The following is a 115343-nucleotide window of genomic DNA, read 5'->3' as shown; positions in this document are numbered from 1 at the left end:
TGTAACAAAAGCATTGAATGGCTGTGAGTGCTCTGATTGTGTCGGTAACCAAGTTGTCGCAGGTACACTTAAGTCAGCATTTTTATTTTGCTGCTCTTGGTGTTGTAGCAATTCATCTACTGACATGAAATTCGTCTGCGCGGTGTTGTTTATATTTGGTTGGTTTACCCAAACTTTGCCACTAGCTAATTCAGGAGAAGCCACAGCCAAGAATAATGGCATAGGGGCTTTTTCTGTTTGGTTATTACGATAACGACGTTGGTTGTTGATACGCAAATGGCGAGGCATACGGCGTGTACGGCGCTCTTTATCATGATTTTCTGTTTCATTTACAGAATTATCCACTTCGTTATTTGAGTTTATATTTGTCAATGACGTATTGCTGTTTAAATCAGGTAAAGAATCTTCACTTGAAGTCATTGACGATTTTTCATTGTGGGTAACCACAGGTTGCTCTTGAGTTGCGATAGGTGTTGCATTATTTTCTTCAATAGGGTTATTGTCAATACGCACTTTTTTACGCAATTCACGACGAGGACGGCGAGCCATAATTTGCTCTTCTGTACTATGTTCCTCTTTTACTACATTTGGCACCACATTTGGTGTTTCTGTTGTAACCTCGTTAGAGCTATTTCCTTTGCGATTGTTGCGCTTATTATTCCGCTCAAGTTTATTGCGATTATCGGTTTTTTCATTAGCAGTACGATTATCTTCATTACGATTGCGTTCAACATTTTCATTGCGGTTACGACTGCGATTAGTTGTTCGACGATCGTTGCGACGATTGTTACGATTACTGGTTTGTTTTTTCTGCCCTTGAGCTTGTTCATCAGTAAATAAGCCTTTTAATGCTTGTAATAAGCGTGTAAGCAATGATGGTTTATTAACCTTTTTAGCTTTGTTTGTTGGGGTTGGGGCAGGAGAGGAAATCGTTAGCGATACTGCTGCATTTTCAGCAATAGTTTCGGTGGTAACAGCAGGTTCACTAGAACGAGAAATTAAACATTCTTCCGCTGAATAATGTTCATCATTATTATCATAAAGTTTAGCAAGGTTATAACTTAATACACTAATATCTTCGCCATCTCTAACGCGATAAACATTGAAGTGTGGTGTTTCCATTGCTTCATTTGGTACAACAATGACATCAACATCATGACGACGTTCTATATCACGAACGGCTTTTCGTTTTTCATTGAGCAAATAAGAAGCAATTTCTACTGGAACAATGGTGCGTACTTGCTTAGTATTTTCTTTTAACGCCTCTTCTTCAAGTAAACGTAAAATAGATAAGGATAAAGATTCATTATCACGAATTTTGCCTGTTCCTTGACAACGAGGGCAAACATGATGTGAAGATTCGCCTAATGATGGGCTAAGGCGTTGGCGAGACATTTCTAATAAGCCAAAGCGAGAAATACGACTAATTTGGATTCTCGCCCGATCCTGACGTACTGCATCACGAATACGATTTTCTACTTCTCGTTGATGACGGACGGGGGTCATATCAATAAAATCAATAACAATTAATCCGCCTAAATCTCGTAAACGTAATTGACGGGCTATTTCATCAGCCGCTTCAAGATTGGTATTCAGTGCTGTTTCCTCTATATCTACCCCTCGGGTTGAACGCGCCGAGTTAATGTCAATCGCTGTTAATGCTTCGGTAACATCAATGACAATAGAACCACCAGAAGGCAAACGTACTTCACGTTGGAAAGCAGATTCAATTTGAGATTCAATTTGATAATGACTAAATAAAGGTGCTTCGCCTTGATATAATTTTACTCGGTTAATAAAGTCGGGGCGCACAAGTTTAATATGTGCTTTGGCTTTTTCGTAAACTTTCGGGCTATCAATTAAGATTTCGCCAATATCTCGACGTAAATAATCACGAATAGCACGGACGATCACATCACTTTCTTGATGGATTAAAAAAGGAGCAGGACGGCTTTCTGAGGCTTGTTTAATGGCTTCCCAATGATGTAATAAAACTTTTAAATCCCATTGTAGTTCTTCAGGTGATTTTCCTACCCCAGCGGTACGCACAATCAAACCAACGCCTTCTGGTACATCTAAATAGCTTAAAGCCTCTTTTAGTTCCAAACGTTCATCGCCTTCAATTCGGCGAGAAATTCCACCAGCTCGAGGGTTATTTGGCATAATCACTAAATAACTGCCGGCTAAAGAAATAAAGGTAGTTAAAGCTGCACCTTTATTACCTCTTTCTTCCTTATTTACCTGAACGATTAATTCTTGTCCCTCGGATAAAATATCACGAATATTAGGACGACCTTGATAAACATAACCTTCAGGAAAATACTCACGAGCAATTTCTTTTAAAGGTAGAAAACCATGGCGTTCTGCACCATAATCCACAAAAGCCGCTTCTAGGCTTGGTTCAATACGTGTAATTTTCCCTTTGTAGATGTTGGCTTTTTTTTGTTCATGTCCTGGACTTTCAATATCTAGGTCAAATAAGCGTTGTCCATCAACGAGAGCAACGCGCAACTCTTCTTTTTGAGTTGCATTAATTAACATTCTTTTCATTATAAATTCTCATTATTATCTAAAAATAAACCGAATTATAACCGCACTTTCTTCGCTATCGACCTCGTGTCTGTCGCTATGCCAATCTCTCGACTGTCAGTTGCTGGGTGCATTGATAGCCTATTAAAACAAATCTATTAACATATAAACTAGTTGTTTTAATAAACAAAATCTGGTTTTATTGCTTTTGCAAGAATGACGTTACATTTATTCGGCAGTAAAAATAAAATTATTTAGACGTCTTACGCCGACACTGCGTCCAAAATCAGCCATATAGGCTACTAATTGTGCAATATTTTTTAGTTAATTTCTAAAAAATGCTTGTTATTATCACACTTATTTACCTGATTTGGCAAGGTAAGTTTTTAAAAGATACTACTCGCAATTTGACGTTAAACATTTTATAATAACCCCCTTTTCTTTGTTCTTTAAAATCTGGTGGAATTATGAATCCAATGTTAAATATCGCTATTCGTGCGGCACGAAAAGCAGGCAATATTATTGCCAAAGGTTATGAGCGTCGTGATGAAATTAAAACAACGCAAAAAATGGCAAATGATTATGTTACTAATATTGATAATGCAGCTGAACAAGCCATTATTGAGATTATTCAGAAATCTTATCCTGAACATACTATTATCGGTGAAGAGTCTGGTGCTATTGAAGGTAAACAAGCTGATGTTCAATGGATCATTGATCCACTAGATGGTACAACCAACTTCATTAATGGTTTTCCACATTTCTCTGTTTCTATTGCTATCCGAGTTAAAGGGCGTACGGAAGTCGGCGTTGTGTATGATCCAATTTGTAATGAATTATTTACTGCGATACGAGGCGAAGGGGCAAAACTCAATGATAGTCGCTTACGTATTGACAGTAAAACTGAATTGCAAGGCGCTATTCTTGCTACAGGTTTCCCGTTTAAACAAAGTAAATATATGCCAATGCATTTTGCGATGCTTAAAGATTTAATTGATTATTGTGCGGATTTTCGCCGTACGGGTTCTGCTGCATTAGATTTGTGTTATACCGCAGCGGGACGTGTTGATGGTTTTTTTGAGATAGGTTTAAAGCCTTGGGATTGTGCCGCAGGCGAGCTTATTGTGCGTGAAGCTGGCGGTTTAGTCTGTGATTATTTGGGATCGCCAAATTATTTGACCAATGGGCATATTGTGGCAGGATCGGCTCGCATCGTGAAAAGTATTCTTACTAAAATTCAACCTTATACCAGCGAGTTAAAAGGTTAAGAAATAGTAAACAGCTTAATCAATGTATGATTTTTAGGTATAAAATTATTCGTGGCTATTAACCACGAATAATTGTTGTTTTATTTCGTTCTTAATCTATTCCAGTATTTTTCATAAATATCAATAGCATCTCCTACGTCAGCTTGCAAAATGCCTTTTTTTACTTCTTGCTCAGGCGGGAATAAAATCGGATTATTAGCATCTTCTTCGCTGAGTAGAGCTTTAACGCCTTCATTTGGCATAGAAAAACCCATGGTATCAATAACTACTTTGGCATTTTCTGGACGTAACATAAAATCAATAAATTTATACGCCTGTTCTACGTTTTTGGCATTAACAGGGATAGCATAATTGTCCATCCAAAAAATAGCGCCTTCTTTTGGATAAATAAATTTAAAATTAGGATTTTCTTTGGTTGCACGATAAGCAGAGCCATTCCAAACCATACCAAAATCAACCTCGCCTTGTAAATAAGGTACTTCTGGAGAATCTGAATTAAAAGCCAAAACATTTGGTATCAGTGTTTTTAAACGTTCATAAGCGGATTTTATTTCTTTTTCATTGGTAGTATTGGGAGAATTGCCATCAAGTAACAAGGCAAAATGAAAGACTTCTCGAGAATCGTTGGTTAATAAGAGACGCCCTTTGTATTCAGGTTTCCATAAATCAGCCCAACTGGTAATTTTCGTTGGATCAATAGCGGCACTATTAACTCCTAATCCAGTTAAACCATAAATATAAGGTAGTGAATAGTGATTGTCAGGATCAAAGTCTTTGTTTAATAGACTTGGGGTAATTTGCTTAATATTTTGTAATTTACTGTGATCAATTTTTTGTAACATACCCTCTTTTGCCATTTTTCCGACGTAATAGCTTGAAGGGAAGACTAAGTCGTAACTGCCACCTGTTAATTTAAGTTTTGAATACATTTCTTCGTTACTTTCAAAGGTTGAGTAAATGACCTCAATACCTGTTTCACGTGTGAATTCATTAAGTAGGCTAGTGGGAATATATTCTGTCCAGTTATAAACATAAAGTTTTTGATTGGCAAAGCTAGAACAGCTAAATAGCGTTAAGGCAGTGATGGATAAGGTTTTAACAATTCTGGCGAGTAATGCTTTCAATTTTCAAGTCCTCCTAAGCTCTAGTACCGATAAGAGCGGTTAATTTTGAGTGAGAATTTAAATAAGCAAAGTAGCTTATTTGTTCGCTTATATAACCGTTCTACTTTGAAATAATCCAATTTGGCTTGCTTTGTTTTATTTCACATTAAAACGATTATAGTTGATTGAGTATATCAAAGTTAATGAGGTAAAACTATGTGGATTTTCGTAGATTTTGGATTTATAGTCGCCTCACTTCAAAATAATGCAGTGTTGGCTCGTCTCGCTGTACTCTTTGTACTGTTTTCTACTGCCTTACCTTTATTTCAAGTTGAAATGATGATGTATTTGTTTTGATTAAATAAATGTATAGCCGTTCAGTGGGATTAAGCCAAAGGAAGTAGCTTGTATGGTTATTAGTTAAAATTTTTTTCGCATCTCTTGAAGAAAAATTTGTTGTTACAAGATACTGTTATAGCTTTGGCTATTTTCTCAATAGCAATGATGATTTATAATAACAAGAATTTTATGTCCATAATCCTTGAGGAGTAAATAATGAGCAAGCCAGTGTATAAACGAATTTTGCTGAAATTAAGCGGTGAAGCCTTACAGGGCGAGGAGGGATTTGGTATTGATCCTTCTATATTAGATCGTATGGCATTGGAAATTAAAGAATTAGTTGAATTGGGCGTTGAGGTTGGTGTAGTACTTGGCGGTGGTAATTTATTCCGTGGGGCTAAATTGGCAAAAGCAGGTATGAATCGAGTAGTTGGCGATCATATGGGAATGTTGGCGACCGTAATGAATGGTTTAGCTATGCGTGATTCTTTACATCGTGCGGATGTTAATGCAAAATTGATGTCAGCTTTTCAATTAAATGGTATTTGTGATACCTATAACTGGTCAGAAGCCATTAAAATGTTACGCGAAAAGCGCGTTGTGATTTTTTCAGCAGGAACAGGAAGCCCATTTTTTACCACTGATTCAGCGGCTTGTTTACGTGGTATTGAAATTGAGGCTGATGTGGTGTTAAAAGCGACTAAAGTTGATGGGGTCTATGATTGTGATCCTGTAAAAAATCCACAGGCTAAATTATATCAGCAATTATCTTATGCCGATGTCATTGAACGTGAGCTACAAGTCATGGATTTAGCGGCTTTTACTTTGGCAAGGGATCATGGTTTACCAATTAGAGTATTTAATATGAGTAAATCGGGTGCATTAAAACGCGTCGTATTGGGCGAAAATGAAGGCACTTTAATTTGTAATTAATCTAACATTAAATAAGGAAACAACGTGATTAACGAGATTAAAAAAGATACACAAGAGCGTATGGAAAAAAGCCTAGAAACCTTTAAAGGGCATATTGCAAAAATCCGTACAGGACGTGCTCAACCAAGTTTATTAGATGGTATTCAAGTGGATTATTATGGTGCGGCTACTCCATTACGTCAGTTAGCTAATGTGGTTGCAGAAGATGCTCGTACTTTAGCAGTAACGGTATTTGATCGTTCTTTAATTCAGACGGTAGAGAAAGCGATCTTAACTTCAGATTTAGGGTTAAATCCTTCTTCTGCGGGAACAACCATTCGTGTTCCGTTACCACCATTAACTGAAGAGCGTCGTCGTGATTTAATTAAAATTGTAAAAGGTGAAGGTGAACAAGGCAAAATTGCGATTCGTAATGTACGCCGTGATGCCAATGATAAAATTAAGGCATTGTTGAAAGATAAAGAAATCACTGAAGATGAAGAACGCAAAGCTCAAGATGAAATCCAAAAAATCACCGATCTTTATATTAAGAAAGTTGATGAGACTTTAGCGGATAAAGAAAAAGAATTAATGGATTTTTAATTTGTTATTATTTTCTATCAAGTAGGGACAATCATTGTTCCTGCTTTTTCTTTATGTTAGCCCTCAAGAGAAAAATGAAAAAAATCACTATTCTTGGTTCGACAGGATCTATCGGTAAAAGTACACTTTCTGTTATTGAACATAACCCTCAACAATATCAAGTTTTTGCTTTAGTGGGGGGAAAGAATGTTCCGTCAATGTTGCAACAATGTTTGCAATTTAAACCGCACTTTGTTGCTTTAGCCGATCCGCAAGCGGCGAAAATATTACAGCAACAATTAGTAGATTATCAATCTGCGACTAAAGTGTTAAGCGGTATGCAAGCAATTTGTGAGTTAGCCTCTCACCCTGAGGTAGATCAGGTTATGGCAGCGATTGTGGGGGCAGCGGGTTTATTGCCTACATTAGCTGCAATAAAAGCAGGGAAGCGAGTATTATTAGCCAATAAAGAAGCATTGGTTACCTGTGGTGGCTTATTTATGCAACAAGTCCGCCAACATAAAGCGGAGTTATTGCCAGTAGATAGTGAGCATAATGCCATTTTTCAGGCTTTACCTTTAGCTGCTCAACAACAGATTGGGTTTTGTCCTTTATCTGAATTAGGGATCAGTAACATTGTCCTTACAGGATCGGGAGGCCCATTTCGTCATAAGCCCCTAGCGGAATTTGCCGAAATTACACCAGCACAAGCAGTGGCACACCCAAATTGGTCAATGGGGCAAAAAATTTCCGTTGATTCTGCGACCATGATGAATAAAGGATTAGAATATATTGAAGCCCGTTGGTTGTTCAATGCAAGTGAAGATGAAATGGAAGTGATTATTCACCCACAATCTATTATCCATTCTATGGTACGTTATCTTGATGGCTCGGTACTTGCTCAAATGGGTAACCCTGATATGCGTACGCCAATTGCACATACTATGGCGTATCCACAGCGAATATATGCAGGCGTTGAACCTTTAGATTTTTATCAACTTGCGGGGTTGACTTTTATGCCACCAGATTATCAACGTTATCCTTGTTTGCGATTAGCTATAGAGGCATTTAAAGCGGGGCAATACGCCACTACAGCAATAAATGCGTCGAATGAAATTGCGGTGGCTGCGTTTTTAGCGGAGCAAATTAGATTTACCGATATTGCTCGAGTTAACCGATATGTGCTTGAAACTATTTCACCACAAAAAATTGATTGTATTGAACAGGTTATAGAGCTAGATCATCTTGCTCGTCAAATGGCACAACAATATATTTTAAGTTTTTCAGATTAAGCTGGCTTATGCTATAGTGTGCGAAATGTTGATTATTGATATGTGATTGACGAAAAAATAATACTTAACGAGTACTTAATGAAACAATTAGATCCTGATAATATTCCTCAACACGTTGCAATTATTATGGACGGTAATGGTCGTTGGGCGAAACAAAAAGGAAAAATGCGTATTTTTGGGCATAAAAATGCCGTAAATGCGGTACGCCAATCGGTGGGTTATGCCCTAAAAATGGGGATAAAGCATCTCACATTATATGCTTTTAGTCAGGAAAATTGGGGACGTCCTGAAACTGAAGTGAGTTCCTTGATGAATTTATTTATGCAAGCCTTAGACTTAGAAGTAGGGAAATTGCATAAAAATAATATCTGTCTAAAGATTTTAGGCGATGTTTCTCAGTTTAGTGAAAATTTACAAGAAAAAATTAAGAAAGCTGAAAAATTAACTGAAAATAACACCGCACTTATGCTAAATATTGCAGCGAATTATAGTGGTTGTTGGGATATTTTACAGGCAACGAAACAGCTTGCTAAACAAGTAAAACAAGGGCAGTTAGAGCCAGAACACATTGATCAACAGCATTTTCAACAAGTGTTGGTTACCCAAGATCAACCACCAGTGGATCTCTTGATTCGTACTAGTGGTGAACAACGCATTAGTAATTTTTTATTATGGCAAATTGCCTACGCAGAATTTTATTTTACCGATGTGCTTTGGCCTGATTTTGATCAACATATTTTTGAACAAGCATTAATCAGCTATCAACAGCGTCATCGCCGTTTTGGTGGTTGTGAATAATTCATAAGGAGATAGGCTTTTGCTGAAACAACGAATTTTATCTGCGATTGTACTTATTTTAGCAGTCTTTGCAGTATTATTTTATTTTTCCCCTTTTTACTTTTCTTTAGCTTTAGGGGCTGTTGTGGTCTTGGCTATTTGGGAATGGACGCAATTTCCCCAATTAAAACTTGTCGTGGCACGTTGGGTTATTACCGCTATTAGTGCAACATTCTTATTTCTTTGGCTTTATAGTGGTATAAATGATTTAGATGTGGGACGAGTCTTTGTTCAATCTAGTGAATTTTTGTTATTTATTTCCGTTATTTGGTGGTTTGTTGCCATTAGCTTGATTGCGCTTTATCCTCGTAGTATTGCAAATTGGGGGCGTACTATTGCAGCACAAATTTTGTTTGCTTTTGTCACATTAGTTCCTTTTTTTGTTGGCGTATTAAGTTTACGTTTAAGCCAATATACTTTAGATCCTTATCATGGCATCGTGCTTTTATTGTATGTTTTTGTTTTAGTGTGGGCGGCAGATTCTGGGGCTTATTTCGCAGGGCGTAAATTTGGTAAACATAAACTTGCCCCTAAAGTATCCCCGGGTAAAACTTGGCAAGGCGTATTGGGTGGATTAGCAACAGCGGCAATTTTTGCTTGGTTATTCTTACAATTTACCCAAATTAATGGGGCGATTCCGCTGAGTGAATTTATCTTATTATCAGTAGCAACTGTCGCTATTTCTATTGTAGGGGATTTAACTGAAAGTATGTTCAAACGTGAAGCTGGAATTAAAGACAGTAGCCAATTAATTCCGGGGCATGGTGGTATTCTTGATCGCATTGATAGCTTAACGGCGGCAGTGCCATTTTTCAGCTATTTTTACTTTTTTGTGTTATAGGATATAAACGATGTCATTTTTATGGTCTTTAGGTGCGTTTATTATTGTTATCGCTGTTTTAGTGGCGGTACACGAATATGGTCATTTTTGGGCAGCACGAAAGTGCGGTATAAAAGTTCAGCGTTTTTCTATTGGTTTCGGCAAAGTTATTTGGTCACGTAAAGATAAACAAGGCACAGAATTTGCTGTTTCTCTTATTCCGCTCGGCGGTTATGTAAAAATGCTTGATGAACGTAATGAAAGCGTACCAGAACAATTAAAATCACAAGCCTTTAATCATAAAACCGTAGCACAACGTGCTTTTGTTATTGCCGCTGGGCCACTAGCGAATTTTTTGTTTGCGATTTTTGCTTATTGGGTGATTTATTTAATTGGTATTCCCACGATAAAACCCGTTATAGAGCAAGTTCAACCACAATCTCTAGCAGCACAAGCAGATATCCGACCAGATAATCAAATTATGGCTATTGATGGTAGCAAAACTCCAGATTGGGAAACTGTTAATATGTTACTTGCCACTAAAATGGGTAGCCAGCAAGTTGCTATCTTATTGAAAGATATACAAACAGGCGTTGAAAAACAAAAAATAATAAATTTGGCGAATTGGCGTTTTGATCCTGATAAAGAAAGTGCTTTTTCTGCTTTAGGCATTGAACCTATGCGAACTAAAGTGAGTATGATCTTGTCTAATGTGATTGCAGGTTCGCCGGCTGACCAAGCGGGGTTAATGGTAGGGGATAATATTGTTGCAGTTGGGCAACAAAAGGTCGATTGGCAACAATTTGTGCAAAGGATACAAGATTCAAATGGGCAACCATTGCCAATTACCTTTGAGCGTCATGGTGATTATCATCAAATAGAGATTGTGCCAGAAAAAAATCAACAGCGTTGGTTTGTTGGTTTATCGCCAACGGTTGAACCGATTGCTGATGAATACCGTACCGAGCTAAAATATGGTATGCTTGAGTCTTTGCAAAAAGGGCTAGAAAAAACAATCCAATTATGTTGGATTACCATTAAAGTGATTGGTAAATTATTTACAGGCGATTTATCGTTAAATAATTTAAGTGGTCCAATATCTATTGCAAAAGGTGCGGGTATTTCTTCCGAAATCGGTTTTGTTTATTACCTCAGTTTTATGGCGCTCATTAGTGTAAATTTAGGTATTATGAACCTATTTCCACTCCCTGTTTTAGATGGTGGGCATTTAGTGTTTTTAGCGGCGGAAGCCATTCGTGGCAAGCCCTTATCCGCTCGTATGCAAGAAATTAGCTATCGTATAGGGGCAACCTTACTACTTATGCTAACATTTTTTGCAATATTTAATGATTTTTTACGTTTATAGTTTATTATAAACCGTTGATTTAATTACACAGGATCATTGTTACGATGAAAAAACTTCTTATTACTAGTTTACTGTTTGGTGCAACAGGATCTGCTTTAGCAGCACCTTTTGTAGTACAAGATATTCGTGTAGAGGGGGTACAGCCAAGTACAGAACGCAATATTATTGCTAGTTTACCTGTACGCGTTGGGCAACGTGCTACTGATAATGATATTGCCAATGTGGTTCGCACTATGTTTTTGCAAAATGCTTATGAAGATGTGCGGGCTTCTCGTGATGGCAATACATTAGTCATTTCAGTGGTGGAGCGCCCTGTTATTGCAGATATTGTTATTGAAGGCAATAAAGCAGTACCAACAGAGGCTTTAAAACAGAATTTAGAAGCTAATGGTATTGCTACAGGTGAAATTTTAAATAATGAGAAGTTAGCGGCATTTAGTCAAAGTTTAGAAGAACATTATCGTAGCGTTGGGCGTTATGATGCAAAAGTAGAAACGGTTATTAACCGTTTGCCCAATAATCGAGCAGAAGTAAAACTTGTTATCAAAGAAAATGATATTGCGATTTTAAAACAGATTACTTTCCATGGTAATGAACATTTTAGTGATAGCAAGTTATTAGAGCAAATTGAGTTACAACCTGATGCTTGGTGGAAGTTATGGGGTAATAAGTTTGAGCAACAAAAGTTTGAATTAGATCTTGAAACCTTACGTAATTTTTATCTCAATCAAGGTTATGCTAAGTTCCAAATTACCAGTACTGATGTACAAATTCAGCCGTCAGAAATTGTTGATGGTAAACAGAAAGATACGATGGTTGAAGTAACCATTAATATGAATGAAGGTGTACAATATCGGGTGATTGCTGCTCGTATTGTGGGCGATACAGCCGGTATGAGTACAGAACTATTACCAGCCTTACAACATATTGAAGTAGGTGAAATCTTCCGAGGTTCGGATATTAATACCGTAGAAGAGGCGATTAAAGCCAAATTAGGTGAGCGGGGTTATGCCACTGCCACTATTAATTTACACCCAGAATTTGATGATCAAAATCATACGGTAGCTTTAACCTTTGTGGTTGATGCTGGACGCAGTTATTCAGTACGTCGTATTCGCTTTGAAGGAAATGATGTCAGTGCCGACTCTACGTTACGTCAAGAAATGCGTCAGCAAGAAGGTACTTGGCTTTCCTCAAGTTTACTTGAATTAGGTAAAGTGCGGTTAGAACGCACAGGATTTTTTGAAACCGTTGATTATAAAACCGTCCCAGTAGAAGGTACTGATGATCAACTTGATGTGGTTTACAAAGTGAAAGAGCGTAATACGGGAAGTATTAACTTTGGTATTGGTTATGGTACAGAAAGTGGTTTAAGTTATCAGGCAAGTATTAAGCAGGATAACTTCCTCGGTATGGGATCTTCTGTCAGCCTGTCGGGTTCTCGGAATAAGTATGGTACTAGTATCAGTCTTGGTTATAATGAACCTTATTTTACTAAAGACGGTGTGAGTTTAGGCGGAAATGTTTTCTATGAAACCTATGATAACTCAGATAATGATACTATTGCCTCATATTCAAGAACTACTTACGGACTTAATGGTACCTTAGGTTTCCCGGTTAACGAAAATAACGCTTTCTATCTTGGTGCAGGCTATACCTATAACAAATTAAAAAATGTTTATCCTGAATATAATCGTTCTTTATATTTAGAATCTATGAATTTTGATAGTTGGAAATTTAAAGCCAGTGATTTTGATGTGTCATTTGGTTGGAATTATAACAGCTTAAATCGTGGTTATTTCCCAACCTCTGGGGTAAAAGCCACATTAGGTGGACGGGTTACCGCACCAGGCTCTGATAATAAATACTATAAATTAAACTTTGATGCCACAGGGTTTTATCCATTAAATCGTGATCATACTTGGGTATTATCGGGTAAAGTCGGTGCGAATTATGCTGACGGTTTTGGTGGTAAACGCTTACCATTCTATCAAAATTATACCGCTGGTGGCTTAGGTTCCTTGCGTGGTTTTGCTTATGGTGGTGTAGGACCGCAAGCGATTTATATGTCGCAATCTAGTGTTCAAAGTGGTAACTGTGGTGGTGTCAGTGTAGATAAAAGTTGTTATGATTATATTAACGGCGATGTGGTAGGCGGTAATGCCATGGCAACCGCCAGTGTAGAATTAATTTTCCCAACCCCATTTGTGGCGGATAAAAATCAACGTTCAGTAAGAACCTCCGTCTTTGTTGATGCCGCAAGTGTATGGAATACCCATTGGAAGAAGGATAAAGAGGGCTTGAGTACTAGCGTTACCACCGTAGATTATGGTGATCCAACACGAGTACGTGCATCCGCTGGCGTTGCCTTACAATGGCAATCACCAATCGGTCCATTGGTTTTCTCTTATGCTAAACCAATTAAAAAATATGATGGCGATGAAATTGAACAATTCCAGTTTAGTATCGGTGGTACATTCTAATTTAACAATTTTTGCCATATAATTTACATTTAAATTAACTGACAGGCTAAGTTATGGCTTGGTATATAGTCAATGATTAAACATTAAGGAAAATCTTATGAAAAAAATCTTAAAAGTAACCGCACTTTCTTTAGCATTAGCCCTTACTTCAGGGTTAGCCAATGCTGCAGAAAATATTGCATTTATTAATGCCGCTTATCTTTTCCAAAATCACCCTGATCGTAAAGCGATAGAAGAGAAATTAGATGCGGAATTTAAACCACAAGTGGAAAAATTAGAGGCAAGCAAACAAGCCATTGAAGAGAAAATTCAAGCAGAAAGACAGAAAATTGATGAGCAAGTGGCGAAGTTAGAAAAAGATGCTAAAGATCCAAAACAACGCCCTTCTGAGTTACAAAAACGTCAAGAAGATCTTTATAAACAACAAGCCGCAGCTGAAGAGGAAATTAACAAATTAGTGGCTGAACATGATAAACAGGCACAAGAGTTTCAAGTGGCTTATGATCGCCGTCAAGCTGAAGAACGCACTAAACTATTAGAAAGCATTCAGCAAGCCACAGACAAAGTAGCAAAAAACAAAAAATATACGCTTGTGTTAGATGCCAATTCGGTGGTTTATGCCAATGACGGAAAAGATATTACCGAAGAAGTGTTAAAAGCAATCCCAGCACAGGCTAAATAATGGCATATCAACTACAACAATTAGCAGAACAAATCGGTGCTACCCTTAGGGGTAACGCCGATATTTTGATTGAGAGCATTGCGCCTTTAGAGCAAGCGAACAATAAGCAAATTACGTTTATTTCCAATCCTAAATTTCGTGAACAATTGTCGCATTGCCAAGCAGGGGCGATTATTGTAACAGAACAAGATGTTAGCTATTGCTCAGCACAAAGTAATCTCTTAATTGTTAAAGATCCTTATGTGGCTTATGCGTTACTGGCACAATATATGGATAATACCCCTAAAGCAGCGGCAGGCATTGCGGAAAGTGCAGTGATTTCATCAAAGGCAAAATTGGGTAACAATGTGTCTATTGGGGCAAATACTGTTATTGAAGATGAGGTTGAGCTTGGTGATAATGTGATTATCGGCGCAAACTGCTTTATTGGTAAACAAGCCAAAATCGGTGCAAATAGCCAACTATGGGCAAATGTCAGTATTTATCATCAGGTGCAAATTGGCGAGCATTGTTTAATTCAAGCTGGGGCAGTAATTGGTAGCGATGGCTTTGGCTATGCCAATGATCGTGGGCGTTGGATTAAAATCCCACAAACTGGCACAGTGATTATTGGTAATCATGTGGAGATTGGCGCTTGTACTTGTATTGATCGAGGGGCGTTAGATGCTACCGTTATTGAGGACAATGTGATCATTGATAACCTTTGTCAGATTGCTCATAATGTGCATATTGGTACAGGTACAGCGGTTGCAGGCGGTGTGATTATGGCAGGTAGCCTTAAAATTGGGCGTTATTGCTTAATTGGCGGTGCCAGCGTGATCAATGGGCATATGGAAATTTGCGATAAAGTTACCATTACGGGTATGGGTATGGTCATGCGACCAATTAGCGAACCGGGTGTGTATTCTTCAGGTATTCCATTACAAACGAACAAAGAATGGCGTAAAACGGCGGTATTAACCTTAGGTATTGATAATATCAATAAACGTTTAAAAGCCTTAGAGCGTCAAAATAATAAATCACTTAGCGAATAAGGATCAAAATGACAACTGAACAAACAACAGACAGAATTGTTGATATTAATGAAATTATGCAATTATTGCCACACCGTTACCCTTTTCTTTTGGTTGATCGTGTGGTTAATTTTGAAGAAGGTAAGTGGTTAAAAGCCATTAAAAATGTGAGCGTAAACGAACCTTGCTTTACGGGACATTTTCCCCATAAACCCATTTTTCCCGGCGTATTGATTTTAGAATCTTTAGCACAAGCTATGGGGATTTTAGCCTTTAAAACCCATAATCTTAATGATGATGAGCTTTTTTATTTTGCAGGCATTGATGAAGTCCGTTTTAAACAACCTGTTGTACCTGGTGATCAAATGCAGCTTTATGTTGAAGTAATCAAAGAGCGTCGTGGGGTAACCCGTTTTAAAGGAATTGCCACCGTTGACGGTGAAGTTGCTTGCGAAGCGATCTTAATGTGTGCGCGCCGTTAATTCTTGCCATTGGAGAAAATTATGATTCATCAAAGTGCAAAAATACACCCTACTGCCATTGTGGAACAAGGGGCAAAAATTGGTGAAAATGTGGTGATTGGGCCTTTTTGTGTCATAGGTAAAGAGGTTGAAATTGGCAAGGGAACGGTACTACATTCTCATGTAGTGGTCAATGGGATAACCCAAATTGGCGAATACAACCAAATTTTCCAATTTGCGAGTATCGGCGAAGTCAACCAAGATCTTAAGTACCAAAATGAACCAACGAAAACCATTATTGGTAACCGTAACCGTATTCGTGAAAGTGTAACTATTCATCGTGGTACGGTACAAGGCGGTGGGGTAACACGTATCGGCGATGAGAACCTCTTTATGATTAATGCCCATATTGCTCATGATTGCCAAATCAAAAACCGCTGTATTCTTGCCAATAATGCCACGTTAGCTGGGCATGTGGAATTAGATGATTTTGTGATTGTGGGCGGTATGTCTGCCATTCATCAATTTGTTATCGTGGGAGCTCATGTTATGCTTGGCGGTGGGTCAATGGTAAGCCAAGACGTACCACCTTATGTTATGGCGCAAGGTAACCATGCTCAACCTTTTGGGGTCAATATTGAGGGCTTAAAACGCCGCGGTTTTGATAAACCAACCTTACATTCAATCCGCAATGTGTATAAACTGATTTATCGCAGTGGTAAAACCCTTGATGAAGTCATGCCAGAAATTGAACAAATTGCTGAAAAAGATTCGGCAATCAGTTTCTTTATTGCGTTTTTCAAGCGTTCAACACGAGGCATTATTCGCTAGGTAAACAATTTTTTGACTTGACCGTACTCAAAGTGCGGTCATTTTTTTAAGTATTTTTAGATATGGAAAAACATAAAGATTATCCGCTTATTGGTATTGTAGCAGGAGAAATTTCAGGGGATATCCTTGGGGCTGGATTAATTCGTGCCTTAAAAATCATTTATCCTAATGCTCGCTTTATCGGCATTGCTGGGCCTAGAATGCAGGCAGAAGGTTGCCAAAGTTTGGTGGACATGGAAGAAATTGCGGTGATGGGATTAAGCGAAGTGGTTAAACATTTACCTCGCTTATTGAAAATACGCCGTCTTGTGATTCAACAAATGTTGCAACAACGCCCTGAGGTTTTTATTGGTATTGATGCCCCAGATTTTAATTTAACGGTGGAGCTAAAATTAAAACAACAAGGCATTAAAACCATTCATTATGTTAGTCCCTCTGTTTGGGCATGGCGACAAAAGCGTATCCACAAAATTGCTCAAGCTACTCATCAAGTGTTAGCTTTATTACCTTTTGAAAAAGCCTTTTATGATAAATTTGACGTGCCTTGTCAGTTTATCGGACATACTATGGCAGATAGTATCGCCTTAAAACCTTGCCGTAATGAGGCTTGTGAACTGCTACAACTGGATCCGCAACAGCGTTATGTGGCGATTTTACCGGGGAGTCGTGGGGCAGAACTTGAGTTTTTAAGCGAGCCTTTTTTACAGACCGCCCAAAAACTAAAACAACAATTCCCTGATTTACAGTTTTTAGTGCCGTTTACTAGCTCTGCTCGCCGTCAACAATTTGAACAAATTAAAGCCAAAGTTGCCCCAGAATTAGCCCTTATTTTTCTCAATGGCTATGCTCGCCAAGCGATGATTGTGGCCCAAGCCACCTTATTGGCATCAGGCACTGCCGCACTGGAAGCAATGTTATGTAAGTCGCCTATGGTTGTGGCTTACCGTATGAAAGCAACAACTTATCAATTAGCCAAACGTTTAGTTAAAACGCCTTATATTTCCTTACCAAATTTATTGGCTGATGAAATGCTCGTACCTGAGCTGATTCAACAGGATTGTAATCCAGATAACTTAGTACAACAGCTTAGCGAGCTATTAGCAGACAATGAACAGGCTAAACAAAAGCGAAACCAATTAATCCAACGTTTTACCGATTTACATAAATTAATTCAGCGTGATGCCGACAAACAAGCGGCTGAGGCAGTACAACAAATCTTGGAACAACAATAAATGACAGATCAATTTATTTATCCCAATGGAAATTATATCGCCGGTGTTGATGAAGTTGGCAGAGGTCCTTTAGTGGGGGCAGTGGTTACTGCGGCAGTGATTTTAGATCCCCATAAACCTATAGCTGGCTTAATGGATTCCAAAAAACTCAGTGAAAAAAAACGGCTATTATTGGCGGAGCAAATTAAACAAAATGCACTGGCTTGGAGTTTAGGGCGAGCAGAAGCGGAAGAAATTGATCAATTAAATATTTTACAAGCCAGTATGTTAGCGATGCAAAGAGCGGTAGAAAATCTCGCCATACTACCAGATTTTGTGTTAGTTGATGGTAATCGGTTGCCTAAATGGCACTACCCTTCGCAAGCGGTGGTCAAAGGAGATAGCCTTGTGGCAGAAATTAGTGCTGCCTCTATTTTGGCGAAAGTTGCCAGAGATCAAGAAATGTTAATCTTGGATCAACAATATCCACAATATGGTTTTGCTCAACATAAAGGTTATCCAACCAAATTGCATTTGGCAAAATTAGCACAATTTGGTCCGCTACCAATGCACCGCAAAAGTTTTGCCCCAGTACGCAAGTTTTTAACAAAATAATCTCAAAATTGACCGCACTTAGTTGTTAAAAAAGCATAAATAAGTGGCGAATATAAAATCATTACACTTCCTCTCCCTATCATTTCGTGGTAATTTTATAAACAATAACGAAAATTAAATGACAGGGACTACCATAATGTTGCAACAGATTCTAACTTGGCATAACGGTTTTGTACAAACTCCGCTTTTTGTTACCTTACTTTTTTTACTTGTCGCCATTTTCTTATTTGTTCGTAATAAAATTCGTATGGACGTGGTTGCCTTGTTAGTTATGCTGGCTTTTTGTTTGAGTGGCATTTTAACTATCGAAGAAGTTTTTGCGGGATTTAGTGATCCTAATGTTATCCTGATCGCTTTGCTTTTCATTGTCGGCGAAGGGCTAGTACGAACAGGCATTGCTTATCAAGTAAGCGAATGGCTGATGCGAGTGGCGAATAATAGTGAAACAAAAGTGCTTGTGCTATTAATGCTAGCCGTAACAGGGCTAGGGGCATTTATGAGCTCAACGGGCGTGGTTGCTATTTTTATTCCTGTGGTATTAACAATTTGTCGTCAAATGAATATATCGCCACGCCGTTTAATGATGCCTTTGAGTATTGCGGGCTTAATTAGCGGTATGATGACACTTATAGCAACGCCACCTAATTTGATCGTCAATGCAGAATTAATGCGTTACACTGATGAGCGATTAAGTTTCTTTTCCTTTACCCCCATAGGGCTAATTATTTTACTTATAGGCATTCTCTATATGCTTTTTATGCGTGGTTGGTTATCCGATCCTACTGAGCAAAACCCAGAACAAACTCAACGCCATTCCATTACGGATTTAATTGATAAATACCAATTAGAAGGGCGATTAAAGTATTTTGTGGTACGTTCAGGCTCGCCTTTTATTGGTAAACGCTTAGACGAATTACATTTACGTTCTCAATATAACCTTGATGTGGTTTCTATTGAACGTTGGCGACGTTTTCGTCCTATTTCTATTAGTGCTTTAGGTACTTCCGAATTAAGAGAAAAAGATATTTTATTAATTGATATTGGTAATCCAGATCTGAATCTTGAGCAATTTTGTCAGCAATACCAATTAGGGCTTGCTCAAGTTACCGAACAATATTTTAGCCGTCAAGCGAAAACCATAGGTATGGCAGAACTCACCCCTTCCCCAGAGGCAAATATCCTAGGAAAAAGCGTGCGAGATATTCGCTTACGTTCTAATTATGGTTTAAATCTTATTGGTATTAAACGGAATAATGAACTACTCACTGAAGATATTTCCAGTGAACCTTTTAAAATGGGGGATTTATTATTGGTTATTGGAGAATGGCGTTTAATTCAAGCAATGCAAAAAGAAAACAAAGACTTTTTTGTATTAAGCTATCCTACAGAAGCTGAACAAGCCTCGCCAGCTTCTAGTCAAGCACCACACGCTTTATTTGCCATTGCAACAATGGTCATCTTAATGGTAACGGGGATAGTGCCTAATGTGATCGCAGCGTTGATTGCTTGTTTAATGTTAGCGAAGTTTCGTTGTGTCGATGCGAAAAGTGCCTATAACTCCATTCATTGGGCAAGTTTAATTCTCATTGTTGGTATGATCCCCTTCTCAGTGGCATTACAAAAAACAGGAGGTGTTGATCTTATTGTGCAAGGAATGTTAGAGTTAGTTGGCAACTGGGATTATCATGCCATTTTAATTAGCTTATTTGTATTATGTGCCACAGTAGGACTCTTTATTTCAAATACCGCCACCGCAGTCTTAATGGCACCCATTGCGATTACCATGGCAGAACAGCTCAATGTTTCCCCTGTTCCTTTTGCAATGATTGTTGCCATTGCCGCTTCCGCCGCCTTTATGACACCAATATCTTCGCCAGTGAATACCATGGTATTAGGTCCTGGGGGATATAAATTTATGGATTTTGTTAAAGTCGGTGTCCCATTTACTATTTTAGTGATGTTGGTAAGCGTGTTCTTAGTGCCGGTTTTGTTTCCGTTGTAAAAAATCCATCTTATGGGATATAACAGCATTTTATAAAAATACCAGAAATTAGAATATATTAGAGATCAAACAATGCAAAACTTACCCTCTTTTCTCGCTATGTATGCGAAACTTATTGAAATGCCCACGATTAGCAGTATTGAAGCCCAACAAGACTTATCTAATCAACATCTTGTGGAAACATTAGCAGATTGGCTAACAGCATTAGGTTTTAAGACTGAAATCATCGCTGTTGAAGGAAGTCGGCATAAATTTAATTTATTGGCAATCAGAGGCGAAGGCGAGGGAGGCTTGTTATTAGCGGGGCATACCGATACGGTTCCCTTTGATCAAGGGCGATGGACAACAGATCCGTTTAAATTAACAGAAAAAAATAATAAACTTTACGGCTTAGGCACCGCAGATATGAAAGGCTTTTTTGCCTTTATTATTGAAGCCCTTAAACAGTTAGAACTTAATCAACTCAATAAACCTATTCGTATTCTTGCCACTGCTGACGAAGAAACCACTATGTTAGGGGCAAGAACCTTTGCTCAGCATAGTCATATTCGTCCAGATTGTGCCATTATTGGCGAACCTACTTCATTAAAACCTATTCGAGCACATAAAGGGCATATTGGTCAAGCATTGCGGATAGTGGGGAAATCAGGACATTCTAGCGATCCAGAGAAAGGTATTAATGCCATTGAGCTGATGCACCAAGCAACAGGCTATTTAATGCAATTAAGGGATCAGTTAAAACAAAAATATCATCATACTGATTTTGCGATTCCTTACCCAACCATGAATTTTGGAGCAATTTATGGGGGGGATGCGGTAAATCGTATTTGTGCTTGCTGTGAATTACATTTTGATATTCGCCCATTGCCGAATATGAGATTAGAAGACTTAGATGAATTACTACAACACACACTAAAACCAATGTTTGAACAATGGGGTGATAGAATTTCATTGCATCATTTGCATACGCCCACGCCCGGTTATGAATGCCATCATTCAGCCCAGGTGGTCAAAATGGTGGAAAAATTAGTAGGAGAAAAATGTGAAGTAGTAAATTATTGTACTGAAGCCCCTTTTATCCAACAACTTTGCCCAACGTTGGTGCTTGGACCGGGTTCAATTGAACAAGCACATCAACCCGATGAATTTCTTGATATGAAATTTATTCAATCGACTATTGATTTATTAAGGCAATTAATTATGGGGATTTGTCGATAATCTTTTGATTTTAAAAGATAAAACAAGTGCGGTCAGTTTTGCAAAAATTTTCGGTATTATGTAGCAGTTGCACAAAACCCCAAAATTCAGCTAAACCGCCATTAAAAAATTCTGCTCTTGATGATTTTTTACATCACCAAGGGCTTTATTTTATTTCATTTTCAGGGAAAATTTTGTTTTTTGGCAAGATTTTCCGAAGTTCAGACGTAGAAAATCCGCTTAACCTTGTAAAAGGTGTTAATGATAATACAAGTAATGTTTATTTTAGGAAGCTAATATGTGGATAAGGTATAATAATTGTAGAGAAGATTTATTGATAAGAAATAATAAATATGTAGCTTAGGTATTATCGAAAATACTTTGGAAATGCAGAAAAACTTATCTATAGGCAAATCTTTTTCCATAAGGTACTCTTTAGTTTTCAAGCTTAGAGAGTACTTAGGGCTCAAAAACTAAACCTATTCTTACTCAAATTTTATTAAAGACAGCTAAACTTAATCTAAAAAATAACACTAAGGAGTATCAATAATGGATATATTTAGAATTCATGGAGATAATATTGTCGAATGTGAGCGTATAGCTAATTTAATTATTACGACGTTACATCCAGGCAATATACGTACTTTTCTTGTATCTCCATCAACATTTGCAATTGAAATAAATTGTGCATATTCAGGCAACCTTATTCACTGGAGATTAGAACTTCTTCCTGGTTTTAATAAGAATACTAAGAGAAGATGGGAAGAGAATATTTTTGATTCTCTTAAAGAGGCAGGAAGTTTCTTTGATGAGACTCCTGATGCCATAATCTCCAAAATTAATGATGAAAAAGAACAGATCATTCTCGGAATGGAATTTTGCTCAGCATTACAAGCTGGGAATCAAGCATGGCAAAGAAGCGCAAGAGCCTTCTCTACAGGACGTACAGGTTGTCCTTATTTATATATAGTTGATTTCGTTAAATATGAGCTGGATAGTACCACTCGACAGCGAAAAAATCTTCGTTTTCCAAACCCCGCGGTACCTTATAGCTATGTCAATTATTCTAAAACAACAGGAAATTTTGTTGCGCAGCTATATACTAAGTCTGAAGAATTTGATAGAGCACGTGATAAGAGTATCGCAAACTTTGATGAGTCGATTTTCGGTAACGACACACTTGGAATTTTCATAGTAAAACTTATGCTTGGGATGGATACTTCTCAAGAAGAAGAGATTATCCTAAAAAAAAATATGAGTGCGGTTCAATTTCTTGCGGATCACTTTGATAAAAAGAGTAATTTTACTTCAGCTGAATGGCAGGAAGTATACTCCTTAAAGCATGATGATATTGTCGACTATGCTGTGAGAAAAAAACGTTTTGGATTTCATAAAACTATTGTAACGAAAAGCCATCATGGAGCATCTGCAGATATAATAAATCTTGTTGATCAGCTTAGTATTGGCCTAGCTTCTAGAGATCTTCCTTTTGGAATTATTGCAGCTGATAAAAGGAAAATATTTGCAAATCAATTATTCAAATTATATCCTGAAGCAGATGTAGATATTATCAATGCCCTTGCTAATAGCGATAAGCATCTGATTGTTGCCATTTTCAAAGGTTTTAAACCTCGTGGTGACGACAATCGACCTGATAGAGGGCTTCTTCCTCTAGCTGCAATGTTATCCTCTACTGATGTTGATGTGGTGTCTTATATCTATGGGCCTGTCATAGAAGCAAATTTAAGGCTTTTAGACACAGCCCCAATTAAACTAGCAGAACGGAATGGTTTATGGCGCTCGATTCTTGCTTTAAGCAACTATATTGTCCTCGATGCACCAGTTCTTGCATCAGAAAAATATGATGCTGAACGGCTCTATGACTCATCTAAAATAAAAGAGTTTTATACTGCTCTTATAATGAATAAGCAGTTAAAAAGCAGGCAGGTTTTCTCAAGTATTCCTGTAAACTTTGGAGAGGATGATGTTGATACTGGTATCCATTACTTGTTTGCTCATGTTCTTAAACAATACTGTTTTGAAGGCATGTGTAACCCTCCAGGGGGAGATTGGAGTGGATTTTCTATTATTGATGGTTATCACGAAAATCGCTGGCTATCCTTGCCACGTGTAAGTGATATTATTAATGGAAAACGCCCCGATCATATTCTTGAGATATTTGGAATATTTGATAAACCTTTGCTTTTATCGATTGAATCAAAGGAACGCTCAGTTGATCTAGAGTATGATGTGGGAACAAAACTTGTTACATATATCAAAAAATTAATGGATTTTGTTCCAAGTGCCAAAAGACAATTTAAACCTTTCATTGGTGAGTGGACGTGGGGGGATAAACAAGTAGATTTTAATAATTTTGAAATAATATCCGTTGCAGCTTACTTAAAAGAACATGCAGAATCCCCCTCTGAAGTATTTAAGAAGAATTGTGAGATTTTATTTGTTATGGCCCCTATTGTGCAGGACCAAAAAATTGGATGGGAAATTGAAATCATCCCATCCACAGAGCGTAGTTTAATAGTTAAACAATTCATCATTGATAAATATAACAATTCTGGGGATAATCATTTTTATATTTATTAATTAGTAGTTTAGATAAAGAGATTCTAGAACCGTCTCAGTCTCTTTATCTATTACTTTTTTAAAAGTTGAATTCCCAGAAGGAATTAGCTCATGTCTCTTGTATAATTCTTTTGGAATATCAACGATATAGTCTTCTTCCCCCCTTCTTCCATCAAATGACAGAATCCACTTTATACCTCTTTTATTTAGGTCTGCTAAGTATTCTAGGAATCTATCAAAATCAATGGTCCCAAAATATCTGCCCTTTGTATGGAAGTAAGGTGGGTCCAGATATATAATATCGTCACTTTTAGCGCTTGCCGTTGTTGTAATATAATCATCAGCAAAAAATTCTGTATTTTGTATATGCTTAGACCAGTCCATAATAATCTTATCTAATGTATCAGGGTTTATTCCCTTACGGGAATAGTGTAGAGAGTTGTTGAATTCTCCTTTGTCATTAAATCGAATAAGACCGTTTACGCATGTTCTTGAGAGGAACATTAAATCATATGGTAATTTATTATGATTAAAAGAATCACGAATCTCATAGTAGACAGTATATCCTTCCTTTTGTAGTCTTACCCATCTATCTCGATATTCTTCCGAAAGTTTTTGTGGGTTGTCACGAATCTCTTTCCATAAGGCAATTAGAGGTTCACAAATATCTCCACATATACTTTTTTTAGGCTTAATTGCATACAGCATTGATCCGCCCCCAATGAATGGCTCATAGTATGTATCATAAGATTCAGGCAGAAAAGATTTAATCTTTTCAGACTGGGAGCGTTTACTTCCACTCCACTTAATTACTGGTTTTATCATTTTTTTTCTTTTCCTTTGAGACTTGGAATAAATTTATTTGATCACTTTCCTGTTCTATGTGTGATAATCTTTCTTTTGAAATATCGCAGTACTCTTTTTCAACTTCAAAACCGATGTAATGACGTCCCATCATTTTTGCGGCTACGCATTCGCTGCCAGCTCCAGCAAATGGAGTAAGTATAACGTCGCCTGTTTTAGAAGAGAGCTCAATCATTCTTTTTAATATTTTAATAGGTTTCTGCGTAGGATGCTTCCCGTACCTAAGTTCTTCTTTATTTTTATTATTGGAAAGAGCCCATACAGTTCTCATCTGCTTACCTGGGGATTTTAATTCATCGCCAGGAAAGTCGCCATTCTTTGAATATTCATAGTCAAAGTAATAGTTCCTTTTTTTACCTCCAGAATGAGCCCAGAGTACGGTCTCATGACTGGCAGTCAGACGCCTACCAGAAAGATTAGGAAAGGCATTTTTCTTGTACCAAATTACCTCGTTTATAATTTCAATCTTTAACATCTGACATACAATATTTATGATTCCTATGTTGTGGTAAGTTCCAAAGATCCATATCGAGCCGGTAGGTTTTAATATTCTCCTTGCCTCAGTAAGCCAAGCTATAGAAAAATTTAAATATTCATTAAGGGACATATTATCCCAGTTTTCATTTGTAATATTCCAGTTCCCGCCCATTCCAGCTAATGAAACACTATTATCCCATTTCCAGTCACCACTTTTTGAAAGGTTATAAGGTGGATCTGCTATAATCAAGTCTATACAATTATCAGGAAGTGTCTTCATCCCTTCTATGCAATCCTTATTTGAAATATAATCATAAGGGATAACGCTAGGTTCAGTTACCTCATTTTTTTTCTTCATAGTCTTTCTCTTTATTATTGATAGGAATATATTCGACAATTTCACCTATATTAGTATTAAGAACATCACAAATTTTACACAGGATTGATAATGTTACTTCCTCATCCCGATTAAGCTTTGTCATAGTATTAGGTGATATTCCTATCATCTTGCGCAACTTAGCTTTACTGATTTTCTTATCGATTAGCAGTTTCCAAAGTTTGTTATAAGAAATAGCCATTACGCCTCCCATTTATACACAATTATCATACTTGTGCGCTTTTCTCTTAATTTATTGCGAAATTTTATTGTTATGATAATAGTTTTAAAGTTAATAATCAAATAACTATATGTAATGAAGTAATCAGGAAAACAGATTTTTTGACGAGACTGTTTTAGCATAGTTCTCGTTATTAGTAGCGCTTAACTAAGAGATTAAGTGTAGAGCTAACAGCTCCTTATCGTAAAACCTATTGTTATATTCCCGAAAGCTCTATTCGACGAGAAAAGGGGAGATTTAGTCTTTAATATTTAGTGATGTATAATCAGGATGAAATCTTTCAAAATAAATTAGATTATGCGAATTTTGCTTAAAACACGTTGATTTTTGCCAAAAAGTTGAACGTCAAAAAAACTTGAACGAAGAGTTATTGGGATGTAGAGTATGAACGAGCTTACAATGAATTTTGTGAAGCAGAAAACTTAAATAAAACTAATGTTAGAGCTTTATTAGAAAATTACCAACATACTAAACGTTTACCTCGCCAAGACGAAATGAAAGAGCTACCAAACTTTAAAGTCGGTTTATTCCAGCGTGAAAGCCTATTTAATAGTTTAGTTGCTAAAACTCGTAGTTTTATTGAAAGGTTTTACATGGGGGTGTTAATGATCATGCAAAAATGAACCAGGTAGACGCAGTAAGATCATCGAAAAGTGTTCCACTGCGTTTTTTGATAAACTCCTTGTTATTTAAACAGGGAATAACCCGGTATGCTTTGTATGGAAACTATCTTAAAAATTCGCCGTCTTTACCATAAAGAGGGTCTCTCACAGCGTAAAATTGCTGAAAAACTTCGACTTAGCCGTCGTACCGTTAAAAAATATCTCAATGCTATTGAGATACCCCAATACCAACGTCAACACACTGATGCCCCTAAATTAGGTCCTTATAAGGCGCTGTTAATTGAGCGTCTTAAAGAAGAGATGAGTAAACCTCCTGCTCAACGATTAACGGCTGTTCGCCATTTTGAGTATCTGCAAAGTCTCGGTTTTGAAGGAAAATATCCTTGTGTCTCTCGTTTTATTAAACGCTATAAAGCAACGTATTCTCCCTCAACCACAAGCGTCTTTATTCCCCAAAAATTCCCTCTCGGAGAATCTTATCAGTTTGACTGGAACATCGAAAAAGTCATATTAAATGGGCTAGAAACAACCGTTAATGTGGCCCATTTTCGATTGTGTCACTCTCGAGCTTATTATGTTCGAGCTTATTTTAGGCAAACCTTAGAAATGCTAATGGATGCTCATAACCAAGCCTTTGCTTATTTTGGTGGTGTGCCATCACGAGGCATTTATGATAATCCTAGAACGATTGTTAAACAGATAAAACAGGGTAAAGAGCGGTCCTTTAATGAGGAATTTTTGGCTATGATGAACCATTTTCTTATTGAGCCTGTTGCCTGTACGCCTGCCTCGGGGTGGGAAAAAGGTCAAGTCGAGCGACAAGTCCAAACCTTACGTAAACGTCTTTTCCGACCTATACTGACCTTTTCTTCCCTTGCAGAACTCAATGATTATCTCACAGATTGGTGTGCAAAACAGATTAAGACTCAACATTGGATCGAGGATAAACAGCAAACCATTGCTCAACGTTTGGAAAAAGAACGTGAAATACTCTCGCCTTTTACGCCTTACTTAGGTTATCGGACGACGCGTTTGCTTGTTAATACTTCTGCACTAGTGCTATTTGATTCTCACCGTTATAGTGTGCCTTGCCATCTATGTGGAAAAGAGGTCATTGCTCAAATTGGTGCACAAGAGATAGTGCTTGTTTACCAGAACCAAATTGTTGCTCGGCATCCACGTCAATTTACTAAAGGAGGAGCCAGTTATAATCCTTTTCACTATCTTTCTGCTTTAAAACAAAAACCAGGCGCACTACGACATGGCGAACCTTTTCAAGGCTGGGCACTTCCTCCAGCAATAAAAACACTTCAACATCATTTACTCAAACAACCTCGAGGCGATAAAGCAATGGTGAAATTATTAAGCTTAATTGCAGATTTTAGTGAAGAGGTAGGCGTAACAGCCGCAGAGCTTGCTTTAGAGCAAGGATTACCCACTGTAGAAGCGGTTCTCAATATTATTTTAAGATTAACTGAACCCGCTATTCCTAAGATTGAAAGCAAACATGTGGCACTTGCCCACCTAAAGTAAATCTCAACCAGTTTGACCAACTTCTGCAATATCGCAAAGCCCCCTCTTTTCCCCCACTAAAATAATGATATCAAGGAGATGATAATGGAAAGACAAGATTATATTGACTTACTTCAACAACTCAAACTATCGACCATGGCGAATGAGTTTGATGAAATCGTGATTGAGGGAGTAAGACGTAAACGTCCAACATTAGATATTTTTGCTCGATTGCTAAATGTAGAGATAACACAAAGAAAGATTAACCAAACATTAGGGCGTATTAAACGAGCTAAATTCCCTCAGCAGAGAACTTTTGCTGAGTTTGATTTTACTCAAAGTCCTCTGGATGAAGCTCATCTTCGCTTGCTATGGGAAGGAGGCTATATCAAGACAAAGCATAATATTATTTTGGTAGGTGGCCCAGGCACAGGAAAAACTCACTTAGCAACAGCCCTAGGATTACAAGCGGCAGAGCGGGGCTATAAGGTTCGCTTTTGGAATGTATTAGATTTAGTCAATCAGCTTGAATTAGATAGTCAAACCAAGCAATTTAAGCTTGTCCCTCAAATGCCCCGTCAGGATGTCATTATTCTGGATGAACTGGGATATTTACCTTTTAGCCAAAAAGGCGGTGCGCTGTTGTTCCATCTGATGAGCCAACTTCATGAACATACCAGTGTAATAATCACGACAAATCTTGAGTTTTCGGAATGGGGAACATTGTTTACGGAGGCAAAAATGACAAATGCACTCTTAGATAGGCTGATACATCATTGCCATATATTGGAAACAGGGAACGAATCTTACCGATTTAAACATCGTAATTAACTAATAGAATATAATCAAAGTGGCTCACTTTTGATAGATCTTTGTGGTTCAATTTTAGAAGATCATTGACATTTATACCTTTTCTTGTTTTCTCGATTGCCTTGTTGGGCTAGAAAATGGATCGGTTCGTAGTGTTATAGTAAAATCTAATTAAATACGCTACAATATTCACATGGCATACTCAAAAGACTACCGACAAATGATATTAGCCAAACTCAAAGGTGGCGCAAGCTTTCGAGAATTGGCACAAGAGTTTCAGCTCAGTACTAACACCATCCAGAGATGGAAGAAAAACCCTGAACGAAAGAAACGTATTGTTAAACCTTATAAGATTGATAACGAGCTCCTCAAAGCCGATGTTGAAGCTTATCCCGATGATTATCAATGGCAGCGAGCACAGCGTTTAGGTTGTAGCCAAAACGCCATTTGTACGGCTTTAAAAAGGCTCGGAATAACACGTAAAAAAAGACGTTAGCGCATTCTCAAGCAAATACTGAAAAACGAAAGTCTTTTCTTAATGCGCTAAAAGCATTTAAAAAAGCGGGAAGAAAAATCATTTATTTAGATGAGAGCGGCTTTAAAATGCATGACAACAGACCGCATGGGTATGCTCAAAGAGGTAAGCCTTGTCTTAGCCAATCCAACTGGCAACTTAAAAACCAGAGCAATGCCATCGGTGCTGTGCTTAATCAACAGCTGTTTGCTGTGGGGTTGTATGATTGCAGTATTAATAGCGATGTTTTTCATGGTTGGGTCCAGCAGTGATTACTTCCGCAACTTCCTGATAACAGTGTTATTGTGATGGATAATGCCGCTTTTCATAAAGGTTCAGACACAAAAGCATTAATAGAAGCCGCGGGGCACACCATTCTCTGGCTCCCACCTTACAGTCCTGACCTTAATCCAATTGAACGTACTTGGGCTTGGATAAAGCAAAAACGTAAAGAATGTCGGTTAAATTGCATAGACCGTCTATTCTTTTATTTTATGTGGTTTTGTGGCGATTTTTAATGGGTTTTACTATAAAGAGCTTGCCATTAAATATCAATGTTCTGTTAAAACAATCCAAAGATATATTGATAAAGCCCCTAAAACAGCGTTAAAACTTCCTCTATCAATACATTTAAATATTATTATGGATACCACTTTCTTTAAGCGAGATTTTGGTGTGTTAGTGTTAATGGATAGCTTGACAGAAAAAGTGATTTATCATCAAATTGTAAAAACAGAAAAGGCTATTTATTATCAAATAGCTTTAAATAAATTAAGAGAAAAAGGTTATATTATTCAATCAATTACCTGTGATGGTCGTCGTGGGCTGTTAAAAGAGATATTCAATACACCTGTTCAAATGTGCCATTTTCATCTTGTAGCAATGGTGATGAGAAAATTAAGAAAAAAACATCAATCTCAGGCTGGAAAGGAATTAAAAATTATTATGAAAACCTTAAAAGAAAGCCAAAAACATGATTTTTTTCGTCGTTTGCATTATTGGTATTTAAAACATCAAGATTATTTGAATGAACGCTCAGAGAAATGTAATGAAAAAGGTTATTTTCCTTATAAACATAAAGGATTAAGAGGGGCATTAGAGAGTATTAAATATTATGAAAAGTATTTATTTACTTTTGAAAAGTATGAGGAATTAAAATATTGAAAAAACAATAAATCGGTTAGAAGGTTTATTTAGTGAACTTAAGCGGAAATTAATTAATCATAATGGATTAAGTAGAAATCGTAAGGTTATGTTTATAAAGGATTTTTTGAATAAAAAGAGTCAATAAAATGATATAAAAATAATGAGATCCCACACTTTTGTCCACTTGGAATAAAAATGGACAAAATCCCACATTTTTGTCCATTACACCAATTATCTAACAAGTAAAACTTGTTAATAAAACTGGAGAAATAAAAAATTCCCAAAAAGCACCGCACTTTAAATTAGGTAACTAAGAAAAGTGCGGTTAATTTTGCTTAATTTTTTATCCTATTAAACCATATCAACAAGATAATTGTTATACAATGCCACAATAAATAACATAAATACCAAACCGATAATTAAGATTTCATAGCCTCGTAGTCCCAACTTTTTGCCATTGTATTGATAACGAGAGTATAAGAAAAGTGCGATGCCGGGCATATAAAGTAATGCGGATAATAAAAGGTATTCTAGCCCTGCGGCATAGACAATCCATAAGCCATACACAGAGGCGATCAGTCCTGTGAGTTTGATATACCACTTTGCCTTTTCCTTGACGGCGACTTTAAGCAGATAAGCACCAATCAGGAAATAAGGGACTAAGATCATTGAGGTGGAAATTAATAATAAAGCGTTGTAGCTTTTACCTGTTAATAACACCAATAATAAGCAAAATTGCACCACCAAGCCAGTAAACCAAAGGGAATTAATCGGTGTGCCGTTGTGGTTGAGTTTATCCAATAGTTTAGGAAATGCCCCCATTTTTGCTCCACGATAAGGCACTTCGGCGGAATACATTGTCCAGCTAATATATGAGGCTAGCACTGAGACGATTAAACAAAAGGTAATGATGATTTTGCCACTGTCGCCGATCATATATTGTAATAAGCCTGCCATTGAGGGATTAGACATCGCAGCAATTTGTTCTCTGGCTAAAATACCGAAAGATAATAGGGTAATGGCAACATATAATACTAAGGCAATCAACACGCCTAGCACTGTTGCCACGCCGACATCGCTTTTTTTCTTGGCGTGTGCGGATAAGACTGATGCGCCCTCAATGCCTGTAAATACCCAAAGGGTAATTAACATAGTATTTTTGACTTGATCCATTACGGGTTGTTGTAAGGATTGCCCTTGCCAATCTTGTTGGAATAGGGGTGGCGAGAAATAATAAAGGGCTAAAATAATAAATAATATTAAGGGAAAAACTTTGACAAAAGTCGCCACTAAATTCACTGAAGCAGCTTCTTTGACTCCACTAGCCACCAGCCAATGAACTAACCAGACAATCAATGATGCGCCGATAAATGAGGCGATGGTGTTGCCTTGTCCAAAAATAATGTGATTAGGGCTATCGGTAAAGGTGCCAATGCCCTCAAATGCCACCACTAAATAGCCCACAATACCGATTGTGGCACAGAGCCAATAACCCCAAGCAGATGAAAATCCTACCAATTCGCCAAAGCCTGCACGTGCGTAGGTGTAAATACCGCCGTCTAATTCAGGTTTTAACTTGGATAAGAAAAAGAAAGATAAGCCGAGAAAAATAATGCCTACCCCAGTAATTAACCAACCAATAATTAACGCCTCTGCCCCTGCCACTTCTGCCATATTTTGCGGTAAGCTAAAAATGCCTGAGCCAATCATTGAGCTAAGCACCAAAGCAGTGAGAGCCATTAAACCAATTTTACCTTTTGCCATATCATTTCCTTATAGTCTATGTGCTAATACTTGAATATGCTGAGGCCCAATACCACAGCAACCGCCAATAATAGTTGCACCAAGTTGTTGCCATTGTTTTGCCCAGCTTAAATAATCCATAGGATTAAGATCTTGGCGAATTTCATCTAAGCCGTCATTGGCTGTGGCATTTTTAGGCTGTGGTGGGAACGCATTGGCGTACGCCCCTAATTGAATATGGGTTGCGTTATGGGCGATAAGTTGTTGTTTTGCCACTTGCAAGGCTGCGCCAATCACTTCTGGCTGACAGCAATTAAATAAAATGGCATCAACCCCTAATTCAATCATTTTGCTGACCGCTAATTGCACGCTTTCGCCAGAGCGTAAGCAAGGAGTTGTGTTCGCTTGTTCATCTTGTAAGGTAAAGGATAGCCAAAACGGACGTTGATCCTTTGGTAACAAAGGCTTGATCATTGTCGGTTCAATAATGGCACTTTGGGTTTCACATAACCAAATATCCACATAAGGCGATAAACCTTGAATAATTGGGCGAGCAATTTCTGCCATTTTGTCCGCTTGAAATAAATCGGCACGATATGAACCAAACAGTGGTGGCAAAGAGCCTGCAATTTTCACTGCTTTACCACTTTCTGCTACCGCTTGTTGAGCCAGTTGCCCTGCTAAAGCGCAAAGCTGTTCGCCCTGTTGTTGGAAACGTTGTTCGCCAATATGAAAAGGTACAACGGCATAACTGTTGGTGGTAATCACTTCAGCACCGCTGGCAATAAAATCTTGATGAATTTGTTTTATGGCACTAGGTTGTTGCCATAAGGCTAAGGCTGACCATTCAGGTTGCTTAAAAGGGGCACCTCGGCGAGCTAATTCTCGTCCCATACCACCATCTAAAATAATCATTGCTTACTCCGAGTTTAATATTGCTGTACTAATGGCATTTCAATTTGACATAAAACAGTTACAAAGCCAAATATAGTCGTTTCAATTTAAAATAAGAAAGGCGGCACGCCGAAGACAGTACAAATAGAAATAGTACGGCGAGGCGTGCCAACACCGTATTATTTTAAAGTGGAACGACTATAACAAAACGGCGATAAATATCGCCGTTATAAATTAGAAAATGTTTAATTTTTAAGCGTATACTGGTAAACGTTTACAAATGTCTAACACTTTTTGTTTGGTTTGTTCAATAACTTCAGCTTCGTTATCTTTACCGATCGCATCAAGAACGTCGCACATCCAGCCTGCTAACTCAGCCACTTCGGTTTCTTTAAAGCCACGGCGTGTAACTGAAGGTGTACCCACACGAATACCAGAAGTAACAAAAGGTTTTTGTGGATCATTTGGTACCGCATTTTTATTAACGGTAATATTGGCTTTACCAAGGGCAGCATCGGCGGCTTTACCAGTCAAACCGTGGCTGACTAAATCTACTAAGAATAAGTGATTTTCTGTGCCGTTAGACACCACGTTATAACCACGTTGTTTAAATACTTCTACCATAGCTTTGGCATTTTTTACCACTTGTTGCTGATAGGCTTTATATTCAGGCTCCATTGCCTCTTTGAAGCAAACCGCTTTTGCCGCAATAACGTGAACTAATGGCCCACCTTGTCCTGCTGGGAATACGGCACTTTGTAATTTTTTATACAAATCTTCATCTTTGGCACTGGATAAAATCAAACCGCCACGAGGTCCGCCTAGGGTTTTGTGTGTGGTGGTGGTAACAATATGGGCGTGTGGTAATGGATTAGGGTAAACACCTGCGGCGATAAGACCTGCAACGTGAGCCATATCCACAAATAAATAAGCCCCGACTTCATCAGCAATTTCACGCATTTTTGCCCAATCCACCACTTGTGAATAAGCCGAGAAACCGCCCACAATCATTTTTGGTTTCACTTCAAGGGCTTGCTGACGTAAGGCATCATAATCAATAAAGCCTTCTGCGGTAATACCATATTGTTCTGCGTGGTAAATTTTACCTGAGAAGCTGACTGCTGCACCGTGGGTTAAATGTCCGCCGTGAGCAAGGCTCATACCTAAAATGGTATCGCCTGGTTGCAACAATGCCATATAAACCGCCGCATTGGCTTGTGAGCCTGAATGTGGTTGTACATTAGCATAATCTGCCCCAAATAACTCTTTAGCACGATCGATCGCTAACTGCTCCACAATATCCGCATATTCACAACCGCCATAATAACGTTTGCCCGGATAGCCCTCGGCATATTTATTGGTAAATTGCGAGCCTTGTGCTTCCATCACTCTTGGGCTTGCATAGTTTTCAGAGGCAATTAGTTCAATATGCTCCTCTTGGCGGCGATTTTCGTCTTGAATGGCTTGCCATAAAACAGGATCATAATCTTTGATATTCATACTTTTTGTTAGCATTTGTTCAGTCCTCTTTGTGTTAGAAAATTGTTGTATAGTTTAACGGTCTATCAATTATAGCCGTCCCACTTTAAAATAATACGGCGTTGGCACGTCTCGCCGTACTCTGCGTACTGTCTTCGGCGTGCCGTCTTGTCTTATTTTAAATTGAAACGGCTACAAGTTTTTATCTCTAATTTTTCATTCTGTGTATGAAAAATTTTCATTATCTTGGTATTTCTTATGCTTTTTCCCTTGCCACCGCACGATAGCCAATATCTCGGCGGTAGAAACGCCCTTGCCAATGGATTTTTTCTGCTAAGGCAAGAGCTTTTTGTTGAGCGGCATACACGCTATCGCCTAAGGCAGTAACACATAATACACGACCGCCGTTGGTAATCAACTTATCGCCTTTTTGCTCAACACCAGCTAAAAAAACTTTTTCATTTTGTACCGCACTTTCCAGCCCTGTAATTTCATCGCCTTTGCGATAATCGCCCGGGTAACCTTCCGCTGCCAATACAATGCCTAATGCCGCTTGTTCGCACCATTGTGATTGATGTTGATCCAGTTTTTCATCACAGGCGGCTAAACAAAGTTCCACTAAGTCTGATTGTAAACGCAACATTATCGGCTGGGTTTCAGGATCACCAAAACGACAATTAAACTCAATCACTTTTGGCTGTCCATTTGGCATAATCATTAAACCAGCATACAAAAAGCCCGTATAAACATTGCCCTCTTGTGCCATACCTTGCACCGTTGGGTAAATCACTTCTTGCATAATGCGTTGATGAATATCAGGGGTAACCACTGGAGCTGGTGAATAAGCCCCCATTCCCCCAGTATTTAAGCCTGTATCTTGCTCGCCCACTCGCTTATGATCTTGACTGGTTGCCATAGGTTCTACGTTTTTGCCGTCAACCATCACAATAAAACTTGCCTCTTCGCCATCAAGAAATTCTTCAATCACCACACGACTTCCTGCCTCGCCAAAAGCATTACCTGAGAGCATATCACGCACCGCCTCTTCGGCTTCCGCCTCGGTCATTGCCACAATAACCCCTTTTCCAGCTGCTAAGCCATCGGCTTTAATCACAATAGGTGCGCCTTTTTGCTGAATATAAGCTAAAGCGGGTTCAATTTCGGTAAAATTGCGATATTCGGCGGTAGGAATTTGATGACGAGCTAAGAAATCTTTAGTAAAGGCTTTTGAACCCTCTAGTTGAGCCGCCGCTTTAGTTGGGCCAAAAATTTTCAACCCTGCTGCACGAAATGCGTCCACCACGCCTAACACCAAAGGCGCTTCTGGTCCAACAATGGTTAGATCAATCTGTTGTTGCTGAGCGAATTGTACCAAGCCCACAATATCTGTCGCTGAAATGGCGACATTTTCTACTTTTTCCTCTAAAGCTGTACCTGCATTGCCTGGGGCAACAAATACTTTGTCCGCTAACGGCGATTGCGCCACTTTCCACGCTAAGGCGTGTTCACGTCCGCCATTACCAATAATTAGAATATTCATTTTTTCTCCTTACAATCCGTTTTATCATTTAAAAGTGCGGTCATTTTCACCGCACTTTTTTTATACTTTTATTAATGACGGAAATGACGCATTCCCGTTAAAACCATTGCCATACCATGTTCATCGGCAGCATCAATCACTTCTTGATCACGCATTGAACCGCCCGGGTGAATTACACAGGTTACCCCCGCAGCAGCTGCGGCATCAATACCATCTCGGAAAGGGAAGAAAGCATCTGATGCCATTACCGTCCCTTTTACTTCTAACCCTTCGTCAGCGGCTTTAATTCCTGCAATTTTGGCGGAATAAACTCGGCTCATTTGCCCTGCCCCAATACCAATGGTTTGATTATTTTTAGCATACACAATGGCATTGGATTTCACATATTTTGCCACTTTCCAGCAAAATAATAAGTCTTGAAGTTCTTGCTCAGTAGGCTGACGTTTACTCACTACTTGCAAATCAGCAAGATCTACGGTGGCTAAGTCCGCATCTTGCACTAATAACCCGCCATTAACACGTTTAAAATCTAAACGTGCTTGACGTTGTTCCCATTCACCGCAAGCTAATAAACGGACATTTTTCTTACTTTTAACCACCGCTTGTGCCGCCTCGCTCACTGTTGGGGCGATAATCACTTCCACAAATTGACGCTCAATAATAGCTTTGGCTGTAGCCTCATCAAGCTCTCGATTAAAGGCAATAATACCGCCAAATGCTGAGGTTGGATCAGTTTGATAAGCACGCTCATAGGCTTGCAAAATATCTTGTCCTAGTGCGACACCACAAGGGTTAGCGTGTTTTACGATTACACAAGCAGGCTGTTCAAATTCTTTTACACATTCTAATGCTGCATCGGTATCGGCGATATTGTTGTAAGAAAGGGCTTTGCCTTGTAATTGTACCGCTGTGGCAACACTGGCTTCTGTCGGGTTTTGTTCCACATAAAAAGCGGCATTTTGATGACTATTTTCGCCATAACGCATAGTTTGTTTGCGAATAAAATTCAGGTTGATGGTACGAGGGAATTGTCCACATAGGGCATCTTGATCCTCTTCTTCCGCACGAAAATAAGGTTTAACTTTTTGTCCAAAATAATTGGCAATCATACTGTCATATTGTGCTGTATGCTCAAACGCCTTAATGGCTAAGTCAAAACGTGTGGCTAAGGTCAGGCTATTATGATGTTGATCCATTTCCGCTAAAATGGCAGGAAAATCTTGATTATTGACTACAATCGCCACGTCTTGATGATTTTTCGCAGCAGAACGCACCATAGTCGGCCCACCAATATCAATATTTTCCACTGCTTCAGCTAAGGAACAATCGGGTTTCGCTACTGTGGCAGCAAAAGGATAAAGATTGACTACCACCATATCAATGCCGTCAATCTGATGCTGTTGCATTACGTCATCGTCTGTACCTCGGCGACCTAAAATACCACCGTGAATTTTAGGGTGCAAGGTTTTCACCCGTCCGTCCATCATTTCTGGAAAACCTGTGTAATCCGACACTTCTGTTACGCTTAGCCCATTATCTGCTAGCAATTTTGCTGTACCGCCTGTGGAAAGTAATTTTACGCCACGTTCGGCGAGGCCTTGAGCAAATTCTACAATTCCTGTTTTATCAGATACGCTAAGTAAGGCTTGACGAATAGGACGATGTTGTTGCATTGAAAATTCCTTTGAGTAAAAAATAAATTGAATGAAAAATTGAACGCCGTATTATAACGCAAACGTTTGCTTTTATATAGCCCATATCAAGGGAAATTATCGTCTCCCACTTTAAAATATAGCCGTTTCAAATAAGAATAATATATCGTTGTCAGATCCTTTATATATTTATTGTATAAGGCAAATAACCCTCCCTTACCCCCTTAAAAAATCCCAGCCTGAGCTTAGAACGATAGAATAATTTTGGCTGTTTGAGCGTAGCGAGTTCCAAAATTATTCGTATATCGTTCTTAGCGAAAGGCTGGATAAGATTTTTTCTAGGGGGCGTGTTTCTTTGCCTACTTTCTTTACACGAGTAAAGAAAGTAGGTCGCACGAATGTGCGAAATACATTTGTGAAGTCGGAGAAATGAAAGTAAAAAATAATTCAAAAAACCAACCGCACTTTAACAATCTCAGCTTCCTTGTCTTATTCCCCTATAAAAAAGCCTGCTATTTTTAGCAGGCTAGCTAAAATCAGCCCCATATTCTTTCTATAAAGCCAGTTTGATGAGCAATAAATAATAGCGTAAAGGCGGTTAAATAAATCAAACCAATAATGGATAACCAAAATAAGCCCCCTTTTACACGGTGTTGCCCTTTTAACACTAAAGATAAATTTAAATAAGCAAAAACAGGTGTGGTAACAAAAGAACAAATCATCGCAAAATTCAACATAGTTGCCACATCACGCATAAAGAAGGTAATGATAATGATCCCCATTGCAGCCGCAAAGGTCATCCAAAGATTAAGTTGTTTTAATGAACCTTGTTTTTTATGAGTTAAAAGACGTAATGCTTCCGCATTAGCACGAGAATAGCCGTCAATAACCGTAATAGTTGTGCCAAACATACACATAAACGCAATAAAGGCAATTAATAATCTTGACCAATCACCAATAGCGTAAGCATACATTTTGATTAATTGGGCAATATATTTTACCCCTGCGGCCTCTACTTGCTCGCCAGAACCGTATTGCACAATCGCTCCTAAAGCAAGAAAAACTATCGCCAAAATTGCTGTACTAATATAGCCCACATTAAAATCAAATAAACCATCTTTATAGCTGATTGTGGCAAAGCGTTTTTTGGCGATTACCCACATGGAATTAATTGCTGAAATTTCTATGGGAGCAGGCATCCAACCCATTAATGCCACGATAAAAGCCAATGAAGCTAAATTCCAAGGCGAGGGTTCTACAAAATCAGGCATCATCGTACTGCCTTTTAAAGCGGCAATAATTACTGCACTAACGGTTGATACCGTTAAAGCAATCATAATCCATTTTGATAAACGGTCTAGTAAGCGATATTTCCCTAATAACAACATACCCCAAGTTACTGCAATCACAATGGTGCTCAGCTGTGGAATACTCAAATTAATTTGTTGAGGGAAAATAAAACTCAAAATCGCCGCTGTAACAATGCCCACGCCAGCCGTATTAATTGCTGTGGCAAAGACATTAAGAATAAAAAACACCCAAAGATAGGCTTTACCTTTTTCTTGATAGCCTTCTAATAAAGTTTTTCCTGTCATTAGGGTATATTGTGCCCCAAAACGAAAAAAGGGATACTTAAATAAATTCGCCAAAATAATGATGATCGCTAATTGCCAACCATAAATCGCCCCAGCTTGAGTTGAGGCAATAATATGCGAGCCACCCACCGCCGCCGATGCCATTAAAATACCGGGTCCCATTGCTTTAAATTTTGTTTGCCAAGTGGAAGTTGGCTGTGATTGTTCGCCCATAAATTCAATTCCTTAAAAATAAGTTACGCTAAAGGAACAAGATTTTAATCCCAAAACAGGCAAGAAAACAACATTTTATTTAATAAAAACAATGAATTAGAGTAAACTTAGAAGATTTTTGATAGGATAAAATGCTAAAAAGAATATGGATAAAGCCAATTTTATGCGATAAAAAAGCCCTAAAACAGGGCTATATTCTTTAAATAAATTATTTTTTGAATTTATTATCTAGGGCAAATGCACCGCCACCCACAAAGACAAAATAAAGGAAAACGAGGGAATATAACGCTGCTAACTCACCTTTATTAACCAGAGGTAAAAGTAAATTATCTGCTGAGGCGTGTATAAAGAAATAAGCATACGCCATTTGTCCTGACATCAAGAATGCCGCTGGACGTACAAATAAACCTAAAATTAACAATAAACCACCAATGATTTCAATGAGTCCACCTAATCCATACAGTGAAAAGAGTTCAACGCCTCCATTTCCACCAGTCATTGAAATAGGAAACTCAAAAAATTTGGCAGTACCATGTAATAAAAACATATAGCCCGCAATGATACGTAACAATGCAAGCAAATAAGGGGAATATTTATTCAATGAATTCATAATATGATCCTATGTAATAAAACAAACAATATAGTCGTCCCACTTTAAAATTATACGGCGTTGACACGCCTTGTCGTACTCTTTGTACTGTATTCGGCGTACCGCCTTGCCTGATTTTAAATTGAAACGGCTATACTTCCCTTATAGGGTTATAAGGAATTGGGGATCATAACGAAATTTAATGATTATAACAATATCTTAACAGTAAAATCATTTTTTACTTTGGGTAAATAATAACAGAGCAATTTGAGTTACAAGAGCGGTCGTTTTCCGAAAATTTATGCTAACTTACCTAATAATTCAACAAAAATCTTGAAACTCATTGTTCTTTTACCGCATTTTTCAGGCTAGTTATTCAACAAAAAACATTATATGATAATCGCCCTTTTATTTATTAAACAACCACATAATTTAGGAACGTGAATTTTGGAATACCGTCATTACATTATTATTGCTGTGGCGATTTTCGCTTTACAGTTTTTTATTTATATCACCGCACACACAATTTTTTGGCTATGGGCAGATAAACTCTCATTTAAAGCAAAACGTGCTACTGGCATTGGTCTTTACCTGCTATTTAACGGCATTATTGCCCTCACATTATTACGCATTTATCCGCCATTATTTAGAATAAGTGCAGGTTTATTAGTGCTATTGCTGTTTATTAGCTTTATCAGCTTATCTTGCCTTATCCTTTTTGGACTTGGTAAACGTTGGTTTAATCCGCATAAATTAAGCCTTACCCTCAAAATTGCTTACCCCTTCGCTTTAATCGGTTTGCTAAGTTTAAGCATTTATAATGCTTATACTCCCAAAATCATTCATTACAACATCACATTAAATAAACCGCTCAAACAACCATTAAGAATAGGTATGATAAGCGATTTGCATTTAGGCATATTGTTTGGAGCAAATCAGCTAGACAAATTAGCCGATATTATGCGGCAACAACAAGTTGATATTATTTTAATGCCGGGCGATATTATGGACGATAATGTTGATGCCTATTTAGCCCAAAATATGCAACCTCATCTCGCCAAACTTACCGCTCCGCTTGGCGTTTATGCCACTCTAGGTAATCACGATTTTTTTGGGCATGAACGAGCCATTTACCGAGAATTAAGCCAAGCAGGTATCAAGGTATTAAGAGATGAAAGCCTAAATATTCAAGATCAATTTGTCTTAATTGGCAGAAATGATGATTTAGTGCGTGATCGTCCGTCAACAGAGGCATTATTGCAACATGTGAATACTAATTTACCGATTATCTTATTGGATCATCGTCCAACAGAAATAACCCAACACGCCCAACTACCTATTGATATTCAGCTATCAGGACATACACACAAAGGACAAATTTTTCCAGCTAATTTGATTACCAAAATGATGTATGTGCTAGATTATGGCTACCAACAAATTAACCAAGGGCATTTTTTTGTTTCATCAGGCTACGGTTTCTGGGGAATTCCCATGCGTTTAGGCTCACAATCGGAAGTGTTGATTATTGATGTTAAGGGTAATAATATTTAGATAAGTTGATGTGGGTAAAATTAAGGTATTTTTCGGGGATTTGTCAATATATCTTTTGATTGTTTTAACAGAATATTGATATTTAATTGCAAGATCTTTATATATCAGCTTTCCTTGAGAATAATTAAACCAAATTTCAGTGGGATTTAATTTGTTTTGAAAGGTAAAAGTTTTATTACAATGATTGCATTTATAGCGTTGAATAGTATTTTCTTTCCATGTTTGTGGATTGAGTTATTTTGACAATATGGACAATTTTTTATTCATTTTCAAAGAAGTAGGTTAAAGCCTTGTAGTATAAGGCCTTAACCCATTTTTTTCTCCACATTTTTGTCCATTACACCATTTTTGTTTCCATTAAAAACTAAACAAAAACTTACCGCACTTGGTTAAATTAATTAAGTTATCCTTTCACCCCGCCTGCAGTTAATCCGCCGACTAACCAGCGTTGAGCGATTAAAAATACAATAGTGATAGGTAGGGCAGATAGTACTGCCGCGGCGGCAAAATCACCCCATAGGTAATTTTGTGCATATAGGTACTGTTGCATTCCTACTGCGAGCGTATAATTCTCTACATCACGCAATAACAGTGATGCTACTGGTACTTCGGTAATTGCTGCAATAAAGGATAGAATAAAAACGACAGCCAAAATAGGTACTGAGAGCGGAAGTAGAATTAAGCGGAAAGCTTGCCATGGTGTTGCTCCATCAAGTGATGCCGCCTCTTCCAATGAGGGATCAATAGTTTCAAAATAACCTTTAATCGTCCATACATGTAACGCAATTCCGCCGAGATAAGCAAAAATAACACCTGCGTGGGTATTTAAGCCTAAAAATGGAATATATTGTCCAAGTCGGTCAAATAGAGCATATAAGGCAACTAAAGAGAGTACTGCAGGAAACATTTGGAAAATAAGCATGGCTTGCAATAAGGTTTTTTTGCCTTTGAATTTCATACTAGCAAAAGCATAAGCACAAGTGGTAGAAAGGGCGACTATCCCCACTGCAGTGATAAATGCGACTTTAACTGAGTTCCATAACCATAATAAAACAGGAAAAGGTGGTGGGGTAACACTACCATCAGGATTAATCACTTCAAGTCCGAGAGCAAGTCGCCAATGTTCCCAAGAGATTTGTTGAGGAATAATATCGCCAATGGCAAGATTACCCGGGCGTAATGAGATACCAATGATCATCAGTAATGGAAACATAATCAGACTAATAAATAGAATTAATAATAGGTGCGTGGCGAGTAAGCGATAACGCATTGATTTTGGTTGTACCATTGCCATAATCTTGCTCCTTAGTCGAGTTTTAATTTGATTGATTTGAGGTTGAGTAATGCTAATCCACCTACCAATAAGAAAATAATGGTGGCGATAGCGGCGGCAAGCCCAAAATCCTGTGATCCACTGCCTTCAAATGCGATACGATAAGTGTAACTGACTAACAAATCCGTATAGCCGGCTGGTGTTGTTGTTCCTATCATATCAGGGCGACCATTGGTTAATAATTGAATTAAAACAAAATTATTAAAATTAAAGGCAAATGAAGCGATCATTAAAGGGGTAAGGGGTTTAATCAATAATGGAAAGGTGATTTTGCTGAAGTTTTGCCAAGTTGATGCACCGTCCATGGCAGAGGCTTCATATAAATCCGCTGGAATAGCTTTGAGTAATCCCATACAAAGGATCATCATATAAGGATAACCTAACCAAGTATTGACAATTAAGATCATAATTTTAGCTAATAAGGGATCATTAAACCATTCTGGACGGATACCAAAGAGCTGATGAAGAATAAGGTTAATTTCTCCAAAACTTTGGTTAAATAATCCTTTGAAAACCAAAATAGAGATAAAGGCGGGTACCGCATAAGGTAAAATAAGTAAGACACGATAAATCCCTTTACCTTGTAATGCTTCCCATTGCACAACAGAAGCAAGTACCATTCCTAAAATAACCGTAAAAACAACGGTTAAAAGAGAGAAAATCACTGTCCATACAAAAATTTGTAAGAAAGGTTTTTGGATGCCTTCATCAGTAAAAATTTTAATAAAATTTGCCCAACCAATACCTACGGTATAACCTGGTTCAAGGGTTGTTGCTTGCCAATGCCCTTGTTGATCAATGGCTTGGAAAAAACCAATGTGATCATTTGCTTGATAGCGTTCGCCTGTTTGGTTATTGGTTAGAATTTTATGGGTTTCATCATAATGATAACGAGCTTGTTGTTCGGAAAATTGGCGTAATGAACTCATCGTTAATTCATCGCCATTGGGTAATAACACAACCAGATTTTGCAAATAACTACGGTTTTGTGTGATAACCCGTAAAGGTTCTGCCGTTAAATTGGGTAATTGTTCTACGGCTTGAGCATAAATTGGTGTTTCACTGAGATCAGCAATATTGGCTAGGTAATATTGCCCTGTGGTAGTATTTTCTAAGCCGAGTTGATATTGTTGTGGTGTAACGGCGTAGAGTTTAAAGTTGAATTTATCGCCAGTAAAATCCTGCTGTTGTAATAACACCGCTAATGCTCGTTCATAGCTGAGTTGGTTCGTACCACTGTAATTAGTAAAAGCAATGGCAATAGTCGCAATGAGTGGGAACAGGATAAAAATAAACATTCCCATAATGCCCGGGTAAAGATAGCGATAACTGTATGTTTTTTTATTCGCAAAAACATACACACCAGAAGTAATAACAATTAAGGTTAGTATGCCAAATAAGTATTCGCCTTGTAGATACATTAAAATGATTAAATATAAATCAATAAATAATATTAAACTGATTACCGCATATTTTAACCATTGTTGATATTTTGTTAATTTTGTGGCTTGTTGCATGGGACACCTCTTTCCAAAAACAAACGACATTTATCTATATACAGAGCTTTATCGCCCCGTATGTGAATTTATAGTCGTCCCACTTTAAAATAATACGGCGTTGGTACGCCTTGCCGTATTCTTTATACTGTCTTCGACGTACCGCCTTGTTTTATTTGAAACGACTATACTATTGTTTTTCAATGCGAGCTTTGGCATCATCAAGTGCTTGTTGCACAGTTTGACGCTTATTTACAGCATTAATAATGGCACTTCTTTCGGCGTACCAAAAAGCGGTCATTTGTGGAATATTTGGCATAATTTCACCATGTTGAGCATTTTCCATAGTAGCGGCAATGCGAGGATCTTTTGCCAACTCCGCTTGATAAGATTTTAAGGCAACAGCCCCTAAAGGTTTATCTTTATTTACGGTAGCCAATCCCTCATCAGTGAGTAAATAATGCTCTAAAAATTCAATAGCAAGATCCTTATTTGGGCTAGCAGCATTGATCCCTGCACTTAACACCCCTACAAAAGGTTTAGAAGGTTGCCCATTGAGGGTAGGTAAAACGGCAACGCCATAGTTAATACCACTTTTTTCAATATTACCCCATGACCAAGGCCCATTAATGGTCAATGCCGTTTCCCCTTTATTAAAGCTGGCTTCGGCAATGGCATAATCCATGTCGGCGTTAATCACGTTATTATTCACCATATCTACTACAAATTGTAAGCCACGTTGCGATCCTGCATTGTTTACCCCAATATCATTAATATCATAACGTCCATTAACATATTTGAAAGCATAACCACCATCAGCGGCAATAATCGGCCAAGTGAAATAAGGTTCAGCTAAATTCCACATAACAATATTTTGTTTGTTTGCTTTAAATTGTGGTGCAAGTTGTACTATTTCTTCCCAAGTTTTTGGTGGGGTGGATAATAAATCTTTATTATAAATTAATGATAAGGCTTCAATGGCTACGGGATAACCAATAATTTTGCCATTGTAAGTTTGTGCATCCCAAGCGAAATCAACAAATTTCTCTTTGAATTGTTGAGAAGGGTGTAATTCTGCTAATAATCCTGATTGAGCATAACCGCCAAAGCGATCATGTGCCCAAAAAATAATATCTGGACCATCACCCGTAGCGGCAAGTTGAGGATATTTTTCTTCCAATTTATCAGGGTGTTCAACTAATACACTAATGCCTGTATCCTGCTCAAATTTCTTACCGACTTCAGCTAAGCCGTTATAACCTTTATCACCATTGATCCAAATGGTTAATTTACCCTCTTCCAATTTAGCCAATGCTGATGATGTTGAAAGGATTAAACTGCCGATGACAGTGAAAGCTAAGGTAGTTAATTTAGGTTTCATAATATTACTCCTGCTGAAAGATTAAGGGAAAAATGATCGCCTTTTAGGCTTGCTAATGAGTATGGCATTGAATGCAATCATATTCATCATACCACCCTCTACGCCCACTCCAAATAGAATGTGATCTCTATCACAAATTTTGCTAAAAACACAGGGTTTATTCACCTCGTTGAGATAAAAATGAGAAATAGATCACAAAAAAATCCGCTAAAATGCCAATATTCTGGCGAAATTGGGTTGAGTAATAAATTTTATCTAATCCCATAAATTTAAGCGAAAGAATGATTTCATTTGATTTAAATTTCTGCACTATATCGTCAAAGCCTAAGCGATATAGTGAATAAGCAAAGACAACATGGAGAATTTTTTATGGCAGATGTTTTACTAAAAAATGTATGTAAATCTTATGGCGATATTCATATATCCAAAGATATTAACTTAACCATTAAAGAGGGTGAATTTGTAGTTTTTGTTGGACCATCTGGTTGTGGCAAATCCACATTACTGAGAATGATCGCAGGTTTAGAAGATATTACTTCAGGGGATCTCTTTATTGGTGAGCAACGTATGAACGAAGTAGAGCCAGCTAAACGAGGGATTGGTATGGTGTTCCAATCTTACGCTTTATATCCCCATTTAAATGTGGCAGAAAATATGTCCTTTGGTTTGAAATTAGCTGGCGTTAAAAAAGCAGAACGAGAGCAAAAGGTCAATCATGTGGCTGAAATTTTGCAATTAGCCCATTTACTGGATCGTAAACCCAAAGCCTTATCAGGCGGGCAACGACAACGAGTGGCAATTGGGCGGACGTTAGTTTCACAACCTGAAGTTTTTCTACTTGATGAACCACTTTCTAATCTTGATGCGGCATTACGAGTGCAAATGCGTGTAGAAATCTCTAAATTACATAAACGCTTAAAACGCACAATGATCTATGTAACCCATGATCAAACCGAGGCAATGACCTTAGCCGATAAAATTGTGGTATTACAGGCCGGCGGTATTGCTCAAGTAGGCAAACCTTTAGAGCTTTATCATTATCCTGCCAATCGTTTTGTGGCAGGTTTTATTGGCTCTCCGAAAATGAACTTTTTGCCTGTGCGTGTTACCGCAGTGGAAAAACAACAAGTACAAATTGAACTTCCTGATGCCAATCATCATCGTTTTTGGATACCTGTTGATGGTACTGGTGTAAAAGTTGGTGAAACCATGTCGTTAGGTATTCGCCCAGAACATCTTATTCCCTCTAATCAAGCAAAAGTCAGTTTGAAAGGGGAGGTGCAAGTGGTGGAATTATTGGGTAATGAAAGCCAGATTCATTTAAGCATTCCCGAAATAAAACAGCCCTCGTTTATTTATCGCCAACCAGATACGATGTTGGTACAAGAAGGGGAAACCATTGACATTGGTATTGTGCCAGAACGTTGTCATTTATTTAAAGAAAATGGCGAGGCTTGTCAGCGATTATATCGGGAAATTGGTGTATAACAATGTTCAAGACTGCCGTTTATGCTTGAACATATCTTGATAAACACAACAAAAAAGAGGTTTATTATGAACAATAAAAAAACATTATTAGCCATAGCAATAACCAGTGCGTTAGTGGCAGTTCAAGCAACAGCAGTGGATTTTCATGGTTACGCACGTTCAGGTATTGGTTGGACATCAGGCAATGGTGAACAAAAAGCCTTTACTGTAAATGGTGGTAGTGCTAAATACCGTTTAGGTAATGAAGCAGAAACCTATGCTGAACTCAAACTTGGTCAAGAATTATATCAAAATGGTAATAAATCCATTTATTTAGACAGCAATATTGCTTATTCCGTCAATCAACAAGGAGATTGGGAAGCAACGTCCCCTGCTTTAAGGGAAATTAATGTACAGTTTAAAAACTTTTCTGATTTATTACCTAATTCTACCTTATGGGCAGGTAAGCGCTTTTACCAACGTCATGATGTCCATATGAACGACTTTTATTACTGGGATATTTCTGGTCCCGGTGCAGGGATAGAAAATATTGATTTAGGTTTTGCCAAATTATCTATTGCGGTAACCCGTAATACTGAGGCTGGTGGTGCTTATTCTTGGTCATATAATCCAGCCACAAATAGTTGGGTATCAACCGAAGATAAAGATGTCTATAACGATGTTTTTGATGTGCGTTTAGCGGATATTAAAGTGAGCGAAAATGGGCGACTAGAGCTTGGGGTAGATTATGGACGAGCCCATACCGATCAAGGAGTAACCTTAGCAGATCAGGCTTCTAAAAATGGTTATATGCTTACCGCAGAACATACCCTAAGCAATTTCTTTGGTGGCTTTAATAAATTTGTTGTGCAATATGCCACAGATTCAATGACATCTTGGAGTACAGGACATTCACAAGGCAGTCGTATTGATAATAAAGGGCATATGCTACGCTTAATCAATCATGGTGTGGTGCAATTTTCCGATAAAGTGGAAAGTATGTATGCCTTAATTTACGAAAAAACAGACTTGGATAATAAACAAGGTAAAACTTGGTATTCCGCAGGTGTTAGACCAATGTATAAATGGACAGAAACCATGAGTTCTCTTGCTGAGGTCAGTTATGATGTGATAAAAGATCAAGCGACAAGTAAGAAAAATGATTTAGTTAAATTGACCCTCGCCCAACAATGGCAAGCAGGAAATAGCATTTGGGCAAGACCAGCCATTCGTGTATTCGGCACTTATGTTCACTGGAATGATAAATTTGATCAGGCATATCGCACAGATGCAGGTTACAAAGCCAAAGACAGTGAATTTATTGTTGGGGTACAAATGGAAGCTTGGTGGTAAACATTTATAGCCGTCAATTTATAGTCGTTCCACTTTAAAGTGATACAGTGTTGGTACGCCTCGCCGTACTACTTGTACTGTCTTCGGCGTACCGCCTTGTCTCATTTTAAATCGAAACGACTATAAAATAAAACAGTGGAAAGACTATATTGGCGAGCAATAGCTCGCCAAGGTCATCATGCATTTAGGGGGCAAAAATGAAAAAAGGATTATTTCTCACATTATTTTTGATGAGTATTCATAGTATTTCAATAGCAACGCCACAAATTGCGATTCAAACGTTACAACAACTTGATTGGCAAACTATTTCCTTGGCACAATCAACACAAACAACATTAACCGCTCAACATCGGCAACGATTTACCGAAAAATTTGCGGGTATTGCAAGCCCGGTAGCGGCATATCGCCTGCCAGCCAATCAAGGCAGTTTACATATTGAGATCGATAGCTTGATTGTAAATGATCAGGTATTTATTCCCAATGTAATGGTTTTTGACAGCCATTTTAACCCTGCAACACAATATCCTGCTAGCACATTTAAGTTCCAAGGCGAGCGAGGACTAAGCGACAATCGTTTTAGCGCAGAACTTAATCTAACCCCAACGCCTAATCAAGATGATATTTACCTGTTGATCTATACTACTGCACAAGATTTAGCACAAACAACCACAATCCCTCACCCCGCTAAAACCTATGCCAAAGCGATGGGAAATCAACCACCAGCGATTAATGATCTTAAGATTAAACATAGCTTAAACGGTAAAATTACAATAAAAGTAAGTAACGAACAAACAACACGTTTTATCGGGTTAGATAAGCTGTTTTCGTCCGCGAATAAGAATGCAGCAATACTAAGCTCAGTAACACCAACACAAAATCCTCAAGCAATAAATATTTCGGTGGATAAAGATACCGAAAATTATTTTAATCAGGCAGTAACAAAAGCTCTCAAAGCTGGCGATATTAATAAAGCCATGAATTTAGTTAATGAAGCGGAGAAACTGGGATTAACCAGTCCAAGACAGCGGTTTTTACAAGGGGTATCTACCAAATACCCCCCCCAATAAATATTATGGTCGTTTCAAACTAGAATAAGACAAAGCAGTACACCAAAGACAACGTACTGACACTGCATTATTTTAAAGTGAGACGACTATACTTATTTACTACACACCACATTGCGTAAGAAACTAACTTGCTGTTTAGCGTAGTTTAGGGCGTTTTGTTTGCCTTGTTGCTGTTCATCTTGCTCAATTTGTTGGCGTAGATGAGGATCCTTTAGGCTGAATTCTGAGCGGTAATTAAAATGGCTTGGCTCTTGTTGTTGGCTAAGCGTGGCACTGATTAAACTGGTAAAAAATTGTTGTGGGGTAGCGTAGTAATTACTGCTTGCCTCAAGTTTTACCCCCTGTTTTTTCCGTTGAAAACTATGGCAAATGCCTTGCTCCGCAGTAAAGCGATTATGGCTAATCCGCCCTTGGGCAAATTGGTAAACCTCAAATTGCTTTGCCTTGCCCAGTTGAGTTAAAGCAGTTTTATCATAGGGATTAATGGATTGCTGTCCCTGTTGTAAGATAATGCGTATATATTGGTTATTGCCTACTGCAAGCAGATAAATATCGCCTAAGTTCACATATTCAGCAGGATTGCCAAACACCTTTTGTTGTAAAGCCTCGCCTTGTGCTTGTTGTAAATCAGCCTTGGCTTGTTGGGTAAAGGTTAAGGCTTGGTTATTGCCGTTTATATCTTTATAAGTTATCCATTTCAGCTCGGATTGCGTGGTTGTACAAGCCATTAAGCCCATAGTAAGACTAAGTGCGGTCAGTTTTTTTAACATTTTTTCTCTCGTTTGGTATGTTTTGCCATAGAGATAACATCAGCATTTGATTGTTGTTCTATGTCGCTCTATGGCAAAAGATGATTAAGATTGTGCAATCCGCAAAAATTCATCAAAAAAAGTTGGAAAGGTTTTTGCGGTGCATTTTGGATCTAAAATGGTAACAGGGGTATTTGATAAAGCAATCAGAGCAAAGCACATCGCCATACGGTGGTCATTGTAGGTTTCAATTTGTGCATGTTGAAAATCCGTTAATGGCAAAGGCTGAATACGAATAAAATCTTCGCCCTCTTCCACTGTCGCCCCCACTTTGCGTAACTCTGTTGCCATAGCACTCAAGCGATCCGTTTCTTTTACTCGCCAATTATAAATATTACGGATAACGGTTTCGCCTTGAGCAAATAAAGCAGTGGTTGCAATGGTCATAGCCGCATCAGGAATATGGTTCATATCCATATCCACACCGATTAATTCCCCACGTTCTGCTTGGATAAAATCCTCGCCCCAAGTGATTTTTGCTCCCATTTTAGCCAATACATCAGCAAATAAACGGTCGCCTTGAATGGAGTTTTTGCCAATACCTGTTACTTTTACCTTGCCTTTAATTGCACCAGCGGCAAGAAAATAAGAGGCAGAAGAAGCATCGCCCTCAACCATATAATGTTGTGGCGATTGATATTGCTGTTGTCCTTTTACCTTAAAACGGCGATAGTCCTGATTGATAACCTCAACCCCAAAGATCGCCATCATATTGAGGGTAATATCTATGTAAGGTTTTGATACCAAATCGCCAATAATTTCAATTTCCGTATCCTGCTCAGCCATCGGGGCAGCCATTAAAAGTGCGGTCAAAAATTGGGAAGAAATTGAACCATCAATGCTAACTTTTCCTCCTTTCAATCCTACATTGCGAATAGCTAAGGGTGGATAGCCCTCTTGTTCTAAATAATCAATTTCAGCCCCTGCTTGGCGTAATGCGTCCACCAAATGCTTAATTGGGCGTTCTTTCATACGAGGTTCGCCCGTTAAAATAATTTCATTCTGCTTACCATAAGGATTGGCGAGGCATAATGCCGCTGTTAAGGGACGCATTGCCGTTCCAGCATTGCCTAAAAATAAGCTCAACCCATCTTGCCAATCAAAGGCTTGCCCTAAACCAATGATTTCACATTCCGATTTATCGGCGGATAATTGATACTTCACTCCTAATTGTGCCAACGCCGCTAACATATAACGTACATCATCACTATCCAATAAATTGGTTACTTTGGTGGTGCCTTTGGCTAAAGCTGCTAATAATAACGCACGATTAGACAGGCTTTTTGAGCCGGGTAAATTAATCACGCCCTCAACTTTGGCAATGGGATTGAGGGTAATTGATTGAATATCTTGCATATTATAATCCTAGTACCTTGCTTAATGCGGTTAAGAAACGTTGATTTTCCTCAGGTAAACCAATGCTTACACGCAAATGATTAGGCAAGCCATAACCAGCCACAGGGCGTACAATCACCCCTTGTTCCAATAAGGCTTGGTAAATTGGTAAAGCAGGTTGCCCCACATCAAGTAACACAAAATTGCCCTTTGACGGCACATAACTTAACCCTTTTTCAGAAAAAAATTGTTGTAATAAGGTTAGCCCTTGCTGATTATTTTCGGCTACTTGAGCAATAAATTGTTCATCATCTAATATTGCCATACCTGCCGCTAAGGCAAGGCTATTGCAATTAAAAGGCTGACGCACACGATTAAACAAACCTGCAATTTCAGGGCAAGACACCGCATAGCCTAAGCGTAAACCTGCTAATCCATAGGCTTTTGATAGGGTGCGGCATACCACTAAATTAGGATATTGTTGCAATAAAGCAAAAGCATTGACCCGTTCTTGTGGCTGAGTAAATTCCGTATAAGCCTCATCTAAGACCACCAAAATATGTTCAGGCACTTGTGCCAAGAAATCGGCGATCTGTTGGTGTGATAAAAATGTCCCTGTTGGGTTATTGGGATTGGCAATATAAATTAATTTAGTGGCTGGGCTAATCGCCGTTAAGAAACCGCTTAAATCGTGTCCATAATTAACCGCAGGCACTACCACCGCTTTGGCATTGCGTGCTTGCGTGGCTAAAGGGGCAACGATAAAGGTATATTGTGAGAAAATCACTTCATCTCGTTCGCTCACAAAGGTTTGAAAAATCAGCTCTAATAAATCATTTGAGCCATTACCTAGGGTAATTTGTTCCGCCGATAAACCAAATTTATCCGCCACTTTTTGTTTAAAATAAAAGCCATTGGAATCAGGATAACGTGTTAAATCCGCAAGTTGAGCTTGGATCGCTTGTTTAGCGGACTCAGGAAAACCAAAAGGGTTTTCATTTGAAGCAAGTTTAATAATATTAGCAATACCTAATTCACGTTCTAATTCTTCAATGGGTTTACCTGCTTGATAAGGCGATAAGTGTTTTACCCCTTCGTTGGCAATATTAATAAATTTCATCTTGGACTAACCATTAACTATGTTGTTGTTCAAATTGTTGCATAAAGCGGATTAACGCCTCAACGCCCTCTATTGGCATCGCATTATAAATTGAGGCACGCATCCCCCCTAATACCTTATGCCCTTTTAACGCCTGCAAACCTGCGGCAGTGGCTTCGGCAACAAATTGTGCGTCTAATTCTGGATTGCCTGTTACAAAAGTCACATTCATGGTTGAACGGTTAGCCTTTGCCACCACATTGCGATATAACTTGCTGTTATCAATGTAATCATAGAGGCGTTTGGCTTTTTCCGCATTACGCTGCTCATAAACGGATAAACCACCTTGTTGCAACATATATTTAAATACTAAAGAACAAAGATACCAAGCAAAGGTAGGCGGTGTATTGATCATTGAGTCCGCATTCGCTTGTACCGCATAATTCCAAATAGTTGGTGTGGTTGTTGCAGCTTTGCCAATTAAATCTTCACGAATGATCACTAAGGTAATGCCTGCAGGTCCGAGGTTTTTTTGTGCCCCTGCATAAATAATACCAAAACGGCTAATATCAATTTGACGAGAAAGAATATTAGAAGACATATCCGCCACCAATACTGCATTGCCAACTTCAGGAATAGCGAAAATTTCCACACCACTAATGGTTTCATTTGGGCAATAATGCACATAATCATATTGATCCGCTACTTGGCTAAAATCTAACTGAGTAATGGCTAATTGCTCGTTCACAATACTCACTTCATCAATATCAGCAAAAAGGCGAGCCTCTTTGGCGGCGGTGGCTGACCAATGCCCACTATTAAGGTAAAGGGCTTTATTTTTACCACGACAACCGATTAAATTCATCGGAATGGCGGCAAATTGCCCTCTTGCACCGCCTTGTAAAAATAAAATCTTATAGTTATCAGGGATTTGATAAAGTTGACGTAAATCTTGTTCCGATTGGCGAGCCAATGCCATAAAATATTGACCACGATGGCTCACTTCCATTACTGAGGTGCCTTGCCCTTGCCAATTTAACAATTCTTGTTGTGCTTGTTGTAATACAGCTTTAGGCATCATTGCTGGGCCTGCACTAAAATTAAAAACTTCTGACATAATGACTACTTCCTATAATAAAAAAGATTTGTTAGTTTTATCATTACCCTTGCTTGCGTGCAATGTTTTTTCCTATTTTTATGGTCGTTTCACTTTAAAGTGGGAGCGACTATATTTCATAGGGCAAAGGTAATCGGGTTAATGGGCTATGATCCTGTGGTAAACGAAAAGCTGTTTCAGGATCTAACTGATTATTCAACACTGCTTGTAAATATAAATCTCCTGCAAAATTGACCGCACTTATCACAACCCCAGTGGCTCGCCAACTTTCCCCTAAATCCATTTCTAGTTCAGAACCAATGGCAGGGCAAGCCTGCGTTTGAGCATAAAAACTCAACATCGCCCGTTTATTCGCACCACGATATTTTGCCCTTGCCACCATTTCTTGCCCAATATAGCACCCTTTTTGGAATGAAATGGCTTGCTCAATGGCTTGTAAATTTAAGGCTTGCGGTAAAAATTCAAGTTGCGTTTGTGTGGTTAAACTTGGTAATCCTGCTTGAATATCTGCGATTTGCCAATGGGCAAGTTGTCCGTCAAAAGCAATAGTTTGGGGCGATAAATTAATGGCGAGTTGGCGTTGGTCGGCAAGAGTAAGCACATAATCCGCTTGCAAAGATTGCCCAATTACTCCGATAATTTGTGTCTCAAGCAGTTGAAAACTCACCTTAGAAAACACTGCATATTTTTTTAATGCTTCTAACGCACTCGGCAATAAACAGCGATCAATAATGGCATAAAAATGCTGTTCTGCAACCGCCACTAAACGAAACAGAGATTGCACTTTGCCCTTAGGATCACAATGTGCCGTTAGGGTAGAATTGCCAATGGCAAGTTGCTCTATATCGCAGGTCAGCTGTCCTTGCAAATATTTGCGACTGTCCTCGCCTTGAATATCAATAATTATATAATGGCTTAACTCAATTAACATCTGCTTTCCCTTATTCTAAATTCTGCACTTGCTCTCGCATTTGCTCAATCAATACCTTTAATTCCACTGCGGAATTGGTTACCTCAGCATTAATGGATTTAGACGCTAAGGTATTGGACTCACGATTAAGCTCTTGCATCATAAAATCCAATTTTCGTCCGACAGCCCCACCTTTGCGTAAAATATTGTGGGTTTCTTTTAGGTGCATTTGTAAACGATCTAATTCTTCCGCTACGTCAATGCGTTGTGCTAATAACACTAATTCCTGTTCTAAGCGGCTAGGATCGGCTTGTAATTGCGCATCGGCAAAACGTTGTAATAAACGTTCACGTTGCCATTGTAAAATTTCTGGCATTTTTGACCGCACTTTTGCCACTTCAACATCAATCAAATCTAAACGCTGTTGAATCACTTGAGCTAATTTTTCGCCCTCGCGCCCTCGCATTGCAATAAACTCCCCTAACAGTTGATCAAATGCACTAAGTAAATCCTGACTAATCTGATCAACATTTTGTTCAGGCATTGCCACGACACCGGGGTAACGTAATAATTCGGTGAGATTAATATCGCCCTCGCCAGCTTGCTGTTTTAACCATTGTAAAGACTTAATCACACTTTGTGCAAACTCGGTATTAAGTCGCAATTCGGTCTGATGCTTTTGTTCCGCCTCAAAACGTAAGCTACATTCCACTTTACCACGAGTTAATCGCTGCCGTAATTTTTCACGCAAGGTATTCTCTAAACCACGAAATTGCTCAGGCAAGCGGAAAACAGTTTCTAAATAACGTTGATTAACCGAGCGAACTTCCCAAATAGCTGTTCCCCAGTCCTGTTTTAACTCGTAACGTGCGAAAGCGGTCATACTATAAATCATTTTAATGTCCTTGCGTTGTTCAATGTAATATTGTCAATTCTGTTTAAGGTTGCTTACAAAAGCGGAAATTGATTGTTCATTCTACCCATAAATTGCACCGCGTGCTAGAATATGGCAAATCTTTTTACGCATTAATCGGTATTTATCGTCGTTTTAATTTAAAGTGGAACGACAGTGTTTATCGGTTAAAGCAATATAGCAAACAAGGAAATATTATGCGTCCACAAAACCGTTTAGCCCACCAACCTCGTCCTATAAAATTAACACGTCATTATACCAAACACGCCGAAGGCTCAGTGTTGGTAGAATTTGGCGAAACCAAAGTGTTATGTACCGCCTCAGTTGATGACTCAGTGCCTCGCTTTTTAAAAGGACAAGGGCAAGGTTGGGTAACTGCTGAATATGGTATGTTACCTCGCTCTACTCACAGCAGAATGCAACGTGAGGCAGCCAAAGGAAAACAAAGTGGGCGTACTATGGAAATTCAACGTTTGATCGCCCGTTCTTTACGAGCAATGATAGACTTAAATGCTCTTGGCGAGCGTTCCATTACCTTAGATTGCGATGTTATCCAAGCAGACGGCGGTACACGCACTGCGGCGATTACAGGGGCTTGTGTTGCCTTAATCGATGCCATTAACAAATTAATCGCCGAAGGGGTATTAACCACCAATCCCATTAAAGGTTTAGTGGCTGCGATTTCCGTAGGCATTGTCAATGGCGAGGAAGTTTGCGATTTAGAATATGTGGAAGATTCCGCCGCGGAAACTGATATGAATGTGGTAATGTTGGAGGACGGTAGAATGATTGAGGTACAAGGTACTGCCGAAGGCGAACCTTTTAGCCATCAACAATTATTAACTTTATTAGATTTAGCCAAACAAGGTTGTGAAACCCTGTTCCAAGCACAGCGCCAAGCCTTAGCTCAACACGAGGAAAAATAATGCAGGATTACAAACAACAATTTATTGAATTTGCCCTCTCTCGCCAAGTGTTACGCTTTGGCGAATTTACCCTAAAATCTGGGCGTAAAAGTCCCTATTTTTTTAATGCAGGCTTGTTTAATACAGGGGCGGATTTAGCCAAACTCGGCGAATTTTATGCCCAAGCCATTCAACAAAGTGCGGTGGATTTTGACATTATTTTTGGTCCAGCTTATAAAGGCATACCCATTGCCACAACCGTCGCCATTGCCTTAGCCAAACAATATCAGCTTGAAATTCCTGTTTGCTTTAATCGTAAAGAAATCAAGGATCATGGCGAGGGCGGGCAGTTAATTGGCAGTTCATTACAAGGTAAGGTGCTATTAGTTGATGATGTGATTACCGCTGGCACTGCAATTCGTGAAGTAATGACCTTAATCCAACAACATCAAGCTCAATTATCCGCCGTGTTTATTGCCCTAAACCGTAAAGAAAAAGGACAAGGGGAGTTATCCGCCATTCAAGAAGTAGAACGAGATTATCAATGCCAAGTATTTTCTATTATTGATGTGGACGACTTAATTGATTTTATCGCTAAACACCCTGATTATCAGCAACACTTAACTACAATGCAGCAATATCGTCAACAATACGGGGTAAATTAACAAATCATTGATATTTGGTCAAAGTGCGGTGGGTTTTGGGATTTTTTTCGGTTAGTGAAGTTGGAGGAACAGGAAAAATAATCCCCGGAACTTACCGCACTTTAGTTCAAATTTATTCAAAAAGGCATTGAAAATAACTTGATTTTGCGATCTTTATTCCAACTTTTTACCTAAATTTAGATTTCTATTTGGTTTTACTTGGTTTTTCTTAGATGATAAGAAAATGCTTATTATCGTGAAAACATGTCTATGACCGAATCATCGTTAATGCCTCGAGAAAAATTATTAAAATTAGGTGCAAGTGCTTTGCAAGATTATGAACTTTTGGCGATTTTTTTGCGAACAGGAATTAAAAATTGTCCTGTTATTGATCTATCCCAACAAGTCTTACAACATTTTGGTTCGTTACGAGCATTGATGAATGCCAATGCAGAGGATTTTTGTGCCGTTAAAGGTATTGGTATAACCCAATTTATTCAGCTAAAAGCCTGTACAGAAATGACGAAACGCTATCTTTCGCAACAATTATTTATGGCACATCAATTTCATAATATTGAAGCCACAAAATTATATTTGCAAACGGAATTAGAACCGCAAGAACGAGAAATCTTTTTGGTATTGTTACTTGATAATCAACATCGTTTAATTAAACAAGAGACACTTTTCTTAGGTACAATAAATCAAGCCAATGTGTACCCTAGAGAGATTATCAAAACTGCTTTAGCCTATAATGCAGCAGCGATTATTTTGGCACATAATCACCCTTCGGGTGTTGCAACCCCAAGTCCACAAGATAAACAGATGACTGAGCAAATTAAACAAGCCTGTGAGTTAATGGAAATTCGAGTTTTAGATCATTTTATTATTGGTAAAGGCACTTATTTTTCCTTTGCTGAGCAAAATTGGCTATGATTTTTACGGAAAATGTGTTTTTTACTTGAGAATCACGAATAAAATAAGTATAATTCACGACCTTTAATATACTATGCGGGTCGGGTTAGATACCTGACGAGGTAGCTCAAGGATCTCGGTTTTAACTAGAATATTGAGTAATCCGAACCGTAAGCTCGAGCTTAATTAATTATTGGAGAATAAACATGTCTAGAGTCTGTCAAGTAACAGGCAAGCGTCCAGCCGTTGGTAACAACCGCTCACACGCTATGAATGCGACTCGTCGTCGTTTTCTTCCTAACTTACATACCCACCGTTTTTGGGTTGAAAGTGAAAAACGTTTCGTAACTTTACGCTTAACAGCGAAAGGTATGCGTATTATTGATAAAAAAGGGATTGATGCAGTGTTAGCTGACATCCGTGCCCGTGGCGAGAAAATCTAAGGAGCTAACAAATGGCAGCTAAAGGTGCTCGTGAAAAAATCCGTTTAGTTTCTAGTGCAGAAACCGGTCATTTTTATACTACAACCAAAAATAAACGTAATATGCCTGAAAAAATGGAAATCAAAAAATTTGATCCAGTAGTGCGTAAACACGTTATTTATAAAGAAGCTAAAATCAAATAATTTTAGTATTCCTTTGTTAAAAGCCCGAACAATGTTCGGGTTTTTTTATCGTTGTTCCATTTTGAAATAATGTAGCATTGGCTTGCTTTATTTTAATGTATAACAACAATAAAACCGCTGTATTATGAGGTTATCATGCCTGAATTACCAGAAGTAGAAACCACCAAAAATGGTATTGCTCCTTATTTGCAGGGGGCGATAATAGAAAAAATTGTTGTAAGGCAAGCGAAATTGCGTTGGGCGGTAAGCCCTGAGATTAGCCAACTTTCTCAGCAAAAAGTGACCGCACTTTCAAGACGAGCGAAATATTTGATCATTCATCTTGAGCAAGGCTTTATTATTGGGCATCTTGGTATGTCTGGTACATTGCGTATTGTGGATCAGCAAAGCCCTGTGGAAAAACATGATCATCTTGATATGTGGTTAAATAATGGCAAAATTTTGCGTTATAACGATCCGCGCCGATTTGGTGCTTGGTTATGGTGTGATGATCTTGCTACTTTTCCGCTTTTTCGTAAACTTGGCCCTGAACCTTTGAGCGATGCTTTTAATGGCGATTATTTGTTTAACAAAGCTCGCCAGAAACAAACGGCAGTAAAAACCTTTTTAATGGATAATGCGGTGGTGGTTGGTGTAGGCAATATTTATGCGAATGAAAGTCTTTTTTTAGCGGGAATTCACCCCCTTAAATCCGTAGGTAAGTTAAGCCAACAGCAATGTGAACACTTGGTTGATATTATTAAGCAGGTATTACATACGGCGATTGCACAAGGCGGTACGACATTAAAAGATTTTTTGCGTCCTGACGGAAGACCGGGCTATTTTGCTCAAGAGTTGTTGGTTTATGGGCGTAAGGATCAGCCTTGTGTGCAATGTGGACACCCTATTGAAAGTTTAGTTATTGGGCAACGTAATAGTTTTTGTTGTCCGATTTGTCAGCAAAAATAGCCTAATCCTGTGTGAAGTGCGGTGCTTTTTGGCAAAATTTTTAGCTTATGGCGAGCTGTTTGGCAACGGCTTTTATAACCTCATTTGGTGAAATTTGTGCCATTAAATGCTTGCCTTTGAGTTTTGTCGCCCAAGGTAGTTGCTCGGCAGGTAAGGCAAATTGTTGTTGCAAATTTTGCTGATACACTGAAATGACATTATTAAGATGATTGTAAGGCCCTGTGCGTAGGGGATTATGGTAAGCATATAAGCCAATCACTTTTGTGCCTTGAATAGAAGCAAGATGCGCTGCGGCGGAATCAGGCGATAGCACTAAATCTACATTGCCAATTAAAGCAGCGAGCTGCTTTAATGTGGTTTTGCCAGCTAAGTTTATTGGTTTAAATTCACAAAGTGCGGTGATTTTTTCCACCATTTTTTGTTCTCGTTCAGCACTTGATGCTGATAAAATCACGTTGATATTTTGTTGATTCGCCCAGTTAGCTACTTGTGCATAATTTTCCACTAACCAATCTTTTTCTACCTTGCTAGAACAAGGCGAAATAAGCAGGTTTTTGCGTTGAGGATCAAGAAAAGGCATAATGGCTTGCTTATCTTGTGCTGAAAGAGGCAGTTGCCAATGGGGAGTAAAAGGGGGAATACCTAAATAATGAGCAAATGCCATAAAGCCTGCGAGAACGTGCGGATTATCAGGCTCATTAATTTGCCGATTAGTAAATAACCATTGCCCCTCTCTTGCCCGTTTAGGGCTAAAACCGATTTTATATTTAGCCTTAATACCCCAAGAGATCATAGAAGCTCGCAACGCTGTTTGCATATTTAATAAGGCATCAAATTGGCGGTTTTTGAGTTGTCGCCACAAGGCAAATAGCCCTTTCCAGCCTGTTTTTTTATCATAGCAAACCAACTCAACCCCAGCTAATCCCTCAAGTAGTTGCATTTCCGTTTTACCTACAATCCAAGTTAATTGAGTTTTCGGCCAATATCGTTGAATTTGTTGCACAACGGCAAGTGCTTGGCAAACATCGCCAATGGCGGATAAACGCAAAATACATAAAGCCTTCGGGGCTTGATTAAAAAGCGGCATATTTATCTCTATTTTCTGGTTAAATCGCCTTATTATAGAGAGAAAGCATTGGGATTAAAAGAGATAGACGTTCCATATTGAAATGATACTTATTGTCGCCCACTTTAAAATAATACAGCGTTGGTACGCCCTGTCTTATTTTAAAGATAAAATTGACCGCACTTTTTAGGGCTAAATAAATTGACTAAATAAGCCAATAGCAATACTGATCATTGCGAAGCCTGAAAAACGGCTGACCCAGCAGGTGAGTTGTGGTTTTTGCCGTAATAATGCCCCTGTTCCCAAACCAACTAAAGGATAAATCAATGCACAATTAGTAATATGCAATAAGCCTAATAAAAGGATTTGCGTGCTGGCAGACCAATCAGATTGTAAACTGATAAATTGAGGAAGTAAGGCGAGAAAGGTTAATAATACTTTAGGATTTAAGCCACTGACAGCGATACCTTTTAAACACCAATTTGTCCATTTGTTCAATGAACTTTGTGTTTGTTCATCAAGGCTTGCAGGGTGGCGTAGGGCGTTTATACCGAGCCAAAATAAATAAATAGCTCCCACTAGCGTTAAAGCCAATAATAAACGAGGATAACTCGCCATAAGTCCACCAACACCCGCCGCTACCGCAAGAATAATGGAACAATAACCTAATAACATTCCCCCCAATGCTGCACTAACACGATGTTTTATTCCTGCAGACATAATATATGCCCAATCCGCCCCGGGGATAATAGTAATAGAGAGTGAAAGTAGCCAATAGGCGAAGAGCATTTGTTCTGACATAATAGCACCTTTTTATCCTAGTAAAGATGGTTATATGATAAAAAGATTTGGCTAGAAAAACTTTGCGATTTTTAATATGATTAGCATTATTTTTGCAAGAATATTGCGTATGGATAGAATAGATAAAAAAATTATTGCGGAATTGCAACAAAATGGACGAATTTCTCTCACTGAATTAAGTGAAAAAATAGGCATTAGTTTGTCCCCTTGTCAACGGCGAGTAAAAGCCCTTGAAGAACAAAAAATCATTAGTCATTATCAAGCCCATATTGATCCCATTAAAGTAGGATTGAATTTTACTGCCATTTTGTTTATCACTTTAAAAGATTGTAATCATCAAAGTGTAACGGCTTTTGAGCAAGCGGTAGTGGAGATTGCTGAAATTACCCAAGCTCAACGGTTATTTGGTGATCCTGATTATATGTTACATATCGTAACCAAGGATCTTGCCAGTTATCAACAGCTTTATGATCGCCGTTTATCCAGTTTGCCCTATGTGGCAAGGCTAAGTTCTACTTTAGTGATGAAAGAGGTGTTATCAAATCGCTGTTTGCCATTATAGTACAAGGATAATTTTATGCAGCAACAACAAGAAAAGAACCAATATTTTTTGTTTAATTTTAACCAATCCTTACCCGATCAACAGTTATTTTTTGATCCGTTATATTGGCAACAACAAGCAAGGATTATTGGGCAAGCCCAAGGGCGAGGAACAACCTATTTTTTGCAAACTAATGATTTATTTGGTGTAAATTGTGCCTTACGCCATTATTACCGAGGTGGTTTAATCGGCAAGATTAATCGTGATCGCTACCGTTTTATCCATATCAATCAAAGCCGTAGTTTTGCAGAATTTCATTTATTACGGCGTTTGCATCAAGCAGGTTTGAATGTTCCTAAACCCATTGGTGCAAGAGTAATAAAGCCTTCTTCTCGTTGGTATAGAGCTGATCTTCTTTGTGAAAAAATAGAAAATGCTCAGGATCTGACCGCACTTTTGCAAGCCAAGCCATTGGATAATCAATATTGGCAACAAATTGGCAAATTAATTAGCCAGTTACATTACTTACAAGTATGTCATACGGATTTAAATGCACACAATATTTTATGTCAACAAAGGGAAAACGGGCTAAAATTTTGGCTAATTGATTTTGATAAATGTGCTGAACAATCAGGCAATGTTTGGAAAAAAGCCAATTTAGCTCGCCTATTACGTTCCTTTGAAAAAGAAGTGAAACGAATGAATATTCAATTTCAGTATGAAAATTGGCAAGCCTTGCTGGAGGGCTATTATACGGAGCATAATTTTCCATAGTTTGTTATGAAATTATGTTATAGTAACGGCACTATTTCATTAGTGTTGTTCTATTTTAAATTAAAACGACTATGCCAGAATAAAAGGAGAAATTATGTACTTACAACAAATAAAAAATGAATTGCTTGAGGCACAGCAAGTCTTAGCTGAATTTGTCAATGATGAAAACAATATTGCTTTAATCCAACAAGCGGCATTATTAATTGCGGAGAGTTTTAAACAAGGGGGCAAGGTGTTATCTTGCGGTAATGGCGGATCTCATTGTGATGCGATGCACTTTGCCGAAGAATTAACGGGACGTTATCGTGAAAATCGCCCGGCTTATCCTGCCATTGCTATTTCAGATGTGAGCCATTTGAGCTGTGTAAGTAACGATTTTGGCTATGATTATGTTTTTTCTCGTTATGTAGAGGGCGTGGGGAAAGCGGGTGATGTATTATTTGGCATTTCAACCTCAGGTAACTCAAAAAATGTGTTAAATGCCATTACTGTGGCAAAACAAAAAGGAATGAAAGTCATTGCCTTGACAGGTAAAGACGGCGGACAAATGGCTGGCTTGGCTGATGTAGAAATTCGTGTACCGCATTTTCGTTATGCGGATCGTATTCAAGAGGTACATATTAAAGTTATTCATATTTTGATGATGTTAATTGAATTTGAAATGGCGAAACAGCAATAATCTAACCTTATTTATTCAATTCAAATTTACGCTACAATAATACGGCATTAGCACGCCTTGCCGTATTTTTGTACTGTCTTTGGCATAGCACCTTGTCTCATTTTAAATTGAAACAACTATAAATTAAAACGAGGATATTTTTCTCTAAGGAAAATGATTGCATAATTATTCATTTAATATTAATATTTATTGCAATTTTAGCTTGCTAATCTAAAGAATATTAATATGACTATTGATGTAAAAAATCTCAATTTTTTTTATGGCAACTCGCAGGCATTGTTTGATATTAATCTCAGTGCAGAACAAGGGGATACAGTGGTTTTGCTTGGACCAAGTGGGGCAGGAAAAAGCACTTTAATTCGTACCCTGAACCTGTTAGAAGTGCCTCGTTCAGGCGTTTTGTCTATTGCTAATAGCCAATTTGATTTGGCAACCAAAATGGATCCGAAAAAAATTCGCCAATTACGCCAAGAAGTAGGTATGGTGTTTCAACAATATAATCTTTGGCCGCATTTAACCATTATGCAGAATTTAATTGAAGCACCGATGAAAGTATTGGGAATGAATGAAAAAGAAGCGAAACAACAAGCGGAAAAACTATTACAACGCTTACGTTTAGACAATTTTGCTGATCGCTTTCCATTACACCTATCAGGCGGACAACAACAACGGGTTGCCATTGCTCGTGCTTTGATGATGAAACCGCAGGTTTTATTATTTGATGAACCTACGGCAGCATTAGATCCTGAAATTACCGCTCAAATTGTATCCATTATTCAAGAGTTGCAACAAACAGGGATTACCCAAGTGATTGTAACGCACGAAGTCAATGTGGCGAAAAAAGTGGCAACTAAAGTGGTGTATATGGAGCAAGGGCGTATTATTGAAATTGGTGATGCAAGCTGTTTTAATCAACCACAAACTGAACAATTTAAACAATATTTATCCCATTAATTTAACACAACATTCTAGTTAGGAGAAAAATATGAAAAAATTACTTATTGCCGCCTTATTGGCTGGCTCAACCTTGGCGGTACAAGCCCAAGATATTACTTTTGCTATGGAACCAAGTTATCCGCCATTTGAAAATACCAATGAAAAAGGCGAAATTGTAGGATTTGACGTTGATATTGCTAATGCCATTTGTCAGCAAATTCAGGCAAATTGCAAATTTGAATCCCTGTCTTTTGATACCTTAATCCAAGCGGTACGTTCTAAACGTATTGATGCCGCTATTTCCGCTATGGATATTACTGAGGCTCGTGCTAAACAAGTGAGTTTTACTGATCCCTATTATGATAGTTCAGCCAGTTTTATTGCGGTGAAAGGCAAAGCCGATTTAACCAATGCTAAAAATGTTGGGGTACAAAATGGAACAACTTTCCAACAATATGTGGTGGCAGAGGCAAAACAATATAGCCCGAAACCTTATGCGTCATTACAAAATGCCGTATTAGATCTAAAAAATGGACGTATTGATATTATTTTTGGCGATACTGCGGTGTTAGCGGAATGGTTAAAAACCGATGACAGTTTGGCTTTTGTGGGTGAAAAAGTTACAAATCCAAAATATTTTGGTAATGGTTTAGGGATTGCAGTGAATAAAAGTAATAAAGATTTACTTGAGCAGTTAAATCAAGGACTTGCCGCAATCAAAGCCAATGGCGAATATCAGCAAATTTATGATAAATGGATGTCTGGTGAATAATTATCCTACTAATTAATTATGTTTTTTGATTATTTATCTTTAATTTATGCCGCTACTCTGATTACGCTGGGGTTAGCGGTTTGTTCTTTGTTGGTTGGTTTGTTGCTTTCTATGCTATTTGTAGTGCTGGAAACCAGTAAGATCACTTGTATTCGTCAACCAACCAGTATTGCCATTGCCTTAATTCGTGGCTTGCCTGAGATTTTGGTGGTTTTCTTAATTTATTTCGGCTCAACAGAATTACTAGAAGCAATCACTGGCGAATATATTGAATTTAGTGCCTTTAGCTGTGGTGTGGTGGCGTTGTCCATTATTTTTGCTGCCTATGCCTCGCAATCATTGCGAGGGGCTATTCAAGCCATTTCAGTGGGACAATGGGAATCTGGTGCGGCTTTAGGATTAAGCCGAGCCCAAACCTTTATCCGTATTATTTTGCCACAAGTATGGCGACACGCTTTGCCAGGATTGGCTAACCAATGGTTAGTGTTATTAAAGGATACCGCCTTGGTATCGCTGATTGGGGTTGATGATTTATTACGCCAAGCAGAATTAATCAATACCAATACACATCAACCTTTTACTTGGTTTGGCATTGCCGCCTTAGTGTATTTAATGATTACGATGATAAGTCAAGTGGGTATTCGTAAATTGGCAATGCGATTTACCCGTTTTGAGCGAGGTGTGAAATAATGGTAACAGAATATTTCTATGTTATTGCTCAAGGTATTCCTACCAGTTTATTATTGACCCTTGTTTCGTTAGTGATCGCATTTTTTATCGCAATCGCTTTAACCTTTGTGCTTGCTTTAGGCAATAAATGGGCGAAATTGTTGGTTAATGGCTATCTCACCTTATTTACGGGGACGCCATTATTGGTGCAATTTTTTCTTATTTACAGCGGACCCGGACAATTTGAATGGATCACTAACAGTATCGCTTGGCATTTGTTATCCAACGCTTGGTTCTGTGCAATGTTAGCACTGGCGTTAAATAGTGCCGCTTATTCTACTTTATTGTTCCATGGGGCAGTTAAAGCAATCCCTAAAGGGCAATGGGAAAGCTGTGCCGCATTAGGTTTAACAAGACTACAAACATTAAAGATATTAATTCCTTATGCGTTAAAACGAGCATTACCCTCTTATAGCAACGAAATCATTTTGGTTTTTAAAGGAACGTCTTTAGCCTCTACCATTACTATTATGGATATTATGGGCTATGCTCGTCAGCTATATGGTACAGAATATGACGCTTTGACGATTTACGGCATTGCGGGGGCAATTTATTTAGTTATCACAGGTATTGCCACCTTATTGTTACGTCAATTAGAACGCAAAGTGTTGTCCTTTGAACGTTTGGAAACGGAAAAAGCCAGTTAAAAAAATCTGCACCCAAGGGTGCAGATTGCTATTGTTTAAATAAGTGCGGTGCTTTTTATAAAAATTTTTGCTGTAATTGTTTCGCTTTTTCTCTTTGAGCCTCGGTAGCTTTGGCGGTCATTGGTTCACGACAATAACCTGCTTCAACCCCTTGTAGTTTTAGAATTTCTTTAATGGTAAGGTATAAGCCATTAGCTAAAATCCCCTCAATTAAATCGTTAGTGGTATGTTGTACCGCTAATGCCTCTTCTAATTTACCTGCACGCGTTAAATCAAAGATTTGACGAGCTCGTACCCCATTAATATTAAAGGTACTACCAATAGCTCCATCAACCCCTAAAGCCACCGCTGGCAACATCATTTCATCAAAGCCAGCCCAAATTAAATGGTTTGGATAAGCCTTTTTCAAACGTTCTAATAAATAAAAATCGCCAGCAGTAAATTTAACACCCAATACTTTTGGATTTTGATAAAGCTCACCAAATTGCTCAATGCCCATATTTACGCCAGTTAAGAATGGAATGGAATAGATAATCATATTATTACCTGTTTCGGCAATAATGGTTTCGTAATAATGTTTAATTTCAGCAAAATTAAATTTGTAATAGAAAGGGGTTACCGCAGAAAGGCTATCATAACCAAGTTCAGTGGCATATTTACCCAGTTCTACCGCCTCTTGAAGATTAACACTACCGACTTGTGCAATAAGTGCCACTTGATCTTTGACTTCATCTTTGGCAATGCGGAAGATTTGTTTCTTTTCTTCGGTAGAAAGCATAAAGTTTTCGCCTGTGCTACCGCCCACATATAAGCCGTCAACCCCCATTTTATCAATGTTATGGCGGATAATTTGACGTAAGCCCGTTTCGTTAATTGAACCATCTTCATTAAATGACACTAATAATGCACTGAAGATACCTGTTAATTTTTTCATTAAATGTTCTCCTTAATCGGTTATTTTATAGGTTTAGCCTTATGGCAAAGACATCAGGCTATTTAATACGTTGTTCTAAAATCACATTCACCGTTTTTTGCTTGGTTTTGGTGGCGGTTTCTTCTTCTGCTTGTACAATCAGGGTATAAATTAAATCAAGCACAAATAATTGGGCGATTTTGGTACCAATGGAGTCGCCTTGTAATTGTCCTTGGCGATTGCCGTTAATTAATACATAGTTTGCCACTTGGGTAATGGGCGAACGAAGATTATGGGTAATAGCAACGGTTAATGCCCCATTTTTTTGGGCAATTTTTAAGGCTTGGGTGGTTTCTTTTGATGCGCCTGAATGGCTAATGCCAAGCACAACATCGCCTTTTTTCATTAATGCCGCTTGCATATACATAAAATGATTATTGGTTACCGCATCAACTTGTAAACCGATACGCATAAATTTGTTTTTGGCATCTTCTGCGGTAATGCCTGATGAACCTACACCAAAGAGAAAAATACGATTTGCTTTGCGTAATATATAAACCACTTTGTCTAACTCTTTAAAATCCAAGAGATTGATAGTTTCATCAATCACTTTTTTCATGGTGGTTTGCAGTTTTGCCGCAATATTTTCCGCACTGTCTTCCGCAGAAATATCCGTTTCCAGTAGCGAATGATCTTGTTTATCCTTGGTAGCAAGTTCAATGGCAAGTTCCAATTTAAAATCGGTAAATCCTTTAAAACCTAGTGTACGACAAAAACGGATAAAGGTTGCCTCGCCCACATCAAGCTGTTGTGCAATTTCCGACAATGAACATTGGTTTAATAATTGTGGCGATAATAAAATGGTTTCGGCAATACGTTTTTCGGTTTTGGTTAAGCTGTTATGTAATGCCCCGATCGTATCAAGAATCTTGCCATTGGTGGACATAATCATCTCCTCAGGTTTATAAAAGTTGAATAGGTACTTTAACCACTAATTTTTTGATATCAACACTTTGCTCACCAAGATGACAACAAGGCTTATGTACCTCAAAAGGTAAATAGACCACAAATTGGTTAGGTTGCAAGGTTAGCGTGTTCGCTTGCTCAATGTAATGAGTTAAACTCAGTTGGTAATCATCTTGTTCATTATAAGGGGTATAATCTTCCTCTTTTGGCATAGCAAGGCTATATTGCATACTTTCTTGCCCACTAATCAGTAGCTGAATATCAATATAGTTACGATGAAACTCCGCTTTGCGTAGTTGCGGTGCTTCCGTTTGCAAACATTGTACATTCATATAGATTTCATCGCTTAATTCGTGCCGCCCCTCGCTAAGTTGGTTTAAGTCCATTTGCTGTAATTGTTCACAAATTTCTACGATAATGCGTGGTAATCCACGTTTAAAATCATCTCGATTTAAATCACCAATAAACATCATTTTTTCCTTAATTACAGTAAAATAAAATTTACTTTGTAATATGTTGTTTAACCCAATAAGCCGCCCCAATTAACCCAGCATCGCCAGCATAATGTGCCAAATCAATAGCACAATGATAAAGGTCAGGTAATTGTTTGAGGTATTGTTCTACTAAGGGTAAATACCCCTCTGCTAAACCAACACTGCCACCAAGCACTACTTTTTGAATATCTAAGCTAATTTTTAAGTCAGCGATTAAATTGGCGATAGCTTGAGCTGAGCGTTGTACAAGTGCGGTGGCTTTTGGATCTTTTTTTCTAAATAACTCAAAAACCTGTTTTGGGGTACAAGGTATTTCCCAGCCACTTGCGGCTGCCTCAATGGCTCGCCCAGCGGCAATGGCTTCTACACAGCCACGCCGTCCACAACCACAGAGAGGACCATTAGGATCAGCAAGGCTATGTCCAATATGCCCCGCAATACCATGAGGTTCGGTCAGTAGTTCCCCTTGCAAAATAATGCCACCACCTACCCCAGTAGAAACGGTAATAAAGACAAAATTCTGAACCTTAGCAGGATCTTGTTGACTATATTCTGCACAAGCGGCGGCTTGGACATCGTTTAATAGCCCAATGGGTTTATCAGTATATTGTGCAATACTTTGTTTAAGGGGAAACTCGGCAAGACCACCTAAATTTTTAGGGTTTAATGCGGTCAGAATACCTTGATTGATAATTCCTGTAGAGGCAACCGCAACATAATCAAATTGCCCTTGATAATCCGCTATCAGTTGCCCTAAGGCTTGGTGCATCGCATTAGCAGCATCGGCTTGTGGCGTTGCAATTTGTTGACGTTGTTCAAGTTGTCCATTTATTACCAATGCAGAGGCAATTTTTGTGCCACCAATATCTAATGCTAAACAACGCATATTCCTCTCCTTATTTCGCCGATTTCACCGCTTGAGTGAACCAACTCACAATATGCTCTAAACGGGTTAATGCAGAACCTACGGTAACTGCATTAGCACCAATTTCAATGGCGATTTTGGCTAATTCAGGGCTGTTATAACGACCTTCTGCCATAACCCAGCAACCTGCCTGTTTAAGATCTTTGACTAATTGATAATCGGGTTCAGCAGGAATAGGACCACCTGTATAGCCAGACATTGTGCTACCAATAATTTCAACGCCTAGGCTTTGGCAATATAGCCCTTCTTCTAGGGTGGAACAATCCGCCATGGCTAAGCAACCTAATTCTTTGATTCGCTTAACGGTATCTTCAATGCTCACAGGGCGTACACGATTTGTGCCGTCAAAAGCAATAATATCTGCCCCAGCATAAGCTAAATCTTCAACGTCTTGTAAGAAAGGGGTAATGCGAATAGGGCTATCGGCTAAATCACGTTTTACTAAACCAATAATAGGGGCATTAACAACAGGGCGAGTGGCTTTTAAATTTTCTACGCCCTCAATACGGATACCGCCTGCGCCACCAATGATTGAGGCTTGAGCCATTGCCGCAACGATATGGGGGTGATCCATTGGACCATCGTCCACCGGTTGGCAAGAGGCAATAAGCTGTTTATCTAAACTTGCCAAGATTTGTGTATGGGGTAATTTTGACATTTTAACTCCAATAATCTTTTATCTGAATGAAGATAAATTTCAATGTGCTTAGCATAATATGTTACGCTGAAAAGACAAGTGAAATTACATTATTTTGAGCTTTTTCGTTATTTTTTTCGCTCTTAACTTTAACGGCACTTAAAGTGCGGTCAGTTTTTAAATGATTTCCTTACTGGGCAAAGATAAGGAAATCAATATATTTACTAAATTAAAGTAACGACGGCGCTGCCCCTAACAATTTTTTGGTATAGTCAATATTCGGATTATCAAAAATTGCTTGAGTTGTGCCTTGCTCCATAATTTGCCCCGCAAACATGACCACAATCCGATCAGACACTTGCCGAACCGTTTGAATATCATGGGAAATAAATACCATTGCGAGATTTAATTCTTTCTTTAAATCCGCCAAAAGGTTTAGCACTTGGGCACGAACAGAAACATCTAACGCCGAAGTCGGTTCATCAGCCACGATTAGTTTCGGATTTAGAGCTAATGCTCGAGCAATAGCAACCCGTTGTTTTTGCCCACCTGATAAACGTGTAGGTTCTACTAAAGCCGCTGAACGTGGTAAGCCTACACGAGAAAGCAATTCGTAAACTCGCTTTTCTCGTTCATGAGGTTTTAGCACATTGTGAATATCAAGGGGATCTCGCAAAATATCTAACACTCGCATACGAGGGTTTAACGCTGTGGCAGGATCTTGGAATATTACCGATACTTGGCGACCAAATTGGCGGCGTGCCTCGGCACTGCCATATTGCATTTCCAACCCATTAAACTTAACAACGCCGCTAGTTGGTTTTTGTAAACCGATAATCACATTGGCAAGAGTGGATTTGCCACAACCTGATTCGCCGACTAAGCCAATGGTTTCCCCTGCCCGAATACCTAAACTGATATTATTGACCGCAGTAAATTTTTTACGTCTAAATAAGGATCCATCGCGTGAAGGAAATTGCACCACAATATTTTCTAAATCAATAATATTTTGTTGTTTTAATACTTTAATACTGCTCATGCGGATTCTCCTTGAGTGGCGGATTGTGCTGTTTTATCGGTTAAATGTGATGCCCATAAATGTTGAGGATCACCTTCAACAGGGGTAAGCACTAAGCGTTGATTTGGATCGGCATTTGGACGCAATGAACGGCTAGCAAAGCGATCGCCTTTGGCAAAGTCATAAGGGGAAGGCACACTGCCCGGGATTTGGTATAAACGTTCGGCACGAGATTCTGTTGAAAGCACCGAGCCTAATAAGCCACGCGTATATTCATGCGTTGGTTGAGAAAGCAATGATGAGGTTGGGGCGGTTTCTACCACTTGTCCAGCATACATTACCGTAATATGATGAGCGATTTGTGCTACTAAGGCTAAATCGTGGCTAACAAATACCATGGCAAAGCCCAGTTTATCACGCAATTCATTGAGTAATTTTACTACTTCCGCTTGAACCGTTACATCTAAGGCGGTAGTAGGTTCATCAGCAATTAAGAGTTTTGGTTCACGCGTTAATGCCATGGCAATGACAACACGTTGACGTTGTCCGCCAGATAATTCGTGAGGATAACGCATCAAGACTTTTTCAGGATCTAAATGCACCCATTTCAATAGCGTTTCAGCCGTATGCTTGCTACCACGCTTAATTAATTGGTTCATTTGATCCTTAATCCGCATTGAAGGATTTAATGCACTTAAAGCATCTTGATAAATCATAGAAATTTCATTACCACGCAATCTATTTAATTCATTAGAATTTAATAAATTATGTTGTGTACCACTGCGGTCAGTAAATAAGATTTCCCCAGTGATTTTTGCTGTTTTCGGTAATAATCCCATAATAGAGAAAGCGGTAATGGATTTTCCACAACCCGATTCGCCCACTAATCCCATCGTTTCCCCCTCATGGACAGTAAAGCTGATATTATCCACTAATGGGGTTTCGCCATAACGATTTGGGAAACGGATAGACAGATTTTTAACCTGTAAGATCGGTTTGGCATTGGGATTAATTTGCATACGATCGGTACGGCTCTGTTCTTTTTCATGTAATTTTAATAGATAACGTTTGAGGGCTAAACTTTCAGCCAATGCCTCTTGTACATCGGTACTTAAACGTTCTTCAGGTTTATTGGTTGATTTTTTACTGCCTTTTAATTTCGGATTTACTAAAGCATCGGTTAAACCTTCCGCTAGGATATTTAGCGATAATACCGTTAATAAAATCATCAATCCGGCAAAGGTTGTTGCCCACCAAGCACCATTAAGCACGATATTACGCCCTTCTGATAAGATATTGCCCCATGAAGGGTAAGGCGGTTGAACGCCAGCACCTAAGAAAGAAAGTGATGCCTCAAAAACGATAGCATCAGCCACCATTACTGTTGCAAAAACAAGTACAGGTGCGGCAGTGTTGCGAACAACGTGTTTTAACAAAATATAGGTTCTACTGCCACCAATCACACGTTCAGCACGCACATAATCTTCGTCCCATTGAGAAACCACGTTGGCACGCACAACTCGTGCTAATTGAGGGGTATAAACAATGGCAATGGTAATAATAATGACAGGGACTGAGTTACCAAATGTTGCTAACAATACAGCAGCTAATGCAATGCCGGGGAACGCCATTAAAATATCCATAAGACGCATAATGATTTCATTGCCCCATTTATCTGCGGTTGCCGCAGTTGCCCCTAAAATACTACCAAAAATAATGGCACAACCCACCGCACCTAAACCGATAAATAGCGAGGTTCTTGCACCATAAACAATACGAGAAAAAATATCACGTCCTAGTCGATCTGTACCAAACAAAAATTCTTCACTTGGTGGACGCATACGTGCGATAGAAGAAAGCGGATCATAGGTAGCAATAAGCGGTGCGAAGATAGCCACTAATGCCACAAATAATAGGAAAATCAGCGAGATTTTTGATGCCCCAGAAAGTGCTTGGAATCTTGCACCGCTGGCGGCTAAACGTTTTGCTAAACCTTGTCGAAACATTATAGACTCCGAATTTTAGGGTTAATTAATAAATATAAAATATCCACAATAATATTGACCACGACAAAGGTGAAAGCAATGGTTAATACCACGCCCTGTACCAAATTTAAATCATGATTCACAATACCGTTAAAGATCAATTTTCCCATGCCGGGTAAGTCAAAAATTTGCTCAATAACCACCGCACCACCAAGTAGATAACCTACACGCAGACCGAGAACGGTAACTGGCGTAATCAAAGCATTGCGTAAAACATTGTGGCGAATAACGGTAGCATAAGGAACACCATTACCAATGGCGGTACGCACATAATCCTTATCCATTTCTTCTACCATGGTTGTGCGTACAACACGAATTAAAGAGGCACAAACAGGTACAGCTAGGGCTAAAGAAGGTAAAATCATTGATTGAATATAACCATTGACACTCTCACTTAACGGAATATAACCACCAGAAGGTAACCAAGCTAATTCTAAAGAAAACCATTGAATTAAAAGAATCCCTAGCCAGAAAGATGGGGTGGCAACGGCAGCAACAGAAATTAAACGGATTACCTGATCTACCCAGCGATCACGATAAAGTGCGGCTAATACTCCGAGAGAAAAAGAAACAATTGCGGCAAAAATTACGCCAATAAAGGTAAGTTGTAAGGTAATAGGAAAGGCTTTAGCAATCATTGAACTAATAGGTAGTTCTGGTGGCATAGTCATACCAAAATCCAGCACCAATAAATTGCCTAAGAAACGAAAATATTGTACTAACAAAGGATCGTTTAATCCGCGGCTTTCTCGATATAATTCTTTCGCTGCTTCACTAGCACTTTCACCAAGTGCGACCGTTGCAGGATCGCCGGGGGTAAATTGTAAAACAACAAACACAAGTGCAGTTACCCCAATAATCATAACGGGCAGAGCCATTAAACGGCGTAACAGCAACCGAAGGATAATCTCCATTCTTTTTTTCTCCTATAACCCTAGAAAGTTTCAACGTTGAACCACTAGAAAAGTAAAAGTATTATTTAAATTGTTATGTTGATGAATAAAGGGCGTAATTTTACGCCCTTTGCTATGCCATTATTTACGACCAACACCAAGGAAAGAAACCCCAGTAGTCGGTAATGGTTGATAATTTTCCAAAGCGTTACTATCCCAAGCTGACGGAAGTTTACGATGCACAATTGGATAAAGCGGTACTTGTTCAGCAATAATATTAATTGCATTCGTCCAGGCTTTTCTTGCTTCGTTATGATCTTTCGCTTTGGCAGCTTCATCAAGTAAGGCTTGCACTTGAGCAAATTCTGGTGTATCCGCCCAACGGAAACGGCGTTTTGGCCATACATCACCACGATACCACCAGCTTAATAAGAGATCTAAGTCATTACCAAATACGGAAGGATCACCCGGGGCAATGGCGACTTCATAAGTACCGGGATCAACGTGATTGTTATATAACGCCCCAGATTGCAAATGTTGTAGCGTTACTTTTACACCCGGGATCTTATTCCATGCCTCAAGAATTAATGGAGCACTTTCTTTTACCCAGTCGTGATCGGTGGCTAAAACTTGGAAATGTAATTGTGTTACACCCGCCTCTTTGAGTAATGCTTCGGCTTTTTTCACATCATAAGGATATTGTGAGGTGGCTTTAACATAGTCAGGGTGCGTAGTTTGCACATAAGAACTAGCAGCCTCCGCATTACCATCAAAGACAATATCAATTAATTTATCGGTATCTATACCGAAGTGTAAGGCCTGACGTACTTTAGGGTTATTAAACGGTGCTTTTTCACAGTTAAACATTAAGAACAGTAAACCGAAAGATTGCACTGATTCCACCGTTTGTTTTCTATTTTTCAAGCGGGCAATATCAATGTATGGTACAGATTCCATTGCTTGAGTACGTTTAGATTCTTGTGCGGTTACTCGAGCAGCGGCATCAGATAACAACAGCCAAGACATTTTTTCCACTTGAGCAGGATATTGACCATTATATGCTTCATAGGCTTCAAACACGATTTTGTCGTCTTTTACGGCAGAAACAAATTTGAATGGACCTGAACCAACAGGGTTCGCATCAAATTGTGATTGTCCTTTTTCTACAATATGTTTAGGCACGATTTTGACAATGGTTAAACGCTGGGTAAATAAAGCAAATGGATATTTGAGCTTAAATTCAACGGTTTTATCATCTAACGCACTGACTTTTGCGATAAATGGAATAAACATCGCAAATAGAGATTTTTTCTCAGGATCTAATACACGCTCAAAGGAATACACCACATCTTCAGTGGTTACTGGAGAACCATCATGGAAAGTTGCACCATCACGTAAGACAATACGCCAAGTTAAATCATCAACCTGTTCAGGTTCTTTGGCTGCAAGTGCGAGGTATGGTTTGCGGGTAGCAGGGTGGAGATCGACTAAACCTTCAAAAATATGTAAGTTTGCCGCATAAGAAGATGCCCCACTTGCAGTAAGTGGATCAAACCCCGTTGAAAGTGGATAAGCAATACCAGCTTCAATGGTTTTTCCTTTTATACTTGCGGCAATAGCGTTAGGGGTAAATGTCCCTAAACTACCACTAAATGCAAGACCTGCACCGACACCAGCAACAATTTTCATAAAGTGGCGACGGGACTTGTTTTGTACATGGTTAATATCTTGTGAAAAGAGATTTTTAGTCATATTTAACTCCTAATTAACAGAGGTGAATAACTGCTTTTCAGTGGTATAACTCATTCCAATTGAATTTTTACAGTTTTTAGGGATAACTGCTTAACTCAACTGTGGTACTAATATGATAACTAGTTTGCCCATAGCTGATTTAAACACTTATGGTTCATCATTTATTTAAAAATGAAGTAAAACTACAAAATTTAAAATAAAATGATTTTTTATTATCATAACCATGACAAGATAACAGGTCAATCAAACTTCAACAGAATAATTCACATTTGTGATCTTAATCACAAATAGCCGACTTATCTGACAATATCCTAAAAATATTTCATTTTCCCACCGCACTTTTTATCTTTCTGACCTTTATCTTGAGAAAAACTAGATCTGTTATAAAAAATGTGATAGCTTTCAAGCTGTTAATTAATGTGAAAATAATATTGAATATTATGCAAAACGAAGAACCAGCACAGTCGCCGAATCAGGCAGAAAATCAGAGTAAGAAAAGTTTTTTTCAAACCCTATTCAGTCGCTTTTTCCAAGGTGAACTAAAAGATCGTAAAGATCTCGTGGAAGTCATACGGGATTCAGAACAAAATGAATTAATCGATCAAAATACCCGCGAAATGATCGAAGGGGTCATTGAAATTGCCGAATTGCGTGTACGAGATATTATGATCCCTCGCTCACAAATTGTGTTTATTAAATCAGATCAAGATCTTGATTCTTGTCTTGATATTATTATTGACTCCGCCCATTCTCGTTTTCCTGTGGTTAGTGATGAACGAGATAACGTAGAAGGTCTATTACTCGCCAAAGATTTATTAAAATTTTTGCGTTCTAATGCGGAGGAATTTAATCTTAAAAGTCTATTACGTCCAGCAGTGATTGTACCAGAAAGTAAACGTGTTGATCGTATGTTAAAGGATTTTCGTGCTGAACGCTTTCATATGGCAATCGTAGTGGACGAGTTTGGTGGCATATCTGGTGTTGTGACTATTGAAGATATTTTAGAGCAAATTGTTGGCGATATTGAAGATGAATTTGATGAAGAAGATGTTGCGGATATTCGCCAATTATCACGCCATAGCTACGCGGTACGAGCATTAACGGATATTGAAGATTTTAACCAACAATTTGCCACCCATTTTGCCGATGAAGAAGTGGATACCATTGGCGGATTAGTAATGCAAGCCTTTGGTTACTTACCTGTCAAGGGCGAAGAAATCTGCTTAGATAATATTAATTTTAAAGTTACCTCTGCGGATAGTCGCCGTATTATCCAATTGCGTGTAACAATTCCTGATCAACAATTGGCTGAAATGGATAAAATAAAAGAAACAACAGGCGAAGAATAATGAAAAATATTTTTTATTATTTGACCGCACTTTTAACAGGTGCATCAGGTGTTTTAGCGTTTTCCCCTTTTGATCTATGGGGATTTGCTTATATTTCTTTAATTGGCTTACTTTTGGTAGCAAAAATTCCGCAAAAAAAGACCGCACTTTGGGCAACCTTTTGTTGGGGATTGAGTTTTTTTAGCTTAGGCGTAAACTGGCTACATGTGAGTATTCACCAATTTGGCGGAGCATCGCTTATTGTAAGTTATTTATTCGTGGTTATTCTTTCCGCTTACCTCGCCCTTTACCCTGTATTATTCACTTATCTCATTCGCCGTTTTCATATTGAAAAACTGGCAATGTTCCCAGTAATATGGACATTTACCGAGTTTTTGCGTGGTTGGCTATTGACAGGTTTCCCTTGGTTACAATTTGGTTACAGTCAAATAGATAGCCCTTTTGCGGGGCTTGCGCCTCTTTTTGGTGTAACAGGGCTTACCTTTTTTACCATGTGGGCAAGTGCGGTCATCGCGAGCCTACTTTTTGCCTTGTTCAAATCACCACGCTCAATCAACCTTATTGTCAGTCATAGCCTTATGTTACTTGTAGTGGCTGGATTAAGTTATTTAGCGAGTTATAAAACCTATACGCAACCGCAAACTGAACGAGCCTTAACCATTACCTTGGCACAAGGTAACATTGAACAAAATCTCAAATGGGATCCGCAACATTTACAAAATACCCTAGATATTTATTGGCAACAAATTTATCAACATCTTGGCAAATCTGATTTAATCATTTTGCCAGAATCTGCATTTCCTATTACTGAAAATAATATCGCTCCTTTGCTTATGGAATTACAACAAACAGCCCAAGCTAAAGGCACAGAAATTATTATCGGAACGGTTTATGCCGATAGGGCTATCGGTAAATTATTTAATTCAATGATTGTATTGGCAAATGCACAACAGCCTTATCAGCTTGATAATAATCCCAATCGCTATAATAAACATCATCTCGTGCCTTTCGGCGAATATGTACCGCTAGAACAATTATTGCGTCCATTAGGCACAATATTTAATTTACCAATGTCAGCTTTTCAAGCAGGCGACAGGCTACAATCTCCTTTATCCAGTAAAGGCTTTTATTTCACCCCAGCAATTTGTTACGAAATTATTTTAGGTGAACAAGTAAGACAAAACCTTAAGAAGAATACTGATTTTATCCTCACTATTTCAAATGATGCTTGGTTTGGCAACTCTATCGGACCTTGGCAACACCTACAAATGGCAAGAATGCGAGCCTTAGAATTGGGAAAACCCGTTATCCGAGCAACTAATACAGGCATAACCGCATTTATTAATGCACAAGGTAAAATTATCGCCCAAGCCCCACAATTTAAACAAACCACCCTAACCCAAAAACTTTCCCCCGTAACAGGCACAACACCTTACGCCCTATTTGGCAATAAACCGTTGTATATTTTGTCGTTTTTGATATTAGTGAGTTGGGGGATTGGGTGGTTGGTAGAGAGAAAGATAAAGAACTCAATTAATCATAAAATTAGATAAAAATTTATTAATATCAATGGTCTTAGGGCAATATATAGAAAAATTTATATGAAGCTTATAAATAAAGATAAGAAATTATTATTATCAAATTTTTTATCTCTAACATTATTACAATTATTTTCCTATATACTACCTTTAATAACATTACCTTATTTAGTTAATGTATTATCAACGGAGTATTATGGGTTAGTGGTATTTTCCCAATCATTTATTGTGTTTTTTTCTATTTTTGTAGATTTTGGTTTTAATTTATCAGCAGTAAAGGCGATAGCAATTTATCAAAAGAATAAGTTAAAGTTACAACAAATTTATTCATCTGTGATGTTTATCAAAACAATATTATTAATTGTTTCATTTTTTCTATTGATAATTATTACGAATGTTTTTGATAAATTTCAACAGTATAGATATATTTATTTTTTATCTTTTTTATACGTTATTGGGCAAGCATATTTTCCTATTTGGTTTTTCCAAGGTGTAGAAAAAATGAAGTTTATTACTGTAATAAATATAATAGTAAAGATATTTTTCACATGTTCAATATTTATTTTTGTAAAAAGAGAAACTGATTTTTATTTAGTTCCTATTCTAAATGGATTAGGAAACATTTTGGGTGCGATTTTATCAATATATATAGTTTATACTAAATTTAAAGTTAGATTTATTACTGTATCAATAAATCAAATTATTTATTATTTTAAAGATAGTTTCCAATATTTTTTATCTAATATTTCAGTTAATTTTTATACAGGTGTTAATACTGTTATATTAGGAATGGTTACTACTAATAATATAGTTGCTTATTACAATATGGCTGAACAATTATATAAGGCAATGCTTGCTTTTACAGGTCCATTAACAGCCGTACTTTATCCCTATATGACGAGAACTAAAAATATTGTATTTTTTAAGTATATCCTTATAGGGGTAGCTAGTATTTGTACTATTGGATGTATATTTATGATTAATTTAGATCAATTCATATTAACACTATTTTATAATAATAACGTAAATTATTTTGTAATAAAGATATTTGATATATTTACTGTTTCATTTATTATTGCTACTATTAGTTGTATGTTGGGCTATCCTTTTTTAGGTAGTATTGGTTATATTAATCATGCTAATAATAGTATTATTTTTGGGGCAATTTTTCATTTGCTGAGCATAATATGTCTTTATTTATTTGACTCTATTAGTATTATGAATATAGCATTATTAGTTCTTGCCACTGAAAGTGTAGTATTATTTTATAGAATTTTTTATTCTTTCAAAATTATTAGAAAGGGAAAACTAAATGAGAATAGCTATTGATGCAAGAGTTATTGGAAGTTCAACTGGAACTTATGCTCTTAATCTTATTAAAGAATTAGAAAAAATAGATAAGAAAAATAAATACTTTATTTTATTAAGAAAGAAAGATTTTGAACTTTACCAACCAAAATGTAAAAATTTTCAACGAGTTATAGCAGATATAAAAGATTATTCTTTTGAAGAACAAATAAAGTTAAAAAAATTATTAGATGGTATTAAACCAGATTTAGTACATTTTTGTATGCCGCAACAACCATTGTTATATAAAGGAAAAAAAATAACTACAATACATGATTTAACCTTATTAAAATCATATAATCCTTCTAAGAATAAAATTATTTTTTATCTAAAACAGTTAGTAGCTAAATATTTATTCAAGAAAATAGCTAGAAGCAGTGATTTTATTATTACCCCTTCAAATTTTACTCGAGAAGAATATTTGAATTTTTCTAAGGTAGAGCCTGATAAAGTTAAGGTTATTTATGAGAGTGGAATTGATAATAGACAAGATCTTGTTTATAAAGAGTATAAAATTCCTTTTAAAAAATATATTTTATATGTAGGGCAACAGACAGAATATAAAAATCTCAAACGGTTAGGGAAAGCACACCAGTTATTATTAGATAAATATCCTAATTTAGGGTTGGTATTAGTAGGTAGATTGAATGTTGATGCTGAACTTAATAAAAGTTATTTTTCTAAAAATGGGTTTAAAAATATTATTTTTACTGGGTATATTTCTAATTCTGAGCGTAATTGGTTATATAAGAATGCTGAATGCTATGTTTTTCCGTCTTTAATGGAGGGATTTGGTTTGCCCGGATTGGAAGCAATGGCGTATGAAACTCCTGTTATAAGTAGTAATGCTACTTGTTTACCAGAAATATATAGAAATGCTGCGATTTATTTTGATCCTTTGTCTTATAAAGATATAGCAGATAAAATTGATATTGTTTTATCAGGCGATAGGATTAAGCAAGAGTTAATAATAAATGCTAAACAAGTTCTACCATTATACTCTTGGAGCAAAATGGCTAAAGAAACTTATAAGCTGTACTATGATATATTGAAAAATTGATGAGATAATTTTATGTATGCTAGATTTTTATTATTTAGTCTTTTTTTATTGTCTTCATTTGATATATTTTTAAATATACAAATGTATTCCTTTAATATTAGGGCTTTTTATTTTTTAGAGTTTTTATTGATTATAATACTCATTTTTAAGAATGAATTTGACCAATTAATAATAGGGAAAGAATATCTTTTGTTATTATATATAATACTTTTTATTTTTATTAATAATACAACTGTTATATCTAGAAGTATCGGTTATTTATTATGGCTATTTGCTTCAATAATGCTTATACCTATAATAACTATTTATACACTAAAATATTATAGCTTAAATAATAAAATAGTCGTGGGGGGGGTAAAATCTTAGATTATTTTATATTATCATTTTTAATTTTATCTGCATTTGGAGTAATACAGTTTATTTTGGGACTTTTAGGAATAGATTTCTTTATACAACAATGGTGGATAAAGGAAAAGCTACCTAGAGTTAATGGTTTTTCTTATGAACCATCATATTATGCTACTTATTTATATATTGGTTGGACACTATTATTATATTTATTTTTTAAGAATTTTGAACTTTTTTATAAATATAAATATATTTTTATTATTATTACATTAGCTATTTTGTTGTCTTCTTCGCGAATGTCTTATGTAATGATGTTGAGTGCGTTTCTATACCTTTTTGTTAATTCAATCATTAAAGATGTTATAAATAATCGTAAGATAAAGAGAAGGGATTTAAATATAATTTTATTTTTATTTATTGGTATAATTATTATTTCATCTATTTTTATATATAATTTTGATGACCTTATCTTTTTATTACATGATACAGGATTATTTGGTACAACTTCTCATTCAGTATCAATGCGTAGTAGCGATGCAATGAATACGATTTCTGTATTTTTAGAAAGCCCATTTATAGGTTATAGCCTAGGCGGAATAGCTCCAGCCATAGCAAAATTTCAAGGAATAATTATTTCTACGCAAGAGGAAGCGAAGAATTTTGAGGGAATGAATATATTCTTAGAAATGTTAGCAGCTGGTGGTATTTTGGGGTTTTTATGTTTTATTCTATATTTAAGAAAGTTATTTTCTTCTTCATTAAATATAGCTAAAAATCTTTTACCTTATAATAAGGTTATGGCAGATATAATTTTAGCTATTAGATTTTCATTGTTCTGGGAGTTGGTTATATTATGTTTTAATCAAAATATATTGCGTCCTTATTTGTGGGTATTAATTGCGATGTTGAATGCTCATATCTTTTTAGGGTATAAATGGTATCAAAGAAAAATAGAGAATAAACAAGGTAAAATATGATTTTATTTGATTCAAGATGGATTGGAGATCATGGTATTGGTCGATTTGCTAAAGAGATTTATGATAGAATGGATATGAAAGGTTTTTATAATACTTATAAGCCTACTAGTCCCTATGATCCGTTAAGATTGTCATTTAATAAAAATATTTCAAGCTATGATTTATTTTTTTCACCGGGTTATAATGCACCATTGATAAGTAAAAAACCTTATATATTAACAATACATGATTTGAATCATATTGATAGAAAGGAAAATAGTTCTATATTAAAAAATATTTATTATAGAACTGTTTTAGCCATATTATGTCAGAAATCCTTAGCTATTTTTACTGTTTCTGAATTCTCAAAAAGAAGAATCGTTGAATTTTTCCATGTTCCTAGACAAAAAATTTTTGTAGTGGGCAATGGTGTATCAGCAGAATTTTTACCTTATGGTAGAAAACAATCTTATGATAAGCCTTATATTTTTTGCGTAAGTAATAGAAAAGGACATAAAAATGAAGTAAATTTGATCAATGCATTTATAAACAGCAACTTTAGTAAATCTGCTTATCTTGTATTTACTGGTAATATTAATCAACAATTAAAATCATTAATAAGTTCTTTAGATGTGGAGAAAAAGGTTATTTTTACAGGTAGAATAACAGATGCTGAAATGGCAAGTTTTTATCGAGGAGCGATATTTTCTATTTTTCCTTCTTACTATGAAGGGTTTGGTTTACCAATAGTTGAATCTTTTGCTTGTGGAACGCCAGTTATTACTTCAAATGTAACTTCTATGCCTGAGATTGCTGGGCAAGCTGCATTATTGGTTAATCCTGATAGTCAGCAAGAAATATCAAATGCGATAGATATATTATCAGCAAATATTGAATTAAGAAAAGATTTATCTTTACAAGGATTAGAAAGAGCTAAATTTTATACTTGGGATAAAGTGGTTTCTCGAATAGAGGAAGCATTTAAATTATTAGGTTATGATGATTTGATTAAGAGAATATAATGAAAAAAGCACTAATTCATGATTGGTTCTCTACTTTTGGTGGAGCAGAGAAATGCATCGAAAATATTACTAATATTTGGAATGATTTTGATATTTATAGTTTGATTGATTTTTTAGATGATAACAACAGAGAAATAATACTTAAGGGAAAGCGAGCGAATACAAGCTTTATTCAGAAATTACCTAAAGCTAAAGATAAATACAGAAATTATCTTCCGCTTTTTCCATTTGCCATTGAACAATTTAATCTTGAAAATTACGATGTTATTTTGTCTTCTTCTCATTGTGTTGCTAAAGGGGTATTAACACATGCTAATCAATTACATATTAGTTATGTACACACTCCTGTGCGTTATGCTTGGGATTTATATTTTCGTTATTTAGAAGAAAGTGGATTGCAGAAAGGAATAAAAGGGCTTTTAGCAAAATATTTTTTACATAAACTTAGAATTTGGGATCAATCCACAATAAATCGAGTAGATCATTACATTGCAAATTCTTATTATATTGCAAAAAGAATAGAAAAAATTTATAGCAGAAAATCAGATGTTATTTATCCACCTGTTGATATAAATAAATTTCAATTAAATTCTAATAAAGAAGATTTTTATTTAACTGCCTCCCGGTTAGTTCCTTATAAGAAAATTGATCTTATTGTTGAAACCTTTAGTCATACAAATAAGAAACTTATTGTTATTGGAGCAGGACCAGATATGGATAAGATAAAAGCAAAGGCAAGTAAAAATATTGAAATTCTAGGCTATCAACCAGATTCTGTATTAATTGACTTTATGAGTAAGGCAAAAGCCTTCGTTTTTGCGGCAGAAGAAGATTTTGGTATAATCCCCGTTGAGGCTCAGGCTTGTGGAACCCCCGTTATTTGTTTTAATAAAGGAGGTGCAAGAGAAACTGTTATTAATAACCAAACAGGAATATATTTTGAACAACAGAATATAAGTAGTTTAGCTGAGGCCATTAATAAGTTTGAACAAAGGCAGGAAAAATTTGATCCTAATTTTATTAGAGAGAATTCATTGAGATTCTCAGCTGAACGATTTGAGAAAGAGATAAAAGAATATATAGAAAATAAATATGAGTTATTTAGAGGATAATATGATAAATTTAATTCTATGTGGTGGATCTGGAACTAGGCTTTGGCCATTAAGTCGTACTCAAATACCTAAACAATTTATTGAGTTATTTCATCAAGGATCGCTTTACCAAATGACATTAGCCAGGAATAATAAATATTGTGATGAGGTTATTGCCTTAGTTAATGAAAAGCAATTTTATTTGGCTAACAATCAAGCTAAAGATATTTATAATATTCGTTACATTTTAGAACCAATAGGAAGAAATACCGCTCCAGCAATAGCTTTAGCTTGTTTTGATCTAAATGAAGATGATATTGTGTTAGTTACATCTTCAGATCAATTAATAAAAAATGAGGAAAACTATCTTAGAATGGTTGATAAAGCACAAAATTTAGCTAATAATGATTTTCTAGTTGCCTTTGGTTTAAAACCTAAATATCCTGAAACTGGTTTTGGTTATATAGAAACGATTGATCAAGAAAATGTTCTTAGTTTTAAGGAAAAACCTGATTTTAATACAGCTAAGCAATATTTTGAGAACGATAGATATTATTGGAATTGTGGTATATTTTGTTTCAAAGCAGGTGTTTTTTTAGATGAATTAAAAATTTATTCTCCCGATATCTATTTTACTACTAAACAAGCATATGATAATAGTAAGGTAAATGGAGCTAGTCGCTCTATTGATATAAAAGATATGCTGAATATTCCCTCTGATAGCATTGATTATGCAGTAATGGAAAAATCTAATAAGATTAAAGTAGTTTGTGGTGATTTAGGTTGGTCTGATGTAGGAAGTTTTGACTCTTTAGAAAAAGAGTTTATTAAAAATATTGATAATAATAATATTACGGAGCATCATGTATCAATAAATAGTAAGAATAATTTTATATGGAGTAGTAAAAAAGTAGTTACTATTGATGTAGATGATTTAATTATTGTTGATACAGACGATGCATTATTAATTACTAAAAAAGGCTCTTCTCAGAAAGTGAAAGATGCAGTTGATTTTTTAAAACAAATAGAGCCTAAACTATTAAAATAGATTATGAATAAAGTATTACTATCTAAGTATATATTAATTATTATAGATTTATTTTTACTTACAATTTGTATACTATTATCTTTTGCTCTATCTGATTTTTTTATATACAATTTTGGTAAAAATATATCTTTATTTGAAAGAAATGAGTTATTTCTTTTACATATATTAATTTCTAGTATTGGTGTTATTTGGTTTTGGATAAGACTTCGTCATTATACTTATAGAAAACCATTTTGGTATGAGTTAAAAGAAATTGTAAGAACGTTAATTATTTTAGCTGTTATTGAGCTTGCAATTATAGCTTTTTCTAAATCTTATTTCTCACGTTATTTATGGGGAATAACTTGGATTTGTGCAATTATTATTGTACCTTTGGGACGGATTTTTGTTAAGTATTTATTGATAAAACTGGGTTGGTATATAAAGGAAACCATAATTATTGGTAATGGCAAAAATGCATTAGATGCTTATAATGCCATTACAAGTGAATCTTACTTAGGACTTGATATTAAATATTTTATTACGTCCAACAATGATGAACATAAACATATAAGCCATTTAAATATTCCAATTATTGAGGGGGGGGGGAATAAAGTTTGGGATATTATTGGTCAATATAAGGATATTCAATTTATCCTTGCATTAGAGAACAATGAAAATGACACCTTAGATTTTTGGTTAAGAGAATTAGCGAGAAAAAATTGTCGATCGGTGTCCGTTATTCCTACATTAAGAGGATTACCTTTGTATAGTACAGATATGACCTTTATTTTTAGCTATGAGGTAATGTTACTTAGAATTAATAATAATCTGGCAAAGCTATCCTCCCGTATTTTAAAAAGAACAATGGATATTATTGGTTCTATAACTGTTATCACTTTACTATCCCCTTTATTATTAATTATTTATTTTATGATAAAAAAAGACGGTGGAAATGCGATTTATGGGCATACCAGAATAGGGCGTAATGGTAAACCATTTAATTGTTTAAAATTTAGATCCATGGTGGTAAATTCTAAAGAAGTATTAGAACATTTATTAGCAACAAATCCTATTGCTAAAGCAGAATGGGATAAAGATTTTAAATTAAAAAATGATCCGAGAATTACGTCCATAGGACGTTTTTTAAGAAAAACCAGTTTAGATGAGTTACCGCAATTATTTAATGTTTTAAAAGGTGAAATGAGCTTAGTTGGGCCAAGACCCATTGTTAAAGAGGAGTTGGCTCGTTACCAGCAAGATGTGGATTATTATTTTATGGCAAAGCCAGGTATGACAGGATTATGGCAAGTGAGTGGACGTAATGATGTTGATTACGAAACAAGGGTTTACTTTGATGCGTGGTATGTTAAAAATTGGTCTTTATGGAATGATATTGCAATTTTATTTAAAACAATAAAAATAGTATTAAATCGCAGCGGAGCATATTAATTTATATTAGGAGCAGGTATGTTAAAACACATTATAAGAGTAAATTTTACCACAGTATTAATCTCTTTTTTCTTTCTCTCCATATTATTTTTAGTAAAAGGTTATAATTATTCACCTTTTATTTTGGTAGTAATTGGAGTTGGATATTTAATTTATTTTTTGATTAAGAAAAATAAAATTCAGCTAACCAGCTTTGATAAACAAATTATTTTTGTTTATGTATTCTATTTTGCCACTTTTTTATTATCAGTGATTATACATGGTGATAAAGCAAGGGTATTGGATAATCCAACAAAAATTTTATTATTTTTACCCTTGTTATTATTATTTAAGCGTTTTCCAATAAAAGAGAATATTATTTTACATACCATACCATTTGGGGCTTTTATTGCAGGTTTAGTTGCAATTTATCAACGCTTTATTTTGCATAAAGAACAAGCATTTTATACCCATATGCATATTCAAGGGGGAGATATTGCAATGTCTATTGCAATGTTTTCTGTGGTGGCTACGTTATATTTTACTATAAAAAAACAATATAAATTGACCGCACTTTATACTTTCTTTTCGTTAATGGGGATTTTGGCTGGCTTTTTATCTACGGCTCGTGGTGCTTGGATTGGTTTACCTTTTATTTTATTTTTTATTTTCTTTATTTATAAGCAATATTTACCGAAAAAAAGTATTATGGCTTTTGTTGCAATGATTGTTATTATTATTGCAGGCGCAAGTTTAGTACCTAATACTTCTATTAGTCATCGTTTTCATCAAGCTACCCATGAAATTACTGCTTATTTTGATAAAGGAAATGGCTCAACCTCTGTGGGGGCACGTTTTGATATGTGGAAAAGTGCGTTATTACAAGCTCAACAAAAGCCCTTTTTAGGTTGGGGGCAGCAAGGTGTTACAGAAAATCGTTTGGAGCAAGGTAAGCAAGGTATTATTAGCGAATATGCTTCTCAATTTAGTCATGCACATAATCAATATTTAGATGATCTTTCTAAGAGAGGAATAATTGGTTTAATTGCCTTATTAACGATATTATTTATTCCTTTTAGAATTTTTATTAAAGCAATAAATAAGGATAATTTAGAACAAACAACCTTAGCATTATTGGGGGGCGTCCATATTATTTCAGTGGCTTTTTATTTTATTAGTCAAGGCTTTTTAGCTCATAACTCGGGGACGGTTTTTTATTTCTTTCTTGTAATTGTGTTTTATGCAATGTTACAACAAAAATCAAAAAATTAATATTTTATGGTAAAAATATTAGTCACAGGTGGGGCAGGCTTTATTGGTTCTGCCCTGATTAGATATTTAATTAAACATACTTTGCATCAGGTAATTAATGTTGATAAATTAACTTATGCAGGCAATTTATTGGCTTTATCTTCTATATCAACAAATGATCGTTATACCTTTATTCAAACGGATATTTGTGATAAAGCTCAACTTAGCCAAATTTTTCATCAACATCAACCTGATTGGGTTATTCATCTAGCCGCAGAAACTCACGTTGATCGTTCTATTCAGCAAGCACAAAATTTTATTCAAACCAACATTATTGGTACTTACACCTTATTAGAAACTGCTTGTCATTATTGGCAATTATTACCTCAGGAAAAACAACGAGATTTTCGTTTTCATCATGTTTCTACTGATGAAGTTTATGGTGATTGGCGATCAGATTCAGTAGGAGCTGATGAATATGCCACTTGTATGCCAAGTAGCCCTTATTCAGCATCAAAAGCAGCCAGTGATCATCTTGTTACCGCTTGGGCGAGAACTTATGGATTACCTATTTTGCTTACTCGGTCTTCCAATAATTATGGTGCTTATCAATATCCAGAAAAGTTAATTCCTTCCTTTATTTTAAAGGCAATAAAAGGGGAAAAATTGCCTATTTATGGGGACGGTAGTCAAATTAGAGATTGGTTATTCGTTGATGATCATGTGCAGGCATTATATAAAGTGCTTACGGCGGGAAAAATCGGCGAGATTTATAATATTGGGGCGAATAATCTGCAAACTAATTTGGCGGTAGTACAACAAATTTGCCAATTATTAGAAGAAATGGAACCCAATAAACCTCAAGGTGTGCAATATTATCATCAACTTATTGCGTATGTGGCTGACCGCCCCGGGCATGATAAATGTTATGTTTTGGATAGCAGTAAGATTTTTCATCAATTAGAATGGCAGCCTAAGCAATCCTTTGCGGAGGGCTTACGCCAAACTGTTGCTTGGTATTTACAACATAGACATCATTATGTTTAATTTTTACGTTATTTAGTTTTAATCGCCTAAATCCTTAGGCTTAGGCTTTTAATTACAAATATTATTGTTATAATAACAAAATTTTCTATTAAATAATCAGAGGAATAAATGGCTAAAGAAGATTGTATTGAAATGCAAGGCACGATTTTAGAAACCTTGCCAAACACGATGTTTCGTGTAGAACTAGAAAATGGGCATGTAGTTACAGCTCATATTTCAGGGAAGATGCGTAAAAACTATATTCGTATTTTAACTGGCGATAAAGTTACGGTGGAAATGACCCCTTACGATTTAACTAAAGGGCGAATTATTTTCCGCAGCCGTTAATTTAGGTATTTTGCTAGAGCCTACTATAAACATTGTTTAAGTAGGCTTTTTTATTTCGTAAAGCATTAATAGTCAATTATAGTCGTTCCACTTTAAAATGATACAGCGTTGGTACGTTTTGCCGTACTATTTGTACTGTCTTCGATGTACCTCCTTGTCTCATTTTAAATTGAAACGACTATAAAATAACAATAAGACTAATTTAAGTGTTAAAATAATTGTTCTGTTCTTTGTATTCGGTTTTCTGAAAGGTTAAAACTATTAAAAAATCGGAGGAATAACCACAAAAAACGCTAAAAGTAACCGCACTTTGGTGTAGGATTTCTTTCAGGCAAATGGATATTTATTCATCAGGCAGTTTTGCGATGACTAAATATCCCTCCTGTAATCCTTCTATTTGATAATGGCTTTCCGCACAAATAAAAGCACTTTGTCCTTGTGTCAGTTCAACGCTGCTATCGCCACTGGTTAGCTGAATTTTACCTTGCATAACCAGTAGAGTTTCAGCATTTATTGCTTGGCGTTGCAGTTGTTGTCCTTGTTGGTAACAAATTTGAGTTAAGGCAAAATCTTTAGCAGGGGTTGGGTAGGTATAGACGGCTTGAGGGGCGGGGCTGATGATTGTTGGTGTAATTTCTTGGTAATCAATGACCTTTAATAATTCTGCAATATCAATATGTTTTGGGGTGAGTCCGCCTCGGATCACATTGTCGGATTCCGCCATTAATTCAATATTTTGCCCACGCAAATAAGCGTGTGGAATTCCTGCTGCTTGGTAGATTCCTTCGCCTGTTTTGAGATGAACAAGGTTGAATAAATAAAAGCACATTAAGCCTGCATCAAGTTTTTGTGGGGCAAGTTGCATACTGTCAGCGGTATAACATACCCAATAATCTGGGTCAGTTAAGGGCAGAGTTTTGCCTTGATTTTGTTCGAGAATAGGTTGTAACCATTGTGCTAATTGCTGATGATCCGCTTGCATAATATGAGCATAGAAATCGGCAAGATTCTGTTGAGCTAATTGTTGGGCAAGTGCGGTCAAGGATGGGCGAGTTTTTAAACTCTCAATAATTTGTGATTTAGGTTTAAAACCATGCAATAACCAAAAATCCGATAAGGCAATCATCATTTCAGGTTTGTGGTTGTCATCTTTATAAGTGCGTTTGCTGTCGGTTAGGGGGATATTTTGCTGATTTTCTCGTGCAAAACCTAATTCTGCTTGTTGCTTTGTGGGGTGAAGTTGAATGGATAAAGGCTGTTTAACATCTAGGATTTTTAGTAAATAAGGGAGGCGATTGCCAAATTTTTTCTTACTTTGTTGTCCAAGTGCGGTAGGATTTTGCTGTAAAAATTGGTTTAGCGGAATTGTGTGTTGATCTTGCTCAATAAGGGCTGGCGAGCTGGAATGTGCACCTAGCCAGAGTTCGGCATAATGGGGATTGCTGGCGTTGATATTCAATAGATTAGGAATATATTGATTACCTCCCCAAACATAATGTTGAATTGTTCCTGTGAGTTTATAGATGCTTGTCATTATTTTTTCCTAAAATTTGCGAAAAATCTGCTTGGATAATGTTTAGTTGAGCAAGAATGTTTAAGATTGTTGGTAATTGTTGAGTCTGCTCGGGCAGTATGATTAAGCGTTTTCCGCTGTGTAAATCAATCACTAAGACATTATCTGAGGTTACATTAATGGCGTGAATTTTAGCATAAGAAATAAAAATATTGCCATAGAAAAAGCCGTTAGGTTTGAGTAATAGTACTGGAGAACGGATAAAGGCAGCATATAGGGTTAGCAGGATAATGGTGGCGAGTAAATAAATGGATAGCGGGGTGAGATTGTCAAGACTTTGATAAATAACTAATAATAACAAGGCGATAAAAATCATCGCGTCCATTTTTGCCCGTTTTTTTAACCGCACTTTTAAGAGAGTTTTGCCTTGCCAATGATCCATACCTACTTGGTCATATAGGGCATAACATAGAAATAGGACGATACCGATAAATAATAATGTATTAATCATATTTTGTGATATTTATTGTACAAAAGGATACGCCTTGATGGCGTATCCTAATTGAGGATAAGATTAGGCTAGAATACCTGTCCATGCACCAAAGATACCAAGGGCAAAGAACCCAATGATAATCCAGAGGGCATTAACACGATTACGTAATAGCCACATACAAGCAAAGGTAAGCAATAACGGCAATAAACCGGGCATTAAGCTATCCAATACATTTTGTACGGTAGTTACTTCAATCGTACCGTCTTGTTTTGGTATGGTGGACATTACTAATGGCACATTAATTGTCGTCCATTTTTGCACCAATGCCCCCATAATAAAGAGACCTAAAATTGAAGCCCCTTCGGTAAGTTTTTGCAATAAACCACCACTCATATCGCCAACAATATCTAAGCCTTTACGATAACCATAGGTAACGCCGAAATAACGGGTAGCTAAACGTACAAGATTAAACAATAGGAAGAATAAGACAGGTCCTAATAAACTTCCAGTTAAAGCTAGGTTTGCCCCAAGTGCAGCAAATACGGGGCGTGCTGTTCCCCAATAAATGGGATCACCAACTCCTGCCAACGGCCCCATTAACCCCACTTTAATCCCGTTGATCGCCGCATCATCAATGGCTTTACCATTAGCTCGCTCTTCTTCCATAGCAATGGTAACCCCTAATACAGGTGCGGCAACGAAAGGCTGAGTATTAAAAAACTCTAAATGGCGTTTAATCGCATCTTTACGTTCTTGTGAATTTGGATCAGGGTAAAGACGTTTGATAACAGGTACCATAGAATACGCAAAGCCTAATGCTTGCATACGTTCAAAGTTCCACGAACCTTGAAAAAGATTTGAACGAAGTACAACGGCATTTAAATCTTTTTGTGTTACTTTTTTCTCTGTCATAACTTTTATCCTATTAGTCTAATCTGTTATCAAGATCGTTATTGTTATTGGCTTGTACAACCACTTGTTTACTTTGGTTGTATTTTGGGTGTAATTGAATATAAAGTAAGGCGGTAATTGTACCTAATACCCCTAATGCAACAAGGTTAAAATCGGTAAAGCCTGCCACGACAAATCCTGCATAGAAAAATGGCATTAAATGTCCAGAACGCATCATATTAATTACCATGGCGTAACCTACGATAGCAATAAAGCCTCCTGCGATTTTTAACCCAGTGGTTATGACTTCAGGAATACTGTGTAACATACTTTGCACAGTATCTGTTCCTGCGGTCAATACCACCAATAAAGCAGGAATGGCAATACGCATCGCTTGTAATAATAATGCGGTGCAATGTAAAACATCTAATTTAAATAGATTGCCAGTTTCTACCGCTTTATCGGCAGCGTGTTGGAAACCAACAGTAATGGCTCGCACGACATAGGTCAATACCTGACCTGCCGCAGCAAGTGGAATGGCTAAAGCGATTGCTGTTGGAATATCTTGTCTGCCGACAATTACTAAAATAGTAGAAACAACAGAAGCAAGTGCCGCATCAGGGGCTAAAGCTGCACCAATATTCATCCAGCCAAGGGCAAGTAGTTCAAGTGTACCGCCGACAATAATCCCAGTGGTGATATCGCCCAATACTAAACCAATCAAGGTACAGGCAATCAATGGACGGTGTGTTTGCCATTCATCAAGAATAGATCCCATACCGCAGATACAAGAAACGAGAAAAACGAGTATAATTTGAAAAGTTGAGATTTCCATAAATTTATCCTTAGACTAAGTTATTTTTCTTTAACAAATCCATCATATATTGACGGCTATCATTGGATACTTTACGCACATCAAGTTCAATATTACGGGCAGCAATATTTTTAAAGGCGTCAATATCTTGTTGATCCACAGAAACAGCACTGGTAATCATTTTCTTACCTTCTCGATAAGCCATACCACCGATATTAATGGATTGCATTGGTACGCCTGCATCAAGTAAACGCACAATATCCGTTGGATTGGTAAATAAGAGCATAACTCGTTCATCGCCATATTCAGGATTGTTGTAAACCCGTACCATTTTATCTACATTCACAACGTGAGCAGTAACCCCGGGTGGAGCAACACTTTTTAACATGGTAGAACGCACTTGATCTTTCGCCACATCATCATTAACCACAATAATACGACTCACTTTACTTTCTTTCGTCCAACGAGTCGCCACCTGACCATGGATAAGACGATCATCAATTCTCACTAAACCAAAGGTCATACGTTTGCCATTATCAATAACAGACGGTTGGCTCGGTGCTGAAGTTTGAGGCTGAGAAGGCGTAACTTCAGGTGTTTTTTCTTGTTGTTCTTCTTGGTATTTTAATGCTCTCACCCCTAAACGTCCTGCTTCTAAGGCGACCTCCACTAATTCATTTAGTGTGGGTTCATCATCTCTCGCCATAAAGGTTTCTACTAACATCGGCACATTGACACCAGTCACAATATCCATATTGTCTTTGCCATCAGCGATACGGTTAGCCGCATTAAATGGACTACCGCCCCAAGTATCAACTAAGAATAATACTTGCTGGCAATGGGCTAATTCGTTATCGAGTTTTTGTTGATATTTCTCCATAATCGTTTCAGCATTTTCGCCCGCAACAAAGTCAATATAAGCAACGTTTTCTTGTTCACCAATAAGCATTTCTGTCGTTTTTAACAACTGCTCAGCGGCGATACCATGGGTTGCTATGATAATCGCAATACTCATCTATTCTCCTTAAATTTAAATAAAATAATAAATACCAAATGATTTGTATGCGGCGCTAAGTCTAGCGGAAAACCGCTTAACGAAATATGACGAACTTCACAAAATTGAAATTTCATATGAAAAAATAGCAGGATTTTGATGTGATTGAATAGATTTTATGCTTTGGGTAATACCTAAATACTCCTTATTGAGTATGTTTTATTTTAAGGGAGTACAAATTAAAAACAAAATAGGTATGTTATTTAAAGTGCGGTGGTTTTTTGAATTATAGTCGTCCCACTTTAAAATAATACTGTGTTGGTACGCCTCGCCGTACTATTCGTACTGTCTTCGACGTACCGTCTTGTCTTATTTTAAATTACGACTATAAAATATTGTTACATGTAATAATTGTAACAATCCCCACAATTAAAGCTAGAAGGAACTTTTATATTTCCCTCCCTCGACAGTCGTTTTTATTTAGGCGTGTATTTCAATGTATGATCACGAAATAACCTCTTATATCAATCAGATAACTTGGTTTGCAAAGATTTTAAATATTGCTTAAATTCATTCCCTAATTTAGCATGTTGTAAACTGTATTCCACAAACGCCTGCATATAACCCAATTTATCGCCACAATCAAAGGTTTCGCCTGTCATATGAAAAGCCTCAACGGGTTCTTTTTCAATCAGCATATCAATGGCATCGGTTAATTGGATTTCATCGCCAACGCCGATAGGCGTTTTTTCTAACAGATCCCAAATGGTGGCAGAAAATACATAACGCCCAACAACAGCAAGATTAGAGGGTGCTTTCTCAATAGCAGGTTTTTCTACAATAGATTTTATTTTAGTACTTTCTCCTGCTGTTAATGGTGCATTATTACAATCAGCAATTCCATAACTACTCACTTCTTGCATTTCTACGGGTCTTACCATGATTTGACTTGCTTGTGTCGCTTGGAAACGTTTAATCATCGCTGAGAGGTTTTCTTTACGTTGATCCGCACTGAAATCCGCGAGTAATACATCGGGTAAAACTACCGCAAAGGGTTCATTGCCAACCAGTGGACGGCCACATAATACCGCATGCCCCAAACCTTTTGCATTACCTTGACGTACATGCATAATGGTTACGTCTTTAGGACAAATGGAACGTACTTCATCAAGTAATTGCCGTTTTACCCGTTTTTCTAGCATAGTTTCTAATTCAAAAGAAGTGTCAAAATGGTTTTCTATGGCATTTTTTGATGAATGTGTAACCAAGACAATTTCTTTAATACCCGCCGCAACACATTCATTAACAATATATTGAATAAGCGGTTTATCTGCAATGGTCAACATTTCTTTTGGTATTGCCTTAGTGGCAGGTAACATTCTTGTGCCTAGCCCTGCAACAGGGATAATTGCTTTCATTTTTTTATCCTTAAATTTTTTATAAATAGACCGCACTTTTGCTATTCTAAAAGTGCGGTCTAATTTGCAATAATTTTTATTGGCGTAATAAGGCTAATACTTCTTCTGTTTTTTCCTGCATTAGCTGTTCATCGCCACGCGTTTCTAAATTTAAGCGTACCACTGGTTCTGTATTGGAACTACGCAAATTAAAACGCCATTGTGGATACTCAAGGCTAATGCCATCAATTTCTTCTACTTTAATGGCATTAGGGGCATAAAATTCTTTGACACGAGCAATGCTTTTTTGTGCATCCGTCAATTTACTATTAATTTCCCCTGGCGAAGGATAGCGTTTAACACTTTCATTCACTAATTGCCCTAAACTTTTTCCAGTTTTGCACAATAGCTCCATGACCAATAACCAAGGGATCATACCGCTATCGCAATAATTAAAATCACGAAAATAATGATGAGCACTCATTTCTCCGCCATAAATGGCATCTTCAGCCCGCATTTTTTCCTTAATAAAGGAATGCCCTGATTTAGACATAATCGCCTGCCCGCCATTTTTTTCAACTAGCTCTTGGGTATTCCATACTAAACGAGGGTCATAAATAATTTTTGCACCGGGCTGTTTTGCCAAGAAAGCCTGAGCCAATAAGCCCACAATATAATAGCCTTCAATAAATTCGCCATTTTCATCAAATAGGAAACAACGGTCAAAATCACCATCAAAGGCAATCCCCATATCTGCGTGGTGCTTTTTCACTGCATCTATAGTATCTTGGCGGTTTTCATGTAGTAATGGATTAGGAATACCATGTGGAAAAGTACCGTCTGGATTATTATGGATCTTCACGATTTCCACAGGGACTTGATGAACCTTAAATTGTGCTTCAATGGCATCAATAATATGCCCAGCCGCCCCGTTACCTGAATTAATAACCAATTTTAATGGTGTGAGAGTAGCGAGATTAATATAAGAAAGTAAATGTTCTACATAATCGCCAACCACAGATTGTTGCTTATAATGCCCACGTTTGCTAACAACAGGAAAATTATTTTCTTCTGCTAGGCGTTGTATCTCGGCTAAACCTGTGTCAGCACTAATTGGGCGAGATCCCTCTCGTACCAGTTTTAAGCCATTATAATCCATTGGATTATGACTTGCTGTAACCTCTATTCCTCCATCAGCTTGTAAAAAAGAAGTCGCAAAATAAACTTCTTCTGTACCCACTTCTCCCAGATCGATTACATTAACGCCAGCGTCCAATAATCCATTGGTAACAGCACTTTTGAGCTCTTTACTCGTCAAACGTACATCACCACCGACCACGATGGTTTTAGGTTGTAGAAATTGCCCAAAAGCACGACCAATGCGATAGACAATATCCGTATTGAGTTCTGAACCTAGCTGACCACGAATATCATAGGCTTTAAAACAAGTTAATTTTTCCATCTTTAATCCCTATTTTGGCTTTCTTTCTCGTCTTGAGATTGTTTAATCCGCCGATAAATTTCTTCACGATGAACAGAAATATTTTTCGGTGCATTAACACCAATTTTTATTTGGTTACCACGCATGCTCAAGATTGTGATAGAAATATCATCACCAATCAGCAAACTTTCACCAAGTTTTCGGGTTAATATTAGCATACAAACTCCCCTTCTTGTTTGTAATTTATATTGAAAATATCCTTATTACTTACAAGATCCTTCTTACTTAAACTATGATAATGACAACGAATTATCATCATAACCAAACCAACTTATTGTTGGTGTGGTGAATATAAGCTGTGATCTGTCACAAATAATTCATATTAAAAATATAATTACAAATGTGTTTGTAACCAATCTAAACAACCCGATAATGCAACATTAATGTTATTAGGTTGAGTACCGCCAGCCATCGCCATATCAGGACGACCACCGCCTTTTCCACCTACTTGTTGAGCTAACATATTTACTAACTCGCCCGCTTTCACTTTGCTGGTTAGATCCTGCGTAACTCCTACTACCAAGTTTACTTTTTCCCCCATTACTGAGGCGAAAACAATTACAGCTGAGCCTAACTGATTTTTAAGATCATCAACCATTATCCGTAAAGATTTGCTATCTACATTATCTAAACGTTGCACAACCACTGCAACATCATGGATTTTGATTGCATTCTTGGCTAAATCAGCACCCGCTTGCTGTGCCATTTTATCTTTTAACTGTTGCAATTCTTTTTCAGTTTTCTTTGCTTTCTCTTGTAACTGATGAATCTTATCAACAATTGAGTTCACATCAGATTTTAATAATTCCGCGCTCTGTGTTAATAAAGATTGCTGATGATGCAACCAATTTATTGCTTGTTCACCTGTTACCGCTTCAATACGGCGAATACCTGCGGCTACGGCAGTTTCCGCTGTAATTTTAAATAAACCAATATCGCCCGTACGTTGTGCATGGATACCCCCACATAATTCTATTGAGAAATCTCCCATACCGACCACACGCACTTGCTCACCATATTTTTCGCCAAATAATGCCATTGCCCCTTTTGCTTTCGCCTCGTCTAACGCCATGACTTGGGTTACAATTGGATAATTTGCTCGTACTTCTTGATTAACTAAACGTTCAATTTCTGCTAACTGCTGTTTGGTTACGGGTTCTGGTTGGATAAAGTCAAAGCGTAATCCGTTCTCAGCGACTAAAGAGCCTTTTTGTGCCACGTGATCCCCTAATACCTGACGCAATGCGGCGTGTAATAAATGCGTTGCTGAATGATTTAAAGAGGTTGCCTGACGGCGTTCGGTATCCACTACGGCATTTACCGTTTGCCCTACTTCTAATGTTCCTTGTTGCAACTCGCCAATATGACCAAAGACTTGACCATATTTTTGGGTATCCGTTACTTTAAATAACAAGCCATTACCTGACAAATAACCACTATCGCCAACTTGTCCACCAGATTCGGCATAAAACGGAGTATTTTCTAAAATAACTACCGCACTTTGCCCAGCTTGAATATGGTCAACAGCTTTGCCTTCATAAAAAAGTGCGGTTACTTTTGCCAAAGATTCTGCCTCAGTATACCCCTCAAATTGGGTTGAACCCTCAACACGAATAAGGTTGTTATAATCCATAGCAAATTGATTTGCCGATTGCGCTCTTATCCGTTGCTGTTCCATTGCTTGCTCAAAGCCTTGTTCATCAATGGTAATATTACGTTCTCGACAAACATCAGCCGTTAAATCTAATGGGAAACCATAGGTATCATATAATTTAAATGCTACTTCGCCAGATAATTGTCCATGAGTTACCTCAGCTAAGGCCTCATCAAGCAGTGCTAATCCACGTTCTAAGGTACGAGCAAATTGTTCTTCTTCTAAGCGTAAGACTTTTTCAATTTGAGCTTGTTTAGTTTTTAAATCTTTCGCCGCACTCGCCATAACCTCAATTAAAGTTGGCACTAATTTATAGAAAAAGGCTTCTTTCGCACCGAGTAAATGACCATGACGCACTGCACGACGGATAATACGGCGTAAAACATAACCACGCCCTTCATTAGAAGGAAGTACGCCATCAGCAATAAGATAAGCACAAGAACGGATATGATCGGCAATGACACGTAAAGATTTATTATTTAAATCTCGCTCGCCTGTAATCTCTGCGGCTTTTGCGATTAAGGTTTGGAAAATATCAATTTCATAGTTAGAATTTACATGTTGCAACACCGCGGCAATACGTTCTAAGCCCATTCCCGTATCAACGGAAGGTTTTGGTAATTTTTCCATTGTGCCATCGGCTTGGCGATTATATTGCATGAAAACCACATTCCAAATTTCAATATAACGATCGCCATCTTCTTCGGCAGATCCCGGTGGGCCGCCCCAAATATGTTCACCATGATCATAAAAAATTTCAGTACAAGGACCACAAGGACCTGTATCCCCCATTTGCCAGAAATTATCCGAGGCATAACTACCCGGTTCGCCTTTATTATCACCAATTCGAATAATTCGTTCGGCAGGAATGCCAATTTGTTGATGCCAAATATCATAGGCTTCTTGATCTGTTTCATAGACAGTAACCCACAATCTTTCTTTCGGCAAGCCAAGCCATTGTGGTGAAGTAAGATATTCCCAAGCAAAATGAATGGCATCATGTTTAAAATAATCGCCAAAACTGAAATTACCTAACATTTCAAAAAATGTATGATGACGTGCCGTATAACCCACATTCTCAAGATCATTATGTTTACCACCTGCTCGCACACAACGTTGGGCAGTGGTTGCTCGAGAATAAGGACGCTTATCTAAACCAAGAAATACATCTTTAAACTGGTTCATACCAGCATTAGTAAAAAGCAATGTAGGATCATTATCGGGAATTAAAGAACTGCTATCGACGATTTGATGTCCTTTACTGTGAAAAAAATCTAGAAATGACTGTCTAATTTGTGCTGTTGTTTTCATTAATAAACCTTGCAATATGTACCTTAGAAAATATTTTTATATTTAAAAAGGCGACCACGAAATAATTTTTTGCCTATCCCATATTGTGGCATACTTTTGAGGTTTATCCAAACGATCCAACAATAAATTTTATTCTCACTATTTGATATGAAAAACAAGATAAAAATCCACCGCACTTTTGCATAATACACAAAAAAGTGCGGTCTATTTTTCAATTATTTTTAATATCCTTAAAATAATTCATCTTCCACAAAGAAATAGGCAATTTCTCGTTGAGCCGAAGCAAGGCTATCCGAACCATGCACTGAGTTTTTACTTGAGGTTAAAGCAAAATCATGACGAATTGTGCCTACCCTTGCTTCCGTTAAATTGGTTGCTCCAATTAATTCACGATAATTTTTTACTGCATTTTCGCCCTCTAAGACAGCGACAACCACAGGGGCTGAGGTCATAAAAGCCACTAAAGACTGAAAAAAAGGTTTGTCTTTATGTTCCGCATAAAATCCCTCAGCTTGAGCTTGATCCAGTTGTACCATTTTTAAGGCAACAATTTTCAATTTCGCTTGTTCAAAACGTGCCAAAATTGTGCCAATTATTGCACGTTGTGTTGCATCTGGTTTAATAATTGCCAATGTACGTTCAATTGCCATATTAATCCCCCTGTTGGTTTAATAATAATGTGGCTAAGGTTTGTATTCCTAAGCCCGTTGCGCCCGCAGCCCATAATGCGTTACCACTTTTGCAAAATGTGGCTGAACAATCAATGTGTAACCAATGTTGTTGATAATTTTGTACAAAGTAAGATAAAAAAGCAGTTGCGGTGCTTGCACCTGCACCAACTGGCACTGACCCCACATTTGCAATATCAGCAAAAGCAGAATCAATTTGCCCACGATGTCGCTCAGCAAAAGGTAAACGCCAAAATGGTTCGTTACTTTGCTCCGCTGCGGTAAATAATGCCTGTGCAAGTTTATCGTCCATAGTTAATACAGAATGATAGTCATTACCTACTGCTACTTTCGCCGCACCTGTTAATGTGGCACAATCAATCATCAGTTTTGCATTATCTTTATCTGCATCAATTAAACCATCAGCCAAGACTAAACGCCCTTCCGCATCAGTATTTAATACTTCAACGCTAACACCATTACGATATTCAATTATATCGCCTAATTTAAAGGCATGGCTACTTACCATATTTTCAGCACAGCATAAATAAAGTTTGACACGTTGTTTTAATCCTTGGGCAATGGCTAGCCCTAATGCCCCTGTTAATAATGCTGCACCGCCCATATCAGAACGCATAGTATCCATACTATTACTTGGTTTTAGGCTATAACCCCCGCTGTCAAAAGTAATGCCTTTCCCCACTAAACTTGCCAATACAGGGGCTTGTTCATCGCCAGTAGGATTAAAATCCAGTTGTAACATTACTGGTGGATTTACAGAGCCTTTTCCTACATTCCAAATACCTAAATATCCTTGCCTATGTAATTGATCATTATTTAAAATATGGTATTTTACCGCACGAGATTGATTTACCTTTTCTGCCTGTTGCGTAATAAATTGGGCTGCCCGTTGCGCTAATTGTTCTGGGGTAATCACTGTGGCTGGTAAATTAATGATTTCACGAGTAAACTGGCTACAATCCACTAAATTGGTTAATTGACGTTGCTCAAGTTTTGGTAGGTCAGGAAATGTGAGTTGGTATTCTTGCTTACTGCTATAAAATCCTTGTTGAAACGCCCAACAATATTGCCAATTCCACCCCTCACCAGTTAGTTTTGCTTGTTTTATTCCTTGATTTCGTAATTTTCGTGCTGCTTTTTGGATTAATATGAGATTTTCTTGTGGTTTAAGATGAATAATTGCTGAGGTTTCAGTAAAGGAAAGAATTGCATTTTTCCCCCAAATTTGTTCATTAGCAACCTGATTTGATAATTTTATTTCCATTGCCATCTTTTTGCTCCATTGTATTATGATAAACAATAAAATAGATATTATTTAGCCTAAAGTAAATAGTATCGTTGTTTTATCGTTGCCCCACTTTAAAATAATATGGCGTTGGTACGCCTTGCCGTACACTTTGTACTATTTTCGGCATACCGCCTTGTCTTATTTTAAATTGAAACGACTATAATTTGAAATAAGACAAGACAATATACGATAATATGTACCAATGCTGTATTATTTTAAAGAGAAATAATCTACTTTAGAAAAAGAAAATATTTTTATTAATACGCTCTTTATATGAATAAAAAGGAAAAGCATAAACTTTTCCTTTTTATTTTATCTAAAGCAACTCAAGGTTATTTTACCCGAGAAACATATTCGCCAGAACGTGTATCCACACGAATCACTTCGCCGATTTGTACAAATAATGGCACTCTTACTACGGCTCCTGTGCTTAATGTCGCTGGTTTGCCCCCAGTTCCTGCTGTATCGCCTTTTAAGCCCGGATCAGTATCAACCACTTCTAATTCAACAAAGTTAGGTGGCGTTACATTGATTGGTGCACCATTCCATAATGTGATAATACATTCTGCTTGATCTAATAGCCATTTAGCCGAATCGCCCACCGCTTTTTCATCTGCTGAATATTGTTCAAAGGTTTCTGGGTGCATAAAATACCAGAAGGCGTCATCTTTATATGAATAAATAAGATTTAAATCCATCACATCTGCCGCTTCTACTGATGTACCTGATTTAAAATTGACATCTAACACTTTACCAGAAATCAATTTACGAATACGCGTGCGAGTGAATGCTTGACCTTTACCCGGTTTAACAAATTCATTTTCAATAATCACACAAGGTTCGCCATCTTGCATGAATTTTAGACCTGGTTTGAAATCAGTGGTAGTATATGTAGCCATATTTTCCTCAAATTAAATTAGCTTAGTTGTATAGAAAGTGTGTATTCTAACTCAAAACCCCTTAAATAGAGAAGATCAAAATTGGACAGATTACCTTGCTAGTGCAATTTCCGACCCCAAACAATTATTAAATGCGTTGCAATTACCTTTAGCCCCTTTTTTGGCTGGCATTGAGGCACGTAAACTTTTTCCGATGCGTGTGCCTTTGCCTTTTGTTGAAAAAATGAAAAAAGCCGATCCGCAAGATCCGTTATTTTTACAGGTCATGACCTTACCACAAGAATTTCTTTCCGCCGAGGGATTTAGTAACGATCCCTTGGAAGAACAACAACCGCCTGTGCCGAATATTTTGCATAAATACCATAATCGTTTGTTATTAATGGTCAAAGGGGGCTGTGCGGTAAATTGTCGTTATTGTTTTCGCCGCCATTTTCCTTATGCGGAAAATCAAGGGAATAAGGCAAATTGGACAAAAGCGATTGAATATATTGCTCAACATCAAGAAATAGAAGAAGTGATTTTTTCTGGTGGTGATCCCCTAATGGCAAAGGATCACGAATTGGCTTGGTTAATAAAAAAATTGGAAAACCTACCGCACTTACAACGTTTGCGTATTCATACTCGCTTGCCAGTGATGATCCCACAACGTATTACGCAAGAATTTTGTCAATTATTAGCACAAAGTCGTTTTGCTTGTGTACTGGTTACCCATATTAATCACGCCAATGAAATTGATCAACGCTTTAAACAAGCAATGTTACAGCTACGTCAAGCTGGCGTAACCTTACTCAATCAATCAGTGTTATTAAAAGCGGTAAATGATAATGCACAAACTTTAAAGCAACTTAATGAAAAACTCTTTGATTGCACGATTTTGCCCTATTATTTACATTTATTAGATAAAGTGGCTGGGGCAAGTCATTTTTACCTTGATGATCATAAAGCATTGCAAATTTATCAAGAATTACAACGCATTAGCTCAGGCTATTTAGTCCCCAAATTAGCTAGAGAAATTGCACATCAACCCAATAAAACCCTGTATTCGGATTAGAAAAATCAATAAAAATCCGTTAGAATGTTTATACTTGTTTGATTTATTTTATTGAGGTACATTGTGGATTCCGACAAAAACAACACACAGCAACAGCCAGAGCAAAACCAATTAGATTTAGAATTTAATCAAATTGAACCCATTACCCCCAAAAAAGTGGTGGAACCTACCCCTTCCTTTTGGGATAAAGTAAAGGGTATAGTGGCAACTTTTGGGCGTACCCAAAAAGAAGAAAAAATACGCCAAGAGCCTAGTCTTACTCAATCACAACCCTCAGTAAATGATGAACAAGAAAAGCTTACAGAAAATGAAACAGGGCTTGAGCAAGTTCAAGACTTAGAACATTCACAACATCACAAGGAAAATCCAAGTTTAACAGAAACGAAAACAGAAAAAGGATTTGACTGGAAACGCCCAGAAAATTGGGCATTCTTACAGAAATTACCACAGAAACATCGCCGTATTGTGGTGGCGTTATGTGCCTTTATTATTTTGTTATTATTATTTTTATGGTTAAAACCAAGTTCAAGCACTGTCGATTCACTGCACCAAAGCCAAAATAATTTACCTATTGAATTTCAACCCTTAGATCAAAGTTTAATTGTTGAAGAAAATGATGCTGAGCCAGAAATCATCATTACCGAGCAAATACAATTTACCGCTCCTTCCTTAATGACAACAGCGGCAAATATTGCCAGTGCCGTTGTATTACCCAAAGCAGAAGCTGTGGCAGAAGAAACCGTACATCACAGCCAAACAATAGCTCCACCGGCTCGCCAAGCTGAATCCGTAAAAACTGCACCAAAAACAGAACAAAAACCTGCCACAAAAGCAGTACAAAATACGGCAAAAGCTACACCACGTCCTGCGACAAATCGCCCGGTGGAAAACAAACAAAACACCAATAAACCAGCACCTGTAGTAGAAGCCAATAAAGCAAAAACAAATACCGTCGCAACAGGTACAAATAAAACCCTTACCATTAGCAAAGGCGTATCATTAATGCAAGTATTTCGCGATAATAACTTGAACATTTCTGATGTCAATGCTATGACCAGAGCCAATGGAGCGGGTAATGTATTAAGCAGTTTTAAACCTGGCGATAAAGTTCAAGTTTCTATTCAACCCAATGGACGTGTCGGCGAATTACGTTTACAAAATGGCTCACGTTTTATTCGCCAAGCAGATGGTAGCTATATTTATCGTAAATAATGGCTCTTAAGCTAAACAGGAGAAATCCTGTTTAGCTTTTTATTAATTAGTAATAATTTATGCTAATTAGTTATAAAATGTTAATTAGTTATTCCTTTTGGCTTAAAAATTAACTGGGTGTAATAAAGTTAGCGGATTCAACTAAACATAATCTATGCTAGAATAGGCGCTGTTTGGGGACGGTTTAAGATAAAATAAATAAAGCGTATTGTTATGTTGGCACAGATTAAAATTGTATTAGTAGAAACCTCGCATAGTGGTAATATTGGTTCTACCGCTCGGGCAATGAAGACGATGGGGTTGACTCGGTTGTGTTTGGTAAATCCATTACAACCTATTGATGAACAAGCTATTTCTTTATCTGCTAATGCTTCCGATATTTTGCAACAAGCGGAAATCCAGCCTAATTTAGCTTGTGCGGTTGCTGATTGCCAGTTGGTGGTAGGAACAAGTGCGAGAAGTCGCCATATACAAAATAATTTGCTTGATCCTCGTCAAAATGCACAATTAGTGATACAACAAGCAATGCTAGGGCATAACGTGGCGATTGTTTTTGGGCGGGAGCGAGTAGGATTAACCAATGCTGAGTTATTGCAATGTCATTATCATCTTGCGATTCCTGCTAATCCTGCTTATTCATCATTGAATTTAGCCATGGCGGTTCAATTAATTAGCTATGAATTGCGTATGGCTTGGTTGCAGCATACTCAGAGCCAAACTAAAGATTGTCCTTTAACTAATTTACCGACCGCAAAGCAGTTAGAACATTTTTTACAACAAACGGAAGCACTTTATCAACAGCTTGGTTTTATTCAAAATCAAGGGGTAATGCAAAAACTTCGGCGTTTTTATTATCGTTCAGGCATTGAACAAAATGAATTAAATATTTTACAAGGTATGTTGAGTGCGGTTAAACGGCATATTCGCTAGTCCTATTGGTTTAATTTATAGATTCAATGGCTAAATAGTTGACTAATTTAATAGGTTATGTAAGATCTCTGCTATTCATCATTAAGCTAGGGACGTTACAATGAAATTGACTTCAAAAGGACGTTATGCTGTTACAGCGATTTTAGATATTGCTTTGTATTCTAATGAAAAGCCCGTAACACTTGCGGATATTTCTGAGCGACAGCATATTTCTTTGTCCTATTTAGAGCAGTTATTTGCTAAATTAAGGCGTCATGGTTTGGTGAAAAGCGTAAGAGGCCCAGGCGGTGGTTATTGTTTAGGCTATGCCAGTAACAAAATTTCTATTGGTATGATAATTGCTGCTGTCAATGAAAATATTAATGTAACAAAATGCTTAGGTAAGGGAAATTGTCAAGGTGGGCATGAATGTCTTACCCATTCCTTATGGGACCAATTAAGTTTGCGCATTGAACAATTTTTAAATGAAATTACTTTAGCTGAGTTAGTAGATAAACATTATGAAAAACAAGTACAACAAAAATTATCTTCTGCTTATCCCCATAAGTTAGAGAGTTTGTTGGTTGTCAATCGTTAATTTGGTAACACGATAGTTTGGTTAGGAGTGAAAATGAAATTACCAATTTATTTGGATTATGCTGCAACTTGTCCTGTTGATGAGCGTGTAGCAAAGAAAATGATGGAATATTTAACCGTTGAGGGGGTATTTGGTAATCCTGCCTCACGTTCCCATAAATTTGGTTGGACAGCAGAAGAGGCGGTAGATGTTGCTCGTAATCAAATTGCTGAGCTTATTGGTGCAGATTCAAGAGAGATTGTGTTTACTTCTGGTGCAACAGAGGCAGATAACCTTGCTATTAAAGGGGCGGCACATTTTTACCAAAACAAGGGTAAACATATTATCACTTGTAAAACAGAGCATAAGGCAGTGCTAGATACTTGCCGTCAATTAGAGCGTGAAGGATTTGAAGTAACCTATTTAGCCCCTAAATCTGATGGGCTTATTGATTTAGATGAGCTAAAAGCGGCGATGCGTGATGACACCATTTTAGTGTCTATTATGCATGTCAACAATGAAATCGGTGTGATTCAAGATATTGCGGCTATTGGCGAGTTATGTCGTGAACGTAAAATTATTTTCCATGTTGATGCGACACAGAGCGTAGGAAAATTACCGATTAATTTGGCAGAATTAAAAGTGGACTTAATGTCAATGTCAAGCCATAAACTCTATGGTCCAAAAGGGATTGGGGCATTATATGTTCGCCGTAAACCGCGTGTCAGATTAGAGGCATTAATTCATGGCGGTGGGCATGAACGTGGTATGCGTTCAGGCACTTTACCTGTGCATCAAATTGTTGGTATGGGCGAGGCTTATCGTATTTGTAAGGAAGAAATGGCAACAGAAATGCCTCGTTTAAAAGCCTTGCGTGATCGTTTATACAATGGCTTAAAAGATATTGAAGAAACCTATGTGAATGGTTCTATGGATCATCGCATTGATAATAATTTAAATATCAGTTTCAATTTTGTGGAAGGCGAATCTTTAATGATGTCCTTGCGTGATATTGCTGTATCATCAGGATCTGCTTGTACTTCAGCCAGCCTTGAACCTTCCTATGTATTACGTGCCTTAGGTTTGAATGATGAATTAGCCCATAGCTCAATTCGTTTTACCGTTGGTCGTTATACCACAGAAGAAGAAATTGATTATACCATTGAGTTAGTGAAGAAAGCGGTAACAAAACTGCGTGATTTATCGCCATTATGGGATATGCATAAAGAGGGGATCGATCTTTCTACCATTGAATGGTCGCATCATTAATATTCATAAAATAGCGGGCGTAGTTTCACGCCCATAACAAAGGTTAAGCATATTGCTTATTTAATAAGTATATTAAGGTTAGGAAAATAAAATGGCATACAGTGACAAAGTGATTGATCATTATGAAAATCCACGCAATGTGGGTTCTTTTGATAAAAAAGCGGCTGATGTAGGAACAGGTATGGTCGGTGCACCTGCTTGTGGTGATGTGATGCAACTGCAAATTAAAGTGAATGAACAAGGCATTATTGAAGATGCGAAGTTCAAAACCTATGGTTGTGGCTCTGCTATTGCGTCCAGTTCATTGATTACTGAATGGGTAAAAGGCAAATCTCTTGATGAAGCACAAGCGATTAAAAATAGCCAAATTGCTGAGGAATTAGAGCTACCGCCAGTGAAAGTGCATTGTTCTATTTTGGCAGAAGATGCGATTAAAGCAGCGATTGCGGATTATAAAGCGAAAAAAGGCGAATAATCCCCAATTTGACTACTTGTGTTTTGATTTATGTAGGGCGTCAACACGCCCTATAAACTTAATTTGGGAGCCTTTATGTCATCAGTACAACAACATTTGTCTGTTCCGCCTGTTACGGGTGTGGGATTAACCGAGGCGGCGGCACAACGTGTTAAAACCTTTTTAGCCAATCGGGGAAAGGGAATTGGCTTACGGCTTGGTATCAAAACCTCAGGTTGTTCAGGATTGGCTTATGTACTTGAATTTGTTGATGAATTAAATGAAGATGATCAAGTGTTTGAGCAACATGGTGTAAAAGTTATTGTGGACGCTAAAAGCCTTGTGTATTTAGAAGGAACAATATTGGACTTCACAAAAGAAGGGTTAAATGAGGGATTTAAATTCCATAATCCAAATGTTAAGGATCAATGTGGTTGTGGTGAAAGTTTTAATGTATAAAGGTTAAGCTATGCAAAATCATTTTCAGCTATTTGATCTCCCTGTGAGTTTCCAGCTTGATTTAAATCAGTTATCACAACGTTATCTTGCCTTACAAAAAAGTTTGCACCCTGATAATTTTGCGGCACAAGATGACCAACAGCAACGGGAAGCGTTACAACGCTCTTCCCAAATAAATGATGCTTATCAACAGCTTAAAGATCCTATTTTGCGAGCGGAAGCCATTGTTGAAATTGCCACAGGACAAGCTATTGATAAAGAAAATACCACCCATGATATGGCGTTTCTTATGGAACAAATGGGTTGGCGTGAACAATTAGAAGAAATTGAACAAAGCCAAAATGAACAAGATTTGTTGTCGTTACAACAAACATTAAATGAAAAAAAATCTCAAGAACTGACCGCACTTGCAACGGAAATTGAGCAACAACAATGGCAGCAAAGTAAACTACATATTGATCGTCTAAAATTTATCAAAAAATTAGAACAAGAAATTGAGCGGATAGAAGATCAACTGGCTGGCTTTTAAACTTAAAAAGAAGTTAATCATATAAAGAGAAAAGAGATGGCATTATTACAAATTGCTGAACCCGGACAAAGTGCGGCACCACACCAACACCGTTTAGCGGTGGGCATTGATTTAGGCACAACTAATTCCTTGGTGGCAACGGTACGCAATGGGCATGCCGATATTTTATTAGATGAACACCAGCGTGCATTATTGCCCTCTGTTGTACATTTTAACCCACAACAAACCTTGGTCGGCAATGAAGCAAGGGCGTTAGCCAGTGAATTCCCGCAGGATACGATTGTATCGGTCAAGCGTTTAATCGGACGTAGTTTGGCGGACGTACAAGCGCGTTATCCCCATTTACCTTATCAATTTAGCTCAAGCGAAAATGGCTTGCCATTATTAAATACAGTTCAAGGGCAATATTCCCCTATTGAGGTTTCTGCCAAAATTTTGCAAAAACTGACCGCACTTGCCGAACAACGCTTAGGCGGAGAATTAACAGGGGCGGTCATTACTGTTCCAGCTTATTTTGATGATGCACAACGTCAAGCCACAAAAGATGCAGCGAAATTAGCCAATCTCAATGTGTTGCGTTTACTCAATGAACCTACTGCTGCTGCCATTGCTTATGGTTTGGACAGTGGGCAAGAGGGGGTTATTGCCGTTTATGATTTAGGTGGTGGTACTTTTGATATTTCTATCTTGCGTTTAGCGAAAGGGGTGTTTGAAGTATTGGCAACGGGTGGTGATACTGCTCTAGGTGGCGATGATTTTGATCATTTATTGGCAGATTGGATTGCACAGCAAGCAGAATATTCGCCACAAAATGATCAAGCTCGCCGTCAATTACTTGAACTGGCGATTGCCACAAAAATCGCTTTAACGGAAAAGCAAGAAGCGGATATTCAATATGGCGAGTGGCAAGGCAACATTTCTCGTGAACAATTTAATCAGCTGATTGAGCCATTGATTAAACGCTCTTTGCAGGCTTGTCGCCGAGCGTTAAAAGATGCCAAAGTGAGCCTTGAGGACGTTCAACAAGTGGTAATGGTTGGGGGTTCAACCAGAGTGCCTGCGGTGCGTGAGCAAGTTGGAGCATTTTTCCATAAACCGCCATTAACGTCCATTGATCCCGATAAAGTGGTGGCATTAGGAGCTGCCATTCAAGCGGATATTTTAGCGGGCAATAAACCTGACAGCGAAATGCTATTGCTTGATGTGATTCCCCTTTCCCTTGGCATTGAAACCATGGGGGGCTTGGTGGAAAAAATTATTCCGCGTAACACCACGATTCCAGTGGCAAGAGCGCAAGAGTTTACCACATTCAAAGATGGGCAAACCGCAATGACGGTGCATGTGGTACAAGGCGAACGAGAAATGGTGGCGGATTGCCGTTCATTAGCCCGTTTTAGTTTACGTGGTATTCCAGCAATGGTAGCGGGAGCGGCTCACGTCAGAGTAACCTATCAAGTAGATGCTGATGGCTTATTAAGTGTTACCGCAATGGAAAAATCCACAGGAATTCAATCTTCTATTCAAGTTAAACCGTCCTATGGTTTAACCGATGAAGAAATTGCCAATATGCTACGCGCCTCAATGCAGAATGCTAAACAAGATATTCAGTTACGTTTATTAGCCGAACAAAAAGTAGAGGCGGAACGAGTATTATCCAGTTTACGCAATGCCTTACAACAAGATGCAAGTTTATTAAATGAACAAGAGCTTGCCGCCGTCAAAATGGCAATTCATAATTTAGATGAATTACGTCAGCAGCAAGATGCCGTTGCTATTAAACAGGGGATCAAAGCCCTTGATCAGGCAACCAGAGAATTTGCCGCTAGACGTATGAATAAATCCATTAATGCAGTATTAACGGGACATTCCGTTGATGATATTGCTCAAAAGTCGTAGTTGAGAGTGAAAAATGACAAAAATTATCTTTTTACCCCATGAAACACTTTGCCCTGAAGGAATGGTTATTGATGCCGCAAAAGGGGATAATGTGTTAGAAAAAGCCTTAGAGGCTGGCATTGAAATTGAACACGCTTGTGATGGTTCTTGTGCTTGTACCACCTGCCATGTGATTGTGCGTGAAGGTTTTGATTCGTTAAATGAAAGTACCGATGAAGAAGACGATATGTTGGATAAAGCTTGGGGCTTGGAAGTGGATAGCCGATTAAGTTGCCAATGTATTGTAGGCGATGAAGATTTGGTAATTGAAATTCCAAAATATAGTCTAAACCATGCTCGTGAGGAAAATCATTGATGAAATGGACAGATTCACAAGAAATCGCTTGGGCATTATATGACCTCAATCCTGAACTTGATCCCAAAACAGTGCGTTTTACCGATATGCACCAGTGGATTTGTCAGCTTGAGGAATTTGATGATGATCCCGAGAAATCCAATGAAGCCATTTTAGAGGCTATTCTATTAAAATGGCTAGAAGAATTTGAATAAAATAGACCGCACTTAGTGAAGAAAAGTGCGGTTGTTTTTAACAATTTTTTATTTTCTCTTATTTCTTTTCACATTACTGTCCATAACAAGATTGCCAATAACTGAGGGGAAATAATCCGTAAAAACATCGCCAAAGGATAAACGGTAGCATAGGATAAGGCAGCCGCACCACTTTCTTCTTTCAATGAATTAGCAAAGGCTAAGGCAGGGGGATCGGTCATTGAGCCAGCTAATAATCCGCATAAACTGAGATAATTCAATTTAAAATAAAGTCGTGCCATAATGCCTACGGTAAGTAACGGGATAAGTGTAATTAACACGCCGTACCCCATCCATTCTAATCCATTGCCATTGATTAAGGTATCCATAAAATTTCCTCCTGATTTTAATCCTACCACTGCAAGGAATAACACAATACCAATTTCGCGTAAAGCAAGGTTCGCACTCGGTGGCATAAACCAATATAATTTTCCGATACTGCCTATTCTTGCCAAAATAAGTGCTACAACCAAAGGTCCTCCAGCTAATCCCAGTTTTAATGCCACAGGAAAGCCGGGTAAATGAAAGGGAATTGATCCCAGTAAAACCCCTAATCCAATTCCAATAAAAACGGGCAACATTTGTACTTGCTGTAATTTCTGTTGAGCATTACCAATGACCGCAATGGCAGGTTCTATGGATTCAACTCGTCCAACAATATGTAATACATCGCCAAATTGTAAAATGGTATTTGCGGTTGGCACGAGTTCAATACCTGCTCGGTTTAGTCGTGATATCATAACGCCAAATTTTTGATGAATACCTAGTTGGCGAATTTTTTTACCAAGCACCTTTTCGTTCGTGACAACTACTCGTTCAGAACGTAAATAATCGGTTTTCATTGAAATGGAAGAGTCCACTTTTTCGCCAATAATTAACTGCATTTTCTTTAATACCGCAGATTCGCCCACTAAGCGTAATAAATCGCCAATGTAAATTAAGGTATCCGCTTTAGGTACAATGACCTGATCCTCTCGTTTTAGCCTTGAACAAATCACTTCTTTATGTTCAAAGCCGGGAATATCTTTTAAGGCTAATCCCTCTAAATTGGGATTGGTGACTTTCATATTCACGCTAATTAAATGCTCGTGCTCTTGCCCACTTTCACGTTCAAAACGTCTTGCTTCTTCATCAAGCTTAACCTTAAAGAACCAGCGAATTAGCCACATTGTCAATAAAATGCCACAGATACCGAAAGGATAGGCAATGGCATAGGAAATTCCCATGGTGCTAGTTAGATTTTTCATACCTAATTCAGCAAGAATTTGTTGCCCCGCTCCTAATGATGGGGTATTGGTTACTGCACCAGAATAAATCCCTAGTAAAATATCTAAAGAAATGTCCGTACATTGATAAATCACAATAATGACCATTGCCCCAAGTATCACGATTAAACTGGCAAGGGCATTAAGTTTTAATCCTGCTTGACGCAAAGAGGCAAAAAAACCGGGGCCGACTTGGATACCAATAGTATAAACAAATAAAATTAAGCCAAATTCTTGGATAAAGTGTAGGGTGTGTGTATCCAACATAATGCCGTATTGATGGGTAAAATGTGCCACAATAATGCCACCAAATAATACACCACCAATTCCTAGACCGACCCCACGAATTTTCCAATGTCCTAGCCATAAACCAATTATAGCCACTAAAGCTAATAGGCTAATTGTCATTGCTATATCTGTCATAAATAAGCCCTTAAATGAAATTTACTGAGCAAAATTATAGCAAGTAAAAAATCACAAAAACCTGCACTAGTTCAAACTTTTGTACAAAACTTAAAAAAATATTTGGCAAGGGTGGCGAAATTTGCTTGCAACATAACCAAAATTTAACAACAATATGCACCACACATTTCAATAAAGATTATAGAAAATATGGATTGGCAAACAGAAATTATTACCTCATTACTTTGGATTTTACGCAACTTAGCCATTACCGCATTGGTTTTTTCCTTTGCTGTGTTTATTTTGGTCAAAACCACCAACTGGGCAAAACAGTTTTGGTCAATGGCAAAAGGCTATATTTCGCCGAAACGTAGCATTAAACCGATTTTATTCTTTCTGTTTATTGTGGGTTTAACCCTGTTAGAAGTGCGTGTCAGCCTTATCGCCTCAAATTGGTATAATAATTTATACAGTGCTTTGCAAGATTTTGATGAACAAGCATTTTGGTATCAAATGGGGATTTTCTGTTTTATTGCGGGCATTAGTGTTACCAATGCCTTGTTTAGTTATTATTGTGAACAACGTTTTTCCATAAATTGGATTGAATGGCTAAATAAAAATTTATTGGATAAATGGCTAGCCAATCAGGC

107 protein-coding genes and 1 pseudogene (2 of these 108 only partly in view) are annotated in these 115343 nt (G+C 37.5%); 63 read left to right on the top strand and 45 right to left on the bottom strand.

Going from position 1 to position 115343, the window contains the following annotated elements:
* Positions 1-2550: the 5' portion of a ribonuclease E gene (gene rne / locus A6A20_RS04790; protein WP_279572391.1), read on the bottom strand. The gene continues 387 nt to the left of window position 1, outside the view; 2550 of the gene's 2937 nt are visible here — the first part of the coding sequence; it begins with the start codon at positions 2548-2550; its stop codon lies off the left edge, out of view.
* Positions 2551-2996: 446 nt separating this feature from the next.
* On the opposite strand from rne, the gene suhB reads away from it, so the two are divergent.
* Positions 2997-3797, top strand: coding sequence for an inositol-1-monophosphatase (gene suhB, locus A6A20_RS04785; RefSeq protein ID WP_279572390.1), 801 nt, complete (start codon positions 2997-2999; stop codon positions 3795-3797).
* Positions 3798-3877: 80 nt separating this feature from the next.
* Here the strand turns inward: suhB and A6A20_RS04780 are convergent, their stop codons facing one another.
* Complete coding sequence (locus tag A6A20_RS04780) at positions 3878-4921, bottom strand: extracellular solute-binding protein (protein ID WP_279572389.1); 1044 nt, start codon at positions 4919-4921, stop codon at positions 3878-3880.
* 534 nt (positions 4922-5455) lie between these two features.
* Between A6A20_RS04780 and pyrH the strand changes: the two genes are divergently transcribed.
* The 16 genes from pyrH to A6A20_RS04700 all read left to right on the top strand — a co-directional run bounded on the left by pyrH (position 5456) and on the right by A6A20_RS04700 (position 24144).
* Entirely contained in the window at positions 5456-6172 is a 717-nt protein-coding gene (gene pyrH, locus A6A20_RS04775; protein WP_279572388.1) for a UMP kinase, read from the top strand.
* Between the two features lie 24 nt (positions 6173-6196).
* Positions 6197-6754 carry a ribosome recycling factor gene (gene frr / locus A6A20_RS04770; RefSeq protein WP_279572387.1) on the top strand — a complete coding sequence of 186 codons (558 nt, stop codon included), beginning with the start codon at positions 6197-6199 and terminating at the stop codon, positions 6752-6754.
* Between the two features lie 74 nt (positions 6755-6828).
* Positions 6829-8025 carry a 1-deoxy-D-xylulose-5-phosphate reductoisomerase gene (gene ispC / locus A6A20_RS04765; RefSeq protein WP_279572386.1) on the top strand — a complete coding sequence of 399 codons (1197 nt, stop codon included), beginning with the start codon at positions 6829-6831 and terminating at the stop codon, positions 8023-8025.
* Positions 8026-8103: 78 nt separating this feature from the next.
* Positions 8104-8823 (top strand): polyprenyl diphosphate synthase, encoded by a 720-nt coding sequence (gene uppS / locus A6A20_RS04760; RefSeq protein WP_279572385.1) that lies wholly within the window; start codon positions 8104-8106, stop codon positions 8821-8823.
* 19 nt (positions 8824-8842) lie between these two features.
* Positions 8843-9703 (top strand): phosphatidate cytidylyltransferase, encoded by an 861-nt coding sequence (locus A6A20_RS04755; RefSeq protein ID WP_279572384.1) that lies wholly within the window; start codon positions 8843-8845, stop codon positions 9701-9703.
* Positions 9704-9713: 10 nt separating this feature from the next.
* Positions 9714-11048 (top strand): sigma E protease regulator RseP, encoded by a 1335-nt coding sequence (gene rseP, locus A6A20_RS04750; RefSeq protein ID WP_279572383.1) that lies wholly within the window; start codon positions 9714-9716, stop codon positions 11046-11048.
* A gap of 44 nt (positions 11049-11092) precedes the next feature.
* Positions 11093-13531, top strand: a complete 2439-nt coding sequence (gene bamA, locus A6A20_RS04745) for an outer membrane protein assembly factor BamA (RefSeq protein ID WP_279572382.1) — start codon at positions 11093-11095, stop codon at positions 13529-13531.
* Between the two features lie 97 nt (positions 13532-13628).
* Positions 13629-14213 carry an OmpH/Skp family outer membrane protein gene (locus A6A20_RS04740; RefSeq protein WP_279572381.1) on the top strand — a complete coding sequence of 195 codons (585 nt, stop codon included), beginning with the start codon at positions 13629-13631 and terminating at the stop codon, positions 14211-14213.
* Positions 14213-15247, top strand: a complete 1035-nt coding sequence (lpxD, locus tag A6A20_RS04735) for a UDP-3-O-(3-hydroxymyristoyl)glucosamine N-acyltransferase (protein ID WP_424585416.1) — start codon at positions 14213-14215, stop codon at positions 15245-15247. Before A6A20_RS04740 ends, lpxD begins: the two co-directional genes overlap by 1 nt.
* 8 nt (positions 15248-15255) lie before the next feature.
* On the top strand, positions 15256-15708 hold the full coding sequence (gene fabZ / locus A6A20_RS04730; RefSeq protein ID WP_279572380.1) for a 3-hydroxyacyl-ACP dehydratase FabZ: 453 nt from the start codon (positions 15256-15258) through the stop codon (positions 15706-15708).
* Between the two features lie 21 nt (positions 15709-15729).
* On the top strand, positions 15730-16518 hold the full coding sequence (lpxA, locus tag A6A20_RS04725; RefSeq protein WP_279572379.1) for an acyl-ACP--UDP-N-acetylglucosamine O-acyltransferase: 789 nt from the start codon (positions 15730-15732) through the stop codon (positions 16516-16518).
* A 62-nt stretch (positions 16519-16580) separates the two neighbouring features.
* Positions 16581-17750: a lipid-A-disaccharide synthase gene (lpxB, locus tag A6A20_RS04720; protein ID WP_279572378.1), complete on the top strand. Its 1170-nt coding sequence runs from the start codon at positions 16581-16583 to the stop codon at positions 17748-17750.
* The gene (gene rnhB / locus A6A20_RS04715; RefSeq protein WP_279572377.1) at positions 17751-18344 is read left to right on the top strand and encodes a ribonuclease HII; all 594 of its coding nucleotides are present in this window, start codon (positions 17751-17753) and stop codon (positions 18342-18344) included.
* Between the two features lie 136 nt (positions 18345-18480).
* Positions 18481-20346, top strand: a complete 1866-nt coding sequence (locus A6A20_RS04710) for an SLC13 family permease (protein ID WP_279573744.1) — start codon at positions 18481-18483, stop codon at positions 20344-20346.
* 72 nt (positions 20347-20418) lie between these two features.
* A complete protein-coding gene (gene argE, locus A6A20_RS04705; RefSeq protein ID WP_279572376.1) occupies positions 20419-21564 on the top strand; it encodes an acetylornithine deacetylase in 1146 nt (381 codons plus the stop codon).
* Between the two features lie 528 nt (positions 21565-22092).
* Positions 22093-24144, top strand: coding sequence for a hypothetical protein (locus A6A20_RS04700; protein WP_279572375.1), 2052 nt, complete (start codon positions 22093-22095; stop codon positions 24142-24144).
* Here A6A20_RS04700 and A6A20_RS04695 read toward each other — a convergent pair whose 3' ends face one another.
* From A6A20_RS04695 to A6A20_RS04685, 3 genes are read right to left on the bottom strand one after another with little or no spacing between them, the layout of a single operon-like run.
* A complete protein-coding gene (locus tag A6A20_RS04695) occupies positions 24145-24948 on the bottom strand; it encodes a DNA adenine methylase (RefSeq protein WP_279572374.1) in 804 nt (267 codons plus the stop codon).
* Positions 24929-25822: a DNA-methyltransferase gene (locus A6A20_RS04690; protein WP_279572373.1), complete on the bottom strand. Its 894-nt coding sequence runs from the start codon at positions 25820-25822 to the stop codon at positions 24929-24931. The genes A6A20_RS04695 and A6A20_RS04690 overlap by 20 nt, the downstream gene beginning before the upstream one ends.
* A complete protein-coding gene (locus A6A20_RS04685) occupies positions 25806-26042 on the bottom strand; it encodes a helix-turn-helix domain-containing protein (protein ID WP_279572372.1) in 237 nt (78 codons plus the stop codon). The genes A6A20_RS04690 and A6A20_RS04685 overlap by 17 nt, the downstream gene beginning before the upstream one ends.
* Before the next feature lie 749 nt (positions 26043-26791).
* On the opposite strand from A6A20_RS04685, the gene istA reads away from it, so the two are divergent.
* From istA to A6A20_RS04655, 5 genes and pseudogenes are all read left to right on the top strand, one after another.
* Positions 26792-28237 (top strand): IS21 family transposase, encoded by a 1446-nt coding sequence (istA, locus tag A6A20_RS04680; RefSeq protein WP_424585415.1) that lies wholly within the window; start codon positions 26792-26794, stop codon positions 28235-28237.
* A gap of 84 nt (positions 28238-28321) precedes the next feature.
* A complete protein-coding gene (istB, locus tag A6A20_RS04675; protein WP_279572371.1) occupies positions 28322-29047 on the top strand; it encodes an IS21-like element helper ATPase IstB in 726 nt (241 codons plus the stop codon).
* A 172-nt stretch (positions 29048-29219) separates the two neighbouring features.
* Positions 29220-29522, top strand: a complete 303-nt coding sequence (locus A6A20_RS04670) for an IS630 transposase-related protein (RefSeq protein WP_279571743.1) — start codon at positions 29220-29222, stop codon at positions 29520-29522.
* Between the two features lie 77 nt (positions 29523-29599).
* A pseudogene (locus A6A20_RS12685) lies at positions 29600-30058 on the top strand (IS630 family transposase).
* Positions 30045-30704: an IS256 family transposase, variant Zn-binding type gene (locus tag A6A20_RS04655; RefSeq protein ID WP_424585414.1), complete on the top strand. Its 660-nt coding sequence runs from the start codon at positions 30045-30047 to the stop codon at positions 30702-30704. The pseudogene A6A20_RS12685 and the gene A6A20_RS04655 overlap by 14 nt, the downstream one beginning before the upstream one ends.
* 333 nt (positions 30705-31037) lie before the next feature.
* Here A6A20_RS04655 and A6A20_RS04650 read toward each other — a convergent pair whose 3' ends face one another.
* The 7 genes from A6A20_RS04650 to A6A20_RS04620 all read right to left on the bottom strand — a co-directional run bounded on the left by A6A20_RS04650 (position 31038) and on the right by A6A20_RS04620 (position 40412).
* Positions 31038-32450, bottom strand: a complete 1413-nt coding sequence (locus A6A20_RS04650) for a basic amino acid/polyamine antiporter (RefSeq protein WP_279572368.1) — start codon at positions 32448-32450, stop codon at positions 31038-31040.
* A gap of 9 nt (positions 32451-32459) precedes the next feature.
* Positions 32460-33344, bottom strand: a complete 885-nt coding sequence (locus A6A20_RS04645) for a homocysteine S-methyltransferase family protein (RefSeq protein WP_279572367.1) — start codon at positions 33342-33344, stop codon at positions 32460-32462.
* A 231-nt stretch (positions 33345-33575) separates the two neighbouring features.
* Positions 33576-34838: a serine hydroxymethyltransferase gene (glyA, locus tag A6A20_RS04640; protein WP_279572366.1), complete on the bottom strand. Its 1263-nt coding sequence runs from the start codon at positions 34836-34838 to the stop codon at positions 33576-33578.
* Between the two features lie 220 nt (positions 34839-35058).
* On the bottom strand, positions 35059-36342 hold the full coding sequence (purD, locus tag A6A20_RS04635) for a phosphoribosylamine--glycine ligase (protein WP_279572365.1): 1284 nt from the start codon (positions 36340-36342) through the stop codon (positions 35059-35061).
* Positions 36343-36413: 71 nt separating this feature from the next.
* A complete protein-coding gene (gene purH, locus A6A20_RS04630) occupies positions 36414-38015 on the bottom strand; it encodes a bifunctional phosphoribosylaminoimidazolecarboxamide formyltransferase/IMP cyclohydrolase (protein ID WP_279572364.1) in 1602 nt (533 codons plus the stop codon).
* A gap of 515 nt (positions 38016-38530) precedes the next feature.
* Positions 38531-39802: an NRAMP family divalent metal transporter gene (locus A6A20_RS04625; protein ID WP_279572363.1), complete on the bottom strand. Its 1272-nt coding sequence runs from the start codon at positions 39800-39802 to the stop codon at positions 38531-38533.
* A gap of 208 nt (positions 39803-40010) precedes the next feature.
* A complete protein-coding gene (locus tag A6A20_RS04620) occupies positions 40011-40412 on the bottom strand; it encodes a DoxX family protein (RefSeq protein ID WP_279572362.1) in 402 nt (133 codons plus the stop codon).
* A gap of 426 nt (positions 40413-40838) precedes the next feature.
* Here A6A20_RS04620 and A6A20_RS04615 point away from each other — a divergent pair, with 426 nt between their 5' ends.
* Entirely contained in the window at positions 40839-41942 is a 1104-nt protein-coding gene (locus A6A20_RS04615; protein ID WP_279572361.1) for a metallophosphoesterase, read from the top strand.
* 403 nt (positions 41943-42345) lie between these two features.
* Here A6A20_RS04615 and malG read toward each other — a convergent pair whose 3' ends face one another.
* The 3 genes from malG to malE all read right to left on the bottom strand — a co-directional run bounded on the left by malG (position 42346) and on the right by malE (position 46152).
* The gene (gene malG / locus A6A20_RS04610; protein WP_279572360.1) at positions 42346-43236 is read right to left on the bottom strand and encodes a maltose ABC transporter permease MalG; all 891 of its coding nucleotides are present in this window, start codon (positions 43234-43236) and stop codon (positions 42346-42348) included.
* Positions 43237-43247: 11 nt separating this feature from the next.
* Positions 43248-44792 (bottom strand): maltose ABC transporter permease MalF, encoded by a 1545-nt coding sequence (gene malF, locus A6A20_RS04605; protein WP_279572359.1) that lies wholly within the window; start codon positions 44790-44792, stop codon positions 43248-43250.
* A gap of 169 nt (positions 44793-44961) precedes the next feature.
* Positions 44962-46152 carry a maltose/maltodextrin ABC transporter substrate-binding protein MalE gene (malE, locus tag A6A20_RS04600; protein WP_279572358.1) on the bottom strand — a complete coding sequence of 397 codons (1191 nt, stop codon included), beginning with the start codon at positions 46150-46152 and terminating at the stop codon, positions 44962-44964.
* A gap of 369 nt (positions 46153-46521) precedes the next feature.
* Here malE and malK point away from each other — a divergent pair, with 369 nt between their 5' ends.
* The 3 genes from malK (at position 46522) to malM (ending at position 50039) form a co-directional block, all read left to right on the top strand.
* Complete coding sequence (gene malK / locus A6A20_RS04595; protein ID WP_279572357.1) at positions 46522-47640, top strand: maltose/maltodextrin ABC transporter ATP-binding protein MalK; 1119 nt, start codon at positions 46522-46524, stop codon at positions 47638-47640.
* A 66-nt stretch (positions 47641-47706) separates the two neighbouring features.
* Positions 47707-48972, top strand: a complete 1266-nt coding sequence (locus A6A20_RS04590; protein ID WP_279572356.1) for a maltoporin — start codon at positions 47707-47709, stop codon at positions 48970-48972.
* Positions 48973-49169: 197 nt separating this feature from the next.
* Positions 49170-50039, top strand: coding sequence for a maltose operon protein MalM (gene malM / locus A6A20_RS04585; protein ID WP_279572355.1), 870 nt, complete (start codon positions 49170-49172; stop codon positions 50037-50039).
* 92 nt (positions 50040-50131) lie between these two features.
* On the opposite strand, the gene A6A20_RS04580 is transcribed toward malM, so the two are convergent.
* The 6 genes from A6A20_RS04580 to A6A20_RS04555 all read right to left on the bottom strand — a co-directional run bounded on the left by A6A20_RS04580 (position 50132) and on the right by A6A20_RS04555 (position 56204).
* On the bottom strand, positions 50132-50809 hold the full coding sequence (locus A6A20_RS04580; RefSeq protein ID WP_279572354.1) for a DUF8095 domain-containing protein: 678 nt from the start codon (positions 50807-50809) through the stop codon (positions 50132-50134).
* 84 nt (positions 50810-50893) lie between these two features.
* A complete protein-coding gene (gene aroA, locus A6A20_RS04575; protein ID WP_279572353.1) occupies positions 50894-52204 on the bottom strand; it encodes a 3-phosphoshikimate 1-carboxyvinyltransferase in 1311 nt (436 codons plus the stop codon).
* A gap of 1 nt (position 52205) precedes the next feature.
* A complete protein-coding gene (gene hisC, locus A6A20_RS04570) occupies positions 52206-53303 on the bottom strand; it encodes a histidinol-phosphate transaminase (protein ID WP_279572352.1) in 1098 nt (365 codons plus the stop codon).
* Positions 53304-53316: 13 nt separating this feature from the next.
* On the bottom strand, positions 53317-54399 hold the full coding sequence (serC, locus tag A6A20_RS04565) for a 3-phosphoserine/phosphohydroxythreonine transaminase (protein ID WP_279572351.1): 1083 nt from the start codon (positions 54397-54399) through the stop codon (positions 53317-53319).
* 109 nt (positions 54400-54508) lie between these two features.
* Positions 54509-55330, bottom strand: coding sequence for a CAF17-like 4Fe-4S cluster assembly/insertion protein YgfZ (gene ygfZ / locus A6A20_RS04560; RefSeq protein WP_279572350.1), 822 nt, complete (start codon positions 55328-55330; stop codon positions 54509-54511).
* 10 nt (positions 55331-55340) lie between these two features.
* Positions 55341-56204 carry a YicC/YloC family endoribonuclease gene (locus A6A20_RS04555; RefSeq protein ID WP_279572349.1) on the bottom strand — a complete coding sequence of 288 codons (864 nt, stop codon included), beginning with the start codon at positions 56202-56204 and terminating at the stop codon, positions 55341-55343.
* Between the two features lie 215 nt (positions 56205-56419).
* On the opposite strand from A6A20_RS04555, the gene rph reads away from it, so the two are divergent.
* The 6 genes from rph (at position 56420) to mutM (ending at position 60256) form a co-directional block, all read left to right on the top strand.
* On the top strand, positions 56420-57148 hold the full coding sequence (gene rph / locus A6A20_RS04550) for a ribonuclease PH (protein ID WP_279573743.1): 729 nt from the start codon (positions 56420-56422) through the stop codon (positions 57146-57148).
* Entirely contained in the window at positions 57148-57792 is a 645-nt protein-coding gene (gene pyrE / locus A6A20_RS04545) for an orotate phosphoribosyltransferase (RefSeq protein WP_279572348.1), read from the top strand. The genes rph and pyrE overlap by 1 nt, the downstream gene beginning before the upstream one ends.
* A gap of 249 nt (positions 57793-58041) precedes the next feature.
* The gene (gene radC / locus A6A20_RS04540) at positions 58042-58704 is read left to right on the top strand and encodes a RadC family protein (protein ID WP_424585413.1); all 663 of its coding nucleotides are present in this window, start codon (positions 58042-58044) and stop codon (positions 58702-58704) included.
* 185 nt (positions 58705-58889) lie between these two features.
* Positions 58890-59126, top strand: a complete 237-nt coding sequence (gene rpmB / locus A6A20_RS04535) for a 50S ribosomal protein L28 (protein ID WP_078238985.1) — start codon at positions 58890-58892, stop codon at positions 59124-59126.
* Positions 59127-59137: 11 nt separating this feature from the next.
* Positions 59138-59308, top strand: coding sequence for a 50S ribosomal protein L33 (gene rpmG / locus A6A20_RS04530; protein WP_047977607.1), 171 nt, complete (start codon positions 59138-59140; stop codon positions 59306-59308).
* 135 nt (positions 59309-59443) lie between these two features.
* Entirely contained in the window at positions 59444-60256 is an 813-nt protein-coding gene (mutM, locus tag A6A20_RS04525; RefSeq protein WP_279572346.1) for a bifunctional DNA-formamidopyrimidine glycosylase/DNA-(apurinic or apyrimidinic site) lyase, read from the top strand.
* A 40-nt stretch (positions 60257-60296) separates the two neighbouring features.
* Here mutM and A6A20_RS04520 read toward each other — a convergent pair whose 3' ends face one another.
* Complete coding sequence (locus tag A6A20_RS04520) at positions 60297-61343, bottom strand: glycosyltransferase family 9 protein (protein ID WP_279572345.1); 1047 nt, start codon at positions 61341-61343, stop codon at positions 60297-60299.
* 171 nt (positions 61344-61514) lie between these two features.
* Entirely contained in the window at positions 61515-62123 is a 609-nt protein-coding gene (locus A6A20_RS04515) for a LysE family translocator (protein WP_279572344.1), read from the bottom strand.
* 76 nt (positions 62124-62199) lie between these two features.
* Between A6A20_RS04515 and A6A20_RS04510 the strand changes: the two genes are divergently transcribed.
* From A6A20_RS04510 to artM, 7 genes are all read left to right on the top strand, one after another.
* Positions 62200-62685, top strand: coding sequence for an Lrp/AsnC family transcriptional regulator (locus tag A6A20_RS04510; RefSeq protein WP_279572343.1), 486 nt, complete (start codon positions 62200-62202; stop codon positions 62683-62685).
* Between the two features lie 15 nt (positions 62686-62700).
* Positions 62701-63438, top strand: a complete 738-nt coding sequence (locus A6A20_RS04505; protein WP_279572342.1) for a 3-deoxy-D-manno-octulosonic acid kinase — start codon at positions 62701-62703, stop codon at positions 63436-63438.
* Positions 63439-63532: 94 nt separating this feature from the next.
* Positions 63533-64117, top strand: coding sequence for a D-sedoheptulose 7-phosphate isomerase (lpcA, locus tag A6A20_RS04500; protein WP_279572341.1), 585 nt, complete (start codon positions 63533-63535; stop codon positions 64115-64117).
* A 225-nt stretch (positions 64118-64342) separates the two neighbouring features.
* Positions 64343-65071 carry an arginine ABC transporter ATP-binding protein ArtP gene (gene artP, locus A6A20_RS04495; protein WP_279572340.1) on the top strand — a complete coding sequence of 243 codons (729 nt, stop codon included), beginning with the start codon at positions 64343-64345 and terminating at the stop codon, positions 65069-65071.
* A 31-nt stretch (positions 65072-65102) separates the two neighbouring features.
* A complete protein-coding gene (locus A6A20_RS04490; protein ID WP_279572339.1) occupies positions 65103-65825 on the top strand; it encodes an arginine ABC transporter substrate-binding protein in 723 nt (240 codons plus the stop codon).
* Between the two features lie 18 nt (positions 65826-65843).
* Positions 65844-66515: an arginine ABC transporter permease ArtQ gene (artQ, locus tag A6A20_RS04485; RefSeq protein ID WP_279572338.1), complete on the top strand. Its 672-nt coding sequence runs from the start codon at positions 65844-65846 to the stop codon at positions 66513-66515.
* Complete coding sequence (artM, locus tag A6A20_RS04480) at positions 66515-67201, top strand: arginine ABC transporter permease ArtM (protein ID WP_279572337.1); 687 nt, start codon at positions 66515-66517, stop codon at positions 67199-67201. Before artQ ends, artM begins: the two co-directional genes overlap by 1 nt.
* 55 nt (positions 67202-67256) lie before the next feature.
* Here the strand turns inward: artM and nanA are convergent, their stop codons facing one another.
* The 9 genes from nanA to A6A20_RS04435 all read right to left on the bottom strand — a co-directional run bounded on the left by nanA (position 67257) and on the right by A6A20_RS04435 (position 76781).
* On the bottom strand, positions 67257-68135 hold the full coding sequence (gene nanA / locus A6A20_RS04475; RefSeq protein WP_279572336.1) for an N-acetylneuraminate lyase: 879 nt from the start codon (positions 68133-68135) through the stop codon (positions 67257-67259).
* Between the two features lie 58 nt (positions 68136-68193).
* On the bottom strand, positions 68194-69060 hold the full coding sequence (locus A6A20_RS04470) for a MurR/RpiR family transcriptional regulator (protein WP_279572335.1): 867 nt from the start codon (positions 69058-69060) through the stop codon (positions 68194-68196).
* Between the two features lie 16 nt (positions 69061-69076).
* Entirely contained in the window at positions 69077-69550 is a 474-nt protein-coding gene (nanQ, locus tag A6A20_RS04465; protein WP_279572334.1) for an N-acetylneuraminate anomerase, read from the bottom strand.
* Positions 69551-69581: 31 nt separating this feature from the next.
* A complete protein-coding gene (locus A6A20_RS04460) occupies positions 69582-70460 on the bottom strand; it encodes an N-acetylmannosamine kinase (RefSeq protein ID WP_279572333.1) in 879 nt (292 codons plus the stop codon).
* A gap of 10 nt (positions 70461-70470) precedes the next feature.
* Positions 70471-71157 (bottom strand): N-acetylmannosamine-6-phosphate 2-epimerase, encoded by a 687-nt coding sequence (locus tag A6A20_RS04455; RefSeq protein ID WP_279572332.1) that lies wholly within the window; start codon positions 71155-71157, stop codon positions 70471-70473.
* Positions 71158-71365: 208 nt separating this feature from the next.
* Positions 71366-72175: an ATP-binding cassette domain-containing protein gene (locus A6A20_RS04450; RefSeq protein WP_279572331.1), complete on the bottom strand. Its 810-nt coding sequence runs from the start codon at positions 72173-72175 to the stop codon at positions 71366-71368.
* Positions 72172-74160 carry a dipeptide/oligopeptide/nickel ABC transporter permease/ATP-binding protein gene (locus tag A6A20_RS04445; RefSeq protein WP_279572330.1) on the bottom strand — a complete coding sequence of 663 codons (1989 nt, stop codon included), beginning with the start codon at positions 74158-74160 and terminating at the stop codon, positions 72172-72174. The genes A6A20_RS04450 and A6A20_RS04445 overlap by 4 nt, the downstream gene beginning before the upstream one ends.
* The gene (locus A6A20_RS04440) at positions 74160-75113 is read right to left on the bottom strand and encodes an ABC transporter permease (RefSeq protein ID WP_279572329.1); all 954 of its coding nucleotides are present in this window, start codon (positions 75111-75113) and stop codon (positions 74160-74162) included. Before A6A20_RS04440 ends, A6A20_RS04445 begins: the two co-directional genes overlap by 1 nt.
* A 120-nt stretch (positions 75114-75233) precedes the next feature.
* Positions 75234-76781, bottom strand: coding sequence for an ABC transporter substrate-binding protein (locus A6A20_RS04435; protein ID WP_279573742.1), 1548 nt, complete (start codon positions 76779-76781; stop codon positions 75234-75236).
* 503 nt (positions 76782-77284) lie between these two features.
* On the opposite strand from A6A20_RS04435, the gene corC reads away from it, so the two are divergent.
* The 12 genes from corC (at position 77285) to infA (ending at position 90638) form a co-directional block, all read left to right on the top strand.
* Complete coding sequence (gene corC / locus A6A20_RS04430; protein WP_279572328.1) at positions 77285-78193, top strand: CNNM family magnesium/cobalt transport protein CorC; 909 nt, start codon at positions 77285-77287, stop codon at positions 78191-78193.
* Entirely contained in the window at positions 78193-79746 is a 1554-nt protein-coding gene (gene lnt / locus A6A20_RS04425; protein WP_341670208.1) for an apolipoprotein N-acyltransferase, read from the top strand. The genes corC and lnt overlap by 1 nt, the downstream gene beginning before the upstream one ends.
* Before the next feature lie 48 nt (positions 79747-79794).
* Entirely contained in the window at positions 79795-81060 is a 1266-nt protein-coding gene (locus tag A6A20_RS04420; RefSeq protein ID WP_279572327.1) for an oligosaccharide flippase family protein, read from the top strand.
* Positions 81044-82138, top strand: a complete 1095-nt coding sequence (locus tag A6A20_RS04415) for a glycosyltransferase family 4 protein (RefSeq protein ID WP_279572326.1) — start codon at positions 81044-81046, stop codon at positions 82136-82138. The genes A6A20_RS04420 and A6A20_RS04415 overlap by 17 nt, the downstream gene beginning before the upstream one ends.
* A 422-nt stretch (positions 82139-82560) precedes the next feature.
* The gene (locus tag A6A20_RS04410; protein WP_279572325.1) at positions 82561-83463 is read left to right on the top strand and encodes an O-antigen ligase family protein; all 903 of its coding nucleotides are present in this window, start codon (positions 82561-82563) and stop codon (positions 83461-83463) included.
* Positions 83460-84464: a glycosyltransferase family 4 protein gene (locus A6A20_RS04405; protein WP_279572324.1), complete on the top strand. Its 1005-nt coding sequence runs from the start codon at positions 83460-83462 to the stop codon at positions 84462-84464. Before A6A20_RS04410 ends, A6A20_RS04405 begins: the two co-directional genes overlap by 4 nt.
* Positions 84464-85576: a glycosyltransferase family 4 protein gene (locus A6A20_RS04400; protein ID WP_279572323.1), complete on the top strand. Its 1113-nt coding sequence runs from the start codon at positions 84464-84466 to the stop codon at positions 85574-85576. Before A6A20_RS04405 ends, A6A20_RS04400 begins: the two co-directional genes overlap by 1 nt.
* Positions 85557-86603 (top strand): mannose-1-phosphate guanylyltransferase, encoded by a 1047-nt coding sequence (locus A6A20_RS04395; protein WP_279572322.1) that lies wholly within the window; start codon positions 85557-85559, stop codon positions 86601-86603. Before A6A20_RS04400 ends, A6A20_RS04395 begins: the two co-directional genes overlap by 20 nt.
* 3 nt (positions 86604-86606) lie before the next feature.
* Positions 86607-88034: an undecaprenyl-phosphate galactose phosphotransferase WbaP gene (gene wbaP / locus A6A20_RS04390; protein ID WP_279572321.1), complete on the top strand. Its 1428-nt coding sequence runs from the start codon at positions 86607-86609 to the stop codon at positions 88032-88034.
* 18 nt (positions 88035-88052) lie between these two features.
* Positions 88053-89285 carry an O-antigen ligase family protein gene (locus tag A6A20_RS04385; RefSeq protein WP_279572320.1) on the top strand — a complete coding sequence of 411 codons (1233 nt, stop codon included), beginning with the start codon at positions 88053-88055 and terminating at the stop codon, positions 89283-89285.
* A 6-nt stretch (positions 89286-89291) separates the two neighbouring features.
* The gene (gene rfbB, locus A6A20_RS04380; RefSeq protein WP_279572319.1) at positions 89292-90311 is read left to right on the top strand and encodes a dTDP-glucose 4,6-dehydratase; all 1020 of its coding nucleotides are present in this window, start codon (positions 89292-89294) and stop codon (positions 90309-90311) included.
* 108 nt (positions 90312-90419) lie between these two features.
* Positions 90420-90638, top strand: coding sequence for a translation initiation factor IF-1 (gene infA / locus A6A20_RS04375; RefSeq protein ID WP_077462897.1), 219 nt, complete (start codon positions 90420-90422; stop codon positions 90636-90638).
* A 343-nt stretch (positions 90639-90981) separates the two neighbouring features.
* Here infA and manA read toward each other — a convergent pair whose 3' ends face one another.
* The 12 genes from manA to efp form a co-directional block, all read right to left on the bottom strand.
* Positions 90982-92172, bottom strand: coding sequence for a mannose-6-phosphate isomerase, class I (manA, locus tag A6A20_RS04370; protein ID WP_279572318.1), 1191 nt, complete (start codon positions 92170-92172; stop codon positions 90982-90984).
* Positions 92156-92662 carry a DUF986 family protein gene (locus A6A20_RS04365; protein WP_279572317.1) on the bottom strand — a complete coding sequence of 169 codons (507 nt, stop codon included), beginning with the start codon at positions 92660-92662 and terminating at the stop codon, positions 92156-92158. Before A6A20_RS04365 ends, manA begins: the two co-directional genes overlap by 17 nt.
* Positions 92663-92725: 63 nt before the next feature.
* Complete coding sequence (locus A6A20_RS04360) at positions 92726-93556, bottom strand: PTS mannose transporter subunit IID (protein ID WP_279572316.1); 831 nt, start codon at positions 93554-93556, stop codon at positions 92726-92728.
* 13 nt (positions 93557-93569) lie between these two features.
* The gene (locus A6A20_RS04355; RefSeq protein WP_279572315.1) at positions 93570-94370 is read right to left on the bottom strand and encodes a PTS mannose/fructose/sorbose transporter subunit IIC; all 801 of its coding nucleotides are present in this window, start codon (positions 94368-94370) and stop codon (positions 93570-93572) included.
* Positions 94371-94380: 10 nt separating this feature from the next.
* Positions 94381-95364, bottom strand: coding sequence for a PTS mannose transporter subunit IIAB (gene manX / locus A6A20_RS04350; RefSeq protein WP_279572314.1), 984 nt, complete (start codon positions 95362-95364; stop codon positions 94381-94383).
* Positions 95365-95867: 503 nt separating this feature from the next.
* Positions 95868-96761, bottom strand: coding sequence for a UTP--glucose-1-phosphate uridylyltransferase GalU (gene galU, locus A6A20_RS04345; protein WP_279572313.1), 894 nt, complete (start codon positions 96759-96761; stop codon positions 95868-95870).
* Positions 96762-96837: 76 nt separating this feature from the next.
* Positions 96838-98202 carry a phosphohexomutase domain-containing protein gene (locus A6A20_RS04340; protein ID WP_279572312.1) on the bottom strand — a complete coding sequence of 455 codons (1365 nt, stop codon included), beginning with the start codon at positions 98200-98202 and terminating at the stop codon, positions 96838-96840.
* A 2-nt stretch (positions 98203-98204) separates the two neighbouring features.
* Positions 98205-98399, bottom strand: coding sequence for a carbon storage regulator CsrA (gene csrA / locus A6A20_RS04335; protein WP_279572311.1), 195 nt, complete (start codon positions 98397-98399; stop codon positions 98205-98207).
* A 176-nt stretch (positions 98400-98575) separates the two neighbouring features.
* Positions 98576-101206 carry an alanine--tRNA ligase gene (gene alaS / locus A6A20_RS04330; protein ID WP_279572310.1) on the bottom strand — a complete coding sequence of 877 codons (2631 nt, stop codon included), beginning with the start codon at positions 101204-101206 and terminating at the stop codon, positions 98576-98578.
* A gap of 230 nt (positions 101207-101436) precedes the next feature.
* Positions 101437-101856: a nucleoside-diphosphate kinase gene (ndk, locus tag A6A20_RS04325; RefSeq protein ID WP_279572309.1), complete on the bottom strand. Its 420-nt coding sequence runs from the start codon at positions 101854-101856 to the stop codon at positions 101437-101439.
* A 1-nt stretch (position 101857) separates the two neighbouring features.
* The gene (gene pepB / locus A6A20_RS04320; RefSeq protein WP_279573740.1) at positions 101858-103159 is read right to left on the bottom strand and encodes an aminopeptidase PepB; all 1302 of its coding nucleotides are present in this window, start codon (positions 103157-103159) and stop codon (positions 101858-101860) included.
* Positions 103160-103515: 356 nt separating this feature from the next.
* Positions 103516-104082 (bottom strand): elongation factor P, encoded by a 567-nt coding sequence (gene efp, locus A6A20_RS04315; RefSeq protein WP_279572308.1) that lies wholly within the window; start codon positions 104080-104082, stop codon positions 103516-103518.
* Between the two features lie 37 nt (positions 104083-104119).
* Between efp and epmB the strand changes: the two genes are divergently transcribed.
* From epmB to iscX, 11 genes are all read left to right on the top strand, one after another.
* The gene (epmB, locus tag A6A20_RS04310) at positions 104120-105133 is read left to right on the top strand and encodes an EF-P beta-lysylation protein EpmB (protein ID WP_279572307.1); all 1014 of its coding nucleotides are present in this window, start codon (positions 104120-104122) and stop codon (positions 105131-105133) included.
* Positions 105134-105196: 63 nt separating this feature from the next.
* Positions 105197-106345, top strand: a complete 1149-nt coding sequence (locus tag A6A20_RS04305) for a LysM-like peptidoglycan-binding domain-containing protein (RefSeq protein WP_279572306.1) — start codon at positions 105197-105199, stop codon at positions 106343-106345.
* A 213-nt stretch (positions 106346-106558) separates the two neighbouring features.
* The gene (trmJ, locus tag A6A20_RS04300) at positions 106559-107275 is read left to right on the top strand and encodes a tRNA (cytosine(32)/uridine(32)-2'-O)-methyltransferase TrmJ (protein ID WP_279572305.1); all 717 of its coding nucleotides are present in this window, start codon (positions 106559-106561) and stop codon (positions 107273-107275) included.
* Between the two features lie 100 nt (positions 107276-107375).
* Positions 107376-107852, top strand: coding sequence for a Fe-S cluster assembly transcriptional regulator IscR (iscR, locus tag A6A20_RS04295; RefSeq protein ID WP_279572304.1), 477 nt, complete (start codon positions 107376-107378; stop codon positions 107850-107852).
* Between the two features lie 33 nt (positions 107853-107885).
* Entirely contained in the window at positions 107886-109100 is a 1215-nt protein-coding gene (locus A6A20_RS04290; protein WP_279572303.1) for an IscS subfamily cysteine desulfurase, read from the top strand.
* Positions 109101-109191: 91 nt separating this feature from the next.
* Positions 109192-109575, top strand: coding sequence for a Fe-S cluster assembly scaffold IscU (iscU, locus tag A6A20_RS04285; RefSeq protein ID WP_132689728.1), 384 nt, complete (start codon positions 109192-109194; stop codon positions 109573-109575).
* A 75-nt stretch (positions 109576-109650) separates the two neighbouring features.
* Positions 109651-110013, top strand: coding sequence for an iron-sulfur cluster assembly protein IscA (gene iscA / locus A6A20_RS04280; protein ID WP_279572302.1), 363 nt, complete (start codon positions 109651-109653; stop codon positions 110011-110013).
* A gap of 10 nt (positions 110014-110023) precedes the next feature.
* Positions 110024-110542, top strand: coding sequence for a Fe-S protein assembly co-chaperone HscB (gene hscB, locus A6A20_RS04275; RefSeq protein WP_279572301.1), 519 nt, complete (start codon positions 110024-110026; stop codon positions 110540-110542).
* A 36-nt stretch (positions 110543-110578) separates the two neighbouring features.
* On the top strand, positions 110579-112438 hold the full coding sequence (hscA, locus tag A6A20_RS04270) for a Fe-S protein assembly chaperone HscA (RefSeq protein WP_279572300.1): 1860 nt from the start codon (positions 110579-110581) through the stop codon (positions 112436-112438).
* 13 nt (positions 112439-112451) lie between these two features.
* Positions 112452-112793, top strand: coding sequence for an ISC system 2Fe-2S type ferredoxin (gene fdx / locus A6A20_RS04265; protein ID WP_132689716.1), 342 nt, complete (start codon positions 112452-112454; stop codon positions 112791-112793).
* Positions 112793-112987, top strand: a complete 195-nt coding sequence (iscX, locus tag A6A20_RS04260) for a Fe-S cluster assembly protein IscX (RefSeq protein ID WP_279572299.1) — start codon at positions 112793-112795, stop codon at positions 112985-112987. Before fdx ends, iscX begins: the two co-directional genes overlap by 1 nt.
* A 68-nt stretch (positions 112988-113055) precedes the next feature.
* On the opposite strand, the gene A6A20_RS04255 is transcribed toward iscX, so the two are convergent.
* Complete coding sequence (locus A6A20_RS04255) at positions 113056-114714, bottom strand: putative transporter (protein ID WP_279572298.1); 1659 nt, start codon at positions 114712-114714, stop codon at positions 113056-113058.
* 189 nt (positions 114715-114903) lie between these two features.
* Here A6A20_RS04255 and A6A20_RS04250 point away from each other — a divergent pair, with 189 nt between their 5' ends.
* On the top strand, positions 114904-115343 hold the start of the coding sequence (locus A6A20_RS04250; RefSeq protein ID WP_279572297.1) for an ABC transporter ATP-binding protein/permease. The gene runs 1339 nt beyond the window's last position; the window shows 440 of its 1779 coding nt (coding positions 1-440); its start codon is at positions 114904-114906; its stop codon lies beyond the right edge, outside the window.

It is taken from the genome of Volucribacter amazonae, from assembly GCF_029783845.1.
In the GTDB taxonomy this organism is placed as follows: domain Bacteria; phylum Pseudomonadota; class Gammaproteobacteria; order Enterobacterales; family Pasteurellaceae; genus Volucribacter; species Volucribacter amazonae.
This window is presented reverse-complemented; position numbering and strand designations above follow the sequence as displayed.

What these genes read in the sequence shown, in the direction of transcription:
- suhB (WP_279572390.1), top strand. Translation starts at nt 2,997, where the DNA reads ATGAATCCAATGTTAAATATCGCTATTCGTGCGGCACGAAAAGCAGGC.
- pyrH (WP_279572388.1), top strand. Translation starts at nt 5,456, where the DNA reads ATGAGCAAGCCAGTGTATAAACGAATTTTGCTGAAATTAAGCGGTGAA.
- ispC (WP_279572386.1), top strand. Translation starts at nt 6,829, where the DNA reads ATGAAAAAAATCACTATTCTTGGTTCGACAGGATCTATCGGTAAAAGT.
- uppS (WP_279572385.1), top strand. Translation starts at nt 8,104, where the DNA reads ATGAAACAATTAGATCCTGATAATATTCCTCAACACGTTGCAATTATT.
- rseP (WP_279572383.1), top strand. Translation starts at nt 9,714, where the DNA reads ATGTCATTTTTATGGTCTTTAGGTGCGTTTATTATTGTTATCGCTGTT.
- bamA (WP_279572382.1), top strand. Translation starts at nt 11,093, where the DNA reads ATGAAAAAACTTCTTATTACTAGTTTACTGTTTGGTGCAACAGGATCT.
- A6A20_RS04740 (WP_279572381.1), top strand. Translation starts at nt 13,629, where the DNA reads ATGAAAAAAATCTTAAAAGTAACCGCACTTTCTTTAGCATTAGCCCTT.
- lpxD (WP_424585416.1), top strand. Translation starts at nt 14,213, where the DNA reads ATGGCATATCAACTACAACAATTAGCAGAACAAATCGGTGCTACCCTT.
- fabZ (WP_279572380.1), top strand. Translation starts at nt 15,256, where the DNA reads ATGACAACTGAACAAACAACAGACAGAATTGTTGATATTAATGAAATT.
- lpxA (WP_279572379.1), top strand. Translation starts at nt 15,730, where the DNA reads ATGATTCATCAAAGTGCAAAAATACACCCTACTGCCATTGTGGAACAA.
- lpxB (WP_279572378.1), top strand. Translation starts at nt 16,581, where the DNA reads ATGGAAAAACATAAAGATTATCCGCTTATTGGTATTGTAGCAGGAGAA.
- rnhB (WP_279572377.1), top strand. Translation starts at nt 17,751, where the DNA reads ATGACAGATCAATTTATTTATCCCAATGGAAATTATATCGCCGGTGTT.
- A6A20_RS04710 (WP_279573744.1), top strand. Translation starts at nt 18,481, where the DNA reads ATGTTGCAACAGATTCTAACTTGGCATAACGGTTTTGTACAAACTCCG.
- argE (WP_279572376.1), top strand. Translation starts at nt 20,419, where the DNA reads ATGCAAAACTTACCCTCTTTTCTCGCTATGTATGCGAAACTTATTGAA.
- A6A20_RS04700 (WP_279572375.1), top strand. Translation starts at nt 22,093, where the DNA reads ATGGATATATTTAGAATTCATGGAGATAATATTGTCGAATGTGAGCGT.
- A6A20_RS04695 (WP_279572374.1), bottom strand. Translation starts at nt 24,948, where the DNA reads ATGATAAAACCAGTAATTAAGTGGAGTGGAAGTAAACGCTCCCAGTCT.
- A6A20_RS04690 (WP_279572373.1), bottom strand. Translation starts at nt 25,822, where the DNA reads ATGAAGAAAAAAAATGAGGTAACTGAACCTAGCGTTATCCCTTATGAT.
- A6A20_RS04685 (WP_279572372.1), bottom strand. Translation starts at nt 26,042, where the DNA reads ATGGCTATTTCTTATAACAAACTTTGGAAACTGCTAATCGATAAGAAA.
- istA (WP_424585415.1), top strand. Translation starts at nt 26,792, where the DNA reads ATGCTTTGTATGGAAACTATCTTAAAAATTCGCCGTCTTTACCATAAA.
- istB (WP_279572371.1), top strand. Translation starts at nt 28,322, where the DNA reads ATGGAAAGACAAGATTATATTGACTTACTTCAACAACTCAAACTATCG.
- A6A20_RS04670 (WP_279571743.1), top strand. Translation starts at nt 29,220, where the DNA reads ATGGCATACTCAAAAGACTACCGACAAATGATATTAGCCAAACTCAAA.
- A6A20_RS04650 (WP_279572368.1), bottom strand. Translation starts at nt 32,450, where the DNA reads ATGGCAAAAGGTAAAATTGGTTTAATGGCTCTCACTGCTTTGGTGCTT.
- A6A20_RS04645 (WP_279572367.1), bottom strand. Translation starts at nt 33,344, where the DNA reads ATGATTATTTTAGATGGTGGTATGGGACGAGAATTAGCTCGCCGAGGT.
- glyA (WP_279572366.1), bottom strand. Translation starts at nt 34,838, where the DNA reads ATGCTAACAAAAAGTATGAATATCAAAGATTATGATCCTGTTTTATGG.
- purD (WP_279572365.1), bottom strand. Translation starts at nt 36,342, where the DNA reads ATGAATATTCTAATTATTGGTAATGGCGGACGTGAACACGCCTTAGCG.
- purH (WP_279572364.1), bottom strand. Translation starts at nt 38,015, where the DNA reads ATGCAACAACATCGTCCTATTCGTCAAGCCTTACTTAGCGTATCTGAT.
- A6A20_RS04625 (WP_279572363.1), bottom strand. Translation starts at nt 39,802, where the DNA reads ATGGGCGAACAATCACAGCCAACTTCCACTTGGCAAACAAAATTTAAA.
- A6A20_RS04620 (WP_279572362.1), bottom strand. Translation starts at nt 40,412, where the DNA reads ATGAATTCATTGAATAAATATTCCCCTTATTTGCTTGCATTGTTACGT.
- malG (WP_279572360.1), bottom strand. Translation starts at nt 43,236, where the DNA reads ATGGCAATGGTACAACCAAAATCAATGCGTTATCGCTTACTCGCCACG.
- malF (WP_279572359.1), bottom strand. Translation starts at nt 44,792, where the DNA reads ATGCAACAAGCCACAAAATTAACAAAATATCAACAATGGTTAAAATAT.
- malE (WP_279572358.1), bottom strand. Translation starts at nt 46,152, where the DNA reads ATGAAACCTAAATTAACTACCTTAGCTTTCACTGTCATCGGCAGTTTA.
- malK (WP_279572357.1), top strand. Translation starts at nt 46,522, where the DNA reads ATGGCAGATGTTTTACTAAAAAATGTATGTAAATCTTATGGCGATATT.
- A6A20_RS04590 (WP_279572356.1), top strand. Translation starts at nt 47,707, where the DNA reads ATGAACAATAAAAAAACATTATTAGCCATAGCAATAACCAGTGCGTTA.
- malM (WP_279572355.1), top strand. Translation starts at nt 49,170, where the DNA reads ATGAAAAAAGGATTATTTCTCACATTATTTTTGATGAGTATTCATAGT.
- A6A20_RS04580 (WP_279572354.1), bottom strand. Translation starts at nt 50,809, where the DNA reads ATGTTAAAAAAACTGACCGCACTTAGTCTTACTATGGGCTTAATGGCT.
- aroA (WP_279572353.1), bottom strand. Translation starts at nt 52,204, where the DNA reads ATGCAAGATATTCAATCAATTACCCTCAATCCCATTGCCAAAGTTGAG.
- hisC (WP_279572352.1), bottom strand. Translation starts at nt 53,303, where the DNA reads ATGAAATTTATTAATATTGCCAACGAAGGGGTAAAACACTTATCGCCT.
- serC (WP_279572351.1), bottom strand. Translation starts at nt 54,399, where the DNA reads ATGTCAGAAGTTTTTAATTTTAGTGCAGGCCCAGCAATGATGCCTAAA.
- ygfZ (WP_279572350.1), bottom strand. Translation starts at nt 55,330, where the DNA reads ATGTTAATTGAGTTAAGCCATTATATAATTATTGATATTCAAGGCGAG.
- A6A20_RS04555 (WP_279572349.1), bottom strand. Translation starts at nt 56,204, where the DNA reads ATGATTTATAGTATGACCGCTTTCGCACGTTACGAGTTAAAACAGGAC.
- rph (WP_279573743.1), top strand. Translation starts at nt 56,420, where the DNA reads ATGCGTCCACAAAACCGTTTAGCCCACCAACCTCGTCCTATAAAATTA.
- pyrE (WP_279572348.1), top strand. Translation starts at nt 57,148, where the DNA reads ATGCAGGATTACAAACAACAATTTATTGAATTTGCCCTCTCTCGCCAA.
- radC (WP_424585413.1), top strand. Translation starts at nt 58,042, where the DNA reads ATGACCGAATCATCGTTAATGCCTCGAGAAAAATTATTAAAATTAGGT.
- rpmB (WP_078238985.1), top strand. Translation starts at nt 58,890, where the DNA reads ATGTCTAGAGTCTGTCAAGTAACAGGCAAGCGTCCAGCCGTTGGTAAC.
- rpmG (WP_047977607.1), top strand. Translation starts at nt 59,138, where the DNA reads ATGGCAGCTAAAGGTGCTCGTGAAAAAATCCGTTTAGTTTCTAGTGCA.
- mutM (WP_279572346.1), top strand. Translation starts at nt 59,444, where the DNA reads ATGCCTGAATTACCAGAAGTAGAAACCACCAAAAATGGTATTGCTCCT.
- A6A20_RS04520 (WP_279572345.1), bottom strand. Translation starts at nt 61,343, where the DNA reads ATGCCGCTTTTTAATCAAGCCCCGAAGGCTTTATGTATTTTGCGTTTA.
- A6A20_RS04515 (WP_279572344.1), bottom strand. Translation starts at nt 62,123, where the DNA reads ATGTCAGAACAAATGCTCTTCGCCTATTGGCTACTTTCACTCTCTATT.
- A6A20_RS04510 (WP_279572343.1), top strand. Translation starts at nt 62,200, where the DNA reads ATGATTAGCATTATTTTTGCAAGAATATTGCGTATGGATAGAATAGAT.
- A6A20_RS04505 (WP_279572342.1), top strand. Translation starts at nt 62,701, where the DNA reads ATGCAGCAACAACAAGAAAAGAACCAATATTTTTTGTTTAATTTTAAC.
- lpcA (WP_279572341.1), top strand. Translation starts at nt 63,533, where the DNA reads ATGTACTTACAACAAATAAAAAATGAATTGCTTGAGGCACAGCAAGTC.
- artP (WP_279572340.1), top strand. Translation starts at nt 64,343, where the DNA reads ATGACTATTGATGTAAAAAATCTCAATTTTTTTTATGGCAACTCGCAG.
- A6A20_RS04490 (WP_279572339.1), top strand. Translation starts at nt 65,103, where the DNA reads ATGAAAAAATTACTTATTGCCGCCTTATTGGCTGGCTCAACCTTGGCG.
- artQ (WP_279572338.1), top strand. Translation starts at nt 65,844, where the DNA reads ATGTTTTTTGATTATTTATCTTTAATTTATGCCGCTACTCTGATTACG.
- artM (WP_279572337.1), top strand. Translation starts at nt 66,515, where the DNA reads ATGGTAACAGAATATTTCTATGTTATTGCTCAAGGTATTCCTACCAGT.
- nanA (WP_279572336.1), bottom strand. Translation starts at nt 68,135, where the DNA reads ATGAAAAAATTAACAGGTATCTTCAGTGCATTATTAGTGTCATTTAAT.
- A6A20_RS04470 (WP_279572335.1), bottom strand. Translation starts at nt 69,060, where the DNA reads ATGTCCACCAATGGCAAGATTCTTGATACGATCGGGGCATTACATAAC.
- nanQ (WP_279572334.1), bottom strand. Translation starts at nt 69,550, where the DNA reads ATGTTTATTGGTGATTTAAATCGAGATGATTTTAAACGTGGATTACCA.
- A6A20_RS04460 (WP_279572333.1), bottom strand. Translation starts at nt 70,460, where the DNA reads ATGCGTTGTTTAGCATTAGATATTGGTGGCACAAAAATTGCCTCTGCA.
- A6A20_RS04455 (WP_279572332.1), bottom strand. Translation starts at nt 71,157, where the DNA reads ATGTCAAAATTACCCCATACACAAATCTTGGCAAGTTTAGATAAACAG.
- A6A20_RS04450 (WP_279572331.1), bottom strand. Translation starts at nt 72,175, where the DNA reads ATGAGCAGTATTAAAGTATTAAAACAACAAAATATTATTGATTTAGAA.
- A6A20_RS04445 (WP_279572330.1), bottom strand. Translation starts at nt 74,160, where the DNA reads ATGTTTCGACAAGGTTTAGCAAAACGTTTAGCCGCCAGCGGTGCAAGA.
- A6A20_RS04440 (WP_279572329.1), bottom strand. Translation starts at nt 75,113, where the DNA reads ATGGAGATTATCCTTCGGTTGCTGTTACGCCGTTTAATGGCTCTGCCC.
- A6A20_RS04435 (WP_279573742.1), bottom strand. Translation starts at nt 76,781, where the DNA reads ATGAAAATTGTTGCTGGTGTCGGTGCAGGTCTTGCATTTAGTGGTAGT.
- corC (WP_279572328.1), top strand. Translation starts at nt 77,285, where the DNA reads ATGCAAAACGAAGAACCAGCACAGTCGCCGAATCAGGCAGAAAATCAG.
- lnt (WP_341670208.1), top strand. Translation starts at nt 78,193, where the DNA reads ATGAAAAATATTTTTTATTATTTGACCGCACTTTTAACAGGTGCATCA.
- A6A20_RS04420 (WP_279572327.1), top strand. Translation starts at nt 79,795, where the DNA reads ATGAAGCTTATAAATAAAGATAAGAAATTATTATTATCAAATTTTTTA.
- A6A20_RS04415 (WP_279572326.1), top strand. Translation starts at nt 81,044, where the DNA reads ATGAGAATAGCTATTGATGCAAGAGTTATTGGAAGTTCAACTGGAACT.
- A6A20_RS04405 (WP_279572324.1), top strand. Translation starts at nt 83,460, where the DNA reads ATGATTTTATTTGATTCAAGATGGATTGGAGATCATGGTATTGGTCGA.
- A6A20_RS04400 (WP_279572323.1), top strand. Translation starts at nt 84,464, where the DNA reads ATGAAAAAAGCACTAATTCATGATTGGTTCTCTACTTTTGGTGGAGCA.
- A6A20_RS04395 (WP_279572322.1), top strand. Translation starts at nt 85,557, where the DNA reads ATGAGTTATTTAGAGGATAATATGATAAATTTAATTCTATGTGGTGGA.
- wbaP (WP_279572321.1), top strand. Translation starts at nt 86,607, where the DNA reads ATGAATAAAGTATTACTATCTAAGTATATATTAATTATTATAGATTTA.
- A6A20_RS04385 (WP_279572320.1), top strand. Translation starts at nt 88,053, where the DNA reads ATGTTAAAACACATTATAAGAGTAAATTTTACCACAGTATTAATCTCT.
- rfbB (WP_279572319.1), top strand. Translation starts at nt 89,292, where the DNA reads ATGGTAAAAATATTAGTCACAGGTGGGGCAGGCTTTATTGGTTCTGCC.
- infA (WP_077462897.1), top strand. Translation starts at nt 90,420, where the DNA reads ATGGCTAAAGAAGATTGTATTGAAATGCAAGGCACGATTTTAGAAACC.
- manA (WP_279572318.1), bottom strand. Translation starts at nt 92,172, where the DNA reads ATGACAAGCATCTATAAACTCACAGGAACAATTCAACATTATGTTTGG.
- A6A20_RS04365 (WP_279572317.1), bottom strand. Translation starts at nt 92,662, where the DNA reads ATGATTAATACATTATTATTTATCGGTATCGTCCTATTTCTATGTTAT.
- A6A20_RS04360 (WP_279572316.1), bottom strand. Translation starts at nt 93,556, where the DNA reads ATGACAGAGAAAAAAGTAACACAAAAAGATTTAAATGCCGTTGTACTT.
- A6A20_RS04355 (WP_279572315.1), bottom strand. Translation starts at nt 94,370, where the DNA reads ATGGAAATCTCAACTTTTCAAATTATACTCGTTTTTCTCGTTTCTTGT.
- manX (WP_279572314.1), bottom strand. Translation starts at nt 95,364, where the DNA reads ATGAGTATTGCGATTATCATAGCAACCCATGGTATCGCCGCTGAGCAG.
- galU (WP_279572313.1), bottom strand. Translation starts at nt 96,761, where the DNA reads ATGAAAGCAATTATCCCTGTTGCAGGGCTAGGCACAAGAATGTTACCT.
- A6A20_RS04340 (WP_279572312.1), bottom strand. Translation starts at nt 98,202, where the DNA reads ATGGAAAAATTAACTTGTTTTAAAGCCTATGATATTCGTGGTCAGCTA.
- csrA (WP_279572311.1), bottom strand. Translation starts at nt 98,399, where the DNA reads ATGCTAATATTAACCCGAAAACTTGGTGAAAGTTTGCTGATTGGTGAT.
- alaS (WP_279572310.1), bottom strand. Translation starts at nt 101,206, where the DNA reads ATGAAAACAACAGCACAAATTAGACAGTCATTTCTAGATTTTTTTCAC.
- ndk (WP_279572309.1), bottom strand. Translation starts at nt 101,856, where the DNA reads ATGGCAATTGAACGTACATTGGCAATTATTAAACCAGATGCAACACAA.
- pepB (WP_279573740.1), bottom strand. Translation starts at nt 103,159, where the DNA reads ATGGAAATAAAATTATCAAATCAGGTTGCTAATGAACAAATTTGGGGG.
- efp (WP_279572308.1), bottom strand. Translation starts at nt 104,082, where the DNA reads ATGGCTACATATACTACCACTGATTTCAAACCAGGTCTAAAATTCATG.
- trmJ (WP_279572305.1), top strand. Translation starts at nt 106,559, where the DNA reads ATGTTGGCACAGATTAAAATTGTATTAGTAGAAACCTCGCATAGTGGT.
- iscR (WP_279572304.1), top strand. Translation starts at nt 107,376, where the DNA reads ATGAAATTGACTTCAAAAGGACGTTATGCTGTTACAGCGATTTTAGAT.
- A6A20_RS04290 (WP_279572303.1), top strand. Translation starts at nt 107,886, where the DNA reads ATGAAATTACCAATTTATTTGGATTATGCTGCAACTTGTCCTGTTGAT.
- iscU (WP_132689728.1), top strand. Translation starts at nt 109,192, where the DNA reads ATGGCATACAGTGACAAAGTGATTGATCATTATGAAAATCCACGCAAT.
- iscA (WP_279572302.1), top strand. Translation starts at nt 109,651, where the DNA reads ATGTCATCAGTACAACAACATTTGTCTGTTCCGCCTGTTACGGGTGTG.
- hscB (WP_279572301.1), top strand. Translation starts at nt 110,024, where the DNA reads ATGCAAAATCATTTTCAGCTATTTGATCTCCCTGTGAGTTTCCAGCTT.
- hscA (WP_279572300.1), top strand. Translation starts at nt 110,579, where the DNA reads ATGGCATTATTACAAATTGCTGAACCCGGACAAAGTGCGGCACCACAC.
- fdx (WP_132689716.1), top strand. Translation starts at nt 112,452, where the DNA reads ATGACAAAAATTATCTTTTTACCCCATGAAACACTTTGCCCTGAAGGA.
- iscX (WP_279572299.1), top strand. Translation starts at nt 112,793, where the DNA reads ATGAAATGGACAGATTCACAAGAAATCGCTTGGGCATTATATGACCTC.
- A6A20_RS04255 (WP_279572298.1), bottom strand. Translation starts at nt 114,714, where the DNA reads ATGACAGATATAGCAATGACAATTAGCCTATTAGCTTTAGTGGCTATA.